The following is a 113,229-nucleotide window of genomic DNA, read 5'->3' on the forward strand; positions in this document are numbered from 1 at the left end:
TAAAGCCGCCATTGAGCAGGTTTTCAGGGGCCACTGTGAACGAAAGGTACGTACAGTAGCCGGTAGTTAACAGATGAAAAAAGCCCGCACATCTTGATGCGGGCCTGAGCGGTGGCTATCGCCAGGGAAATAAATTACGGCTTTTTGAGCTTGTCTTCGACTTTCTCTTTGGCTTCCGCAATTTTGTCGCCAGCCTTGTCGGCTAAGCTTTCTTTGTGCTCCGGGTGATCCGTTCGTGCCTGACCTGACGTGACGTCATACTCTCTGGCATTATCTGAACCGGATGCCTCCGGCAATGTCCCGGCATTATGAGCTGTGTCTGAGGCCTGCGCGGTATCTGCATGATCGATATCCACTTCCTGACGGCGCACTGAATCACTGACCGTCTCCACCCGATCGCTTTCATCTTTACGTACCACCACTTCTTCTTTGATGTGCGCCGTTTTGTTAATGACGGGTTGTTCATGGGTTTCAGCAACTTCTACCGTTTTTTCTGACCAGTCAACGCTGTCCGGCGAGCCGGTTTCACTGAGCGGGCGACGGAAAATTTCGGCGTGCTGCTCGCGCAAGGAGATATTTTCCGAAACGCGATCGGTAACGGTATAGCGGCGGACACGGGTGGAGCCCTCACTGACCAGTCGCTTACCGACTTCCAGTCGTTCTTCAGCCAGGCGAAGCACGTCTTCCTCGCTTTCATCACCGGTCAGTGATGTCCGTACTGCATCCGTGCCGGTCTGGTTACTTTTTCCCCCGGAGGCGAAGTAAGCTCATCATCAGTCGTGTAATCAGCGGGGGCCGCTGCGCTGCGCCCTGTAAGCTCCTCATGCGCATCCAGAATACCCAGCGCGCGCGGGGCCTCATCCTCATCGGCACGAAGCGACAGAACCACCCCGCCGGTTCGCAGCGCATCTTCGTAAACTTCTTCCTGGTCTTCCTCAAGGGTGTTGCCAAACAGGCGTTGCCAGAAACCGGGATGACGCGCTTCATGCCCCTCAGAACGGAGGCGTTCGCCTGAGATAATATCAATATCATCATCGCTGAAGCCGGCCTTAATCAGGTTACGCTTCGCACCTTCCGCCAGAGTTAAGGTACTGAACATCGTTACGATTGTTTCATGAGCCATGGGTCTCTCCTGGGTGACAGTTCAGATGTGTTATATCCTGCAACGGTTGTACATACGTACCTTTTACCGGGTCCCGCGGGCATAACCCTTTAAGCGGGCTGCGGGCCGGCGTGCTTTTAGCCGGGTCTTATGCCCGACCCGGGCGACAGAAAATATGTTCCCCTGCCAATTTTCCGGCGAAATCACTGGCACGTACACAAACAAGCCTGGCATAACCTGGAGAAACTGACGGAAAGTGCCGGGTGAAGAGGCCGTGATGAGAAAAATGACGCAAACCCATGCGGCTCGTCATAAATTCGTAAGCAAAAGCTGGCGGTTTCTGAGAAATGACAGCGTTTTAAACAGACGGGGTAACAATACAAGATGAATCTGCCCGCGCCTGGTTTCGCGTAGCCCTGCTGAATACTGCTGCAGGAAAAGGAATAATGGCCTTTTTTAAAAGGAGTTTCATCAGCACCTCGCAGACTTCTTCTGGCTCGCCGGCAAGGCAGGAAACCAGCCCTGCAGCGCTTACTGGCCGGAAACTGATGGCGAAGGGCTGAAACTGCGCAGCCGGAATACGCCTCGCTTGCAAACAAGAACTCTTTAACCAGAATCTACAGCTGCACAGAAAGTATGAAATGTGCACCTGCGAGAAATCCTTGTCACTTTTGCCCGCTGCTTATTTGCGGGCTTTTTTCGTCTTCACTCACCAGGACAAAGAGCGGCCGGACAGATAACGGAGCATTCATGACAGTGAAATCAGCAGACTATGTAAATAACGGCGGTAAGCATTATGCGAATGATGACACGCAGTTCAGTGTCTCAGGCCATCAGCAGGCAAAACCGGAGCTGGAAGAAAAAATCTGGTCGCTGTTTGGTGAACCTGAAGCCGCGGCGGATAAAAAAGAGCAGGAAGCCATTCGTGAAAAAATCTGGCAGCTGACTGAAGACAACAGTGAGAAATAATCTGGCTGGCGCGGAATAAAACCATAGTCAGGTTAAATCTATATTAAACAAAGAATTAATGAACCTAACGCAGACATTACGCTCTACAGTTAATGCGGAGGTCTCCTCTGTAACGAATTTTAACCCGCCCTGTGCGGGTATTTTTTGCCCGCAATCCGCAACAAAAGAATAAACAGCCAACGCATCGCACCTGCCGATTCCCCGGCAGCGTCGGGTCGTGAGCACTGTTGCGCTTACCGGCTGGGGTCTGATGGCAACGGCAGTTGTCAGCCAGAATCTGGTCCGGTGGGCGATGCTGTAGCCTCAAATGAGGGAGAGATAAGCGAAAATGAGCGGATGTCTGAAGTTTTTACAAGCTAATTAATACAGGGAAGGTCCGCTATGAGCGAGAAGCGGACGTTACTATCAGCATTCCGTGTGAATCAATGGGAAGCAGGTCACACTATCTATAATTTTGATTTAACCTGGTGTTCCCTGCAAATGCACTCAAGACATTAAGCAGTTGTTGTACTGAAAGGTCGTTTTCACTATCTCGACAGGCTATTCCTAACTCTCTCCACAACGCAGGTTTTAATGGACGAATGGTAAAGCGCTCACCATTGTAAAATGATGCATAAGATTCAAGAGGTAACAACGTGGCTCCATAATCCGCGGTTACCAGGCTCTTAATCGCATCATTGTAATCAAGTTTAATACGAGGTGTCGGACAATGGCCGCTTAATGCAAACCAGCTGTTTATGAGTTGTGATAAATGGGTGCCAGAGCCATTAAGAATCAGAGGTTTCTCAATAATCCAGTCAGGTGTCACTTCATCCGGGACTTTCCATTTTGAGGGCAGAAAAGCGACAACAGGATCACGGCTCCATGCATTAATTCGCAGACCGTTGACCCGAGTTTGTGGTAAGGCCACGATGCCTATATCCAGTGAACCAGTCTTTAGCTGTTCAAGGGTTTGTTGAGAGGTAAGTACACTAATTTGTACATCAATATGGGGATGAGACTGAGCAAGTATCTTAATCGCTTGAGGAAGGAGATGTGCGATTGCTCCGGTAGATGCACCGAGTCTGACCCTTCCTGTTAGCCCCTGAGCTTGACGAGAAATGTCATCTAGCGCAAAAGCCGCATCGGCAAGTAATTTTTGCGCATGCCTGACCAGATTTTCTCCAATTGCTGTCGGTCTGATTTTACCTCGAGCTCGTGACAGTAATTTAGTCCCGACACGGCTTTCGAGTTCAGAAATATGCAGGCTGACTGTCGGAGGCGACAGATGCAGGCGCTGAGCTGCCTCAACAAAGGAGCCCGTATCGGCAATAGTAATCAGTGTACGTAGTTGATCAAGATTAATTTCACGCATGCAAATACATCAGAAAAAATGAATTTGACATTAATGTAATTCAACTTTACCCACACTTAAACCTGAAACATCATCAGTGCTCTGACATACATATTTCAAGTTTCAGGAGATGACAATGACACATGTTTTCATTGATGGAGAGCAGGGCACAACAGGACTGCAAATACACGAGCGCTTGCGCCACCGTTCTGATATTACATTAATGACCTTGCCTCCCTCGCAGCGTAAAGACAAACGTCTTCGTGAGGATATGCTGAACAGTTGCGATATCGCGATCCTGTGTCTTCCCGATGAGGCCGCACGTGAAGCTATAGCGTTAATCAATAATCCTCAGGTACGGGTGATTGATGCCAGCTCAGCACACAGGGTTTCAAATGGATGGACATATGGTTTCCCTGAAATGAGAGCGGATCAACCTGACAGAATCAGGGAGGCTAAACGGGTGACGAATCCTGGGTGCTACCCAACAGGCGCAATAGGACTGCTTTTGCCTTTGATCAGTGACGGCCTGGTATCTGCGGATTATCCTGTTTCAATTCACGCAGTGTCAGGTTATTCAGGGGGAGGAAGAGCGGCAATAGATTTCTACGAAGGAAATAATGCAGAGGCCGCTTCTTTCCAGGTTTATGGTTTAGGGCTCAAACACAAACACGTGCCAGAAATCACACGTTACGCGCATCTCACATTTGCGCCCTTCTTTATGCCTTCTTATGGTGCGTATCGTCAGGGAATAGTACTGAAAGTCCCATTACATCAACGAATGCTTGCTGGAGGAGCTGATGCAGCGATGGTGCATAACTGCCTCTCTCAGCATTACGCCAACAGTAAGTATGTAAAGATTACGCAGCATATCAATTCAGGGGAAGCAGAACGTATAAACCCCGAATCTCTTAACGGGACTGACAACATGGAGCTCGGTGTGTATTCAAATCCTGACAATGGTCAAATATTGCTGACAGCAGTATTCGATAATTTGGGCAAAGGGGCATCGGGAGCTGCGGTTCAAAATTTAAACCTTATGACTGGCGTTGTATAAAATGGCCAATGTCCGCTTTGAGCGATCAACAGACATTGATAACAGCGCTCTGTGTTAATTAACCGGGGTGGTCAATTGGTTAATTTGACCCATCCTGACGTAGTCAAAATTTGTGTATGGCACTGAAGCGCTCAAAACGCTGACGAACTAAATCTACGCAATATTTCGAAAAAGCCCTAAAAATCGTCAAATCTGAAAATGTTTAGGGCATTCCCTTTTAAGTTGAATAGTAAAAGAGCAGGTCCAGATGCTTTAATCAATATCTTGAGAGGGAGTATGTCAATGTTGTCGCGTCAAAACCTATGATCATAACATTCACGTTACCCAGTCGCAGTTGCTGCTGACTTGGTGGAATAGCAAATGTCGTTGCATTTGGAGGCAGATACGAAGTATGTCCTTCAGGAGCATTTAACGTTGTGACCGTTCCCGTGGTGTTGGTCTGATAGCTACCTGAACCATAATAATTGCTGCCTGACATCCGACCATATGTATTGCCATTAGTGTAGCTCTGCGCATTGATGGTGGATGTCGACATGCCATAGCGACTCATGGTTGATTCGTTCGAGCGTGTTTCCATTTCAACCACAGCAAATCCCAGATATCCGTTTTGCTGAATTCCTAGATAACGTAATTCACTAAAACCCCTGTCAACTTTACCGCCAAACACATCGGCGTGACCAAAGGCGTTCGGCAAGTCAGAAGATTTATCAGTTTTGAAAACTTCACCACCTACATATGTTTTGAGAGGAGTGTTGGTCGGTTGTTCTAACGACTCATAGTTTTTTATGGAACTGCATCCTGATAGAAATATTGCTACTAGTAGCCATCCCTTACGCATGTTTTTCTCCTGATGTATTTAGCCATCAGATAATACTGAAATATTGAAATTTATCGATTGTTACAACAATTTATTATTTCGTGCCGTTATTTTTGTGGGTTTTCACTTTTGCTTGATAGCGTTTGGCGTTATCAATTTCCGCTACTGGCACAAAGCAGACAGGTGCTGGTCGATCGGGAAACGGACGTTCGGCATGCGTTCTGCCTAGTGAACATTAATGCCAATTCATGGAGTAAGCACGTAGCCGCTCGTATTGTCGGCCCTACTCCCAGATGACTATCGCTGAGGTTTGGCCTAGCAATTAAGTGCGGTCCACTTCCGTCATTTCTGCTGTCTCAAGCCGTTCATCTATACTGACTCTTGCCGTGGTCATTTGCATAGGAGGCCGCGCCGCAGTCAACATTTTCATTCTGCTGACACAGTCAGACGCGTACCGGCTGCAAAAATCCTTATGGCATTGCAAGAGGCAACCCAGCGCAAAGGAAAAGCGTTTAAATGACGTGACCGTGTAAATGCAATAATTAAACAGATTGTTCCTGGTTTATATCCCAATAAAGCCTAAAGAATAAAAACTTTTATTTATCCGGAAGATAACTAATGAAAATAACCGAGTTTGTCTATTCCGCCTTAATTGGACTTGTCGCCAGCTGCCGTTCCATGACGCCGATGGCGGCTCTCGCTGCAGCACGTGTTGGCGGGCGCGACACATCGGGCAGTCTCCTGCTGCTGGACCGTCCGCTATTCAAATACGGCGCGTTAGCGATGGGTGTAGGTGAACTATTTGGCGACAAGATGAAATCCGCGCCAGACCGCACCGTGTTGTTGGGCTTATCAGCACGCGTGGCCAGCGCAGGGATTGCGGGCGCCGCGTTGGCACCCAGCGGAGAAGAAAAACCGGGGCAGTGATCGCTATCTCTGCCGCTGTGCCACTTGCCTATGCCACGCTTGCGGCACGCAAAAAGGCCATGGCAGGAATGGGGCAGACCAAGAGTGGCCTGATCGAAGATACGCTCATCGTCGCTATCGGAACAGCAGTTGTCTTCTTCGCCACGCGCCCAAATCGTAGTTAAACGCACTCAGGCTTCAAAGGATGATCCCGGCGAGCCATCATGAAAAGGTCGGTGACGGCGTCTGGTACAGCGCGGACTGACTCCCAGGCTGATGTCCGCTATGAGCGAAAAGCGGACATCAATTCAAAAATCCCTTTCATACTCAATAGTCTCTTTAATCGTAGTGAGTGCCTCGCTCAGCTGGTTCATTGTGACTGAGCCAAGAGCGAGGCGAATAGCGTGCGGCACGCTATCTGAGGTGCTGAATGGTTCTGCTGTGGAAACGGAGATGCTTTGCTGCATTAACCGGTGGACAAGTCTGTCAGCCCTTACCTCCTGAGGAAGCAGTAACCAGATGAAGTAAGAACTTGAATTACTTATCCAATCACTGTTCTCCAGTATTTTTCGGGCCAGCGCCTGACGCTGACGGGCGTCCCGTTTTTTCAGCGACTCAAAGCGTTTTATGGTGCCATCTTTAATCCAGCCGCAGACAATCGAAACCATGAGAGAGGGTGTGTTCCAGGTCGTTGCCCTGATAGCCCGCTCCAGGGCGCTTCGCATGCCAGCGGGGCATACTACGGCGCCTACACGCAGGCCTGTGGCAATACTCTTGGCAAAACCGGTTACGTAGACCGTTCTTTCAGGCGCATAAGTGGCAAGCGGCGGTGGGGGACGGCGGGCAAGAAAAGCATAGGCCGCATCTTCAATGATGAGCAGATCGAATGTTCTGGCAATCAGGGCCAGCTCCCTGCGCTGGGCATGATTCATAACCCAGCCAAGCGGGTTATGCATTGTCGGCATCGTATAAACCGCACGCAGGCGCCTGCGCTGGCAGATATGTCTGAGTGCAGTCAGGTCCGGTCCGCTGGCACTGGCGGGTATCGCCACAAGTTCAAGGTGGTACAGGCTGGCCAAAGCTTTGAAGCCGGGATAGGTCAGCGCGTCAACAGCCACCACATCGCCGGGTTTCAGCAGCCCCATCACGGCAATGCTAAGGCCGTGCTGCGCGCCATTGACGATTAAAACATCATCGGCTGAAGTATTCAGGCCGGTGCAATTAAGCCATGTCGCGATTGTCTCCTTGTCGCTTTGTCTGCCCGCATGAGGCTGGTATCGCATCAGGGAAGCCAGATCGCCTGATGTGGTCAGCTGTCGCATTGCGTCGCGTAACCGTTCTGACTGATCCGGCAGGGAAGGATAGTTGAAGTTCAGATCGAGCACATCTGACGCCACTGCGTGCTGATCTAACCCCAGCCCCGCAGGCAGAGAAATCTCCCTGACGAAAGTCCCTCTTCCGGTTTCTCCGCTCACAAGACCCATGGCTTCCAGCTCAGCGTAAACGCGGGTAGCTGTTGCAAGAGACATGTGTTTTTCAGCCGACAGTGCTCTGTGAGTAGGCAGACGTGTGCCCGGCAGGAGCATGCCGGCTCGGATAGCGGATGCAAACTCATCCACGATGACTTTATATCGCGCTTTCATGAATTGTATCTATGACGATTATTTGATTGTAATGAATGCTGGAACTTAGCATAGGGGGTGTCAACTTTATAAATAAAAACATTATTCGAACTGTACGAGGTCTGGTGTGGCCAAAAACAGGGTAAGTAAAACCAATTCAGCTCTGAAGTCAGGCTGGTTAAGCGGGCTGGCGGGAGTGGTCATTTTCAGTGGTTCTTTGCCCGCAACCCGCATAGCAGTACAGGAAATGGATCCCTTTTTTCTGACTTTTTTGCGTGCTTCAGTTGCCGGTGTGCTGGCCATTATGCTGATCCCTTTTTTAAGACAGACACGCCCGCAGCGGAGCCAGCTGATTTCCCTGATTATCGTTGCCCTGGGCGTAATAGTCGGTTTTCCTCTTCTGACAGCAATGGCGCTGCGACATGTTTCCTCGGCACACTCCGTTGTGTTTCTAGGGCTTCTGCCCATGGCAACCGCTATTTTTGGCGTTGTCAGAGGAGGTGAAAGGCCCAGGCTGGCTTTCTGGATATTTTCTGTAACCGGCAGCCTGCTGGTGATGGGATTCGCCTTATTCCAGGGCGGGGCTATATCTGCAACCGGCGATCTGCTGATGCTGGCCTCGGTCGTTGTGTGTGGCCTCGGCTATGCCGAAGGCGCGAAGCTTTCGCGTGAGCTGGGGGGATGGCAGGTTATCTGCTGGGCGCTGATCATTGCGCTGCCTGTGATGTTGGTTGCCACCATTGAGACAATACCGGAGGGCATAAGTAATATAAGCCTGCCGGTATGGCTTGCGCTGGGATATGTATCTCTGTTCAGTATGCTGATCGGTTTTATTTTCTGGTACAGGGGCTGGCCGCTGGGGGCATCGCCGCTGTAGGGCAATTACAGTTGCTGCAGCCGTTCTTCGGTCTCGGACTTTCGGCAATGCTGCTGTCTGAAACGGTTAGCCCGGTGATGATTATGATAACGCTGGGCGTGATCCTTTGTGTAATCGGCTCGCGCAGATTTGCACATTAAGCCACAGCCACTTCTCCTGTCTTTTGAGATTCTTATAATGTCCGCTTCTGGCACTTAGCGGACATTAATATTAACAGCCTGATGGCCCCCTTCGGCTCTCCGGCGCTGCCGGCTCGTCAAGCCCCACTCCGCTAACCAGCAGAGCCGGTAAGCTCCGCCGAATCTCTTCGGGTTTCGGGCCTGCCGGCCAGGGCCTGATGGCAACGTCCGGGTCAACCCCTGCAGCTGGCTGGTGCCAGCGCGCTCACTGGCCACAAAAGACGTGGCCGCTGCGGACCGGCCCGGCACCGTGGTGTGCCGTTCCGGGGCCGTGCCCTGTTCATCCTTCCGCGTTGTGTTTTGTTCCCCTGAGCCCCTTCGCCGTGCAGAAACCTGGCACCCGGGCGTCTTCACGCAAGGGTCGCACGCTAAACGGCTGCACCCGGTCCCTGCGGGCTGCGGCTTTGCCGTTTCCCCCTGCGTTCAGCATGATGCCCGGTCGCCCGTTCTGCCCTCACGGCGAGGAACTCAGAGAAACATCACTTAAACCAGAACGGGAGAAACAACATGTCACAGCAGAACGTCAACACCACGGCTTCAGAATCTAAAGAATCATCACTGGAAATAGCAGGAGAAAATGTCAGCTTTTTCAGCAATCTGCATGTAAGGGACAGACAGGGCAATTATGTTATGGCTACCGCCAGCCAGATCCTTACAGAGGCCACACGCGCGATAGATTTTCGCTATCCGACCGGCACCTTTTTTGACTCATCGGCTGCATCAGCAGAATTTTTCGGGCAAAACTGGCCGGGTGTGAAAGGGAAGTATTTGCTGTGGCGTTTCTCAATAACCAGCATCAGCTTATGGCGTATGAAGAGTTGTTTATGGGCAGCATTGCGTCTACGGAGATCCATCCCCGGGAAGTGGCCCGGGCAGCATTACGCAATAACGCAGCTGCAGTGATCCTGAGCCATAACCATCCTTCCTTCAGCACGGAGCCGTCGCGGGCAGACGAACAGATAACAGCACGCCTGAAAAAAGCGCTTGAGCTGATAGGTGTGCGGGTAATCGACCACATCGTGGTGGCGGGTAATGATGCTGTATCAATGGCAGAGCGAGGGCTTGTCTGATTAGGGACAGAAAAGAGGCAGGGTATAAGCCCTGCCAGATTCCGCCCCTGGTATCTACGACGAAGCCGGGGCATCAGAGAAACATTGATCACAGAACGGGAGATTAACATGTCTGCAGAGCAAACCTTATCACTGGATAACCAGCCATAAAATCCGGAATTAAGCAATAAGCATGCGGTGGCGGTGCTGGAGTTTGACGTGGGCTACTGGCTGGGGCCGGGCATGATCACAAACCGCTGGCAGCAGACAAACTTACAGGAGTGATCACATAGAAATTCATGAAGAAAGACAGCTCAGTGCGCGTAAAAACGTCACTGTGATTGCGATCCATACGGGTGAAGAACGTAAGTTTCATTTCTGCCGGGAACTGACGGGGCCAGATAACAATTTATGGTTTCCCCTGTACGTTAACAAAAGCCTGCTTGAAACGGTTGAAGCCGCGCTGACAGGTCACGGCATCGCGGAAAACATCACGCGGCTGAAGCCTGTCAGCAGGGTTGCAACGTTTACGGACTGGAACGTCATATACAATTGCAAAAGCTAACCCGTGTCTGGTGGTATAGCCTGGCGCATCAGGGCGAACAAATTTTATACGGCACGCCGGCTTTAAACCGTGCCGCCGGGGTATAATAACCGCATAGGATTCAGGGACTCAATCCCGACCCCGCAAAGAAAGAGACCGGTGTCTGCAACCGATATGAACGAACCTGATACCGTGAAAATTAACGCTGAAATTGCCAGGCTGATGGCGGAAACGCAGAGGCTGAATGCTGAGGCGAACAAATTTAACCGCGAGACGCTGTGGTATCCGCTTGCCGTAGCGAGTGGTCTTTTGGGTGCCGTGGCAGCCGTTACGGCCATTATCATTAAATATATCGCGTAAATGTCCGGCGGGAGGGGTTACCTCTCCCGTATCTCTTATGCGAAAAATAACCAGCTTCACCCTCCTCTGCCAGCTCCTTAGAGCAACTGATGAAGCCGCTCGGCTACACCAACGGTCAGATGGCTGCGCTCTCTGGCGTTAAAGACGGCAACCAGTGGCGAAAATACACCGGTAGTAATCCGTCACGCAGCATGTCTGTTCCCGCACTGTTTTATCTGGCGGCGCAGCTTTCACTGACACCTGATGATTTTGAGCGCGTGCTGGAAAAAATGCGCAGCATTGGCGCAGACGTTACTGCTGAAGAAATCGCCCCCAAAACGCATAAGTCTCTGCCTTCAGTGCCGACTGCGGCCGCGGCTTAAAGCATGCGGCCCTGTGGGCCGGAAAAAGGCCGGTGCTGACGCACCGCCTCTCTCTCTTCGCCTGCGCTTTCTCTGTCCGGAGGCTGTCTCCCGATCTTCTCTCTGATTCTTGCGGCTGCTCGTTCTTCTGCTGTGCCGCAGCTGCTTTGTCAGCTTTCTTTCCCTGAAGGTCAAAGTTATCAAAAACATGATGGCCCCCGTCTCCCCGGCATGGCCGGGTCGTCAGCCCCACAGCGCTAAACGGCAGAGCCGGTTAGCTCCGCCCGTCTCGGGCCTTACGGCTGGGGTCTGATGGCAAACACCAGAAACAGTTCCTGCGATTAGGATTCGCAATATGCATCATTCGCTCTTCAGTTCGGCAGGGTGAGTTAATGCTCCGCGTTTTACAGCCGATACTCAGTGAGTCTTGTGAATGAAAAGCCTGTCGTGTGTTCAGGTTAGATAACGTTACAGAAATTTTTATCGACAAGGATTTCGGATATATGAAACGTGGAATTTTATTAGGCCTGTTAGCTTTGCCCTTAACACACGTAGTCGCAGCCACTCAGTTGATAGTCTGTGAACCTGCTTCGAAAAATGACAGGTCAGCCACAGGCATCTGGCCTGTTCCATATCTGTGGCAAAACAAACTCTGCTTCAATATGAAAGCTCAGGCAGGGAATACGTGTGTAAAAAATGGACTGACAGCCATATGGTATAGCGAGGCAGTCATCGTCTCCGTCGATGGAGAGTCGCTGGAGCGAGATGATACATGGTTTAGAGTTGCAAGGCCGACTGTCAATGAAAGAGAAATTGAATACAAAATCGAGGCATCCAGAGATAAAAAAGATTGGATCATCATGTCAAAGGTCACTATTAACCTCATCTCCGGTCAGGCGGTTGACTGGTTAATCAATGAGCATGGCGGAACATCTTATAACTGCCATCTTGAAGGCAACAAGCTTTGACAGGGTCTGTTTTACTCCACTCTGAACACACTGTTCAGTTTGCAATCGGTGCGGAACGCGCCGTCAGGTTGGCCTGATTTGCGACGTTCCCAATTTAGCGCTTTATGAGCGGTTTTCTGCAAATTATCCTGACAGGTTAGCGGTGGATTACCGCTAACTTAAATACTCAAACCTAGATGTATTAATTGTCAGAATCAGGTTCAAAACTATTTATGAACTGACCAATGCTATTCTTATACAGTTTGTAGGTCATATTTACCTTATCACCATCAGAAAACTCATAAGTCCCGTGGCAGATAAGCTTGTTCACCTCCCCTTTAACAGTCGTTTGATCGTACAAATCAATAACAGTTGGGTGGTCTGCGTTGTTCTCAATTTCATTGTAAGACCCGAGCAGCATTCCTCTCACTTTCGGATCATTGCAGTCTACCTTTGAAAAGTCACGGTCGGGATCTGCAGAAGCTGTATGTGAGAATAAAGAAGCAAATAATGATGCAATTACTACAATTTTAATCGCGCGAACGTTAATCATATTATTTCCTGGATATTATCTTGTTCTGAAACGGCAAGCCTTAAGTTCCGCCGAATCGCAAAGGGATGCGGTTCGGGCATGGCTGCAGGGGTTATGGCAACGACAATAAAAACCCCTGCACGCTGGCACCAGCGCGATCACTGGCCAGCAGCCTGCAGGGTGAATCCTTGCTGTCTTATCTGGGCTACTGGTTTTTAATAAAGCCGGTTCTTGATACTGTCATCTGTGCCTGACAGTCGACCATTTTTTTCAGCTCATAGTCACTGCCCGGCATTGAGACTTTGCCGCACATAGCGTCTTTGGTTTTAATCCACTGTCGCTGAGAAGGGAGTAGCTCTTTTTCTTGGCAGGTGTTAACGATCCCCAGGCGGTATTCAGATCAGAGTCTGCGTTTGCGAATTGAATCCGGGATTGCGCAAGGCTGTCAGAACTCTGCTGCTGAGGCTGCTGATAGGATTGTTGTGGGGCACGCTGTTGTAGCTGTTGAGCCTCCTGATCAGCTTTCTCCTGCGCATGAAGCTGTGCCTGCCGCTGAATTTGCTGATCTGCTTCATACTTAGCCTGTTGCTGGGCTTGCAGCTGAGCCTGCTGTTGGGCCTCAATCTGACGTTGCTGGGTATCTTTAGCCTGCTGGACTTTCTGCTGCTCAACGATGGGGTTGATGATGGAAAGTGCAGTTATCAGACTCACTCCCATTGAAACAGGGTTTTCAGTTTGCGCTTTGACGAACACGTTTTTCTGATCGTCAGTCGCCTGAGCGGTGTAGCTGATGCGCTTTGAAAAAACGTTCGCGTTATTTTCAAGCGACAGGCCTTCCAGTTGCTTATCCAGATTGCGGTTGAAGTTCTTACGATACGCCTCAGAAAGCTGAGCGTATTCTTCAGCTGGCAGCGTCATAGACACCGTCGCTTCACAGGTTTTCATAGAGCTGCCTGTATCACTTGAGGTTGTCGAGATCTCAGAAAGCACCAGCTTGATTTTGTCTAAGGCACTTCTTTTGGTCTGGCTGGTAACGTCCTGATATTTATCGACCTGCTCGGATAAATCTTCAAAAGCCGCCTTCTTGATCAAATCAAGGAAAGCAGACTTAGTCATGTCAGAAGAGCAGCCAATCACTTCTTTATTGTTGTCACAACCTGTAAGCGCAACAGCGAGTAATAAAGCGGCGTATTTGAGTCTCATGAGTTCCCTTAGAGTAAGTTATCTGATTTAAGGGTGGGCCAGTGTCTATGGGTAAGGTGACTTAGCTGTGGATCTATATCCTGTGAAACTGACCTGCCTAATACATGCACATATCGGCATTCATGATCAGAACTTTAAAAATAACGGCTGCTGATGCGTAATCAGACGCATGGCGTTAATACAGGTGATTCACTGTCTCAGAAAACGGAAAGAAAGTTGTTGAATGAAGACTGGCGACGATGGGTTAGTCTTTGCTTAACAGAATGAGTGAAGACTCTGCTGGTGGCAGGAATAAATTTTTAACCACATCATGGTTTTAACCACCAAAACAGGAATGAGTGGCGGGTTCAATCTTAAAAGAGTGCGCGGTTAGGTAAAACTACACACCACCAACTAAGGCTTTCATGTTTTTCACCCTCAACTAAAAGCAGGCCAATAGATCGCAGTAAACAATGGTCTAGTTATGTCATTTATTCTCATCTGAACATTGTTTGAGTGTTGCTCTTCTCTATAGCCGCCTTCTCAATGACCGGTCTCAGATGTCGTCAGCGCTGGTGGCTTTAATCCAGTGCATCAGGTTCGATATATACAGGGGCAGTTAAAAACTCATGGCCCCTTCAGCTCCCCGGCATGGCCGGGTAGTCTGCCCCACTGCGCTAACCGGCGGACCGGTAAGCTCCGCCGAACCCCTACGGGTTTCGGGCCTTCTAGGATCTGATGGCATTGGCCATGGCAGCCCCTGCAGCGGGCTGGCACGGGCGCCTTCACTGGCCACAAAAGGCCGTGGTCGCTGAGGATGCCCGCGTTGCGGTCGGGTGTGTGCCTGCTCATCTCCGGGAGCTGTGGTCATGTTGCGGTATGTTCCAAGCGGCGGGCGAATCAAAGCACCGTCATTCATCAGATACAAAAGTATATAAACGCTTCGCGCCCCTGTATCTGCTACCTGCCGGTGCTTCTCAGTCCTTTGCCGCGAGGAGCTAACCGAAACATGAATTGACCACCTGAAGGAGAACTAGCATGCACACACAAAACGTCAACACCGTCGCTTTCGAATCTTCCAAAACATGGGTTAACGGTGAAAAAACCACGATTTCCGCCTCTCAGGGCCAGAAAATCTGCGTCAGCGCGAACGAGCTGCACACGCGCTGGCATGCCCCGGGGAGAAGGGCAAGATGGTCACACCTGCAGCAGGGGCGCACTGCCCGCCGCGAAACGGCAGCTATGGCGCGGATGTGCTGCTGCTCAATGAAGCCGATGTGTTGGCGCTGATGACCGCGGGGCATACCGCGCTGCCACGTCTGGCGAATTCTGCGGCGGCATGACGGCGCTGTACGACCTGGGGGATCTCTCACGGAGCGTTACATCATCGCCAGCCGTGGTCAGATTTTTTACCGCACGGACTCATGGCAGAAAGTCCGCAGAGAATATATCCGGCGTGCCGCTGAGGTGCTGACGGAAGAAGCTCAAAAGTTTCTCGATAACTTTCACGCAGTGCGGGCGGCAGGGCTCGATCATTACCAGGCCAGCGACGTCGCACGCGGCATCATCTCATTGGAAAATGCCCTGAATCCTGCATGTGAAAATTAGGCAACTGCCGGCGGCACTGAGGCCATCGTAAACGACAGTCCCTTCTGAAAACGCCCGGTGGCCTGCCAGAGTCGGGTCGCACGACATTATCATCAGCATTAAGAAAAACTGATATGAAAATGCAAAATGCGCAGCCAGTCGTCATCGGCCAGGTTGTCAGCACGGTTCTTTACAATCGCGGATGGGGCGTCATTTTCGCGGTTCACGGCGAGCAGGAACTGGGGTCACTTTCGGGGTGCGTTTCGTACGGCGGCAGTGCAACATTTGATATTGCCTTCGGGAGCGGAGAAATATCCCGCGCGCTGCCTGAAAGTATTCTGCACGGTAAGCAGTGGAGCATATTTCCGGAAATAAAAAACGGAGAAGAAACCGCCCGCACCGTAAAAAACGCAGAGGCTGAACAACGCCGGAAAAAGCAGGAGTGTGAAGAAGCCGTGCGTCAGTATAAAGCGGAATGTCAGCGGATCAAAACGACACCGGAATATGCATCACTTTCTCAGGATAAAAAAGGTGCGGTACAGGTAACGGGGAATATTCGCAAAGAGCTTAAGGCAAAATTTCCGGGCGTTAAATGCTCCGTTGGCAAGCGGGGTTATGGCAGCGTAAGTGTTAACTGGACCGACAGAAGAAGAATTAAAATCCGTGACTGATAAATACAAACTCAGTTATTTTGATTGAATGCAGGATATGTCTGTTTCCAGCGCATCTCCTTTTAACCGGACTTACGGCGACGTGGGCTACGTCTTTACCGACCGGGGTTACCCAGGTGCTCTGAAGCAAAAACGGTGGATGTTATCGCTAAAAATTTGGCGACAGTCTGGGCGGTGAAGGAATTACGCTGGCGCGTTACAAAGCGGGTGAGTTTTACCGGGTAGGGCGGGACTGTTTCTGGCACAGTCAGGGCATTCAGGCCAAATTAACAGAGCACTGGCCGAAATAAAATAATAATCAGAAAGGAACAGGCTGGCTCCTTTTTTTGCCTGTTATCCGCCGCCGGTATTTAACCGGAGAAGCATAATAATAAACCTGTGCAAAATACTCCTGCGGTCATATTTAAAAAATATCTTGGAGCGTTATGCGTGTTACCCTTTCCCGGCATCGGCCGGAACGGGTAATTCTGTGCACGAGCTGCATTGCCGTCTTTAATTAACGCCGGGCACAGAGTAAATAACTCAGGTGCGGCCTTCATTATGTCCCGCGTTCATTTAATCATGTGTTGCCGTGCGGGGGATTTTACCTGACTTGATGGCTTTGTAATGTCCGTCGATAAGCATGGCATAGTTATAGCGGGTCTTTATGGTTACCGGAATGTTTTTCATTCCAGCATTATACATGCCTACCGCGAGCCATGTTGTGCCGTACTGATTGAAGTTTCGGCGCAGCAGCATAGCCCCAATATAAATATTCAGGCACGGATCGCTGAGCAACTTTTCTTTGCTGAGTCCGGGATATTCTTTCTGTAATCCACGCATCGTCACCGAATTAATCTGCATAATGCCGTAATCGCTGCTGCCGGGCTTCCCGCTCTTTGACCGGTTCGTATTTACTGCTGCCGGGTTATAGCGGGATTCCTGCCAGGCGATAGCACGCAGATAGTCCGGATCGATGGAATACCATTCACCGGCTTTGATAAAACAGTCCGCATTCACGCTGGCTGAGTAAATGCCTGTAGCCAGCAGGGCTGCAGCGTGTCGGAATAAACGCATTGCGGCTCCTGATTTGAAAATTTCGGGGGTGCTTGTTAACTCAATAATATCATAAGAATAAGGGTTTTTTCACACCACTCGCAAATTTATTTTTGCTTATTTATGTCTTTAATATCAGTGTATTATGTTAATTTTGTGGGAAGTTTAAGCGCTATTGTGGTTGCCAGTTGGTTGCCGGCAGCGTTCTTGTTGGTGGCCAGTAAGTTGCTTTCAGGCAAAATCATTAAAAACATATATTTAAAGAAAATAAGATGCATAAAATTGCCCGATTGATGCCTTGAAATTTCCTTAAGGAGGCTATACGGTTGCCGGGTGGCATCCATAAAAGTAACTGTTTTAGACAGGTGTTACCCAGTCTGAACTCATCTGATGAGCTGTTTCCGGAACGTTATAAAACCTTAAGGCAGAAATAAATATGAATGACGAAAATTCATCTAAAAGAAACCGCGTCTACCTTACTGTCCCGTATTCATTGCTGGAGAAAGTTGATGCGCATGTGGAAAAAATGCTTGAAGACGGTGAGTCTCGTGATACTGCAAATCGATCATCTTTTGTAATGGAAATGTTCAGGCTCGGCCTGAGAGTGCATGAGAATAAAATTAATAAAGATGCTTCAGCAAAGACGCTGGATCAGAAACTGGAGTTAATTGCTAAAAATGCGCTTATGAACGGTTTCATTATAGATGCGATTTTCGGCATCATGAAGGAAACTATTGACTCTTCTAAAGTCGTCAGGAATGAAATGCTACTTGACCCTGACTGGCCAAAAGAAATGAAGGAAAGAGTGGCTGGTAAATTACTTGAATTCTTCAAATAGTAGTTTTTTTGCCTGGCAGGATCTGGAGTGTGTCAGGCAATTTTATTCAGCTTTCATCCTTGCTGTCTGATCCTTTATCCTTCTTCCTGAGTTCTTCTGTCTCTCTTTTTTGTGCATCACGAATATATCTGCGTAGCGTGAGCGCGTTGATTCCGTACTGCTTATAAACCTGCTTTCGCGTATGTCCGTCGCGCAGAACGGCATTCACAGCCTGATCGCGATCGCGTTTAGACAGCACGTTTCTGTTATCGTACTTGACGCGTTTTTCATTAATTTCAGGCGAATCCTTCTTTTTACTCCATGCCCGCTTTACCGTCGCGACCGTCACCCCAAGAATATCGGCGGTCTGCTGAAGTGTTTTACCCTGAACGCGCAGGCGAACCGCATAAGCTTTTAAATCATCCGGTATGGCCCTGTATTCCTCGCGCGTGCCGACGTATTTAATAAGCGTATCAATAGTAATGCCATATTCGGTGCAGATATGTTTGCGGAGTACACCTTCCTTTAACTTCTGCTTTATGCTGTCAACGTCTTCTGCCGTCAGTTTTTTCTTTTTCGCGCGGAATAATTTCTTTCCCGTCCCGTTCGGCTATTTTTTTAACGGCATGATAAATCACCGCGCGTGATACACCGCACGCCTGTTCAATTTCTTCCAGCGTCAATTTTGGCTCAGCGTGATACATGGCCGCAATCAGTTCCCACTGCTTCCAGCGATAATCCATTGCAGAACTGCCTTTGCGTTTTTTTATCAGCTTATAAATATAAGCTTCAGAACAGCTCTGCTCTTCGCATATTTCCTTTACGCGCCAGCCGAGCATGACGCGCTCCATAATTTTATCCGCGTCCGGGCTGTCTTTCCTTTTGTTCGTGGCGGAAGGAGCGCTTTTTATTTCCCGCGTAGATATGGGATTTATTAATCCCGACGCACAGTTATTTTCAGGAGCACTGTCAGCGCCCGGTTCAGTAAATACCGCCTTATTCAGACTGTTTGTTAATTTGCGGGCGTGCCACAGGTTTACTCCGGGACGGCGGAGGGGGTGAGTAAATCCGCATTTATCATTATCCAGGCATCAGGCACCACCGTGTCTGAATAAGGACTGATTTGCGACAGTGCCCGCTCAGCAGCCGATTGCAGCGTTCTGCCGGGGACACGCTTTTTAATGAATATGAGCAGGGGAATGGTGACGAGCTGACAAGCATAGAAGCGCCCTTCAGGTGTAGTCACTTCAAACCAGCCCGGGTCGCGCCTGTAACGGAAAAGGGCCTCTTCAAGCAGGTTACTTAAGCCCGTCTCATCATTTGTCCTAAAAATCTTAGCCGAAAGGCCCGCCGGATCGGCGACATGCACAATCAAATCGGCAGTTTCAGCCATGATTTTTCATTTCCATTCAACCAGTTAGTGATTTAAGTGAAATCTCTCACTACGACGATAAGAGAAAATGATCATTAAGATCAATAACTTAAATTGAAGTGTGCGATCCGGGAGCGTAAAAAAACGCCAGCCCGTAAATAAATTGTAAGTTTCTGTAGCAATGCTGCAGATATGTAAAGGAGGCGTAACCGTTAAGATATTAATTTGACTTAAGGCCATATGGCCAGCAACAGACGATAGTTCAACCGACTGACCATTATATCCCTAACTGAGGAAAAATCCTATGAAGGGCACTCTCTCTTCGTGTGTAAATTACTGCCGCAAGGCAGGGGCGGTAGCGTGGAACAAAGTAAACAAGCCAGCTTTGTTTACCGGAATGGCGATCGTGGCTTCAGCCGCGATGCCAGCCCACGCCGAAGATCTGTTCGCAAACGGGAAAACTACGATTAACGATACATTCGGATCTGGATCTACAGTTGTGTGGATTCTTTATATCCTTGAAATTATCGCGGCCGTGTTTACATATGTGAAAACCAAGAACCTGGCCATGTTCGGCGGTATCGCTGCGGTCATGGTATTTATCAACGTCGCCTTCGGCATTATCCCGGCTTAATGCGCGCTTATGGATAAACGTGACCGGTATACCTTTGCGGCTACGTTTTCCGAGCAAAAGCGGTTCGTGGGGCTGCCACCTGATGAGTTCTGCCTGTACGTGCCACTGGCACTGCTGGCAGTGTTTCTCAACATGTGGATTTTTGGCCCCACGCTCTTAGCCGCCGTGGTTGGAATTCGTCACCTCAAGAAAGGCCGCGGTTCTCAGTATCTTCTCAACCTAGCGTACTGGTGCCTGCCTACATCAGTGATGCGCTTCTTTATCAGCATCCTGCCTGACAGCTACAAACGGCACTGGGTCGCCTGACCCCCTCCGGAGACAACATGGAATTAAAGCTGCGTTCGGCGGGAAACCGCAATATGGCCGTGGCTATTCTGGTGCTGCTCGTTATCACGATCCTCGCGCTGGCGCTCTGCTGGCGCATTTACGGCGATAACCGGGCGCTCATGAATCAGCTCGTTAACAACCGACAGACCATTGTTATTCCCTACGGCGCGGACACGCCGTTCAGCTTTACCGGCGAGCGCGGCGACGCCCGCTACCTTCGCCTGATGGCGCTGGCGTGGTTGAACCTGCGCCTCAACATTTCCGACAGTAACGCAGACGCCAGCCACGAAATGCTGCTGGCCGGTGCCTGCGACGGCGCAGAGAAGTCCCTGAAAGGCGTGCTGGCAGACGAAGCCTCACGCGTGAAGGGAAACAGCGGCGGCTCGGTGTTCTATCCGAAGGATGTCAGCGTCTGGCCAGACAAGGGCATCGTGGACGTCATCGGCGATCTGCAACTGAGTTACGGACTGCATGACGCGGACCCGGTGAAGAAGCACTACCGCCTGCGCACCGATACCCGAAACAACCGTCTCTGCTGGAGCGCTTTCCTGGAGGTTCCTGATGCGTAAATCCCTGTTAATCAGCGCCGTGGCGTTGCTTACCGCCTTCGGTGCCCGCGCCGAACAGCTGACGCTTAACCCTGGCGCCCGCGTAAACGCGGCAGTGAGCAACACTAACCCAAACTACCTGCGCGTAAATGACGACCGTATTCTGAGCGTACAGGCGGCGCCGGGGATGCTGAGCGCCAAATCACCCACGCCGGAAGGCGCAATCGTATTTTCTACCGTAACCGATAAGCCGTTCACCATGTTCGTTCAGACCGCGTCAGGCTTTGCCTTCTCTGTGCAGGCCACGCCAGGCAAAAGAGCGGGGCTGAGCCTGACGGTGGATAACCGCGAGGTACAGGGTACGGAGGAGGCGCGGGAGTACGAGCAGAAGCAGGACACCTACAGCGCGCTCATCAGCGGCCTGGTCGGGCGCTTTATCACCAACCGCAAGCCTGCTGGCTACGTGTTCAGCAAAAATACCGACGTACCGGTAAGCGAATCGGTGAAAAGCGCCTTTGCTCTGCGTCCGGTGACCGCGTGGCAAGGCGACCGGGTCCGCATCGTGCGCACCGACTTAACCAGCCTCTCTTCGCAGCGCATTCGCCTGAGTGAGCGCTACTTCTGGAGCCCGGGCGTAATGGCCGTCGCTTTTAATCCACAGCTGGACGTGCTGGAGCCGGATGCGAAGGTGTCGGTGATCACTGTGTTCCGCACCCGAGGAGGCCCGGATGAACCTTAACAACCTGGTCCGCAGCAAGCAGCGCCGGCTGTTTGCCATCATTCTGGCCGCCGCTGCCGTAATCATCGGCGGCCTGTACCTTGCCAACCGTGGCGTGTCCGGTCATACGGTGAACAAAGCGGGCAAGCCCGATAAAGCTGCTGCCGAGCCTGACCTGACCGGCGGCGGCGTAGTGAATACGTTTGACGGTTCGGGGCAGGGCTCGCTGCTGGTGAGCGCACAGAACCGCGAGAAGGAAGCGCGGGAGCAGCTCTCCTTAATGCAGAAAGACTTCAGGTCGCTGAAAGACCAGATGTCGGACGTGATGAACAACAACAAGTCCCTGCAACAGAATGTCAGCGACCTGATGGAACAGCTGAAAAATCAGCAGAACCAGTCTAAAACCGCTCCGGGCGGTCAGCAGAGCGCAGGTGATACACCGCCTCGCACGGAATATACCTTTGCGCCTGCGCCCGTGCAGAGGGGCCAGATCGATAACCAGACGTTTGATTACTCGCCGTTTGAGCCCAAAGCGAAAGACACCTCCTTCTGGGTGCCGACCGGTACGTTCTCCGACGCAATCGTTATTGAAGGCGCCGATGCCAATGCCTCGGTGCGTGGGGAGAATAACCTGGTGCCGATGCAGTTTAAGCTCAAGGGAAAAGCGCATTTGCCGGGCAACAACAAGTTCGACCGGTTCGATAACTGCTTCGTGACGGCTGCTGCCTACGGCGACATCTCCAGCGAGCGGGCCATCGTTCAGCTGCAGCGTCTCTCCTGCATCATTGACGGTAAACATATCGATCAGGCGGTGAAGGGTCACGTCGCTTTCTACGGGAAGAACGGCATCAAGGGTGTACCGGTAATGCGCAACGGCAAAATCCTCGGGCTGGCGTTTACCGCCGGCGCGCTGGGTGGGCTGGGACAGAGCGCCTCGCAGGTTGGTCAGACGGTGACTGGCATTGGGGCAACCAGCACGGTAAGCGGAGGAGACGTGGCGCGCGGTGCCATCGGCGGCGGCGTGGGCAAGGCGGCGGACAAGCTGGCCGACTACTACATCGAGCGCGCCGAGCAGTATCACCCGATTATCCCGATAGGCGCGGCGAACCGCGTGGAGGTGGTCTTTATTGAGGGGTTCCGCGCGAAGTTTATTGAGGATGAAGAGGCTGCGAAGCTGGCAAAAGAGCAGCAGCGCTCAGGCGCACAGCAGCAGGACACGCAGACGCGTGAGCAGGGCAACAGCAGTCTTCCGCCGGACCTTGTCGGCAAACTCGGCGACGCGACGCGTCTCAATATGAATGACTTTGTTACCCCTTCAGGCAGCCAGCCGAAAAATATGATTCCGCAGGGCGTTTCGCAATGACAGACACAAAAATCCGGCTTCGTCACGCAGAGCACTGCGGCTGGATGGTGTTTACCGAAAGGACGGTGAGCTGCTTCGGGCGTGAGGCCGATGCACGAATTCCGGGTCTGCAGGCACTGGGCTACCGCGTCAAGAAGCTCTACTGCAAGCCCGGGCTCATTCCTGACGACGGTTACGTCGCGCTTTTCGGGGAACGCTGCGCCGCCTGCTGGAGGTGGCACCCGGCGACACCTTCGCCCTGGACATGCTGTCCCGGCTCGGGACCAGCGGCAAACACGGCGAACTCTTTATCGACTTTACCGAAATCGACGTGCTGTCATCCGGTAGCGCGCGCGGAGGACACCATGAATAACCCGACAGATGTATGCAATACACATCCTGCAGATGACCAGTCTTCTGCTGGTCACTTCCTGATGACGGGCGAAACCGGCGCGGGGAAAACCGTGCTGGTCATGTCCCTTATTAAAGACCTTCTCAACCAACACACAGACGGAGAGCGCCATGACTAAAGCACACTCTTTTATCATCAGCGCGCTGGCCGTCATGCTGAGCGGCTGTGCGGGCATGAACAGCGACTTTGAGTTCGACAAGCCTGCTAAGGACTCCGGGGTCTGGATGTCGCAGGCCGACGACATGTCTGCTGGCAGCAGCGGCAACGCCCCGTCAGCAGCTTCCGCCGCAGGCGGCTTTACCGGCGCTGGCATTCGCCTGGACGACTACCGCCTGATTGATACCGGCACCATCCGGCTGGACCCGCAGACGGAGGCGCCAGCGGGCCGGGGCAGCCTGAGCGAGGGCGTCCCGTTACGCGTGGTGAACACCGGCGTCCGCCCGTTCACGCGTGAAAACGGCGTGCTGCGCCCGGTGGCCAGGCAGACCGTATACTGCAGCGCGGCGCACTGCTTTCCGGAGCCTGCCGCCGCGTTCCGCCGTCCTGACGGCGTTGCACGCATCTGGATAGCGCCGTACGTTTCGTCCGACAACAACGTCCACATGGGCGAAATCATCTACAGCGTCTCCAGTCACGGCGACTGGAACGGCATTCTGATGTGAGGTCCGCATGAAATTTCTGAAAGGCTTCCGCTTTGACCCGCTGAACGTGGTGGACACAGTGGCGGGCATTCTGGGGAGCGCGACACAACGAATGAAACGCGTCAGAAGCTGCAGGACATGGACTACCCCCATATCCGCGACCTGCTGCCTTACCAGGACTATGACAGCGAAAGTCAGATCTGGGTGAACAAGGAGTCGGTGGGCTTCGTAATTGAGTCGCAGCCGCTGATTGGCGCCAACGAGAAGCTGGCAGAAAGCCTTGAGTACCTGCTGCGCGACGTGGCCCCCGCGACGTTCCGCTCCAGGTGATGCTGGTCTCGTCCCGGGCGGTGAAAGAGCAGGTCGAGCAGGGCCTGAAAAACTTTGCCTGGAAAGGACACCGGGCGGAGGAGTTTAACGACGTCACCGCCCGCTTTTACCTGAACGGGGCGCGCTATACCTACAGCAACGGGCTTGACCATCCACTGACCCTGCGCGACTACCGGCTTTTCTTTGTCTGGGGCATGCCGGTTAAAAGTCTCTCTGAAACCGATCTGGTGCGCGTGCGCGACGTACGCCGTAACCTGCTGAACGCCCTTAATGCGGCCGACATCTGGTCTGAGGCCATCGGCGTGACGGAGTTCAGCAGCGTATTGCGCGAGTTCTTTAACCATGACCCTGCGCGTCTTGAGCGCTACGACAGCGAGTACGATCCGGCGGCCGATCTGAACACGCAGTTCGTGGACCGCACCACCTCCTGGCGGGTGAAACCCTCGCATATCCGTATCGAGGGCAGCGACAGTGACAGTAAGCCGTTCGCCGCGCGTATGGTGAACCTGAACCTCGACAACAACCCGCAGGAGCATTACCTGTGGCAGAACGGCAATATTTTTCAGGACCTGATGTCACCGACCAACGGCATTCCCTGCCCGTTTATCTGCACGATGGTGCTGACCACCGAAGAGCAGATGAAGAGCCAGGGTGAGGCCAACAGCCGATTCCTGGCGCTGGACTCGCGCGTGAACACCAGTTACGCCAAATACATTCCGTCCACTACGCGTCAGCACGCTGAGTGGAAAGACGCCCGCGCGCGACTGCTGTCGAACCAGACGTCCCTCACGAGCTACTTTTACGGCATCACGCTGTTCTGCCCGGACGACGACGACCTGACGTCCCGCTACACCGAGAAAACGCGCAACGCCTTCGCGGCGCAGGGCCTGCGCTTCGTGCGCGCCGACTTCATGCAGCTGCGCAACCTGCTGGCCACGGTGCCGTTTGCGATGGTGAACAAAAAGCTGCGCGCTGACTGCCGTAAGACCGGCGGCATCCAGCGTTCGGAGTCGTTTCACGCGGTGAATCTCATGCCGATAATTGGGGACAATAAACTGTGCGCCTCGGGCATTCTTATTCCGAGCTACCGCAACCAGGTCGCGTTTATCGACGTGTTTGACGAAAGCCTGCCGAACACAAACTTCAACTGGTTTATGTCCGGCACCTCGGGAGCAGGCAAGTCGGTGCTGGCAAACTCGATTGCGCGCTCGGTGCTGGACAAGGGAGGCACGGTCGCGGTGCAGGACATCGGCGACTCCTACAAGGCAGCCTGCAGCAGCCTGGGCGGCACTTACATCAATGGCGAGTCGCTGCGTTTTAACCCGTTTGCGAACGTCACGGACATCACACTCGCGGCCGAGCGTATTCGTGATCAACTGTGCATTCTGGCCAGCCCCAACGGCCTGCTGGACGAGGTGCACGAGTCGCTGATTCTGGAGGCCATCACCGAGTCGTGGCCTCAGTATCAGCAGGACATGCGTATTGATCACGTCATTGAGTACCTCAAAAAACAGCAGGGCGCGATTACACGCGAGCACTCTTCACTGATTGGCGGGCGCATTGACGAAATTACCACGCTGCTCGGTAAGTACAGCACCACAGGCATCTACGGTAAGTTCTTCAACTCGTCCGAACCGACCCTGAAGCCTGATCTGCAGTTCGTGGTCACCGAGCTGGGCGACCTGCGCAAACAGCAGGACCTGCTGTCGGCCATTTTGTTCACCATCATGATCTGGAACGAGAACATGATGTACACCACGCCACGCAGCATGCGGAAGATGAATATCATCGACGAGGGCTGGAAGCTGCTCGGCGGGTCGAGCACCAAGATTAAGGACTTCATTGAAGAGGGATACCGCACCGCCCGCCGCCACAACGGCTCCTACGGCACGGTGACGCAGGCGATACGCGATAAAAACCTGTCCACGGCAGCGCTTGCAGCCTACGACAACAGCTCGTTTAAGTTCACCTGTATGCAGGACGCCAAGTCGTTCACCACCTTTCAGAAGGAGGAACCGCACGCCTTCAGCGAGCTGGAGTGGGAGATGATCCGTAAGTTCCCGCCGGCGAAAAAGGCGCGCTACAGCTCGTTCCTGCTCAGCGTGGGTGAGTTTTCCAGCTTCCACCGCCTCATTCTCGATCCGCTGAGCGACGGGCTGTTTTCCTCCAAAGGCGAGGACTTCACCTACCGCGAGAAGCGTCTGCGGGAAGGCGCGGACATCAAAGACATCCTGTTTGAGATGGCTAATAACGACGCGCACAAGCGCGACATCATCCACATGCTGCGGGAGATGCAACTTTGAATACAAGACACCTTGTGGCGGGCTGCGGCCTGTCAGTTGTGCTGAGCGTGGGCGCGTGCGCGACCGCCTGGTTTTTCTGGCTGAAGCCGCCCGTGCTGGTCACCTTCGATATGAAGGGCACGACCAACGCGCTTATACGCCAGACCGCGAAGCTGGATCTGAACGATGACCAGCGTAAAGCGTTGCTGAACCGCTTTGACCGCAGCGTCACCACCGCAACGGCGGATTATGCCAGCGAACACGGCGCGGCCATTCTGGTGAGTCCCGCAGTTGTTACTGGCCTGCCGGACGCCACGCCGGAGATTCAGGCGCGCCTCGCTGAGCTGATGAAGGCCGGCAACCCGCCGCAGTAACCCTGTCCGATCACCCCAACGGGAGCATCCCGATGACACATGCAACTCCGCTGGCGCGACTGGCCGCCAGCGCGCTGCTCACCATGCTCAGCCTGCAGGCAGGCGCGGCCGAGCTTGGCACCTACGGCGATACCTGGGACATTCGCGAGCGTAACCTGATCGCGGTTCTCAAAGACAACCTGAAACAGCACTTTGAAGGCCGATCGCAGGTTGACATTGAGCGGGAAATGCAGCAGAAGGCCGAAGACGAGGCGATGCGCCCGCCGCCGGTTGCCGGACTCACCACCGGGCGCGAAACGCACCACCGGCTGTTTGACCCCTCGTTTACGGTGCAGCGCGACATTGCCGACCAGAACGGCGTGGTGTTCGCGCACAAGGGACAGAAGGTGAACCCCTTTGACGTCATTCCGGTGTTTGACGAGACGCTTTACTTCATCGACGCCGATGACGAGCGGCAGATTGCCTGGATAAAGCAGCAGGTGCCGCACACCAAAACCTCCCGCGTCATCCTGGTCAGCGGCAACGTTCGCGACAGCGCACAGGCCCTTGGCAGCCGGGTCTACTTCGACCAGACCGGCAGCATCACAAAGAAATTCGGCATCACGCAGGTGCCTGCGGAAGTGAAGCAGGCACCCGGGCAGAAACTCTTCCTTATTACTGAATTCGGTCTTCCCGACCGCTAACGGAGCAGACATGAAAAAGTTAATCCTCACCGCCGCCCTGACGCTGAGCCTGACAGGGTACGCGACCGCAGACACGACCGGCACTGCAGCGGCTGCCTTCAGCGACGCGCAGAAGGCGCAGATCGGCGAGATCGCGGCAGACTACCTGCGCGCGCACCCGGAAATCCTGATCGAGATGAGCCAGAAGCTGCAGGCCCAGGCGCAGAACAAACAGATGGCGTCAGCAGCCGGTGCGGTGCTTGCAAACCAGGACGCGCTGCTGAATGACCCTTCCTCACCGGTGCTGCATCCGAAGGGCGACGTCGCGGTGATCCAGTTTTTTGACTACCAGTGCATTTTCTGCGCGAAGGTTGCTCCCACTGTAGAGCAGTTCATCAGTAAAAATCCTGACGTGCGCTTCGTCTATAAGGAGTGGCCGATCTTTGGCCGCCGCTGGCCGGCGTCCGTGCAGGCGGCAAAAGTCGGCCTGTCTGTTTATAAAAAGGGCGGCGCAGAGGCATACCACCGCTACCACGCGGCACTCTACGCGACCGGGCATGATGAAGGAAAGCTGCTCGATGAGGATATCCGTCAGGCAGCGGTAAAAGCGGGTGTGACTGACACACCGCGTGAGGAGGTTGAGGCGACTGACGCTGCGCTTAAAGCTAATGACCAGCTTGCGAAGCAGCTCGGTATTCAGGGCACGCCGGCCTTCTTCATTATGCCAGTGAAGGGCGCAACTGCTGAGAACATCAGCGTGATCCCGGGTGCGACAAGCCTGCAGGGGCTGCAGGCTGCAGTGGAAAAAGCACGCGGCGGCGTTAAGAAAGGGGCTGACATGGTCTGGCGCACGGTATTTCTGGCGCTGACGGTGTGGTTCTGCCAGTCCGCTAACGCCGCTGAAAACGGCAATACGTCCCTGACCTGCGACGGTCGCTGGGTCAACCCTATCACCGACGTGTGCTGGGAGTGCCTGTTCCCGATGAGCATCGGCAGCGTGCAGGTATCGGCCGGGTCGCTGCCGGATACCGAAAACCCGTCATCGCCCATTCAGTTCTGTCCGGTGCCGCCGCCCATTTTTGAGCGCCCGGGCATCGCGATTGGCTTCTGGGAGCCGTTTGCAATGACTGATGTGACGCGCTCGCCCGGCTGCATGGTGAACATGGGAGGCTTCAACATCAACATCCCGAACACCGGCACCGGCACCGGCACCAAAACGGCGAATGAGCACCCCGGCACCTTCTATCACGTCCACTGGTATAAGTACCCGCTGATCTCCTGGCTCAACATTATTACCTCGGAGATGTGTATGCAGGGCGGTGAGTATGACATCGGCTACCTCTCGGAGCTGGACCCGACCTGGCAGAACGACAATATTGCGCTGTTCCTGAACCCGGAAGTGATGCTGTTTGCGAACCCGGTTGCGCAGATGGCCTGCGCGGCCGACGCCGTGGCATCAGGTGTCAGCAAGCCGATTGATGCGCTGTTCTGGTGTGCCGGCTCACACGGCTCGATGTACCCGTTTACCGGCAACATTGTGAACGAGTCGAGCGGTCTGAACAGTTCGGTGCTGCTCTCTGAGCGCATGGACTTCAAGCTGCACCGCGAAGGGCTGATCCTCGATACCGTGCCGTATAACACCGCCGTCTGTTACGAATATCCGTCCGTCATCCTGCCGAAAAGCCGCTACCGCTATCAGATGGTGAACACCATACCGGACGTAGCGTCGTGTCATCCGCTGGGGCGCAACGTGATGCTGTGGCAGACCGGCAAAGAAATGCCGAACAGCAAAAAGAACTACGGCTATCTCATCTGGAAAAAGCGCAACTGTGTCGTGCTTTAAGCGAGGAAATATGAGGAAAACACGCAACACGCTGTGGCTTGCCGCCGGGCTGATGACCGCACTGTCCGCGCAGGCGGAAGACGCGCCGAAGGGCACGCAGGTCGGCAGCACGGAAAACGAGACGGCCTATTTCCTGTCCGCCTCGGTGCCGGAAAAAGAGATGGCCATTCTGATGAAAGCGGCGGAAGCGCGGAACATTCCGGTGTACTTCCGGGGCCTGGTTGGCGACAGCATGGAGCAGACCGCGAAGTACATGATGTACATGGTCACCACCTATAAGGTGCGCGGCGTGCAGATAGACCCGGTGCGCTTTGACCGCTACAGCGTGAAGCAGGTACCGGCGCTGGTTAAAAAGTGTGGTGACCACTTCGACATCGTGTATGGCAACGTGGCGCTGAACCAGGCGCTGGACATGATTAGCCAGCGCGGCGACTGCCGCAACAGGCCCTGACCACTGACCGCTGCGGCGGGCCCTTCTCTTACTCTGACCGGAACTCCCGATGAATAAAGCAACCCGCATCCAGCTGCTGGGCCTGCTGCTGACCTGCGCTTCAGCGGGTGCACTGGCGGCGTCAATGGATGCCTCAAACCAGGAAGGCATTAACGCCGCGAAGTCGGCTAACGGCACAACCAGCGCCGACCCGAACAGTTATTTTGACAACTACACCTCTGATGCGCCGCAGCGCGACTACTACGGCGACCCGACGCAGACGTCAACAAACATCGACGTAAAGGGGCAGACAGAGCTGAGCCAGTCGGAACTCGGGCAGACGGCCCGGGAATCCTATGTGAACAACCCGGCGGACAAGCTCAGCTACGACTCGGACATGATGAAACACAGCGATGAGATCCGGGAAAATGCGAATGCGATTACCGGGGTGAACGGCAATCAGTGCGTGGCGCAGGAGCTGAACAAAACCACCTACACGACGCACAGTTGTGAGATGGCATCCCCACTCTCACAGTCATGTACGCGTAAGGCCACAATTGTGACGACCGGGTCACGTGAAACCTTTAACACTCAGCTGGTACTGAATGCGGGTGATGTCAGCGGAAGGCGCATCGATAACTACTGGATTCAGTACGACATCACAGTGCCGCAGGATGGCATCATCAGCAGCGGAACGTGGGAGTTTCTCTATCCGTCCGCCCCCGGTTATCACGGTGGTCGCCTGGATTACTCCATTCAGGTGCTCGGGCAAAATTTCAGGACCAAAATAAACTACTCCGGCGCATTCAGCATAGCCACGCAGGAAGTAAAGCAGCGGCAGATCATCAGCCTTCTGGTACGCAATAACAGCGATGGCCACAACGATCAGGCCGTTGATAATTTCATGAAGCAGTTAGCCAGCGGACAAATGATTGTCCGCATCACCCTTCCGATGGAGGCGGTCCGGGATACGGTCAGTGCCGGGATTCAGTGGACGGACAGCTGCCCGGCAGACATGGGCGACGCGGTGAAGATGAGTGAGGTCTGCAGCGATCCAGGCGGCACACGTTCTGTCACGGTGGGCGGCAAGGCCTACAGCCTTTACAGCGACTGCTGGGGTTACACCACACAGTGGAATGTTTTTGAAGACGACACCAATACCTGCCAGGCCTATATCGACAATCCAAACTGCAGTGAAGGCACCCGTACCTGCACCCAGAAAATCGGCAACCTCTGCGTCTACAGCAAGCTGACCTGGCAGTGTGCGCACACCGTTAAGAGCACCGGCTATATCTGCGGCTCAGAGTTTTACTGCTCAGACGGCAGCTGCTCGGCGATGCAGGCGGGACAGAATCAGAACTTTGAGGCTGCGGTATCACAGCTGGCGGCACTCGCCGCTGCGGGAAAAGATTTCGCGGGCATGGACCCGGACTCAGTCACGGCGTTTACCGGCAAAGCGATGGCGTGCCGCAAGAGTGCGGCCGGCTTCAGCAACTGCTGTAAAAGCGGCGGCTGGGGTCAGGATGCCGGACTTGCGCAGTGCAACACCGAGGAAAAGGAAATCGGCACCGGCAAGGAGAAGAAGCTTGTCGTGAAGGTCGGCTCTTACTGCTCGAAGAAAGTGCTCGGTGTCTGCCTGCAGCAGAAAGAGGGCTACTGCGTCTTCGACAGCAAGCTCGCCCGCATCGTGCAGGAGCAGGGACGCCGGGATCAGCTGGACATCAGCTTCGGCTCGGGCAGCAACCCGGACTGCCGGGGAATAAGGGTGGCTGAGCTGCAGGGCATTAAGTTCGATCATATCGACTTCAGCGACTTTTACGACGACCTGAATAGCAACATTAAGCTGCCCGATCAGGACGCGCTGAACCAGCGAATCACATCCGACATCCAGAACAGCCTTAAATCAGGAGACTGACGTGAGAAAACTCATCAGCCTCACGCTGCTGCTTGCAGTATCGCCGTTGCACGCGGCAGAGGAAACAAAGCCCGATGGCTACAACTACGATCCGGCGGTCGGCTGGTACTGGTACAACGAGCCGGTAAAAAAGGATGAGGAAGAGCAGCCTGCACCACCACCTGCCGCGCCGCAGGAGACGCCCACGCAGAAGATGAAACGCCTTCAGGCGTTTCGCGACAACCTGATGAATGAGGCGATGCTGCACCCTCTACCGAAAACATCCGGCGCTACAAAATCGTGCAGGACTGGATGGTCAATCAGGCGAGCATGTTTGCATCGCGCTGGGAGAAAGTGCTGCTGGATAACCCGGAGCTGGACTACAGCCTGAAGCACCCATTTTACAACGGCACCGCCAACATCCAGTACACCGAGCAGCGGCAGAAGCAGCAGGCCGCCATCCGCTACGTTAACCAGCGCTACGGCGTTTTCTTCTTTATCGCGGTAACGAGCCGCTGGATAACCGTCTCGGCGGGGTAGTGAAGGAGTTCAGCGAGCAGTACGGCCTGACCGTTATCCCTGTAACGGTGGACGGACGCGCCAGCCCGGACCTGCCAGACACCCGGCAGAACGCCGGGCAGGCAGAGAAGATGAAAATCGAACACTTCCCGGCCATTTACCTGGTTGAGCCTCGCACGAAGAAATACCAGCCGCTGGCCTACGGCTTTATCACACAGGACGACCTGGCGCGCCGCATGCTCAACATCGTTACCGACTTCCAGCCCGAGGATTAATCCATGATGTCAAAACTCTTTGCCGTATTGCTGATGCTTACGCCGGTGCTGGCCACGGCCAGCACGATTGATGACATTGCCCGCCTGGAGCAGGCGAAAGAAGGTGCAGACGCGCCCGCGCAGCCGGAAAACCGGTCAGCGAAAAGCGCGCCTGCTGCTGACGCGCAACCTACTCCTGCAAAGCCGGTCTGGTATCACCTGAGCGACGGCCGCCGCGTGGACGTGGGCCACTGGCAGATCGTGCACTTTGTTCGCTCTGACTGCCCGTACTGCCACCGCTTCAATCCGACTCTTAAGTCGGTGTCCGGGCAGACCGGCATCGGTGTGTTCGTTTACAGCTTTGACGGCAAGGGCGATGCGGTGTTTCCGAAGGTCATGCCGGTGAATGACGGCATCCTGAAAGACTTCTTCGCGGAGCTGCCGCAGGCGACGCCCACCGACTTCATTATCAACACGCAGTCGCTGGTAACCATCCCGCTGTCGCAGGGGAAATGAGTGAGGAGGCGCTGAGGCAGCGCCTGGATGAATCGTTCGCGCTGGCCGTGCGTCTGGGGGTGCTGTGATGACTAAATTTGTGTTAAGTGCAGGCGTAGCTGCTGGCCTGCTGTTCTCCGCTGCGGCGAGCGCGGACGTGCAGAACGACATTAATAAATTCTTTAACGACATGGGCGGTGGCGGCGGAAACTACACGCAGGCGGCCGCCTGGCAGGGCCAGTCAGCGGGCTACCTCACAGGCGGAAACCTGTTTATCCGCACGCCGGTGCGCAACATCCAGCTGATCTCGGTCACGCTCCCGGACATCAAGTCGGGCTGCGGCGGCATCGACGCTTATCTCGGCTCGTTCAGCTTCATTAACAGCGACAGCATCAAAATCATGGGTAAGCAGATCCTGAGCAACGCCGCTGGCTACGCCTTTGACCTCGGGCTGGAAACCATCTGCCCGCAGTGTAAGGCGGTTAAGGACTACCTGCAGAAGCTCGCGGCGGATACCAACAACATGAATATTTCCACCTGTCAGGCGGCGCAGTCCATCGTCGGCGGACTATGGCCAAAAACACAGGCAGCGAGTTCCCAGATTTGCCAGGACCTTGGCACCAGGCACGATGTGTTCTCAGACTGGGCTGCCTCCCGCCAGGGCTGCGGCGTCGGCGGAGAAACTAACAGCGTGTTCGATAAGGCGACCGACGAAGAGAAAAAGCGCATCCCGCGTAACCGCAACCTGACCTGGGACACGTTCACGAAGCTCAACCAGTTTTTCAGCAACGATCGCGCGCTGAAGGAGTTCATTATGTCGATGGTCGGTACGGTGATTTATGACGCTAATGGCAACCCGACGTTCCTGCAGCCGCGCGGAGGCAGCGAGTCGATGTTCAATACGCTACTGAACGGAGGCACCGAGAAAATCTACCGCTGCAACGACAACACAACCTGCCTGTCGCCCACGATCGCGGAGCTCACGCTCTCAGAAGATGAGGGCATGACCGGCCGGGTACGCGACATGCTCAACGACATCTTCGACAAAAGCCGCACCGACACAGCGCTTAACGATAACGAAAAGGCGCTTATCAGCAGCACCCGTGTGCGCATCCTGCGCTACACCATCGACTCCGCGTCGGTGGGCATGGATCAGAGTGTGGTCAGCAGCCTGGCAGAGTACATCGCAGCCGATATGGTGATGTCCTACATCAACGGCCTGATCGACGTAGCCGCGAGCGGGGCAGCAGGCACGCTCGATACCGAAGAAGAGAACAAGCACTTTCGCGAGAACCTGCGTCAGGTGCGCAATGAGCTGAGCCAGCGCGTCGCGCGCATCCAGGTTCAGCAGAACGGGCTGGCAGAGTATGACCGCAGCCTGTCAGAAACGCGCCAGCAGCTCTCGTCATCCGTTTCCGACAGCGTGCTGTCGAACTATCAGTTCGGGGGTAAGCATGGCGCTTGATATATGGGTGGTCAGCTCCGGCGGCATGATCACAATGGGCCTCAACGCGGTCGCCACGGTGATGGAAAACGGCGGCTGGAAAAGCACAATCTGGGTGGCAGAGATGCTGGGCATTGCCTTCTGCGTGATGACCTACCTGCGCACGCACAGTCTGGGCGCGATGTTTGGCTGGGGAATGACGTTCGTGCTGGTCACCGCGCTGCTGCTGACACCAAAGGTCACGGTGGTGGTCAACGACCTGACCGCCCCGGACACTATCGGGCGCGTCGATAACGTGCCGGCGGGACTTGCTCTGCCGCTCTATCTGGCTACTGGTGTGGGCTACACGCTCACGACCACCTATGAAGACATCTTTCACTTCCCGGACGAGCGCTCCTACACAAAAACCGGCATGCTCTTCGCGAGTAAGCTGATGCAGGACAGCTTCACCATCGACAGCCGCAACCCGGTGCTGGCTTATAACATGGGTGAGTATGCGAAAAATTGTGTGGTCCCGGACATCATGCTGAACCACAAGTACAGCATGCAGGACGTGATGGAGTCCGGGGACGTGCAGGCGCAGATATTCGGCAACCCGAGCCGGCTGCGCGCCATCTACTGGCGCGACGCTAACGGCACTACGTTTATGGTCTGCCGGGACGCGGCACCACGCCTGAAAACTCTGCTGACAGCGGAGAGTAACAACACCGGCAGCACGTTCATGGCCCATGCGGCCCGCATGCTGCCGGGCAATAACGCGCCGCAGACGGTATACGCCGAACAGCTGGCAGGGTCCTATGAATACTTTCTCGGCAGCAGTAAGTCAGCGCAGGCGATTATGATGCAGAACATTGCCGTTGCGGGCCTGCGTCGCGGACTGAACAGCTACGTAAAGGGCATGAACGACACCGCCTCGATGGTGGACATAGCTTCCGAGCAGTCGCTTATGAAGCTGCGTCTTTCGCACGCGGTAAGCTACACCATCGCGACCGAGGTGCTGCCACAGCTACACACTGTGCTGCTGCTGTTCTGCATCTGCATTTTCCCGGTGATGGTGCTGGCGCTTTACGTACGGGAAATCGCATGGTCCGTCATCAAAAGCTACCTGAATTTTATGGGAAGTCTGATGCTGTGGCCGGTGATGTTCGCCATCTTTAACTTTGCGGTGAACTACAGCACGCAGAGCAGCTTTCACGCAACGGGCCCGACGCTCTCCAACATGAACCGCCTGATGGAAACCAGCACCACCACGGCAGGCATCGCCGGATGGCTGATGCTGTCTATTCCGTTCCTTGCGTTCCGCCTGTTCACCGGGCTGGGCCAGAGTTTTGCAAGCCTGAGCTCCAGCCTGGGCAGCGCGCTCAGCAGCGCGTCGGCGGCAGACTCCGGTGCGGTGGCGTCGGGGAATGTGAGCGTGGGTAACGTTCAGATGGATAATATCAACGGGCACAAAACGGACCTGAACCGTGCCTACCGCGAGGGGATGACTACGATGCAGCTTGGCAATGGTGCCATGCGAACCATGACGCAGGACGGGCAGACGGTGTATGACTCGTCCGGCGCAACCAGCCGCCTGCCGGTTGATCTACATCTTGACCGCAATCTGGCGAGCGCAGCGCAGCGCTCAGTTCGCGACAGTATGGCGCAGACCGAGATGGCAGCGCAGGGCTACAACCACTCGGTGCAGGAAACGGGCTCGCAGCTTAAGCAGTTCCATGAGCAGTTTGGCAATAGCGACTCGAAAACGCTGTCGGCTTCAACCGGCATGAGCATCACTGATGCAGAACGCGTAAACAAAATGCAGAACGTGGCGCAGGACTATGCAACCCGTAATAATATCAGCCTGAATGAGGCGTACTCGGAGCTTGAAGATAAATCCCGAAGCGCCTCAGTAAACACTGGAGCACGAACTCAGGCTGGTATTGATTCAAGTAAATCACTGTGGGGCAAAGCGGGTGAATGGGTCACTGGTGCTTCGATCAAAGGTGATGTTCACGGCGGTACAGAATTGACAGGGAGAACAGGTTCAACATCGCAAACTTCACAGGGAGGACAAAGCGGAAACGATAACTCGCAAACCATCTCTGCACGCGAATCACAGGACTTCAGTCAGGGTATGGATGTGCTGCGAAACTACAGCACTACCTATAATGGCCAGCACGTTGATAACAACGCGTCCGGCCTGATGAACCAGATCTCTTCCGGCATCACCACCTCTGACAGTAAATACGCGCAGTACACGGCCAGTCAGTCGCATACGCACGAAATGCAGAAGATGGCCTCCGAGACTGAAACGCTCAGCGCAGGTGCACGTGACAACTACACGCAGCAGTTTGTGGAATGGGCACAGAAGCGGGCGCCGGGGGATGCTGAAACCATCCTTACTAACACGTCCGATGAAGGCGTTCAAAAGCAGCGTGATGGTCTGGTGCAGGAGTTCTTTGCAGAGAAGTTGCAGGGCCGCATTGACGGAGACTATGCGCATAACTCAGGAAGCACGGGGGAAGGTATGGGCGCACCGGCGAATACAGCAGGCGCTCAGTTTGGCGGCGCATATAACAGCGCAAATCAGAGCATTGAGGCTGGAGTGGCCAAAAACAGCATACGCACAGATGTTCACAACGATGTTGAGGAGCAGCAGGCTATGGTTAAGAATAAATCTAATGAAGCTAATGGAGCCATTGTAAAGGCTAAAGGTGAAACAGATAGCGGTATAGCGTCACGTATGGGAGAGTATACTACGAGTGCGAATAACTATTCCGATAACAAGTTGGCCGCTGATAAACAGCAAGATGATTTATTAGTTAACCCCTTTAAAAATCATACCCATAAAGATTACAAAGGGAATGGTAAGGAGTAATTGATATGATGACATATGCGCAAATTGAAAGGGATTCTAAAGAGATAATAAACTCAATGAATTCGGCGGAGAGGGAGGTTCCCAGTTTTTTTGGGATGTTCGGTAAAGTTAAATATCACTTTATTGCATACTGTGTGCTCGGTGGGTTGAGTTACTTTTCTCTGCCCCAACCAAAAAACGTTGGCTTATGGCTTTTCTTTGTGGCTTTTGGCTTATTCCACTGGCTTGTGATTTTTTCATTCACAGCATCTTATGCAAGTCTTTTTAATATGGTTAGAACAGAAAAGCTAAAAAACCTAGAGCTGGCAAAAGTGATTACAAGAAAGATCAAAGCCTACGGAACAGTGTGGTTTATACTTTTAGTCTCTTGCGGGCTGCTAGGTGTGGTCACAGAGTGGAGCATTTTACCTCTTGTAATCGGTAACCTTGTTGCTACGTTCTTAATCTTTATTATCTTTAATATGGATATATCGCGGTATCAGATCCCTGCGATCGTTGGAGCTGTAAAATCTTTAAAAATTAAATCTCCGAGTTAAATTCATAAAATAAAGATTGTCGCCCGATTAATCTCGGGTGACCGTCTTTACGCCTACTACTCTAAATATTTTAGAGGTGAATATGTTAATACACTTAACGCCATCTTTTTTCTTAATTACTCTAATATCTCTGTTAACTTAATTGATATCGAAATCCCTGAATTAAGTCTGCACCTCCATGCTGAAAGAGATATTACCGTCCGGTTCCCGTCACCTAATAAGCGTCTGCATTATGTCTGCCGTAAAAAAGGGCGCAAAGCTATTCACGGTATTCTGCTGAATACGGACACTGACGTGACGGACATTACCGTGATAACCCGCAGGGCCGTTCAGGGTGAGGTCTCAGTGCACCGCGTGCATATGCACATCGTCGGCAATGGCGATGCAGTAACGGACGTTATTCACTTGTGGAGCGGCGTTTTCAACACCCCTTACGGGATAAAACCCCGGCTGAGGCCAGAAACTGGATACCGGCATCCTGTCAGCCCCGCCTGACTGTGAACGCTGGCGACAGGCCGTCCGCACGCGAACCGGCTATCTGGCGTCGTGCTGATCCGGCCGGGATTATCCGACAGCATACCGAATACTATACCGCCGCTACCGTAGAGCCTGAGCGCCTCCTTTCTCCTGTGCGTAGCAACAGCCGGTTACCGGCACTGGAAGACGCGTTTGACTGCAAAGTACGGGAATATCCGGACACGCTGCACGTCTTGTATCCCTTCCCGGGTGTAACCGTTTGCCCACTGGCGGAGCATGAGGTGCTTTTTGAAAGCGACCTGAAAGAGATCGGAAAGCTCGAAGCGTTTACTTCGCTCATACAGCCTGTTCTTCAGGAAGTTCGCACTGTGTGTCCGGTGTTTTTCACCAACACGACCAACCTGATGAACTACATCCGCAGGTTTTCCACGCGTTTTAGCGCGCTGAGCGACGCCGAACAGCGGTTTGTTGAAGACCAGATTAATCAGCCATTGTTTCAGGTTTCAGTCAGCTGAGACCGCCCGCCGCACAGCCTGACGCGCCCTGCGTCTGGCGGAGGAGGCGGAACATCACGTCAGCCCATCCGGGCACGTTCGCACCGTAATTAAACCCCGCGCAGCTCTCTGTCTGGCTTTCGCCTGCCCGCAACCCTGCGCGCCTGTCTCTGTTTCCACATAAAGGACTTTCAATGAGCCTCAACGCCCGCGACTTTACCCAGGGCGGTCAGGTGATGAAATACATGATCGGCATGTTTGTGCAGATCATGAATATCGCCTCCTACTGGGTCGTGCTGTTATCAGCGCTGGTATTTTTTGTCTGGATGCTGCTGCGCCTTACTCTGCAGGAGTTTATTCACGGCAGTGCCTACTGGATGGTTAAGTGGTTCGTGATGCCACTGTCAAAATTCTCCGGTGGCAATTCTAAAAGTGGCTGGACCTTTCATTTCCAGCGACCGGACGGTGAAGTGATAGCGTTCAAACACACTGCTCAGCAGGTGATGAATGATCCGTACTTTGTGCAGATGGGTGAGAGCGTTAAAGACGCCGCGTTTTACGGCTGGGGGATTGCAACGTTCTGCTTTGTTGCATCCATCCTCGCTATTACCTGGTTCCTTGGCAACAAAGGTGCAAAACAGCGTGAGAGCGAGCTTACTGGCGGTCGCATTCTTGCGACAAGCCCTGCTGTCGTAAACCGCCTTCTCAAAAAGGCTGGCGTGATGTCGCCGCTCAGCATCTGCGGTTTGCATATCGTCAAAGACTCAGAGATGCAGAACTTTGGCTTTCACGGCACTGTCGGGTCAGGTAAGAGTACAGCACTGAACGATCTGCTGCGCCAGCTGCGCGAGCGCGGTGATCGCGTCATTCTCTATGACAAAGGTAACAACTTTATCCCGACCTTTTTCCGTCAGGATAAAGACAAGATCCTCAATCCATTTGACGTGCGCTGTCCGTTCTGGGACCTGTGGGAAGAGTGCCGGACGGTGGGTGACTTTGAAAACTTCGCCACCTCGCTGTTGCCCGACAGCAGCGGCAGCAGCGATCCGTTCTGGGTCCTCTCAGCCCGTTCGCTGTTTGTGGCCGCCGCGCGGCGCATGGCCCGCGAAAAGAACCGCAGCATCGGTGAGCTGCTGAAAAAACTGATGTCCATCAGCCTGGCGGACCTTCGCCAGTTTCTTGAGGGTACGGACGCGGCTAACCTGGTTGACGGCAGTATCGAGAAAACCGCGATGACCATCCGCACCATTCTCACCACCTACGTTCGCTCACTGCGCTACCTGCAGGGACTGGATGAACAGGGCCGACGCCCGTTCAACATTCGCGACTGGCTGCATACCGAAGACGCGAGCGGTGATAACCCGTGGATTTTTATTTCCAGCGACGGCCAGAACCACAATGCGCTGAAGCCGCTTCTGAGCGCGTGGCTCTACATGACCATGTCCGGGATTCTCGGCCTGAAGGCCGACCGCAACCGTCGCATCTGGATCTTCCTGGACGAGCTGCCGTCCCTGCACAAGCTGCCCATTCTGCCGGAGTTCTGCGCCGAGGGCCGTAAGTTCGGTGGCTGTACCGTTGCCGGCCTGCAGAACTTCCCGCAGCTGGAAGAAACATACGGAACCAACTCGGCTAAATCCATCTGGGACCTGCTGAACACCCGCGTCTTCTACCGCGCGCCCAGCGGCTCAATTGCGGACTGGGTACAGAAGGAAATCGGCGAACAGCGCCATAAGAAGTTCAAGGACCAGTACAGCTACGGCATCGACATCATCCGCGACGGCGTGCAGTTCTCCAAAGATGAGATTAACGAGTTCCTGGTCAGCTATTCCGACGTTCAAAGCCTCAATGACCTGGAGTGCTACATCACCCTGCCAGGTGAATGGCCGGTTGTTCGTATGAAGCTGCCCTGGAAGCCCTACAGGGAAATCGCGGAAGGCCGCATCCCCGGGACGTTGAAGACGTGTTTGATCCGGACATCGAGGCGACGCTGGCGGGCGAAGCCAGCGACAACCAGGCAGGGCAGATTGTCGGGCGTCTGTTTGGTGATGCGACTGAAGCGGAAACGCCCGCAGATGAGCAGAATGCCGGCAACGCCGGGGATACTGCGGGTGCGGAAAACACAGCGGCATCGGCAGCAGGTGCGACGGCACCCGTCGAAACGGCATCAGGTTCGTCAGCACAGTCAGCGCCGGATGAGGCCGGCGGGCGCGTGACAGCACTACCGCCACCCGCAAATCCAGCCGTTCCTGCAGCACCAGCGCCAGCCGCCGCGCCTCCTCCCACACAGCCCGCAGCGGAGAATTCTCTGCAGCAGGTGGACATTGTTAAACATCGTGACTTCGACCCTGACGATCGTTTCTGAGGTACATCATGCTGTCAGTCTCTTCAGTCAAAAACGCCGGCAAAGCCGGCGCTTACTACACCAATGAAGATAACTATTACTTCCTCGGGGAGCAGTCCACAGAGTGGTACGGCACCGGCGCAGAAAATCTGGGCCTTGAGGGCCCGGTTAACCGCGATACCTTCGTGGCAGTGCTGGAAGGCCAGCTGCCGGACGGCACCGACATGCGTCGCATGGAAGGTGGTGTCAACAAACACCGCCCGGGCTATGACCTGACCTTCTCCGCCCCTAAAAGTGCGTCTGTGCTCGCACTCGTGACTGGCGACACCTTTCTGGTGGAGGCCCATAAAGAGGCGGTACGACGCACGCTGGACGAGGTGGAAAAGCTGGCGACCACGCGCACCATGACCGACGGCATCACTGAAATGGAGAAAACCGGCAACCTGGTGATCGCAACCTTCATGCACGATACCAGCCGCAATCTTGAACCTCAGATGCACACGCACGCCGTTGTCGCCAACGCTACGCTGTCAGAAAACGGCTGGAAAACCCTTTCCACTGACATCAACGGCAAACAGGGTTTTACGGACATGGTGTGGAACGAGCAGGTCAGCATCGGTGCGCTCTATCGCGGCCATTACCGCTCCATCATTGAACCGGCGGGCTACCAGACGGAAGACACCGGGCCGCGGGGGAGTGGGATATCACCGGTGTGCCGGTGAAGCCTTTTTCCTCGCGTCGCCAGGACATACTCGATCGGGTCGGCGAAAACGCGACGGCGAAGCAGAAGAGCATGGCCGCGCTGGATTCCCGACAGGCCAAGCACTTTGAAGACCCCGAAACCCTGCGTGAGCACTGGCAGTCGGTGCTGAAGGATACCGGGTTTGATGCGCAGACGTTCAGGGAAGAGCTGGCGGAGCGGCGTCAACAGCGTGAAGCCGAAAGCGCCGGTCAGGAAAAAAGCCGCCACGCCGCCGGTGCTGGAGGGCGCAGTGCGCGAGGCTATCGAGCGGCTGTCGTCTAAAAGCGTGCGCGTCACCTACGACGACGTGATGACCAGCGTGCTCAACCACATCCCGATCGCCCCGGGTGTTTACGGGCAGGCCCGCAGCGCTGTCGATAATGCCATCGGGCGCGGCCAGCTGATTGCCGTGGACAAGAACCAGACGCTGTTCACCACCGCCGTCCACGTCCGGGATGAAGCGCGGCTGGCGCAGCTGGCTGCCGGGCTCGCGGAGAAGCGCGGAGGGCTTGTGGTGCCAGCCGGTGAAAAGGGCGTGCTGGCCCAGGTGGCCGACGCGGACCGGGCAGTGTCGCTCATCGATGTACGCGGGGGCACGCAGTTCGTCAGCGACCTCAACAGCAGCATCATGGCGATGGCCAAAGAGAACGGGAGGCCGCTTGTTGTTGTGGCGGCCGACGGAGCCGCGCGCAAGCGCCAGCTGACCACCTTCGGGGACAGGCCCGGGGTAACGCTCATGACTGCCGAAGAAATGACTGCGGCCGAATTGCCGGCGCGACCGCTGGTCCTGGTTGCTGAGTCCGAGCGCTTTAACACCTCCGGTCTGCACGACGTGCTGAAGACGGCAACGCAGCACGATGGCACCACGCTGGTTACTGACACGCATGCGCGGCGCACGGCGGGCTTTGCCTCCGGGGTGCTGAGCAGTGCGGGGGTGAAGCAGTTCACCGCCACGCCTAAGACCGAGAACGTGCGCGTGACGATGGTGCAGAAGGACACCGTTGAAGACCGGCTCAGTGTGGCGGCGCGCTACTTCGCACATGAAAAGGCGCAGGGACGGGTGGTATCGCTGCAGGCGGGCAACGCGCGCACACGCGACCAGCTCACGTCCCGGGCCCGTGAGGTACTGACCGAAGAGGGACAGCTCGGGCGGGTGCTGGGCGAGGTCACGGTGCGGGTGCCGGTGTGGCTGGACGCCAGCAACCGCAACGACCGCAGCGTGTACCGCGCAGGCATGGTGCTGGAGCAGCATGAAGGGCAGGGGCAGAAATCAGTGTTCACCATCACGGGGGTCAGCGAGCGTCACAACCTGCTGACCCTGAAAGATGAAAAGGGCCAGACGCAGGGGTGAGCATCAGCAGCATCGACAGCCATTACCGGCTTTACCGGGAGAAAAAGCTGGAGCTGCGCGAGGGCGAGCAGCTGCGCGCCACGGCCGATATCGGCAGCCGCGCCAGCAGTGGCGAGCGGCTGATCGTCACCGGCGTGAAGGAAGGGCGCTGGCTTTTTAAAGACACCATCACGATGGAAAACTCAAAGGGCGATCGCGTGAGGCTCGACCGCAACGCGCCGCTCTACGCTGACTACGCCTACGCCGAATCTTTTGGCGCCACCCGACGCACAGAGGGAAGCGTGGTGGCGGTCCTGGCTGGCAAGGAAGTAAACGACGCGACCGTGAACATGCTGCGCCGCAGCGGCTCGGACGTGATCGCGTTCACCCCACTGGATGAGGCGACTATCGGCCGCCGGCTGGAGGAAAACCGGCCGGTTGTCAGCGTAACGCAGGGCATTAAGTCGCTATCGGGCGAAAGTGACCTGACCGACGCGCTGCGCGAGCTTGAGTCCCGGAAGAGGTCCCAGCCGGAGCGCGCGATGAGGCTGGCCATCGAGAAAGCGACCGGCACCGACGTGACGTTCACGGGCGTCCGGGCGCTGGCCGGGGTGATAAACGCCGACCGCAGCATCACGCCAGCGCGCGCGGAGGATGAGCTGTCACGGCTGGTGCAGCGCGGCGAGATTCTCGAACTCAGCGCGGAGCAGGGCGCGGCCGGGAAGTACATCTCCCGCGAGAACTTTGAGAACGAGGTGTCTATCCTGCGCCACGTCGCCGAAGGGAAAAACAGCGTGAAGCCGCTGCTGGCTGGCGGCCTGAGCGAGGAGAAGGCCGCGGGACTGACGGAGGGCCAGCGTGAAGCGGGCAACCTCATCCTGACCACCCGCGACCGCTTTACTGCCATCCAGGGTTACGCCGGGGTGGGGAAAACAACGCAGTTTCGCACCGTGGCTGCGGCGCTCGCCGCCGCAGAGGACGCACCGGACATTCGCGGCCTTGCACCCACGCACCGGGCGGTCAGTGAGCTGTCCGGCGCGGGTATTCCGGCGCAGACCATTGCCAGCTTTCTCAGCGAGAGCAGCCAGTGGCAGGCCGCAGGGCAGGCGCGAGACTTTCACAACACCGTGTTCGTTATCGACGAATCCTCCATGAACGGCAACGCCCAGATGGCCTCCCTGATGAACGTGATCGCCGAAGGCAGGGGCCGCGCGGTGCTGAGCGGTGATCAGGACCAGCTCAAGTCACTGGAGTCCGGCGCACCGTTCGCGCTGGCGCTGGAGCGCAGCGCCGCCGACGTAGCGGTGATGAAGGAAATCGTACGGCAGATCCCGGCGCTGAAGCCCGCCGTAGAGGCTGTCATCGCCGGTAACGTGCGGGAGGCGGTGCGCATTTCGGCGGAAACCAGCCCGCAGAGCGTACCGCGCCAGCCGGGCGCATACATCCCGGAGAGCAGCGCAATGGACGGCAGCAGCCTGGCACCGGCAGGGCGTGCAGGCGCAGGTGGGGAGGCCGAAAAACCTGACCTGACCGGCATGATTGCCGACGACTACGCCGGCCGGACGCCGGAGGCGCGTGACAACACGCTTATCGTGGCGGAGCTGAACGCCGACCGGGAAGCTATCAACAGTGCGGTGCACGCGCGGCTGCAGGCGCAGGGCGCGCTGGGTGACGGTGTCACGGTGCCGCTGCTTGTACGCGTGAACAACAGCAACGCTGATCTGGGCCGGCAGACTTTCTGGGAAGCGCAGGCGGGCAACGTGGTGCGCCGGGGTGAGCAGTATTACCGGATAGGCGAAACCGACGAGGAGAGTGGCGTGGTGCGTATGGCCGGGCTGGACGGTTCAGCAGACCGCTGGATCCGACCCGCCGAGCTGCGCAAGGAGGAAGCGGCGGTGTTTAAGGAAGTGGAGCGGGAAATCAGCCCCGGCGAGAAAATCCGCCTGACAGCAACGGACCGCGACCGCAATCTGCGAGCCAGCGACATGGGAGTGGTCACCGTCATAACGGAGGACGGAAAAATCACGCTCGATACCGGTGATCGCCAGCTCTCTTTCGATCCAGCCGCGCAGTACGCCGACCGCCACATGGACTACGGCTATGCCGTCACCACCTACAGTTCGCAGGGCGCGTCGGTTAAATATCTGATTGGCCTGTTTGGGGAAGAGGGCGCGCGGAAGATGATGGCCGCACTGGACAGCACCTACGTACAGCTTTCCAGGGCAAAAGAACACGTTCAGACCTACTTCGACAACCTGTCCGGCTGGGCCAGTCGGGTGGAGAACAAAAGCGGCCGGCGCCAGACGGTGCACGAAGTGCTTATGCGGGCGGAGGACGTACGGGCAGGCCGGGAAATGCAGGCGTGGGATAAAAGCCTGCCGGTGTCCGGCACGCGTCTGGCAGACCGGGTCGATCAGGACCTGACAGCGGACGCACGGTTTATGGCCGGGAAAACGCCGGAGATGCTCTGGCCGGTCATTAACGAGCACGGCCGGCAGCGCGGAAACTGGCACGTTCCGGTGTCGCCCTCAAGCGGGGAGGTGAATTTTTCAGCCGCCCACTATGAAGGGGCCGCGGACGGCAGCCGTATTGTTCTGCAGCGCGGAGAAAAGCACGGAAAGGTGCTGGAAGCCGCGGACGTAGCGGAGGCGCTCCAGCTGATGAAGGACAACCCGGACAGTCCGGTAGTCCTCTCTGCTGACCACAGTGAACGTTCAGGCGATAAAGGCGCTCCTGCAGAAGCAGCAGCGGCCACATCGGGCGGCGAGGAGCTGGACCGCCGCGAAGCGGGGGCGCTGGAGAAAGCCGTTAAGGCTGCGCTGGGACAGGAGGAGAAAGAGCCGGAACCTGGCGTGCAGGATGACGCGCAAAGCGCCCTGGATGACAGGGAAAGTGAACGCGAGGCGGCGCTGGAAGAGCTGCAGGAAGAGGAGGCATTTGATTACCGCGACTACGACCTGTCGCCGGAGCGGGAGGAGCGCTCCGCAATGATGAACGATGAAGTCAATGTAATGCGCCACGAGCGCAGTGAACCTGAGCCGGAGTTTGGCCATAAATCCCAAAAAACGCTGGAGTAAAACGATGACATTATTGCTGATTGCGGCCACTGTGGCCGTTTCCCTGATGATGCTGATGGACTGGCTGCCTGAATTCAGGACAAAAGGCACGCTGCTTCGCCGCTGGAGCAAGGGGGCGGTGAACCCAGCTGCAGTGAAGTCGTCCAGAGCGTAGTGAACGCGTTTATTCAGGATTTCTCCGACACGCACAATCTGACAGACGCCGAAACGGCGCGCATCCGGGAAATAAAGACCCGCCCGGGCATGATGCCGGTGACCCTGCTGCTGCACCCCATTTGATGAAGCGTGAAAAAGGACGTTTCGTGCGCGGGCGCAACGTCACTGCCATGTTCGTGGCCACGGGCGTAAGCGCCCTTATCATGCCGCCGCTGGCCGGCATGGCGATGCACAACATGAGCCTGTGGCTGCTGCCCTTTCTGAACACGGCGGTATTTTTTGCCGGCCTTCAGTTGCTGCGCTATGCGTATTCGGATGCAGGCCTGATGAACGTGCTGGTTACCGGAAAACCTGACTGAACAAAGGGTTGCGATACTGTTACTGATGCGTATGGTGATGACGTCTGCTGTACGGTTTAAATGGAGGTTTACTGAGTGAAAGATGCAGAATTTAAGCGAAAAACAGAAAAGGCCTTTGCGCTGATGTCTGAGAAAGGCCTGCGTAAAAGCCAGCGTATCCCGGCTACCTACCGGCTGCTGTGGTGGATGGGCATAAAGAAAACCCCCGCACTCTTTGCGAGCTTTGCCAGCAATGTGTGCTTCCTCGGTGTTTATTATGTCGTGTTCTGGGGATGTTGCATGTGGTTTGTCACCTGGCGCCCCCGAGGGTACAGTCCACTGGCCAGCGTGATAACAGCGCTGGTTGCCGGTCTGTTATTTGGGCTCTGCATGGCAGCCGTTTTCCGGTCACGCCGGAAAGCAAAAGGCCTGCCGGACTGGGAAAAACTTTAATCCCGGCTTACTGAGCTTTAAACGGCCTGCCGCCCTGCGGTTGGCCGTTCCCCCGCGTCCAGAATTGAAAATCCCATACGCTCACGACCTCCGATGTGCCCACTGGGGGCAGCCTGGAAAACGAAAAACATCCTTTGCTAAGCTTTTTATACAGGCAGCTGTTCACAGTAACACTTAAAAAACGGTCCGGTATGCTCTGATATTACGTATTAGTACGGTCATTTTAACAACTATTTCCGAAAGTGAATATTTTCTATTTCGTACGCAAAGTAACGCAATGCCATGAATATTTGCACATTACAGGGTACCTACCCATGAATAATATATAGAAAACCAATGTCGTGAAATCGATGCTGCTGGATTTACTATCAGACCTCAGCGTCTGATTGAGGAATATGTCAGTGGGTCTGTGATTGCAAATGAGAGGCCGGGTTCATGTGGCTACTTGACCGTATGGAAAACGGAGACGTGCTGATTGTTACGAAACTTGACCGCCTTGGGCGTGATGCAATGTATATCAGAAAAACAGTTGAGTTACTTGCAGAAACAGAAATCCGCGCTCATTGGGTGACGTTGCTCTGACAAGCCCTGCTGGAAAAATGACGATGCATATTACTTCTGCAGTAGCCGAGTTTGAGCGGGACCTGTTAATGGAGTGTATTCAAGCTGATATTGTACGGGCTAAAGCATCTGAAAAGCGTTGTGGCTGCTCGCCATCCCTTAATAATGAACAAAAGAAGGAAGTGCTTTTGCGTTTTAACGAGGGGAAAAGTATCAGCGCTATTGCCCGGTTATTAAGCACCGCGCACCAAACAATTCTGAGAGTGAAATTGGCAATGAAAGACACCAATTTTGACTCATGTGTATATATTGCTCAGTGCCTGTCAGACAGCATTAAACAGTTACATGAAAATGACCTGCCGCCAGGATAATCACTCAGGGTGTGGTGAAAGAGACCGCATAGTCGCGGATAAAATCATCAAATCGGCGGGGTGCTCTTCCCATAGTCCTTTCAAAATCGCCGCTGGTAAAATCCCCCAGTTAGTTACGTAGGTACTCATGAAGTCAGCGTTGAGGTTTGCCAGCCACTCACCGGCACCCAGACCCTGAAAATACTCTCTGGTCGGTGTCACTGACCGTGTGGTAACCAGTCGACCGGTTGCGTGAGAAATTTTCTGAGCAACGTCTTCCAGTGACAACGTTTCCGGACCGGTCAGTGTGTATATCTGCCCCGCATGTTCATTGCTTACCAGCGCCTGCGCCGCCAGTTCACCGATATCCCGGACATCAATGAGGCCTATCCTGCCGTTATCAAGAAAGTTATCCATGCTCTTTCCGGCAGCGATCGCAGGCGCGGCCATACCGAGTAAATTTTGCATGAAAAAGTGCGGGCGCAGGATAGTCCATTCCATTCCCGAGGCCATCAATTCAGCATCAGACAGGGCGTGAAGCCTCTGTCCCTGGATGGGGGCATTGTATTCGGCGCAGATGACGGAGAGACGAACGATCCGCTTAACCCCCGCTTTACGGGCTGCCCAGACGGCATTTGAGCTCTGCTCTGGCGCGCGGGCTGTGGGCGGATTAACCAGCCAGAGAGTATCAATCCCCTCGAACGCCGCATCCAGCGTCCATGATTTCTCCAAATCGCCGAGCCGTACTTCCAGCCCTTCGGCTTCAAGGGGTTCAACATATTCAGGGTTACGCACGAGTGCGATCAGCCGGTGTCCTTTACCTTTGAGATAATGAATGACCTGACGGGAAACGGTGCCGGTTGCCCCGGTAATTAAAACAGTTTTGCTCATCGTTGTTCCTTAGTTTGCGTGTGCTGAGTTTTCCTTACTTTAATTACCTGTCAGATGATGATAAATAGTCATTTACTTACAGCTTTAAACACCCCGGGTTGGGAATATGGACAGACTGACTAGTATGGCCGTTTTCATTAAGGTTGCGGAAAAAGGTTCATTTTCCTCAGCAGCCGAAGCCGTAAACATTTCTCCTCAGATGGTTGCCAAGCATATTGTGGCTCTGGAGGAACGTCTGGGCACCACGCTGATAACGCGCACCACCCGACGGCAGAGTCTGACAGAGGTTGGCCGCGCTTATTACAATCGCTGCAGATTAATACTTTCAGAAGTTGAAGCGGCAGACTCCCTGGCTTATTCGCTACAGAATCTCCCGAAAGGTGCTCTGCGGGTCAATGCACCTCCGCTGTATGGGGCATATAACCTGTCTCCTCTGATCCCCGGTTATCTGTCCGTCTACCCGGATGTCAGACTTGAACTGACGCTCAATGAGCGAACTGTTGATCTCGTTGAGGAAGGGTATGAAGTTGTCATACGCACCGGCGACCCTGTCGATATATCACTTATTGCCCGTGCGCTGCCTCCCTTCAAGCTGATAGCCTGCGCTTCCCCCAAGTACATCAGAAACCGGGGCATGCCGCAGACCCCTTCTGATCTGGAAAAACACGACTGCCTGCCGGTAACAACGGGAGCTCCGGGAACTCCTCACATCTGGCAGTTCAGCAAAGCCGGTAAAACCGAAGAAATTTCAGTAACAGGGCGACTGTGCAGTAATGAGTGGAGAGCTTTGATGCATACAGCCATCAACGGGGGAGTCATTCTCGGACCTGAAAGCGTGCTCGCTGCTGAAGTCCGACAGGGGCACCTGACGCAAGTTCTAGCGCAATATGAAACTCCTTCCCGTCCCGTGAATATTCTGTATCCCGTCAGCCGGGGCCTTTCAGCAAAGGTGCAGAGCTTCGTGGATTACGTTATGAAAGAAATGACCTGACGGCGATTTCGGTGTGTCATTTATTCATACTTTCATAGGCAAACTGAAAAGAAGAAGGCTTACTGAAAGACGCCTGGTTCTCTCCATGAAACAGACTATCTGTCTCTAGTTAACAAATTAAATAAAGCCATTTTTTCACTAAAGAAAATTTTTTGCTCTCTTTATTTTTACTCATATTTTTAAATGGATACATGAGAGAGGACTTATGAAAGGATTAATTTTTACTGCTCTAGCTGTAATTCTTCTCGCAGGCTGTAAAGATGAACAGCGCGATGGAGATTATTATTCTAAAAGTCTGAATGAAGCCAGAAGCGTCGCGCAAAAGTGCCAGGACGAGGAGATCAGCGAAAGTAGCTGTATTGATGCTAAAGACGCGTTGTTCAGGGATAAGCTGGAGAATGCCAAGGTCATGCATAACTAATGGCAAAGCAATAGCATCAGTTACGGTAATGCTATTGCTGATAACAAGATATCAAATCAAAAACGTTTGAACGTTAAAAGCGGTTTTCAAAGCTCTGCTAATCGCTGAGTAATTGACCGCTCCGGGATTTGTTTTTCAGCGATGGTTCGATGAGTGAAATGACGATAAATTCATCCTTTACCGACAGAGACTCTCTGACCACCTCAAAACTTCCCTTCATCAGTTTTTCCTTCTAATCTTTTGTGCGTCCGGCTGCAAGACTGACGATTATTTTTGGCATTTTTATCTCCTGTATTTGCAGCGTTTTCTGGCGGCCCGTGCGTAGACTTCAGGTATGTAAGCAATACGGGATTCGTTATGGCTTTGCTTTCAGTATCACTATGGCCGATTCAGATTCCGGGCTTCTTAGCGTGCGTCTCGGGCATGAAACTCTTATCACCTACAGCCGCTGTGCGCCTGGGAACACTCAGTTCATGTGGCTAGCCGAGAGGAAAGAAGTTACTTTACTTTTCATATTCATCCCAATCCGGCCTCGGCGAATTATTACAAATACGGCGTTTGTTGTGAACCGAACTAAAAGGGGAATGAGCGTTGCCTTTACCGCGGACCTGGCTGCAACGCTGCTGGCAATGGTAATATAGCGTGTCTGCCTGAGACGCTAGCTGAGGTTGACGTACAGGCGGCAAACACCACTGTTACCGCGCCGCGCGAAAGCGGACTCTGGGTTCCGATTGATACCAAGCTGTTTCGGCCTGCTTTCAGAATGTCCTATGCGGTATGAAGAATACTGGAAAATTTTATTGATGAATAAGCGTGATTCCTGCAGCAGAGAACATCTGCTGATTTCGGAATTTATTCCTGAATTTTTGTGTGTCGTGAATAATGCATGCAAAAAATCACTTTTACTGAAAATAAGGACCGTCTGTGTTTGTATCTAGTCTGCTGGCTATTGCCGCAGTTCTCGTTATGGGCGTTATCAGCCCGGGTCCCAGCTTCATTTACGTTGCTCGCAATGCCGTATCCCGCTCCAGGTTGCATGGTCTGGTGACTGCGTTAGGTACGGGCGCAGGGGCCGCCCTGTTTTCCGTGTTGGCCATGGCTGGCCTGCAGAAGGTTCTTACCGCAATACCTGAAATGTTCATCGGACTGAAGGTCGCTGGCGGCGCGTACCTGATATGGCTGGCATACAAAATTGCCCGCGGGGCATCGCAGCCTCTGGACATGACTGCCGGAAACATGGCAGCCGGAAATTCACTGCTGAAGACCTTTCGCGACGGGCTTTTTACTCAGCTCAGCAATCCCAAAACAGCTGTCGTATTTGCTTCAATTTTCACTGCACTCCTCCCGAAACATATTCCGGTTGCCTTTTATTATATCGTTCCGCTGATGAGCTTCGTCATTGATGCAGGATGGTACTCGCTGGTTGCACTGCTGCTTTCCTCGGAGAAGCCACGTCAAACATATCTGCGCCTGAAAAGCAGAATTGATCTCATATCAGCCACCGTAATGGGGCTACTAGGCGCACGCCTGATTGTTACCTCACTGCACAAATAGCCTGCTTAAAGAAAAGGCTAAAGTACCTCTTTTTAACAGGTAGCATCAGCAATGGCCCCGAGCTCTGAAAACTACACGCGGCTGGAAAATAGCTATCGTGAGAAAGCATTAAAATCTACTTGTGAGTATATGGACGCTGTTTACGTAGTTTGTGTATTCGAACCTGCGTTAATTAACGGTCCACAATATCGAGCAGGATAATACCAATAACCTGGAAGATGAAAGTAAATGATAATTAAGGTAACTGTATTATCGATTTGCATTGAAGCCGCCAAATAGGCACAAGCGTGTGGGGGATAAAGATGAGTAAAAAGAAGTTGTTGCAGTAACTGATAATCACTTTGCTGATCTAAGACGGTAATCCTTATGAAAAAATAATGTTGGGAATTTAGGCTTTTGACACTAAGCATTGCTGCCAGCAAAGCCATGCTCAACCATGTTAAAGGATAAAATACGTGTTAGTGGAGATAGTGAACGAGATACTGTTAAGCGTTTTTTCAATGGCTGGCGTAAATTTATATTAGCGATCGTATCCGGGCGGCAACGCCGGCCCGGTTAACTACCCGGCATTTACTGAACACATTCTTTAGATGAAAGCGTACGGTTGTCACGCTGATACCTAATGCAGCAGCAATGCACTTATCTGATAATCCTTCAGCGATCATGCATGATATTTCAGCCTCACGCCTGCTGAGCTGGAGTAGACGCTGAAGAGGTTCATCATTCTTTATCTCTTTTTTGTCCCGGCTGCGTCTCATTTTACCCAGGCAGGCCGCCATTGAAGGCGCCAGCATATTCAGTCTTACTGCATCATCTTTATCAAAATCTCCCCGCGCCCGTTTCCGCCAGATACGAAAATCCCCGACACACTCGTCTCTGTTATAAAAATAAATATTGATGCCCCAGTACTGGTTGTGAGGCCGCAAAAAATCGTTAAAGAACTCCGTCCTGAGCAGCTCATGCTGGGGAAGAATTTGTGTAGCCGTGGTGGCGACTCGCCGGGCCATCATGGGAGCCGTCACTGGATCAATGAAACGGTAATATTCGCTCCATGACTTCAGTCTCTGAGCCGTTTCATTGACACCAACAGCCCGCTCAAAAAATTTCTTTTCGGTATTCCATAACATGGATGAGTACGTATCGGCATTGAGGTATTGCAGCATGAGTGAACCCAGTTCATGTCGCATAATATCTAGGTTTTCAGATACGGCCTGAAGGGCCATAAGCTCCCCCAATACGCGGCATTGTGTTGCACTCATATACATACAGCTTTTCCCGTGCTCAATAGATCATTAAGAAGCAATGACTGCACCAGCATGAAGCAGACGGGTATTCCGGTAGGGGAAGAAACCCTGATTTTCTGGTTAAGGCCATTTATTAAATCCTTCACTCCCTTTTAAGCAATTTATATACCAGTCTTAAAAAGTTTTACCGCTGGCTAGCATAACCCTGTCAGTTTCAACAGGTGTGCAGACAGTTCAGGACGGGTAGTGTGGCCGGGCAGCCAGTTAAGCGGACAACATGGAGTATGAAAGACGAACCGTGGCAGCAAATAAATTCGCATCTTTTAATGGTCCTGTGGGGAAGGAAGGGTATGAAACTGAAGAAAAGCGCAGCAGTATTTGTGGGGTTGTTGTCTACCGGGACTCTCTCAGGGGTTTCTGTGGCGGCTGATTCGGCATCAGAAAAACACCGGTTCAGCCTGAATGAAGCAACAATCTCATCTATTCGTAAGGCAGTGCTGGATAATGAGATATCGTGCCAGACGGTTGTCAGCTCCTACATCAAACGCATAGAGGAATACGATAAAAAGGGGATTTGCCTATTAACTCTGTCATTGCGATCAATCCTGACGCGCTTAAAAGAGCGAAGGAAATAGATGCAAATGCGTCCCTGAAAAGTCTCCCCCTCGTCTGCGCGCCCTTGATTATCAAGGACAATGTGGACGTTGCAGGCATGCCAGCCACCGCGGGTTCACTTGCTTTAAAACACAACATGCCATCTTCTGACGCCACACAGATTACCCGGTTGAAAAAGGCCGGAGCCATCGTACTGGCCAAATCTAACCTTGCTGAGTTTGCCTGGACGCCGGATTTATCCAACAGTTCCCTTGGGGGCTTACCAGAAATCCTTATGACCCGACCCGGACAACGGGCGGTTCCAGCGGAGGAACAGCTGCGGCTGTGGCGGCTAATTTTGGTGTGGCAGGACTTGGAACCGATACCGGCGCTTCTATTCGTGGTCCCAGCGCGCTGCAGAATCTGGTTGGTTTACGCCCTACGCTTGGAGCAAGCTCCCGTGCCGGTGTCATTCCCATCTCTCTTACTCGGGACACACTTGGCCCGATGGCCAGGACGGTGACTGACGCAGCCCTGATTTATCAGGCCACGTATGGCTATGACAGCCGGGATTCAGCCACACAGTCAGCCCGTAACGCACCCGCCTTTAATATCTCCTCGGCGCTGGTGCCTGGCGCAACCGCCGGTATGCGTATCGGGGTCCTTCGTCAGAACATAAACAGTGAACATGCAGACCCTGAAGTTATGGCACGCTTTAATGAGGCGGTAAGCGATTTACGCCGTCAGGGGGCGGTGATTGTAGAAATGGAGATTCCCGGCCTGAGCAAACTTGCTGATATCGCCTGGCCTAACCGGATGGAATATGATTTTAACGCCTATCTGGCTTCGTCAGGTAAGGATAACGCTGTGAAGACTTTCGCAGATGTGGTCAGGTCAAAAAATATATTCCTGAGCTGACTTCATGGCTGACTCCTCTGGTAGGCGTACCGGAACCTGAGCTGAATCCTGCTGAGAAAGAAGATGAGATAAAAACGTCGGCCCTTCGCAACGCGCTTATTAAGGCAATGGATCGCGAGAACATCAGTGCTGTCATTTATCCCACCTGGACCCAGCCTCCGCGTAAGCTTCAGGGTCTTAATGGCGATGGTGGAAATGATAATCCAATGATGGCGCATGCCGGTCTTCCTGCAATTACTGTCCCCATGGGAGATACAACAGGCCATCTGCCAACCGGCCTACAGATAGCGGGAAGACCTTTCTCCGAGGCGGTTATTTTCAGTATTGCATATGACTATGAGCAGTCCACGCATCATCGTACCTCACCCCTGTCAGTTCCTGCTGCAAACTGACAGTATACCTGGCCGTATTCGGGTGTATGACTGCACATTGTTGCAGCGCGAATACGCCAGGTTTTGTTAAATTTTCCTCAGCGTACGCTGCGCGCAGGAGCTTTCTGCGTTCAGGAACGAAATAAAGGCAGAGTGGACATGAGGTTCCTGAGATTAATCGCATCCCATGGAAGGTGCTCTGCGATTCCCAGCCCTACAACCTAAGCGTTTTCATCGGCCTGCCTGATCACAGATGCGGCTTCGTCAAGTGAAAGCTTTCCTTTAGCCACGCCATCCCATTTTCCGGACGGGTCATCCTGACGGGCGAACATCACGGCCCGGAAGCGATGGAAATCAAGCACGCCCAGATCGAAATGCATGGACAACTCCCTGATTTTTAACGCTTTATCCATTCACTGATTTTATCTGCGCCTTTTTTGATCTCATCAGGAGAGCAGGTATTGATACGGTGCTCAGCAATAAAACCGGCCTCGTAGTCGCTGGGATCATGAATGCCTGCGATCATTATCCTGCGCGGGTCTACCGTTTTTTAACCCGCATTGTCAGGTCAGGGTCGCCGTTTCCCATCAGGGCACCCACCACATGTCCATGTGCATTTTCATACTGGGCAGGCGTCATCACATCCGGATGTGTATCAAGCCAGAGGATGCCCAGGCCGTCTCCCCAGCGCTCGCTCAGCCAGGCAAAGGGTTCAAGGTCAATCAGGCAGTCGCCACCCAGAACCGCAATGCTGTCAGGAGAATGCTTACGAATGACGGCCGAAGCGCTGTCGAGGTCCTACATGACCTGGCTGCGGCCACGGATGCCGTTTTCATTCACCGTCTTCTCGCCAGGCTCTGTCACCGGGATTCGTTCAACCGGCATAGTCGTTTCTGGTACAAGCCAGGCAAGCATTTCTCCACCGAAGTGATATTCCGTCAGGTTTCCGCCGGCCCAGAGTGGAAAAATAATTCTCAGTGCTTTTGTCGGATTCTCTTGCATGGAGTTCTCCCTCTCAGTCTTTCAAGCTAATAGTTGCGTGTCTTTGCCGGTAACGGCGTTTAAAGCGGCAGTTCACCCGTTGTCCGTAGGAAAACGGCCCGCCTCTGCCAGCTCATTTAGCGTATGACTTCTTTTTCGAGCCACCATCCAAATGCAGGCGGCCAGCGGCTAAAACTGTCACCTTGCAGTGTTTCAGCGGCGTGCAGCGGCCAGTTCGGGTTATAAATCAGCTCGCGCCCAATGGCGACCAGGTCAGCCTTTGCGTGCTGAATAATATTATCCGCCTGACGGGCATCGGTTATCAGCCCCACAGCCATGACGGGAATATTGTTCTGCTCACGAACAGCCTGTGCATACGGCACCAGATAGCCAAAATCTCTTTTTATGCCGTGCTTGCCTTCTGCTGCGAATCCGCCGTTGGAGCAGTCAATCAGGTCAACGCCGTTCCGGGCCGCCTCACGGGTAAACTCCAGTGTATCGTCGAACGTTCGCCCACCTTCAGCATCGTCGGTCACTGAAACTCTTAACCAGAGCGGCAGATCGTCTGGCAAAGCCGCTCTTACGCGCCGGATAACTTCCAGTGGAAAAGCCATACGGCGGGTACTGTCACCACCCCACTGGTCATTTCGACGGTTGCTCAGCGGTGACAGAAACTGATGCAGAAGGAATCCATGCGCAGCGTGCAGTTCTATGACTCTGAAGCCCGCTTTTACGGCCCGCTCAGCGGCCTGCACAAATGCGGTGAGAATGTTTTCAATTTCATCAGAGGTTAATTCATGCGGCACAACTGCATCAGGGACATAAGGAACCGGAGAGGGACCGGCGACCTTCCAGGGTGACTTACCGCCGGCATCGGGTAAAGAGGCCAGAGGCTTCATGCCCTCCCACGGGCGCTGCACGGCGGCTTTACGGCCGGCGTGATGAAGCTGAATGGCAGGGACGCCATCCTGTGAGCCAATAAACGTAGCGATCCTTGCCAGCGCTGCGGTCTGTTGCTCATTCCAGAGGCCTACATCTCCCCAGGTCCCGCGACCATCACTCGTTACGGCGACAGATTCCATCATCACCAGCCCGGCACGGCCCTGTGCGTATTTGCCATACGTAGTAAGGTGCCAGTCATTTGCTACTCCCTCCTCGGCGGCATACTGTCCCATTGGGCTGACCACGATACGGTTGGGAATGACAATGCCGCGTGATTTAAACGGAGTAAATAAAGCCGCTTCCATTTTTCACCTCCTGATTTAATACCCGAAAAGCCCTGCGATTCCAGAAGAAAACGCAGGGCAAAATCCTGTATGCCCCCATTCGGCCCGCTAAAAGGCAAGCACACTTCAGCTTTTTTCAGTCAGCGTGCTGTAATAGGCGCTGTGCGGGTGCGCTCTGGCATTCCACAGCCAGATCAAAAGCACGCTGGGAACAATCACTGCCATACCGGTGAGGTAGGCAGTGCTGATACCGGCAGCGTCCACAATCAACCCGCCCCTGCGGAACCTGCCGCAATAGAGACCTGTGCAGTAAAAGTAAACATGGCCGAGCCAGCTTCTGCTTCGCTGTCGGATGCCTGTCTGTTGCCCAGATTAAGGCAAAGCGGTATCGCGCCCCATGCGGCTCCCCATATTAGTACCGCCACCACCAGAAGTAGATGAGAGTGACTGACAGCCATAATTGCCAGCGATCCGGCCATTAAAACCAGGCCTGCCGTAAGTGTTTGCTTCAAGTGCTGGTCAACAATTCGGGAGGCCACAAAATTGGCAATAAAACCCGAGACACCAAAACCGAGCAGTGTCCACGAAATGATGTCCGTGCCGATCCCTGCTTTTCTCATCAGCGGCGCTATGAATGTGTATGTCGCGAAGTGGGTGGCAAAACTCAGCGCAATCAGGATCACGCTTTTGCGACCCCGTGGCCGGAGTAAAAACCGTCCGAGTGCGCGCAGGTTTACAGACTCGCCTGCCTGTATTTGAGGCAGTAAAACCGCCTGCATCATAAAAGCCAGTGCCGCTAATACCGAGGCTGCAATAAACGCTCCGCGCCAGCTGAAATACCCGGATACCAAGGTGCCCATAGGAACGCCCAGCACCATAGCCGCGGTCACGCCGCCAAAAACGGCCGCAATTGCCGTGCCTGCCTTTTCCTCAGACACTAGGCTGCCCGCAGCCGCAAGCCCCATTGCCCAGAAGGCCCCCATGCTCATACCGGCAAGCGCGCGACCGATGAGCATGACCGTCCATGAGGGAGCCAGGGCGGATATCAATGCTGATGCAAACAGTAGCGCTGACAGAGAAAGGAGCAGACGCTTTCTGTCGGTACTCCCGGCGGCCATCAGCACACCGGGGGCAGCCAATGCACCCAGCAAGCCCGGAAGCGTCATCATGAGTCCGGCATGACCAGAAGAGATGTGAAACGTGTCAGCCACATCAGGGAGAATGCCGACAGGAATAAACTCGGTGGTGACCGATGCAAAAGCACCTAAAGCCAGTGAGCCGACGGCCAGCCCTGGGCTGCGAATACCCTGTTTATCTTTCATCTGATGCCTGCTCATTGTGCGAGACTGAGTATGATCGAGCCGGTAGCCTGGCGCGACATCAGCCGGTCATAGCCTTTCTCGACGTCTTCAAACGAATATACGCTGTCAATGAACGGCTTCAGTAATCCCGTCCCGGCAAGCTGTACGAGTTTATCAAGGCCTTCCCTGTCCTGAGCCGGCGTGTCGTTGTGAACAGCATACCCCTCAATAACTTTTTCATTAACAATGAGATCCAGCAGATTCAGTGAAACTTCTTTGCCAGCAGTAAAGCCGACTGAAACCACACGGCCACGCGGGCGGACAGCGTTGTAAAGAACTAAGAACAGGGGGCCGCCTACCGGGTCAAAAGCCGAATCAGCACCGGCTCCACCGGTCAGCTTTCGGATCTCTTCTCCGGCATCCTGCAATGTCCAGTTAATGGCCGCATAAGCACCGACCTTCAGCACATGCTGAGCTTTGGATTCAGAAGAAACCAGCGCAATAGGCTTTGCACCCAGCACACGCGCAACCTGTACCAGCGCATGGCCAACGGAGCCGCTCGCGCCCGAAATCAGCACATACTGACCTGCCTGAATGTGTCCTATTCGTGTCAGTGCCTGATATGCCGTCAGATAGTTAACGGTAAATGCCGCACCTTCATCGAGAGAGAGCGTATCGGGCAAGGCTACGATTCTGCGGTTTTCCACACTGGCCCATTGCTGATATAGCCCCTCCTCTGTGATACCGAGCTGACCTGACCCGTATATGGCTACCCGGGTTCCTTTTGCGAATGAATCACTCTCCTCAATGATGCCTGATGCCTCGTTGCCCTGAACCAGTGGCACGGGCGTTTCGCCATAGCCGCCGGTGCGGATCGTGTTAGATAACTGATTTATAGTGGCGCCGTGCAGCCTGACAAGAGAGAAACCCGGCTGGCGGCGGGGTATTTCACGCTCTTCTGACGTCATAACCGGAGAAGGACCTGTTTTACTGGTAACCAGTGCTTTCATATACATTTCCTGGACAAAACTGGCCGGTGTCCGCAGACAGTGGCCTGGTGGAAAATAAGTCAAACCTCAAGGATAACCGCCATATTAAAAAGAAAAAGATGCTTAATTTGACATGTCTGTACATATATATGGACAATAAACTGACTCAAAAACACGGAGAGAATATGAATCAATTACTGGCTATGCGTGCCTATATACGCGTTGTGGAGTCGGCCTCATTTATACGGGCAGCAAGCCAGCTCAGCATGCCGCGCTCGACGGTCAGTAAATTAATTACCGACCTTGAGAAACATCTTGAAACGCGCCTCATCCGCAGAACAACGCGCACGGTAACGGTAACGACCGAGGGGCTTGAATATTACCGGTACGCCGTAAAACTGTTAAACGGCGTGGATGAAGCCGACAGCGCGGTACGTGGCAAAAAGCAGAAACCCCGCGGTCACCTCCGGCTGGAAGTGCAGGTGATCTTTGCATGTACTTTTCTCATCCCCGCTCTTCCGGAATTTTATCGTGAATATCCCGACATTACGCTTGCGCTGGGTATAAATGACAGAACTGTCAATATGGTGGGCGAGGGAGTGGATTGCGCTATCCGGGCAGGCACCATACAGGACCTATCGGTTATTGCTCGCCCGCTTATTAATATGCATTATATTACCTGCGCGTCACCCGCCTACCTGAGCGCGATGGGCACACCGCGTCATCCTCATGACATACAAAACGATCATCGCTGTATTAACTACCATTCAGCCTCATCAGGTAAAACGGATCCCCTTATCTTTCATCGTGGAGATGAAGCTGTTGTGGTAAATAACTGCCTGTATTCTGCCAGTGACGGCAACGGACTGCGGGATATGATAATGGCCGGATTGGGGGTGGGTCAGATCCTGCGAGAATTTATTGAGCCAGAAATCAGAACCGGGAGGCTTGTGCCTGTTCTTACCGACTGGAACCGATCTCCACTTCCCTTTCATATCATCTACGAACGGGATAACCATCAGAATGCCCGCCTCAGAGCTTTTGTGGACTGGATGACTGAGAGATTTGGCCGGTAAGAGAACAGGTATTTCAGTCATCTTGGCTGACGCAGGGTCAGCTATGCCCGAATACAGCAGCAATTCAGGCGCTGCATTTCAGAAAAAAATTTCCGTTCGCCCGGTACAGCCTGATTTTCATCAGTAACCAAATCCAGCATAAGAAAGAGTTATGACCCGAACTAAAAATTCGGTAGACGGCTGGCTGCCGACACGTATAGTGAACGAGCGCTCATTCATTTAGTTAACGAGACCCGGATTCTGGGTGAAGGTGTTAAAGTATGAAAAATCTGAGAATGATATTTCCGATGTGGCAGGGTGGCAATCTGACTGCCTACAAACAAGGCGCAGAACTTCTCGCCATGCTGGCACCGGAAGCAGGAAAAGAGACTACCACTGTTACGGTTCCGGTACACATACCCAGAACAGATTCTTCCGTAGAAAGCGGTATCACGGGTCGTAATAACCTCAAAGCTGAGCTGGAAGCTGCAGATTCCTTAATCAGGGAAAATACTCCCGACAGCATTTGCGTGCTTGGTGGGGACTGCCTTGTTGATTTAGCGCCGTTTGCCTGGTTAAGTGAACAGTATCAGGATGGATTTGGAATATTATGGTTAGATACTCATCCAGACGTTATGACGCCTTCACAGTATCCTAATGCTCATGCTCATGTTCTTGGCGCTCTGATGGGGAATGGGGATGAAATGTTGACCAGGCATGTAAATAAGCCAGTTCCCTCATCAAAAATTATGATCGCCGGGATTCACAGCCCGAATGCATACGAGCACGAATTTCTGGAAAAAAATAAAATAAATCAGGTTTCACCTGAAGAGATGATGAAGGGTACAGATCAGTTAAAAGAATGGATTGAAAAAGAGAAAATTACTCACCTAGCAATTCATTTCGATCTGGATATTCTTGATCCAAACAAATTCACCTCACTTAATTTTAATAATCCTTATGCTAAACCATCTGATTTTGAGGGGATAGCGCAGGGCAAACTTGAATTAGAAGATGTTATTAACTGGATACTGGAAGCTAGCAGTCTGACTAAAACGGTTGGGCTGGGAATTACAGAATACTTACCTTGGGATGCAATAAGATTAAAAGATGCCCTGAGTAAAATACCCATTCTTACTGAATAATTAATTAAGGCGGGATGAGAAATCATCCCGTTTTTTTTGCACCATTGCAGTCAAATCCTAAAAATAATTATTGGAAAACATAAGATTAACCAGCACCAATCAGGTGCATCATTGCACCTTTAGTGCCCGCTTTAATACAAACAAAAATGAAAACCCTTTATAAATAGCCCTGTTGCCTAGATCTAATGCTGGCACGAGACTTGCACTATTAATTACACGCTCAAGATGAGAAGTAATATAGTCAAAGTCATCTTGAAGCGTCATTTTTAAAACAAACTGTAAAAATGCAGAGGGCATCCCTGTGCTTAAAGGTGAGGACTATGAATAAAAAAATTATTGGTTTGCTGGCTGTGGCGACGTGTTATGTATTAATAGGTTCAAGCTACCCCATCGCTCAGGAGGCGGTTAGTACTATACCAACGTGGACGTTTACAGGAATTACTATTTTTATAGGATTTCTGTTTCAGTTGCCATTCTCTTTATTTAAAGAAAAAACTAACTGGATTTCCATCAGCTTAAAAGACTGGTCCAAAGTGTCGGTTGTGACTCTTTTAGGAAATATACTTTATACAGTCTTTCTTCTCTATGGGATGAGTAACACAAACGCAACAACTGCGGCTGTAGTTTCAAGCTCTGTTCCGGCACTGGTGCTGTTGTTATCATTCGTTTTTCTTAAAGACAAGCTTAAGTCAACAATGATTATTTCAGTTGCACTGGCAATTGTGAGCGTCATTATGATGTCTATCCCGGAGAAAGGCAGTGATACAAGTTCTTCTTTTTTTGGTATGTCAATGCTGGCGTTATCAGCATTATCAAATGCTATTTATGTGATAGTTGCAAAAAAACTCACATTAGCTCTAAAAACCTGGACATATTCTGCTGCTATTTGCTTTGCGGGATTTATTTTCACGCTACCAATGATCCTCTCTGAGTTAAATAATTTTGATATTTATTCTCTTAATTCTTACCAGGTGATAACTATGATTTACTACGGTATTTTTGTCTGGGCATTACCTATATATCTTTTCCTTACAGGCATAAAATATGTCTCAGCAACGACTGCAGGAATGATGTTTTCTTTTATTCCACTGTCTTCTCTTCTTACAACAGTATTTTTTTACAATGGTCACGTAAGAACTATTGATGTTATATCCATTATCATGGTTATCACCTCTGTAATTATTTCCGAAGTGACTTTTAAAAAGTCCTCTTTAAAAAACCAGACCAAAACAGCTTAGACAAAGACAAGGTAAATTTATGAAAACGAAAAAGCTGCTAGCTACTGTTATTTTATCAAGCCTGTTTCTCAGTGGATATTCATCTGCAGGCTTTCAGCTCCCTCAACCGGAACGGTATGTCGAGCTTAATCATGCTTTGACAGATGGTATGATAACTTATCCAGGCGAGAGCATGGTGAAACATCTGAATCCTCAACCAAGATATCCTAACGGTTCTTTAGTAGATGGTCTGGCGGTTCTTGGTATTTCAGGAACATATATTGATTCACCACATCACGTTGACGAAAAGCTCGGGAATATCAGCGCCTATCCACTGTCAAGTCTGGTTAACCTGCCGATTACGGTAGTGACGCTTCGTAAAAATGCCAGAGTGTTTGAAATAGAAGATTTTGAAAATACTGACGTGAATGGTAAGGCCGTACTTCTCTTTACCGGGCAGGATCGCAAATTTGGTCAGCCAGACTATATGGAGGAGTCGCCTTATCTCTCTGGTGCAGCTGCGTCATGGCTTGTAAAACATGGAGCAAAACTTGTGGGTATAGATTCAGTTTTAATTGATAATCCTAACGCACCTGACGCAGCGGTACCGGCACACAATATCTTACTCAAAAACGGCGTGGTTGTAGCGGAAGATATGACTAATATTAAGAATGTAGTAGGCACGCAGGCTTATCTTACTGCCGTACCTCCGAGAACGCCTACCACCAGTTTTCCAGCGCGAATTTTTGCTGCAGTCTATAAATAAATTTTTATTAGTGATTATTGCTTTATATAAGCGCCGGAAAGATTTTTATTACGGACCGGCGCTTATATTTCATCGTAGAGCCCTTGCAAAAATAAAAGGGTGTTCCAGGAAGGATTCTGGCAATAACCGAGTCGACTAAATGCATTTGTCAAAAAATGCTAGTGCTGCGATTACTTCCAGCTTACATACTTTAACTGCATATTATTGCTTTAAGTATCTTAATGAAATCTGGTGTGGTTTTTTCTATATCAAACGCATTATTAATAGCTTTTCTCGCCATAAGTCCGTCGATCAGAGAGAATATCACAATGGTAACCTGTTCTAAATCTATTGATGAGGGAAATTCACCAGATTTTATTCCGTCCCTGAGGAATTTATGAATTCCTTCCCTGAGAATAATGTCGCTTTTAATATAATAATCTCGCAATATATCATTGCGGGAGGATTCAGCCATCATTTCCAGCCATAAATGGTTATGATTGCTTGGGTAGAAATCACTGTCGGTAAGGCAATATTTAAAAATCACCTCATAAATCCTTTCAAGATTATTACCTTTGAAAGAGTCATCATAGGCGCTTAAAGCTATCCTTTGTTCTTCCAGAACAATAGCAATGAAAAGCTCTTCTTTACCTGTAAAATAAGTGTACATAGCGCCCTGGCTGATCCCTGCACGCTGAGTTATTTCTCTCACACTTGTTGCGGCATAACCTTTTTCAGCAAAGCAATTGAAGGCCGCATCCAATAGCTTTGTGTAAGTACCTGATTTATATGTCATTTTGATGTTGTGTTATATGTTGTCTTTATATAATTTTCTGAATTTTACCACTTAATCATGTCGTGTTCTTCTGCTTAAATTTAGCTTAACCATAAGCTTTTTCTCTGCCAAACAAATTTTGTTAACTAATAATCCGCTGGCTCAGTCTGAAACAACTCAAAGGGATCCGCAGCGATACCGCTCGGCATTTTATGAATGCCAAAGGTGGCCCTGCTATTGCGTGCTCAGAACAGCGAGTTACAAGTATTGCCAGTGCTATTCCCCTTACCTCCGATAAAAGTGTCATCGAGGCGATAAACTCATTCAGGCATCGTTTCCCGGAAGTTAACCTTACCGTTACAGAAGCAAATTCCTCCATTTTAAGTGCCGGCCTTGAAGCAAAATGAATGGATGTGACTTTGTTACGTCTTGCCGCGCACGCTCCGGAGAATCATCTACTGGCAGGAAAGCGAGGAAAGCTCGACCTGGACTAAATAAGGTCTGGACCCTTTATTCTTACTCCGGAAAATGCCGGTGCCAGCCTTCGTGAGGCATTGATTCCGGCCTGTTACAGTGCAGGATTCAATCCAATCGAAGGCCAGAAAGCTCAGCATGTCATCTCAATACTTACGGTTGTTGTAGCCGCACTGGGCGTTGCTTGGTGCCCGAGTCGTTGATGCAGTTCAGGCTTGCCGGGGGCTGTTTCAGGTGGGGCAGGGCCCCGGCTCCTGTCATTGATCTGGCTGCCGTGGAGAATAACAGAAATAAAAATCGTATAGTTGGAAATTTTCTTTCCCTAGCGGCACTACAGACTGGCAGCCGGGCCCTGTAAGAATGAATGCTGGCAGGTGATCAGACAACGGATTCATTTTATTAGGAGTTTGTTTCAGGCGGCACATTACATTTGCCTGATCATCTCAATAAACATATCCACAGCCGGATTATTTCTTGCGCTGAACCAGGCGACTGCGGTTGTAATGACCTTGATATTATTTTCAAGCGGCAGGGTAACTACGTTGGCAGGTGACAGCCGCTCAAGCGTTGAGGGAACGAGCGCAATGCCCTGTCCGCAGCTTACAAAGGCAATCTGAGAGGCAACAGAGCGAACTTCATGGATTATCCGTGGCGAAAAACCCTGCGCACGGCAGGCGACAATGATGCTGTCGAAAAACACCGGGCTGAGATGGCGGGCAAACATAACCCATTTTTCATTACACAATGCCTCAAGCGAAATACTGTTTTTACCGGCGAGATGATGGTCATGGGGCAGGGCAACAACCAGGTTATCGCTGGCCAGCGGCAGAGATTTAATATCATTTCCTAGTTCGCCTGTAAGGCGTGCAAAAGCCAGGTCAATATCACCACTCTGCAGCAAAGGGATGGCCTCTGCGCTGTCTATCTCTTTTACGGAAATGGTCAGCTCAGGCATCGCTTTTTTCATTTTTCCAGATAGGCAGGCAAAACATCGAGCATGGCCGTACTGATAGCGCCGACGGTAAGTATGCCAGTATGACCTGCAATAGCTTCGCGAATGGCCAGATCAAGACGTTCCACCTGTTCGGCAAATTTTCTCACCGCGGGCAGGATTGCCTGCCCGGCAGGCGTTAATTGAACCCCTTTCCGGGATCTGTCAAACAGCCGTACCTTTAATGAGCTTTCAAGCACCTGAATCTGTTGCGTTAACGGGGGCTGTGTCATGCCAAGCCGTTTAGCAGCACGACCAAAATGCTTTTCTTCTGCCACGGCCAGAAACAGCCACATGTGTCGTAATATACGAAAATTAATCATATTCCTCTCGATATATTTTTAATATTAAAACCATCTTCTTTAAAGATTTTACCTATCAGGATAGTCGTTCAATAGTGGGGGTAAATCAACCCACCACCATGGATAGCGTCATGTCATCTCTTTCCCTGCTCGACAGACTTGCCAGCCTTGATACTAATACCGTTTCTGATGCCCTGGATTTCCTGGAACTTCCGGGTGCGACATACGGCCTGCGCCCACTCTGGGAGTGTCCAAAAATTGTCGGGCGTGCCAGCACCATTCAGCTCGGTCCAAAGACCGATGCCAGACCTACTGTTCATCTCATTACACCGGTGATTGACGCGATTACCACAGACGATCGCGTTCTGGTGATCGCCGGCGGTAAAGAAGGGATATCCTGCTGGGGTGACATTATTGCGAACGCTGCGAAGGGTAAAAAAGTACGCGGTTCAGTGCTGGATGGCATGAGCAGAGATATTGAAGGCAGTGAGGAAATTGGCTATCCGGTCTATGGTCGCGGGATCACTATGATAAGTGCCCGTAACCGCATCATTCAGGTCGATTCAGGTAACTCGGTCATCATGGCTGACGTCACGGTAAAAGAAAATGACTATGTGATTGCGGATCGTTGCGGAACGGTTTTTATTCCCGCTGAACGCATTGAGGAAGTCATTACGCTGGCTGAGAAAATTGCGCATCGCCAGAACGGCATGGTAGCCGCCGTACGCGAAGGGCGCTCTGTGGCCGAAGTGATGCATGACAGCCAGTTTGAAGCCATTAAACAGGATGAAAAAGCATGAACGAAACTGAAAAACACCTCATTGAGCTGTTCAAAGGACTGGATACCGCAGGCGTCTCTGACGCACTCGATAAGCTTGGACTGAGTGGACAATGTTTCGGCGTCATGCCGCTTGATAATTACAGGCAACCTGTCGTGGGTTTTGCGTATACCGTACGTTACGAGCCTGCCAGTAATCCTCCCGGAACTGTAGGTGATTTTATTGACGATGTACCAGCCGGGTATGTGGTTGTCATCGACAATAACGGACGCACCGACTGTACGGTCTGGGGTGATATCATGACACAGCTTGCTGGCAACAATGGTATTGCGGGCACCGTCATTGATGGCGTTTGTCGTGACGTGCATAAAGCATTCGGTGACGGGTATCCGATCTTCTCGAAAGGCCGCTTCATGCGCACCGGCAAAGATCGCGTTCAGATCAATGCCATTAATCAGCCTGTATCAATTGGTACTGCGCGTGTGGAAGCAAACGATATCGTCGTGGCGGACGCCAGCGGTGTGGTGATCGTACCGCGTGACAGGGCAGAAGATGTTGCTCGTGTAGTTCATGAGATTGAAAAAACTGAATCAGCCATCCGTCAGGCATTGGCTGAAGGTAAATCATTGCGCCAGGCGCGCCAAGAGCAGAATTATCACTTACTGCAGAGGAAAGCATAATGCCACTTTATACAGAAGAGCAGGCACAACGCGCGTTGCAGTTGGGTAGCTCTACATTGTTCGAAGCCTCTGGTTTGAATTGCGCGGTTGTTCCAGAGATTAAAGCCGTCTGGCGCGGTATGGGTGTTGCTGCGCCAGCTTACCCACTCGCCTGTTCGCCGGGTGATAATCTGGCATTACATCTTGCACTGGAAAAAGTGCCAGAAGGCAGTGTGCTGGTTGTGACAACGGATAATTTCATCGCAGGTTACTGGGGCGAAGTGCTGACCGTAGCCGCACAGGCGGCAGGGGTAAAGGGCCTGATCATTGATGGTGGCGTACGGGATATTGCAGCAGTACAGAAACGCGGCTTCCCGCTTTATTCGCGCGGTGTTGCAGTGCGTGGCACCATCAAAGCGAGCTATAAGTCGGTTGGCGAGCCTGTCAGCTTTACCGGCATCCCTGTTGCGGCCGGAGACTTGGTCGTTGCTGATGATGATGGCATTGTCATTATCCCGGTTCAGGACGTGGCACGCGTCCTTAATGCTTCCGAACAGCGTGAAGCGAAAGAGCGTGTGATGATGCAAAAATTGGAAGCAGGCAGCACCACGGTTGATTTAATGGGTCTGGCTCACTGGAGAACACAATGACAAAAGTGCAGCAGCTCAATCGCTACCTGGAGCGCGGCAAACCGTCGGCCACCTATCGTATTATGGATAAGGTGGCAGAGCTGAAAGTACAGGGGCGCAACGTCATTTCACTCAGCGCCGGAGAGCCTGATTTTCCGACACCGAAGCACATCTGTGCCGCAGCCATGATGGCTATCCAAAATGGCCATACCCGCTATACACAGGTTGCCGGACTGAGGTCCTTACGCGAGGCTGTTGTGCGAAAATTCCGGCTGGATAACGGACTTGACGTCAGCTGGCAGGAAACCCTTATCTGCAACGGTGGTAAACAGGTTATTTATAATGCCCTCGCTGCCACGCTTAATGATGATGATGAAGTAATTATTCCGGCGCCTTACTGGGTGAGCTATCCGGAAATGGTACAGCTGTGTGGCGGGACACCCGTAACGGTGGCGTGCGGCCAAGAAAGTGGCTTTAAAATCACACCTGAGTTGCTTGAGGCCACGATAACACCGCGTACGCGCTGGATTATTCTGAACTCGCCATCCAACCCAACCGGCGCAGTCTACAGCAGGGAAGAACTGACTGCACTTGGTAAGGTTTTGCTGAACCATCCGCAAATTCTCATCCTGTCAGATGATATTTACGAGCACCTCATTTTTGACGATATCGAATTTGCCACCATGGCAGCGGTCATGCCCGAACTTAAAGACCAGATTTTAACGATGAATGGCGTGTCGAAGGCCTGGGCTATGACCGGATGGCGTATCGGTTTCTGTGCGGGACCGCGCTGGCTTATCAGTGCCATGGAAAAGCTTCAAGGGCAACAGACTTCCGGTGCCAGTTCCATTTCACAGCATGCCGCGCTGGCTGCGCTGACCGGACCGCGGGATTTTCTGGCCACTTCCCGGCAGGCCTTCTCAGCGCGCCGTGATTTGATGGTCCGCATGCTAAACAGCGCACCCGGTTTACGCTGTGATACGCCGCAGGGCGCATTCTATGCGTTTGCAGACTGCAGCGCTCTTATTGGTAAAACTTCCGCAGCAGGTCGGTATTTCGCAACGGATGAGGATGTGGCAACCGCATTGCTGGAAGAGAAAGGCGTGTCGGTTGTGCACGGCAGCGCATTTGGCCTCGGACCTTACATTCGCATCGCCTATGCCATTGATAACATTTCTCTGGAAAAAGCCTGCCAGTTGATCATTGAGTTCTGTGAAACGGTTAAGTGACCGAACAGGAAGAGGCGTAAGCCTCTTCCTGTGCAACTAACTCACTACAAACAGAGGTTCGCCATATCCTACAACCGCATTCTCCTCTACCAGCGGCTCACTGATCGCACCGCCGATATCGACAATCACTTCGGCAACCACCTCTTCAAACTGCAGATAACCCACCACCTGACCAGCAGTAATCATACCAGGCAGCACTACTGGCTCGCTTAGCGGATGATTGCGCCTGAAGTAGCCCATTCCGGGAGAAGTAACAATGTGAGTTGCCGGAGCATCACTGACGACTATTTTTACCGCTTCGTTTTGGGTATTTATCCCAGCTGCTGACGCTACTTCTGCAAATGAGAGCGAGAGTGTTGCATCGCCAGATTTTATGCAGGCTTTCGTGATGCGACTGCGGCTTAACGTCGTGACAAGTTGCTGCAATTCACTGAATACATCAGCCTGCATGTTGCTCCTCCTCTGCCAGTGCACGTTTGTTCAGTAATTTTTCCAGATACTGAATTGTGAAACCTCCCTGCCGGAATGCGGTTTGCTGCAGCAGATCGAGTTGCAGCGGAATAGTGGTCACGATGCCATCAATTTCGCATTCTTCCAGCGCTACGCGCATACGATTAATCGCTTCTTCACGCGTTTTTCCCCACGCAATAATTTTCGCCACCATTGAGTCATAGTTGTGTGGCACGGTGTAGCCGGAATAAAGATGTGACTCTACGCGGATTCCCGGACCGCCCGGCGCGATCCAGGAGCGGACGAGGCCTGGCGACGGTGTGAACATTTCGGGATGTTCTGCATTGATACGGCATTCGATAGCATGGCCGGTGAAAACCACACTCTCCTGCGAGAATGAGAGCGGCTCTCCCTGCGCAATGCGTAGCTGCTCCGCCACAATATCAACACCGGTCACCATTTCAGTGACAGGATGCTCAACCTGCACACGCGTATTCATTTCAATAAAATAGAAATCACCTTTCTCATAAAGAAACTCAAAGGTGCCTGCGCCGCGATAGCCCAGTTTAATGCAGGCATCCGCGCAAATGCGTCCGATCCGGCGTATTGCCTCTCGTGCCACACCTGGCGCGGGAGACTCCTCAATCACTTTCTGATGGCGCCGCTGCATTGAGCAGTCTCGCTCGCCAAGCCACACGGCATTGCCGTGTTGATCTGCGAGTACCTGAATTTCAATATGACGCGGGTTTTGCAGATATTTTTCGATGTAGAGCGCGGCATTACCAAACGCGCGCTGTGCTTCTTCACGGGTTAATGCCACAGAGCTGGCGAGTTGCTCCGCTGACCGCACGATACGCATACCACGCCCGCCTCCTCCGCCGGATGCTTTAACAATGACGGGATATCCGATTTTTTCAGCGATGGTTGTAATCAGGGCAGGATCAGCGGGCAGTTCACCGTCCGAACCCGGCACGCAGGGTACGCCAGCACGCAGCATCGCTTTTTTGGCTGCAACTTTATCACCCATTTCCCGGATAGAGTGCGCAGTCGGCCCGATAAAGGTGAGTCCCGCATCCTGTACTTTTTCGGCAAACGCGCTGTTTTCTGATAAAAAGCCGTAACCCGGATGAACGGCATCTGCACCAGTCAGCTTTGCCGCAATCAACAGGGCTTCATGATTCAGATAACTCGCTGACGATGCTGCCGGCCCGATGCAGATGGATGACGTTGCCAGTTTCACATGTCGCAGATCCTTATCATTTGCTGAATAAACCGCAACAGTCTCAAGACCAAGCGTATGGCAGGCACGTAATATGCGCAGCGCAATTTCACCACGGTTAGCGATAAGAACTTTACTGAACATCAGACCACCTCAATTTCAAATAAAGGCGTGCCAGGGATTACCACCTCAGTATCTTTCACCAGTACACGCACTATCTTGCCTTTCCGGCTGGCTTCGACCACATTCAACATCTTCATCGCTTCAATGATACCCAGCTGCTGCCCTTCAACAAATATGTCGCCGATTTCCACAAAGGGCTCAGCTCCGGGAGAGGAGAGTGGTAAAAGATCCCATGAAGCTCAGCGTTGATGACAGCAATATCGGGGCGGGTTGCGCGCTCCCCAGATGCTGAAGGAGCCGCCGGTGCTGTGTCAGGTGTGGTAACCACAGCAGCATGAACGCTGCTGTGGTTACCACTCAGACTGATATGCGTATCACCACAAATGAAGTCAATTTCAGTTAATGCCGGGGTTGATTCCATTAATGAAAACAACTGGCGAGTCAGGGCTATCCCTTCTGAAGTCGTCATGAACTCAGTTTCCCTGAGCTGAAAATGCGGTGACGCGAATGTTGTTGGCTTCGAGCAGGCGTCTGACTTCAGCAGCCATCGCAATCGCGCCAGGTGTATCGCTGTGGACGCATATGGTGTCGATGTGCACTGGCAACAACCTGCCGGAAAATGTCTCAATGCCGCCTGCTTTAATCATTCGCAGCATACGCTCAGCGGCTGCAACTGGATCATGCAATACAGCACCGGGTATTTTCCGGTTAACCAGATGCCCCTCTTCGTCATAAGCACGATCGGCGAACACTTCGGCTGCCGTTTTAATGCCTTTTTCTTTGCAGACACGCTCCATGACCGCTCCGGCGAAAGTGACGCAGGTAAGATTTTTATCCACCGCGAGAATGGCGTTAGCAATGGCGTTAGCAACGTCTTCTTCCGTTTGCGTCAGATTACCCAGTGCACCATGGGCTTTAACGTACGTTATTGGATGGCCTGCGTAGGCGGACATGCCCTGCGCTGCACCGATTTGATAAGCCACGAAACGTTCAATTTCACCTGGCGCGAAGGGAATAATGCGGCGGCCAAAACCCCATAAATCCGGAAAGCCTGGGTGAGCGCCAACCGCAACGTTTTTTCTCTGGCCAGCGCAAAGGTGCTGGCCATGATTTCCGGATCACCCGCATGAAAACCACAGGCAACGTTCGCGGAAGTGACGATATCCAGTATGGCCGCGTCATCACCCATTCTATAGGCACCAAATCCTTCGCCCATGTCAGAATTAAGATCTACCTGTAACAGAGACATAGTTTCCCCCTCAATAGTCAGGAATAAAGGTGTAAATTATTAATTAACAACGTTTGTTGAGAATGAAACTCACGGAGGTGATGTAAGGCCGTATCAATGCTGACTAATTCAAATCGTAACTGGCAGCCGGGCGGGCACTGTGCAACCTTCCAGAGTTCACTCTCGATAATGGTGGCAATCTTTGCATAGCCACCGCAGGTGTTAGCATCAGCAAGCTGAATGATGGGTTGTCCATCCGGGGAACCTGAATGGTGCCGGGCACAATGCCATGGGAAAGTAACTCAATATTCCGCGCTTTCAACAAAGCCGCGCCCTTGAGGCGATAGCCTAAACGGTTGGATTGCGGCGTGACCGTATATGCTGTCTGGGCAAATAGCTCCAGCGCTTCCTGAGTAAACTCGCTGAACTCAGCGGCGGAAAGGACTTTAACCGTAACGGTGCCCGAGCTTATTTCGCGCCAGAAATCAGGGACTGGTGCCGGAATGATACCCAGGGCAGAGCGTTTCCAGCTTCTGATATGGTGGGCCGCAAGCTTATCGCCACGCCTGAGCGCACGACCGGCCAGGCCTCCCAGTTCACACTTAAGGTCAGTTGACGCCGATCCCAGTACGGGCGGCACATTGATACCGCTGCGTACGGCGAGATAGATCCGCATGCCCTGCCGGGGCGCTCAATCACAAGAGTCTGACCCGCTTTCGCCTGCTTACGCCACCAGACGGAAACGGTTTCGTCATCCAGCGTTATGGCGCTGTTACCGCCGGTACAGGCAAACCAGACATCCTCTTCAAACTTTACGCGAAAAGGAAAAATGTTTATCTCAATAGCGGCAGTATCGGGATGGTTCCCAACCAGAACGTTAGCCAGCGAGAGCGCAAGCGTATCCATAGCACCGCCACGGCTTATCCCCTGGCTCATGTAACCGTTACGGCCCAGATCCTGAATCAGATTCAGAGCACCACTTGATAATACTTCCATCATAAATTGATACCTTCCACTTTAAAATGCACCCGGTCCCCTGGTCTGAGCAGGCAGGGGAGGCAGCGGCTGCATTAAACATGTCTGCAGTGGTGCTACCTAACAGATGCCAGCCGGAAGGGGCAGTGCAGGGCATCACACCCGTTTGTGCGCCACCAATAATCACTGAACCTTTTGGAATGCCCATACGGGGAGGCCAGACGTGGACGAGCCAGTTCTGGTGGCAGCCCGGTCATATACGCAAAACCCGGCATAGATCCTAGGCAGGCTACGGTGTAAACCGCCGCGCTGTGGAGCCCAATGATGTGATCAATGCTCAGCCCGGTTTCCTTGGACATTTGCGTTAAATCCGCTCTGGCTTCCCCGCCGTAAATCACGGGCAGTGCTACATCGCGTCCCTGAAGTGTTTCTCCTCTGGTTTTATTCCACTGCCGGATCAGAGCCTCCTCAGCCTGAAGCGGCGTCATACCAAGAGGATCAAAAGTGATGAGCAGGTTGTTCACACCGGTTATCACCTCACGGATATGCAGATGCGCTTTTTGCTCCTCCATCATTACGGCCAGTAACCAGATTCTGTTCTGAATGTCGCTCTGATATTTACCTCGCGCGGCATCGAATAACAGACCTCCTGCGCCGGCGTGGTTAATGACAAAGCCATTCCCGGTACGTAAATTTATGCCAGACGTGGTCGTGAGTGTTTGCATGCTTACTCCGCCAGAGGTTTGTGGGCTGTTTCTTTTGCGACATATAAAGCCAGGAGCGTGACAGCCAGTCCAGCGGTGGCAAAAATCGAAACCGGCAGGCTATGGTTATATTCCTTCAGCAGGAAGGTGATGATAAGGGGTGAGAAACCGCCACCTATAATGCCGCCAAGGGTGTATGCCAGTGAGGAGCCTGCGTAGCGGACGCGGGTTGGGAACTGTTCAGTGATAAACGCGGCCTGCGGACCGTACATCATCGCCTGAAAGATCATACCCACAACCACGGCAAGGATAATCAACGCGGGGTTGCTGGAATCAAGCAGATGGAAGAACACATACATCCAGATAATCGAACCCACCGCGCCCGTGCCGTAGACGGCTCTGCGACCTACCTTATCTGACAATATACCAAACGCGGGAACGGCGAAAATATGTACTGCAGCGCCCAGCATGGTAGCGGTAAGCGCCAGCGAACGAGGTAACTCAAGGACAGTAGTGACATAGGTCAGCGTGAATACCATCAAAATGGCATACATAATGTCTGAGCCGATGCGAACGCTGCCAGCGATAAGTAAACGCGACCAGTGCTTTGCCGCTACTTCTTTCAGAGGCATCTCGGCTTTATCACCTTTTTCTCCAGTTCTTTGAAGGCCGGAGTTTCATCGACGCCGTTACGCAACCATAAGCCAAGCACAACCAGCACAACACTTGAGAAGAAAGGAATACGCCATCCCCATGCCGTAAACTCGTCAGAACTTAACAGGTAGGTCAGTAACGCAATAAATCCTGCGCCGAGCAGCGTACCGAAAGAGGGACCAATCTGTGTAAAGGACGCATTGCGACCCCGTTGATCCTGACGTCCGTGCTCCATGGTAAGTAATACCGAGCCCGCCCATTCGCCGCCCAGCGCCATTCCCTGCAGAAAACGCAGGGATACCAGCGCGATTGGGCTCCAGATGCCCCATTCAAAATAGGTTGGCAGCAGACCCATCAGGCCTGTAACCACTCCCATCAGAATCAGGGTAGTGATAAGCACCCAGCGACGTCCCAGCTTGTCGCCGAGATGACCGAATATGATGCCTCCAAACGGGCGAGATATATAACCTACGGCGTAGGTTGAGAACGCCAGGATGGTGCCGACTAATGGAGAAAATGAAGGAAAGAAAATATGATTGAAAACCAGCGCCGCCATAAGGTTATAGACGGTAAAATCATACCATTCGAGCGTGGTGCCGATAGAGCTGGCCGCAGCCAGTCTTCCCATTTTGGACTTTTTGCCGTTTGTTTGTGTACGAGCAGTGGTTGAGAGCGTGGTTTCATTCATGACAGTAGCTCCGAAGAGGCAAGCTTCCAGCTCAATGCGTATCGTGCGGCATCTTGCAGCACAGCAGGAAGGGCGGCGGAGGCCAGGCGCATTGCTGAACCATTGGCGACGGGATCGCTGCTCTCGATAATGAACAGCGGACGCATCGTGCGTGTGGTTAGGTCCTCTTGCGGTAAGGACTTACTTAACTCGTCGATCGGGAAAATCACATAGCTGCGAACAAAGGTGTCATCGGTAGCAAGATGTTGACCCACCTGTTCACATATATCAGTGACGTCCTGTCGTTCCAAATCTTCCAACAGCGGTAATACAGTGATATAGGCGCCACTTCCCTGCCCGACGCTGGCCTCGACGTTACCAATACGACGGTAAGGATGGGTCATCAGTGGCAAAGTTTTGAGGGACCATTCACTCTGATTCACGAAGGCTCTGGCATAGGCAGGGCTGGCAAATACTTCAGTGGAGTCCGCCCAGTAAAGCGCGAGATGCCTGGGTTTTCCATCAATAGCTTTATAACGCGCAGCTGAAATCACACCCTCCATACGCACGCGCTCTTCAATGTGCTCACGATCGTACCAGCGATTGAAATCAGCCTCATCCGCAGGCCCAATATCTGAAGCAACAAATAACATACCGTTCGCATAGCTGGACATATTTGACTCTCATTCAGTGGAGGATATGTCCGGATAGTTACCGAGGTGACGGGTGAATACCAATGGGTTTTTATAGGGGTAGTGATAACTTTTTATTTATAACAGAATGATTTTAAAGGTGTTTATCGTGACGCGCATCACCATTCCAGTGCAATGAATTTATGAGATGTGGTGCAAGGAGTGCACCAGAACCGGGCGATGATTTTTTGATGCACTTAAGATGTTATATTCATAATGATTTAGTGAGCTCATCCTGATGCAGAGTAATGACGGATGAGAAATGAAACCTTCTGTAAATGCTCCGGCCGAATGCACCATGATGGTGCTTTCAGCCATTATGTATCAGGCGGGGTTATAAGGAGGAGGTACTGCATGAATGAATTTATTTGCATGATCAACTGCCAGTGAAGCAACGAAACGAATTGCATCAGAAGCATTACTCTCCAGATAGCTGATAACAAAGCCCTGAAGCGGCATTTCCAGATCACAGGGTATGTAACGTAAATCGCCCGATTTAAGAGCGTCTTTTACAGGCGCGAGAGGAATGAAGGCCTGGCCAAAACCATTTTTTACCAGTTTAACAATGGCTGCCAGCGAGTTAACGCAATGAATTTTTCCCACAGGAATTAAAGCCTGACGGTAGAGATCCTTCAGTGCCAGATAAGGATGGGAACCCCGACTCATCGTTATGACGGGGTTGTGCAGCAACTCAGTGATGGTTTCTTCGCGTGCGCCCTGAGCCAGGGGCCTCCCTACCCATCCCATAGACATGGGAAGCGTGGGCAGGCTGGTCATCCCTTCAGATATCAGCTGATCAGTCTGAAAAGCAATATCCACTTCGCCGTCGCAAAGACTGCGGTGCAGGCGCTCCGTGGCCTCCGAACTGAGCTGGATTTCAATGCCGGGATAGCTTTCCTGCAGATGATTAAGGAAATCAACCAGCCAGGTATGCACGATGGTGTCTATCACCCCGATACGAACGATCCCGAGTAACTGGTCACTTCTCTTACCGAGCCGCATAATTTCACGCTGCATCTCCAGCATGCGCTCGCTGTAGTCTACAAGCCTTGCGCCGGTTGGGGTGAGGCGAAGGATACTGGAATCGCGGACAAAAAGCTGTGCGCCTATTTCATCTTCCAGGGAGCCAATACGGTTAGAAATTGCGGCCTGTGTGAGATGAAGTTTTTCAGCCGCAGCCCGAAAACTCCCGAGACGCACTACACAGACAAAGGCTTCAAGAAATCGTGTATTCATGCTGTAAGATAAATGCTCATCATAAAGGCGGATTGAGCCAAGTCTTACCATTTAGAAAAGTAATCAGCCAATATGAAATTCTTTCGGACGCGATTCAGCAGATCATATTTGCATTTAAATTCGGAGAATCAGTACAAAGCTGAAGTGTCTGTGAACAGCTCCTGGCAAGGATATAAGAAGATCGTCTAAAAGCGTGACGGAAACTGATGCGATACCATACACATCGCATCAGTGACAGAGACTGATCAGTTAGAGGTTTAAAGCTAAAGCTGATTGCTGATGTTTGCTGATATTGCGCCACATTTCTACAGGATTAGAATACATAGGAAAATGGCCACAGTGAGATATTTCAGCAAGCGTAACGCCACGTTCCTGTATGTGTCCAAGATAACTTAATGAAGCATTCTGTTCGCCATACATAAACATCTTAGGGAAGGGAAGACTCAGAAACTTGGTCATCAGTTCTGCATGGTCAGAATAGTCCACCATAGACTTAAAAATATGCTTCACTGCACCGGCGCGAACTTTGTGACGGAGGCTTGCTGAATACAGTGCGCTTGCCCACGCTGAAGAATGCCGGGTGCGGCTAATGAATTCGTCGAAAAATCGGACGTCATCTTCTTCCGGATAATTAATGACCTGCCTGCTTAGGAAACAGTCTTCCGGGGCAATATTACCTTCTATATCCACAAAGCTGAGTACCCGTTCAGGGTGCGCATGGGCTAACATTAAAGCGGTGAGGCCACCCATGGAATGCCCGACCAGATGGAATCGCTCAAACCCGAGTCGGGTAATCATTGCCAACGCGGTATCCACCAAAAAGGAATTGAAATATCGCTGAGCGATTCGCACTCAGTTTCACCGCAGCCCGGAGCATCATAAGCAAGAAAAGGATGATCATTGAACTCGGCATAGTGAATGATATCAGCATAATCTTCTTTCGTTGAGCCAAAACCATGTAGAAAAACAACGGGCTCGCGTGTTCCTGAACGGTGGATTGCAGCTACATTTATGCGAACGTTTTTCACGCTAACATCGTAGTTCCGGGAAATAAATTCCGTAGACATCCGTCATCTTCCTTTAAAAATTTTGTCAGTTTGAAAACAAACATAAGGTGGTCAATTTGATCTGCTATGCAATGAATAAGTGATCTAATTGATAAAAGTAGCCACGTTTTGATTTCTGGAAAGTTTGTTTCGTCAGCGCATACGTTATGGTGATACGCATAAGACACTAAGCTTTTTGACTGATATGTAAATTATTTTTAAAAGAACTCGTTGATAGGTTTTTAATATCAGATTTAAACAAGCATCGATGAGCAACGTTCTGCTAATAAATGACTTAATGCACGCAGTCGCTAATAGTTGACAGATTGAATTAATCGGAGCCAGAACTTCAATTATTTAACTTATGGCTTTGGACTAAATCCAAATGTTACAGAGTAAACCTCTCCTGAAATCCCTGTATGCCATCATCTTTATGTTATGGAAGTTATTGTCATAACCTAAATATCATCGATGATTAAAAGCAGCAGCGCTAAACATTTCGTATGAATCCAGGACGTCGGGCATGCTTACATTCGTCATGATAATTTTTACGGAGTGTAACCAATGGATTGCAGTATGAATAAATGACTCACTCTATGTAGGATAGTAGTTCTTGCCAGTGGGCAACACGAACTAGTTACATCATTCAGTAATACTTCCCTTTAACCCCTTATCCGAGCCCCACCTGAACCCCCACGCCCATCTCCAACAAGACCCGCACCATACCTGAAGCCCGGCTGCCCCCACTGAACAGCCCCCGCCGCCCGGCCCGGAGGGCCGGATAAGTGGTGGCTGATAAATGATTGTTGTAACTAGTCAGTTTGGGGTCGCTGTGGGTAGTGCCGCGAGTGCTTTCTTTTGTCTCCGACCATCCAGGTCAGGTGCGCCTGAAAAGCCGCTGCTTAAACAGCGGTCGGGCAAGAGGATGTTCGGATGGAGGTGAAAAGCGCCTTATGCGTTCCTGTAGTGCGTCGTGAGCGCCTCCGGGCTTTAAAAAGACATTTGGTTCGTGAGTCAGGGGTAATTCCGCAAAGAAACGCTCTGTGTAATCAGTGGCTACGAAAAGGACATCAGAAATTTTTCACCTCCCCAGTGGACATCCACGACCCGTACAGAATTATCCTCGTTGGTATCATTCGAGTTGTACTGGTTGGAGGTTATTATTATTCAGAGGACATCTGAGACCGGAGGGAAGGGGTGAAACTGTCCTGTCACCTGGTGACAAATATGACTTATGCATTTGATTGCAACACCCAGAGAATTAAGTATAAATTAGTGATATTGAAACTAGCAGAGATTTCCGATGACGACCACCGCCGCTGCAACTGAAAGTGATGATGAAGCCCCCGTATTAAAAGCGGCAAGAAGCTCTGCGCGCATAGCTGATGCAAAGTGGGGGCAACCGTCATGAAGACAGGCTTTTGCCTGATTCCTTCTATTTTGCTTCGCTGTCAGCAACGAATCGGCCTCAACCCTACACAGCTTGCCGTGCTCCTGCAATTAGCCGATTTCTGGTGGAGCGCAGAGAGGAAGCCTTACCCGAGTAAACAACTGCTCAGCGAAAGGCTGGGTATCAGCCCCAGACAGGTTCAGCGGTACATCGCAGAGCTCGAAGAGGCAGGTCTGATTCAGCGTATCTACCGGCAGGCTGCGCATAAGGGAAAGCTCAGTAATGAATACGATCTGTCTGGTTTAGTCGAAAAGCTGAAAAAGCTGGCGCCCGAAATTATTGAGGCAAGCGAAATGAAGAAGAAGGTGACCCGTAAAGGCGGTTTGACCAAAACCAGGGCATAAAAAAACCCGCGAGGCGGGTTTAATTATTACTGCATTCTTTTGTCCCGGGGGAGGCTTTCGCCCGCTAGACCCGTGGCACTCAGGAACTATGGTATACCTAAGGAAAATACGTGTCAAACATGACTCCCCAAGACATCCAGAGAATTCGGGACGCGCTTTCAACCGCTCGCATGTCCACTTACGACCTCGCGGTAGTTGCGGGTGGTAAGTCTGCGCTCGATTTATATGCGTGGAATGCAGAAATCTCAGGCGCGCTTCTGGGGCCGCTTCACCTCTGCGAAATCGTTATACGCAATGCGGTTTCTGATGCACTCACCACAGTTTATCAGCAGAACTGGCCATGGAACCCTTCCTTTGAGCGAAGCCTGCCTCAACAGCGGAAAAATGAGCTCATTGCCACAAGAAACAGACATCCGAATACGGGAAAGGTAATCCCGGATCTTACGTTTTTTTCTGGCAAAACATGTTCTCAAACAGGCACTTTGGCCGTATATGGGATCCTCATATTCAACGTATTTTCCCAAACCTGGGCGCGCAACAGCCAAACCAGCAGAAAAGGATCCATATCCATGATGAGCTGGATGCAATACGGGAACTGCGCAACCGCATAGCCCACCATGAGCCTATTTTTAACCGAAATCTGCTGATGGACTACCAGAAAATTGTCGATCTGGTCATGCTAAGATGCCCGGTTACAGCACAATGGTTAATGGCCAATCAGACATTCACCACTGTGCTGGGAAAGAAACCCTGAGGATCCCGTTACCAGGAAAGTTTAATGTGTGCGCTGCCTGCGGCAGGATCAATGCCGATTATCTGGACGGTGTACCCATTGTCACGAATTTCCTGAATGACGGTTTCGTGGACTGATCCATGGATGTGACGTTCACAGTTCTTCATGCCAAGACTGGCAGCCACCTGTATATCAGATTCGATGAGCTTAATGGTGTCTTTCGATACCTGCAACTTAATTTGTTCTAACACATTGTTTCCCAGATTTTTTTCCGATACTTTTGCCATATTAATTGCACTTTTCATATTTTTACTCATTTAAAAAATTAAATTTCAGGAGAGATTATCCAGGGTTTGTACAATCCCCAAGGGTCCCTCTGAGCCTTTGTCGGATGGAGTATCCGATAAGTTATCTTTCACAACGCTCAAAATTTTCAGAAAAAATTGCCGGCACCCGCGCCTCCACTAACTGAACCCTGCTCATTATTCGAGATTAAACATCGAGTGGCCGATTTTTAATGAGTAAATGAGCTAAGTCATCCCTTGTAACTCACTGATAATTAAGTGCACAATATTGGGCGTTGATTACAAAAGCTACTGGTAAAAATTCATGAGTTCGCAAAACCTTTACGTCGATCATCTAGCGTGGTGTGGGCTTGTAGCACTCCGCATGGCCCGTAGGGATGGAGTTTTAAGCTCACCTGCGCAGGAAAATCTGGCTCGCGATTGCGGAAAAAAACGCCTGTTTCGGAAGGAACTGGCATCAGATATCAAGTGGTTGCTTACTGAAGGGCGTGAAAAGGGCCTCAGGGCCGACCTTCCAGGCAAACTTGAGTATCTATGGAGAGCTAGCAGGGGTGATTTACTTGAGCAAAATGACCTGTTCCGCTTACAACATGTTATTCACGCCATCAAACTCACCGGCATTAACTATGGCGTACTGACGGAGACGGAATGGAAGGGTAAACACGCCGTCAAGATAAGTGAAACAGTGCCGGGGATTTATTTTCGGAAATCAGACCTAGATTCAGCATTTAACAGTGAAGGTAAACAAATAAAAGCTCTAGCTGTACGCATTACCGCTAATTTATCCGCTGTTGACGGACTTTTAACCCGTGCAGGATGGATTCGAGAGAGTGGAGAAGATCCATCCACTAATCACTGTTTACTTGCAAACGTTGAGCCTTACATGTCTGATGCAGAGAAGCAGATAACAACCAAGTAGCCTATCCACAATATAATTTCAGGGAAAATAATGCTGGGTACTATTTCAAAAGATGATCTTGAGAAGATTAATGAACTTTTCAAAATGATATTTAGAATCAGTTTGATAATAGGAGGCTTAGTTATGATGTCCTATTATTATACGATTGGTTTTTTCCCTTATGATCTGAGCATTGGTGATGGATTGCTGTTCATTGGGGTAGCCATCACTTTTGGCTTCATCGACATACTTATCACCACTCTTTTCAGCTGTGTAGGATTTAAGTTGAGAGGGTTGCTGTTAGTTGCAAAAAAATATATACAAAACTCAGAAAAGAAAACAAATCAGAAGACGACCAGTTTACTTTGATTCCAAAGAAGACTGAAGGAGTAATTTGGATTCCTGCTCTATTAGGATGGTTTTATATTTTAAAAATATCGCTCACTGATAACTTATTGAATACGATTACATCATTTATAATTTTAACATTCTTAGCATGGCTTTGCGCACACAGCGTTAGCTCATATTGGGAAATAAGAGAGGAGGAATTTTCAAACTCCGGCCCGTTAAGCGTTAACAAAAAAAGACTAAAAACAATCTATCTTTCAGTACTTTTGTTTTCTCCTATATTTATAGGAGGAATAATGCCAACAATGTCGACGGGAGCAATGCGACTTATGCAAATCAGACAGGATAATGTGACCGTACACATAGCAACCCCTTATACCAACTTTGTGGTGGAAGCAGGTGTTAATGGAGAAGCCAGCCCTATGGGTAAAGAGTATCTAAAATTCGAAAAAGTTGATGTGCTTTATACCGGGCCAGGTAAAAACACATTATTACGCTTCAGTAACAAAAATATCAATACCACAAAATTGACAATTCCCACAGATAAAATATATATACAGAATTAAATTACAACGTTCCTAATAAGGTTATGGAGTATTCAAATCCATTTGACTAATAGATGATAAAACAAGAGATCTGCGTAGATAGCAGGGGGCGTCAGGCTTAATAATAAGGAGTGCTATAAACATAATTTAACATAACAACGATTATCCGCACTAAATTTAGCTATTTGTTATGTTAAATAAGCCTTTTTTGAAAGCTAACTTGCCCGCATCGAGGTACAACAGTAAGGGACGCTTTGCTCTTACAATCAAGGAAATTTCCGTGGCAATCATAAGAAATCTGCAAATTGAGAATTTCCGGTCGGTCAGGTATGCGGAATGGTATCCGGAGCCGGGCCTGAACTGTTTGATCGGCCCGGGAGATTCTGGAAAATCGACCTTTCTTGATGCCATAGATTTGGTACTGGGGGCCAGAAGGACATACGCATTCAGTGATGCCGATTTCCATGACTCAAATACCGCCAATCCTATACAGATCATGGTTACCCTTGGCGCACTGGATGACGACCTCAAAAACCTTGAGACGAACGGGCGTTATTTGCGCGGTTTTAACGCGGCTACCCACCAGATCAACGATGAACCTTTGCCGACTGACGAGGTGGTGCTTACCCTTAAGCTGACGATATCTGAAGATCTTGATCCTGACTAGTGTCTGTATTCGATGCGAGCCGCTCAGGAAGGACTTGAAAAGCGGCTACAGTTGCGGCACCGTGAGCTACTTGCTCCCGCACGGTTGGGTGTTACCGGTCATCATCACCTGGCCTGGGGAAACCGTTCCATACTCAATAAATTCTCTGCTGAAACGCTAAATGTTACGACCACTCTAGCAGAACTCAGCAGGGGCGCACGCCAGGACTTTGCCGCCCAGCCTCTTCCCCAGTTGGAAGAACTGCTGACACAGGTTCAGACTATCGGCAATAATCTGGGCGTTCCGCTGGATCAGTTGAAAGCGATGCTGGACGTCAACGGAGTATCGCTTTCTAACGGCGCGATCAGCCTTCATACTCCCGATGGCATACCGCTTCGCATGCTCGGAACGGGGTCATCGCGCCTACTTATCAGCGGACTACAAAAGGCTGCTGGCCTGTCCGGCTTATTTCTGGTAGATGAGGTTGAGTATGGTCTTGAACCCTATCGTATCAGCCGACTTCTTCAGGTTCTGGGTTCTAAAGATGACCAGCCTTCCGGACAGGTCTTCATTACCACCCACTCACCTTTTGTTCTACGGGAACTGCAATCATCTCAGCTGAACGTGCTCCGAACGATCCCCGATATTCCGGCTCCGGCACAACCCACGCCCTCTCATGTCGTTTTACCCCTGGGGCAGTGGTGAAGATGAACAAGCCACGCTGCGAGCCTGTGCTGAAGCGTTTTTCAGCAAAGCGGTCATTGTCGGTGAAGGCAGAACCGAAGTTGGTCTCGTTCGGGGACTGGATTTGCTCTGGCTTTCCTTGGATGCTCCAGGCTTCCAGGACAGAGGGGTTTATACTACTGACGGTGACGGAGGGGGTAAATATTTCAGGCGGGCTTCGGTTTTTGCGCGCCTTGGTTATAACACGGCGCTGCTGAAAGATTCCGACATTCCTGATTTCGCCCACCAGCAGCAGACCCTTCTTTGCCAGCAGAGTGGTGTTACAGTATTTGAATGGGGCAATGGGTACTCGACGGAAGACGCACTCTTCGCCAGCTGTCCTCTGGAAGCTATTCCCGTAATTCTGAATCTGGCTGCACAAAATTTTGGAGAGCAGCAGGTTAATCAGCACATCCTTAATCATTCAGGCCAGCAGCATACCCTTCTGAGTTGTACTACTAACCCTGCCGATAATATGCGCCAACCTCTGGCGAACGCAGCGGGTAAATATAAGTGGTTTAAATCCATCAGTGCAGCTGAGCTACTGGGGCTACATGTTGTAGGCCCGCACTATGCGGCTTTTGGCGAAGAATTCAGGAAACAGATCAATTCGCTGTATGCCTGGGGACAGATTAACGGAGACCGCCGGTGACGGTGGAGGCCGTGCTGGGCGCACGCAGAGGAATGATTGTCGCTCCCGCCGGATGCGGGAAAACACATCTGATTGCGGACGTACTGCGAGTGAAACCCGCAAAACGTTATCTTGTTCTTACGCATACCACCGCTGGCGTCACAGCGCTGAAAAAACGCCTTACGTCCCTGGCCGTCCCGGGCACCCATTACGTAGTCACAACACTTGATGGATGGGCTGTCAGGTTGGCCACCAGCTTTCCGGAGCTCTGCCCGACAGACGTGCCGCCGGAAAACGGCTCCCTCTACTACAATTCTCTTCGCCAGCACATCCTTACGCTGCTGCGCGCAGGCAACATAACTGACATTATTCAGGCCTCTTACTCCCGCCTGCTGGTAGACGAATACCAGGACTGTAATACGGTGCAGCATGAACTTGTGTATGCCCTGGCTGAAATACTCCCTACGGTGACATTCGGCGATCCCATGCAGTGCATTTTCAGCTTTAGCGGCCCCATGCCTGACTGGGATAACCAGGTAATGAACTGCTTTCCTCCGCTGGATATGCTGCGGACGCCTTGGCGCTGGAACAATGCACGAACACCGGCACTGGGAGAGTGGCTACTCGCATGCCAGAGTGCCCTGCACAGCGGGCAGGCAATACAACTGGATTCCTGCCCGGCGCACGTTAATTTCCGCCAACTCACCGGCGTGGCTGCAAACGATCTGCAGATGCAACAGCAGGAGTTTTACCGACTGGTGCGTCAGAACGAGGCCGGGTCCGTTCTGATTCTGGGGATTCCCGGCGGCCCGATACAAGGCACAAATTTGCATTGCGACTCAACGGCCTGGATGTGGTTGAACCCGTAGAGCTCAGAGATGTGATCCGTATAGCGAGGTCCTTAGACAATGCCGGGGAGGGGAACCTTGTGAGCATGCTGCTTGCGGCAGCCGCAGAATTAATGACAAACGTGGAGGCAACGTCGACGCTGAGCCGAATGTCTTCGATTCAGGCCGGACGAAACAGAACGCCACCCTCCACCGTCGAAGCGGCATTAATGACACTTTCAGCCGCTCAAACACGTACTGCTCTGCTGGCAGCTTTGTGTGCTTTGGAAGAAAAGCCGGGCGTGAAGGTGTACCGCCGGAGGGCTTTCTACGCGCTTAAAGATACCTTCTCTCTCAGCGTCAGCACTCCAGGAAGAAGCCTGGCAGACTGTGCATCATCCATCAGAGAACAGCGCCGGTATCGTGGCGACCAGCGCATCCCACTCCGGGCCATAGGCTCGACCCTGCTGCTGAAGGGACTGGAATGCGATCACGCTATGATTCTTGATGCGGGCAGCATGAGTACAAATGATCTTTACGTTGCGCTTTCACGGGGAGCCAAATCCGTGACGGTTTTTTCCCGGTCACCGTTGTATCCATCCCCATAGACTGAAGACACCAGAACTCTGATGCAGGATTGAACCTGCCAACGATAAAGAGGGGTATGAGAGTGAACACATTTTCAATGGATGAGTCTGGCTATACCGGCTTCGACCTGCTGCAGAAATCTCAGCCCTGGCAGGGCGCAACTGCGGTGATGATAAGCCAGGGTGATGCAGCCCTTCTGATACGAGAGCATTTTCCCAAGCTTCAGGCGCCCGAACTCAAGTACAGCTCGCTGAAGAGGCGCCCTGGGAACCAGAAGCCGCTATACAACCTGCAGCGGGACATCCTGCAGAATTTTTCGAGCGTGACCTGCGTGGCCAATAAGAGTTTCATGCTGATACTGATGTTTATCGATTACGCGGTTGAACCCTTCTATTACGATCTGGGCGTTAACCTTTACGAGGATGGCGGAAATCTGTCGATGGCCTCCCTGGCTTATTACCTTGGTCCCGGTTATTTTGGCAGAGACTTTGACACCATCCTGCAGGCATTTCAGCGGGCCATGAGGGAAAAACGCCAGAGGCGGTGAATGCGCTGACAGCCCGCATCCGTGAGGTTGACTGGCACCAGCTGCCGGAATTTCTGGGACCGATGGCGCTTGCTCACCCTGACTGCATCGATGCCATCCTTGATCCGGATGTATCGACAGACGCATCCTTTACGCTTCTGCAGTCAGTCATTACGCGCACTGAGCTCATGTCTTCACAACGCTACCGCATTGAACACGACCGTTCGGAGAATCTCAAGCGATATCATGAACATCTTTCTTTCCTGATTGGCTGTCAGACACCGGCAGAATTCAGGCATTCAGACATTGCCCGTATACGGTTCCCGCTCAAGCTTGAAGAAGTGTACCAGGTGGACTCCCGCGACAGTCCGGCCGTACAGCTCTGCGACGTGCTGGTTGGTGGGGCGGTCAGCGTGGCGGAACTGCTGATGAAAGAGAAGTCACTCTCTTTCTATTCACCCCTGAAGCTCTACCGTGATGACCAGATAATTCACTTTCTTCCCGACCTGGACTTTGAAAAGCAGCGTGAGTTTCGCCGCGGAAGTCAGGGCAGCGAGTTTATTGATTTTATTCAGGATGAATTTTACAAGGCACGGTGACGTCACTGATAAAGGCCCGGATGCCGGGCATGTTAATTTTCTTTCTTGCGGCCAGCATTTTTATCTTCTTCTGAACGGGGCAGCGGATCGATAAGTATCTCCGTGGCCGGCACGCGAAGCATCTGTGTCTTCCCATTACCATGAAATTCAAGTGCCACCGAAGACCCAAACGAGGAGATGGCCACAGTCACGTCCTCATAACGTGAGGCATAAGGTTTATAGTTAGTTTTGCTTCCTGTAATACCGTGCTCAGCCAGCACGTTACTCCAGGTTTCCTGCAAGTACACGGTCGCATGATCGTGACGAATACCCAGCAGCCGCATGGTCTGGTTGGCCGTGGCATCAAACAGACCCAGATAAAAGGTGACGCTAATAAAAATAAAGGCCGTGCCCAGGGTATTCACCAGCCGTATTTCCGACCTTAGCTTAACGGGCGTTTGCTGATCACTGAAAATCAGATCCATCTGTGCACCCCGCTGGCGGTTCAGGTCAATCAGGATGTACCAGGCACCCAGGTAGAGTGACGCACAGATAAGTTTTATATACCACAGGGCGTGGTCTTCGTGGACCATCGTCAGCATCCCAAGTACAGTCAGTACTGACATCAGATAAAACATGGGAGTAAACGATGGAAATCTGTAGTGATAGAGGATCGGTCGCCTGCGTTTATAGTTCCGGCAGAATTCAGAGTGGCCGTAACGCAATACGGTTTTTCTGCGTCGGGCCTCGCGCATCAGCGCCTCAAGCCTGGAAAAGCCGCGGGATGTGCGATTCAGCCGTGACAATCTGAATAGCAGATACCACATAGCCACGCCGAGGCACATCAGGAAAAAGTAGGTTACCAGCGTGCCTACAGAAAAAACCGTGACGGTCAGGAAAATGCGTAACGTATCGCCTATCGTCAGACCGTCAGGAAAGCCGCCGTAGCGGCCACAATAAATCAGCAATATCGCCCCGCCCATCAGGAACGAAACTTTTGTAAGAACGGCCAGTGCCTTCTCTGTCAGCTCAAAGAATCTTTTCAGCGTGTCCATACCCGCCTCCATGCGTGCAGTTAAGAAACAAGCAGCCTAGCGAAGCGGGATTGAATGTCAAGATTAACTTATGTGTTTCGCACTGACTCCATCAGCAACTGCCGCGCGTCGCCCGCCTCCCAGGAAAACTGCATCTGGTTGTCCGCCGCCACGTCCAGCGCAAACACCTGCACGCAGATATCAGTGGTCTCCTCCTTTTTGTGCCCCATCAGGGCCTTCTTGTGCGTGTGGCTGTAGAACAGGCGCATTGCAAATGAATGCTGGGGCAGACGGTCAGCGGAAAGGTAACGCCGTCACGCTCCGCCTCCGCCACCGCCTCGTTCAGCCCGCGCTTGGCCGTGCGGTCGATGACCGGCCACAGCGGATAGTGGCGCTTCGGCCGGAAGGTGGCCATGTGCTGGTGCAGCTGCGACAGAAACCGCTTGTCGGTCAGCGGCACGATGCGCTCCGGCACCTGATTTTCATCCTTGCGCGGCCTTCCCCGCCCGCGGCTGCGCTGCTTGAGGGTTTTGAGCACCACGTAGGGCTGGCAGCCGTCGTCCAGCACGAAATCGGCCGGCGTCAGCGCCAGCGCCTCGTTGATGCGCGCGCCGGTGTTCCACATCAGGTTCACCAGGCTTGCGCGCTGCAGGTCGGGAATGTAGGAGAAAAGCGCGGCCACCTCGGGCGCCAGCAGGTAGCGCGGCAGCCGGCCGTCGTGCAGCGCCATCCGTCTGAGCCGCATTGCCTGCGGCAGGTTCATAGCGGGCACGCGCGCGCCCGCGTGAAGTCGTTCCGGCAGTCCGGCGGGCATGTTTACCTCTGTTATCGTCACGCCCGTGTCAACAGGCGTCGCTGCGTGAATTTTGTGAAAGTTTGCGGGCCCCTTTATCGCCAGATTTTAAGGAGCGACGTTTCGCCCTGTTTCGGCGGTTTTCTGTCCGGCCAGCGGATTGGTGGGAAAATTTTCCCCCGCCCGCCCGCGTTTGGCTACCGGAAAAAATACCTGAAAGCCGGATCCGCCGAAAAGACAAAATGTCCGGGTTTCCTGTTTATTTCCCAAAAACGGACATCATTAGGATCGACCCGGGATCCGGGCACGATCGGAGACAGAGAAGAAAACACTAAATACAGACCCAGAATGACAATTCGGGTACATCATATAGTGCCTCAGGCAAAATGCCCGGCCCGGCAGCGCAGGATCCGCCTATAAGGGAAAGCAAACACACGGCAAGTTCCCCGTTAATAGATGCAGTTAAGTTATGAGTCATGCCGGATGACCCGTGCCGGAACAGCACGGGCGAACAGACAAAGTTACAGGACATTATCACTTTGGCTCATTGAATGTCTTTACGAATCTTATGGATAAGAAGGGTACTGGAAGAAGCCCCACGAGTTAACTGCATTAAATTATCCAGAACCTTACTGTCGTAGGCGTCCAGAAATTTGAGGGGAATTTGCAGACATTTAAGAACCCATGGTAACAATGCCACATAAGCACCGCCAGGTATTCCTTTATATTCCATCAATGCTCCAGCGGCATTTGGGATCAGGCCGGAAATATCCATGCCAGCTACACGCTCTGCTCTTTTTTCAATATTTTTTATCTCTTTGTTGAGGTTGTAAATTTCTATTGCAAGCTCTTCTTCCGACAACCCGGCGAATCTCGATAATATTTCAGGGATTTTTTTCGACCATGTTCTGTCATAACATCGTCTAGTTCAAGAACGTTCATATCATTACTGATGGTCAACACATTATTAAGTAATATCCCCACCTCGGACTCTCTGAGTTGATAATTTGATGCCTGTACGCCGTTATATATTCCATTAATTATTTTGCATGCGTTAACTTCAGAATAACCCGAATTGTCGAAAGGGAAATGATGCGCATTTAGACCCTGTGCAAATTCAAAGCTCATGGCGCTGGATGTCAGCTCTATAAAGAGATCTTTACCTCGGGATTTATAAATATTGCCTGCAAAATTCCCTGCGCCGAACTCACTCAGACCCATCGCTCCTTTTTGATCAAGTATATATTCTAGGTAAGAGGCCTTATGTGATAAGGAATCCGCCAAAACCTTCAGGGCACCAACGCCAGAATTCCAGCAACTTTTCTGCAACTGGTACTGCATTTCACTATCAAATGAATACCCAAACAAACCAGTCTTCTTTCTGATCTCAATCAGAGAGGCAGAAGTCAATCGTCGGGAAAAAGAATACAGTTGGAGTCAGTCGAAAGCACATCGGCTAGGAAATCAGTATCATATCTGTGAATATTTTGAAAGGCGACGAATTTAACCCTCCCTCTTCTGACAAGTTCAAGTAACTCAGATCTGGTGAGCCTGAAGGTTTCGTAAAAACTTTGATAGTTTGGTGCATCAGTAATTGGAACGGCGATAATGACAATTTCGTAGAGTGAAAGATACTCTCGAATGTTGTTTCTTTGAAACACCGTTGCATCAACGAAGCAGCTGCTGGTTGTTTTTTTAAAAGCATCCGGCAAGCATTCTTCACGGGTCATTAATACATCAGAAAAGACTGAAAATTTATTCTGAGACCAGAAATCTTGATCTTCTTCATATTTTTCCACTATTTCACGAGGAAATTTGTTTTGCAAATATCCACCGGAAATAAGCGTTAAGTTACCGGATGTATTTCTGGCCACTTGGACATCAAAATTATATTCTGGAAAGTTTTTATCGGTGTAATTTTCATATGAATAACCATAATAACCCAGCCCTTCACAGATCAAAATAACATTCTGAAAATCTGATTCGGACACGCGGTTTTTAAAAGTAAATTTAATAGTATTGTCCGCCCAGCTGATTCTTACATTAAAGGGATGCCTTTCCGATGGCATAGCCATGTTGATTTTGTTGTTAAAGTCTGAGATATTAAAAGACTGACCAAAAAGATTAATTCTTTCATAATGGTTTCTCAGGTTTATTCTTATGAAATCTTTACTTTCATTTTCGACAAAAAGCGGTCCCGGAACCCCCATTGTTTTGTAGTGATAATTATATAACGCATTTACCTCCTGAAGCGACATGCCTGACTCTTGAAGGTTTCTTACTACCGCATAAAACCTCTTATTATCATGAAAAAGACCCCCATGATCTAACCTGTAATGTTGAAGGATGAATGACTCATAGTTGGCCTTAACATATTCAATTAATGAGGGTAATGAGGTCAGAAAAGACATAGCCATAATGATAAAACTCCCAAATTAACGTGTTCTATGCACTTATCCTATCAAAAGCTCGTTAAAACTGGTTCTCAAGACAATATGGTTTTTAGACTTTACTGGGTAGACACTTAAGGTTTTTTATAACTTAATTAATCGATAAAACTATTCTTTCGATGCGAACTACAAAATTTTGGAATTTCTTCGTATCAATGTTACTGACTAACTGTATTTTAGCCAGATTTTTGAGCGACATCTTTAAACTCTATCAGCAGAATCACCTGGCTCTCTTCCTACTTATTAAAATGTCTATTTGAAAAAGTAGCTTTACGGAAACCGTTGCATCAGGGGATAATTCCCGCCAGATTTCAGCACAGCGCGCCGTTACGGCGGCTTCACTTACGGCGATAAGGAATCACATGACTGACCCGGCTGATGGCCATTTTTTGCCGCGCGCGCTGCATCTTTCTTCTTTTGAAGAACAGGATGCGTCTGCTCTGGCCGCGATAAACGGCAGCCAGCCTCTGAACCCGGCGCAGGCTTACCTTATCGGCCTGTCATCCTCTGCCAGCAGAAAGACGATGCGTTCTTTTCTGAATATCGTGGCGGGAATGCTCGGTTTCAGCTCCATGCAAAGCTGCGCCTGGGGCAGCCTGCGCCGTCACCACGTTCGCGGCCTGCTGGAAATGCTCGCGGCCAGCGGCCGGGCGCCTGCGACTATCAACACCTATCTTTCTGCGCTGAAAGGCACCGCCCGCGAGGCGTGGATGATGAAGCAGACAGATACGGAGAGTTATCAGCAAATTCAGGCAGTACGGGCGGTAAGGGAAGCCGGCTGGCCCGTGGTCGTGCGCTTTCCACGGAAGAAATTCATGCGTTGTTCCGCTGCTGTGAAGAGGACTCCGCCTGCAGAGGCCCACGCGATGCGGCCATGCTGGCGGTAATGCTCGGCTGCGGCCTGCGCCGTTCAGAAGTGATTGACCTGGATTACGCCAGCATTCTGCCTCAGGAGCAGGCGCTGCTGGTACGCGGTAAGGGAAATAAAGAGCGACTGGCTTTTATGCCGGCGACGGTCTGGCAGCGCATCTATACTTGGACGGAGACGGTTCGCGGCGAGCAGGACGGGCCGCTGTTTACCCGCATACGCGCCGGTGACAGTGTCACTGATGAGCGCATGACGCCGCAGGCGGTGTACCACATCCTCAATGAGCGACGTACTCAAAGTGGAATCGATGAATGCGCACCGCACGATTTACGCCGCACGTTCGCTTCCATGATGCTGGATAACGGCGAAGACCTGATAACAGTCCGCGATGCGATGGGCCATGCCAGCGTCACCACCACACAGAAGTACGACCGGCGGGGTGATGAGCGTTTACGCAGGGCAGCTGACAAGCTAAATTTTTAATGTGTATGTATTTGCCCGATTCAGCCGCGTAATGCGATTTTATTTGCTTATATGACGTGCCGAAAAAGGGACTGTTGTCAGATTCGAAGATGAATCCGATACAGCACCGCCGGTAGATCCAGAGAAGAGTGATGCTGCTGGTAAATAAGCCAACTGTGAGGCGAAGAAAGAGGACAGGGGTGCCATGATGACCGTTTGAACAGCTCTGATTAGTATGAGCTTTTTAGAATTAAACAGTCAAAAATGTCACCACGTCTTTTCGAATCAGGATGACACTCATCACGCAGGAATTGGCCTTTGCCAGGAATTTGTACCCGTTTGCACACAGGCTGTCCACTTTTTCTGTGGATAAGTCTGCTCACTCTACAGTTAATAATTTACCCGCCCCGAACTGAGCAGGAATTTTGCCGGTACTTAGTGATGCATTTGCTTCAAATCTTCTTCAGACAAACCGGTCATTTGCATAACTGACATTCTGTTCATACCGTTTTCCAGCAGGTTGCGGGCAATTTTCAGGCTGGCTTCAAGCTCGCCAAGCTAACGCCCTTTTTCAATACCTTTCTCCATGCCTTTTTGCTCAAGCTGTTGTGCAAGGGTCATCAGTTTGTCTCATGCTGCGGCACTCGCTGTGCCAGTTCACGAATAATGGCTTCCGCATCCGGCGTTTCACCGGCCTGCAGCATATAGTTTACCAGCGCCATGACCTGCTGTCCGGTCATAAATTCGGTCAGCATCAGCGTGACCAGTTGGTCGAGAAACACATTCAGGTCGCGCTGGCGGATAAGCTTCTGCAGCAGGGTCAGGGCTGCCATGCTGCGGTGATTCATAATTTCTTCCCGGTATGACGGTTACGTCAACCAGCGGAAAGTGACCGTTGTAGAGTTCCTCTGCCCGCTCAGGTTCGCTGAACAGCTGCAGCCAGTTCATGGTATGCGGATACGGACTGTGTTTGCCTTGGTAGAACAGCACCATCACTGAATTGAAAGGCAACCATGCCATTTACGCATCGCAGCCGGAAAAAATTGCGACCCTGATCGAAAAAGCGGCGCAAAGTTTATCTCAGTAAACATTAGTTAAATGCTTTATTGGCCAGTCATTCTTTGAATGATTGCCAAGTGTAAAAGCAAATATAAGAAAAAAGACTTCTAAATCAAATGCTCCGCCCATGAGGCGTCGCCAACAGAAAAGAGAATAAAGAGATGAAAACTATTCAGGTAAAAGACGGTTCTAAGATTGCATATAAAGACTTTGGCAAGGGACAAACCATTATTTTCTCCCACGGCTGGCCATTATCAAGTGATGCATGGGATGCGCAAATGTTGTTCTTCGGTCAGCAGGGGTTCCGTGTAATAGCTCACGATCGCCGCAGCCATGGCAACTCGAGTCAGACGTGGGACGGCAATGATATGGATACCTACGCTGAAGATTTATCATCACTCATCGAACAGTTAGATCTCAACGATGTTGTTCTGATTGGACACTCTACTGGCGGTGGGGAAGTCGCACGCTATATCGGTACGTATGGCTCGGCACGCGTCAGCAAAGCAGTACTTATCGGCGCAGTACCTCCGATTATGCTGCAGAGTGAGAAAAACCCTGGTGGTCTGCCTATGGAAGTGTTTGATGGCATCCGTGCTGCGGTCGAAAAAGACCGTTCTCAGTTCTACAAGGATCTGACCACGCCGTTTTTCAACTATAACCGTTCGTCAGAGACGCCTTCTGATGGTGTGAGAGAAAGCTTCTGGCTTCAGGGTATGCAGGGTATGCAGGGTATGCAGGGTGGGATCAAAGGTCAATATGACTGTATCAAACAGTTCTCTGAGGTTGATTTCACTGATGACCTTAAGAAAATCGATGTGCCAACCCTGATCATGCACGGTGATGACGATCAGATCGTTCCGCTGGCCGACTCTGCCATTCTGTCCGCGCAACTTGTCAAAGATGCGCAGCTCAAGGTCTATGCAGGATTTGGCCACGGAATGACAATCACCCAAGCCGGGACGATTAATGAAGACCTGCTGCGATTCATTGAAGAGTAAAGCGATAGGGGACATACAAGGCCCCATTTACACCCGTTTTTCCAGGTCTTGAACGAATTTTTAAAAAAATTCAGTGCCTAAAAATATACCCACTTACCCACGCTTAAAGTGTGCTTAAAAATAATTTAATGAGGATATAACCATGAAAAACGTAACTAAAGCCTTTGCCGTAATCGTACTAACTGCCGCTTCTTTTGCCACTGTTGCCGCGACCGAAGTTAACGCTGTACCTGTGAAGGGGCAAAGTATAGGGGTGATCAACGCTTCAGCTGTCGGAACTAATTTGAGCGACCTGCAGGACAAACTGGCGGCGAAAGCGACTGAACATGGTGCAACGTCTTACCGTATTATTTCGGCCGGTGGCGATAACCATCTGTACGGTACTGCTGAAATCTACAAATAAGCTTTAGCAAAATGGAATGCTTTTAACTTACCTATAGACGACTGGTCTAGTTCTTGGTAGATTAAACATATGAATACTACATCTCAACTACATAACAATGAAATCCGCGAGCACATTCTTGCGACAGGTCAGCGTATTATGGCTGGTAAAGGATTTTCTGCGGTCGGATTGAATGAAATACTCAAAGATGCTGGTGTGCCTAAAGGCTCTTTCTATCACTACTTTAGTTCGAAAGAAGCTTTTGGCGTAGATATGCTGGCACACTATTTTGATGATTATCTAGCCGATATCGACAGGACACTGAGCCAGCCAGGTCTCAATATGGCTCAGCGACTGATGAACTACTGGCAGCAGTGGCGAGAATCTCAGTCGTTCTCTGAGTGTCAGGGTAAGTGTCTTGCCGTGAAACTAGGTGCTGAAGTTGCCGATCTTTCGGACACGATGCGCTTAACGCTAGAGGCAGGCACTTCAGGGATAATCTCGCGTCTGGCCGAAGCGTTAGAAACGGGCGTAGCCGAGGGGTCTCTCACGATTGAAGATACACCTCGTACTGTGGCAGAAAGCCTCTACCAGCTTTGGGTTGGTGCAAGCGTAATGGTCAAGATTGTTCGAAATACTGGCCCGTTTGATTCAGCGCTGATCACGACAAGAAAAATTATTCATATTACCCCCTAGCAAGGGGGCAATCAGTATAGAGCCGTTTTTTACACCTATTTTATAGACGACCGGTCTAATATTAACCGCAATGGATAGACGACCGGTCTAATTAAACAATCAATCTGAAATGCAGGAGAGTAATCATGAAAATTCTTATGGTCTTAACCTCACACGACAAACTGGGTGACACCGGCCGCCAGACCGGCTTTTGGCTGGAAGAGCTGGCCGCACCTTACTACGCCTTTAAAGATGCAGGCGCAGAAATTACGCTGGCTTCACCGAAAGGCGGTAACCCGCCGTTAGACCCAAAAAGTAATGAGCCTGACTTCCAGACCGCGCAGACCCACCGCTTCGAGGCAGACGCCGGAGCAACAGCACACCTGGCTTCAACGGTTCGCCTCGACAGCGTTTCACAAGCTGATTACGACGCCGTTTTTTATCCGGGTGGCCACGGGCCTCTGTGGGACCTGGCCGAAGATAAAAACTCCATCGCCCTTATCGAAGCATTCCTGGCGGCAGACAAGCACGTCGCTCTGGTCTGCCATGCGCCTGGCGTGCTGCGCCACGTCAAAACCCCGGAGGGAAAACCGCTGGTAGAAGGCCGTAAGGTCACAGGTTTTACCAACAGCGAAGAGGAAGCCGTGGGCCTGACGCAGATTGTGCCTTTCCTGGTAGAAGACGAGCTGATTGCCAAAGGCGGGATTTACTCGAAAGGGGCGGACTGGAGTTCTTATGTGGTCAGCGACGGCCTGCTGATCACCGGGCAAAACCCAACGTCCTCGGCGGCGACGGCGGCTCAGCTGCTTAAGCAGCTGGGTGCATAACTGTTGACGAAGTTAAGGTGACAGGATGCCCACCTGTCACCTCTTACGCTGATCACTCATGGAAAATCCTTATGAATCATAAAGCCTTATTCGAGCCAACCAAGCTTGGTCCTTATACCCTTAAAAATCGCATTGTATTCCCACCACTGACGCGCCAAAGAAGTGAACAACCCGGTAATGTACCCACCGATCTCATGGCCGAATATTACCGTCAACGCGCGGGTGCAGGTTTCATGATCACTGAAGGCACTCAGATTGAGCCCCGTGGACAAGGTTATGCCTGGACACCGGGAATTTATACTGAGCAACAAATTGAGGGTTGGAAAAAGTGACCCGCGCGGTCCATGCCGAAGGGGGATTATTTTTGCACAACTTTGGCATGTGGGACGCGTTTCCCATTCTGCACTGCAACCAGAAGAAAGTGCCCCCGTTGCGCCTTCAGCGATTCAGGCTGAACAAGCAAAGGCTTTTATTGAGACAGGGCCAGGTACGGGCACGTTGGTTATCCCTTCGATTCCCCGCGAACTGACTCGGTCAGAAATTAAAGATCTCGTGAATTTATATGCCCAGGCGGCGAAAAATGCCATCAATGCAGGTTTTGACGGGGTCGAGATCCATGCTGCGAATGGCTATTTGGTTAATCAGTTCATTTCAGAGCATGCAAACCAGCGTAATGATGAATACGGCGGTTCTATTGAAAATCGACTGCGGTTTCTGGATGAAATTGTTCAGGCTATCACTAATGCAATAGGGGCAGACCGTCTGGGCGTTCGCTTCACGCCTTTATTTTCCAGCACAGATGAAGACCGCGTCTATATCGGCTTGGTTGAAAGTGATCCGCATAAGACCTACGTAGAAGCTGTAAAAATCCTGGAAAACGCCGGTGTTGCCTATGTGTCTATAGCCGAAGCCGATTGGGAAAATGCTCCGGACTTGCCCGAAGCGTTCCGCCGTGAGATCCGCACGATATTTAGTGGACGCATCATCTATGCCGGTCGATACACAGCAGAACGTGGTGCCCGGATGGTCGAGGAACAGTTGGCTGATCTCATAGCATTTGGTCGTCCATTTATCGCCAACCCTGATCTCCCTGAACGCATTGCGAATGGTTGGGCATTTAACAATCTTAACGCCACCACGCTGTATGGCGGGGCGGGTGAAGGTTTTACTGATTATCCGATTTACAACGCGCAGCGTTAAAAAATTTAAGGGGCATATCATGAACAATGGAATTGAAAATAAAGTTATTTTAATCACCGGCGGTAATACAGGGATCGGTGCTGAGGTTGCTCGACTTCTTGCCAGTCGTGGTGCTAAGGTTGCAATCGCAGCACGCAGACAATCAAAAACAGAGCAAGTAATTGAGGAAATCACCCGCGCCGGTGGGAATGTCAGAGGTTATTCGCTCGATGTTACTGATAAGCATCAAGTTGAGTCCGTAGTTTCAGCCGTTATAAGAGATTTTGGAAGACTTGACGTTCTTATTAACAATGCAGGTCTGATGCCAATCCGCCCTATGTCAGAGGTCAATACTGACGAATGGGACGCCATGATTGATGTCAACTTGAAAGGCACACTTTATGGTATCGCTGCCGTGTTGCCTCGCTTCCTGGCACAAGAGAGTGGGCACATCATTAATCTGAGTTCAGTCGCAGGTATTAAGGTATTTGCACCCGGCGGTACGGTCTATTCGGGCACCAAATTTGCCGTGAGGGCAATTTCAGAAGGTTTAAGGCAAGAGGTTGGAGATAAAGTGCGCGTGACGTCAATCGAGCCAGGCGCAGTAGAAAGTGATCTGAAGTATTCAACGTCCGGTACGGCATCAGAAACTGTCCTGGAGTTTTATAAACAGGCTATACCTGCAGCTTCTGTTGCCCGCGCAATCGCTTTTGCCATTGAACAACCGGCAGATGTTGATATTAATGAAATCGTTCTACGTCCGACTCGTCAAGAATTCTGAGCCTTAGGTATTCAACAATATTAGCAGGCCCTCAGTAACGTGCTTTTTTCAGCAGTTAAATAGGGGGCCGCTATGTGCCAGAATCGAACAGCGTGTCCTCCCGAATGCTCTTAAAATCGGTAAGAGCCACGGCAACTATGGCCCGATAATAAATTGTAGTGATTATCGGGTAACCCGACTATGTCCTAAAGGCCAACTTTCGAGCATCTCGGGTCAAAATTCTGCCAGTAAGGGCAGCAGCATAAGCCAAATCTTTTATGTTCGCCTTTCGCTCAAAACTGCCTGTCATACCTGCTTAAACTGGGTAATGAAGGCCATGATGCTTAGCGTACGTTTTCGTTCCATTGACTCCCGAACCCCGCTTACAGGCTACCTCCACAGCCGTGATCGTATTAAAAGAAATTTACCTTAGCTTCGTCGTTATTAAAGTATCCTTTAATAAGGCGTGGCATAATTAAAATAATTTTTAATAACACCTGTAGTAATCAAAGGATTTTTTAATGAAACGTGTGTCAGGACAATTTACCGAAACCGCCAGCTATGATGAAACGGTTCGTGCATTTATACCTGCACCTTTGCCTCCTGCTGCACCTGTTCTCGATCCTGTCTCTTATCAGGAACTCAATGAAAAGGCGGAAAAGTCGCTTGCCCGATTGTCCGGTATGTCAGGCCTGGTCTCCTCGAGCGAATGGCTTGTTTACAGTGCTATCCGAAAGGAAGCTTTGCTCACCTCACAGCTGGAGGGAACCCAGGCAACGTTAACAGATATCTTCGATGAAGAAGCGGGGCTTTCAGTGACGAACGTTGAAGATGTGGAGGAAGTGACTAACTATCTGCGGGCTTATAAATTCGTGCACGATCAGATGAACTCTCCCTCAGGCCTTCCGGTTTGCGTACGCCTGCTGAAAAATGCGCATCAGGTGCTTTTATCCGGTGCCCGCGGAGCCGTAAAACAACCGGGCGAAGTGAGATCGACACAGAACTGGATTGGCGGGACGAGACCGGGCAACGCCTCCTATGTACCGCCCCCGCCGGAAGAGGTAGGTGAGCTACTGTCCGATCTGGAAAAATTCATACATGAGCCGCAACCCTCGCTGCCACCTCTGGTACGTATCGCACTGGTACATGCGCAGTTCGAAACCATTCACCCTTTCCTGGATGGCAACGGGCGCATCGGCCGTCTGCTGATAGCCATGCTGCTGGAAGAATGGCAGCTGCTGAAAGAACCCCTGCTTTACGTTTCCGGCTACCTGAAACAGCATCAGAGGTACTACTATCAGTGCTTAACTGATATCCGATCAAAGGGTGACTGGGAACAGTGGGTGGCATTTTTCCTTGAAGCGGTCACTTTTTCAGCAGAAGAGGCGCAGCAGGGGATAATTAGGATTGCAACCTTGTTTGCCGACGACAGAAAAAAATCCTCTCAATGAGCTCAACGTCGGTACACACCATCCGTCTGTTTGAATTCCTGCCGACGATGCCAAAGCTGACAGTTGAGCGTGCCGTTGAGCTGCTGGAGGTAACCTATCCGACAGCGAACAACGCCGTCAAAAGTCTGGTAGAAGCCGGTGTACTTGTTGAAACGTCAGGCAGGGCGCGACACAGGAGCTACGTTTACAGCCGGTACGTTGAACTTCTTCGCGACTGATCCGCATACGGACTGACAACGCAGCTAAAAAGAAGCGGGTCAGTCCGGCCAGCATTGTCTTCCATTAGCCCACCCATGAGTGTGCTTCAAGCATGTATATGTGCCTTCCTGAATGTCCTTATCGACCTGCTGAACAGCATTTTTCTTACGCGTTGTGCAGAAGTCGTATCCGTATTTTTATAAACCGAAGCCGATAAACGCTCTGCCGAGTCGTACCCTGGCCGACAGGGCAGAGCTTTTCGTTGCTAAAACTTCTCATCGAACTTGTTTTTCTGAATGGTCAGTTCGTCACCGGGCTTAATTGTCTGTACTTTATTTTGCTCGGCGTCTTTAGCCGGGCTGACCGGTGTTGAGACTGTGTCTGGCAGGGACTTTCCTCTCCTTCTTTTACAGCTCCGGCATGATCAATATCGACTTCCTGACGGCGAACCGAATCATTGACCGTTTCCACCCGCTCGCTCTGGTCTGTACGGACCACGACTTCTTCTTTCACCTGTACGGTTTTATTTATCACGGGTAACTCATGTGTTTCAGCGACTTCGACTGTTTTTTCAGACCAGTCCACATCATCCGGGGAAGCGTGCTGAGTCAGCGGTCGGCGAAAAATATCTGCATGTTGTTCATGCAGGGAGACTTCTTTTGATACATCGTCAGTAACGGTATAACGCCTTACACGCGTCGATCCTTCACTGACCAGACGCTTACCGACTTCAAGCCTTTCTTCAGCCAGGCGGAGCACTTCCTCTTCGGTTTCATCTCCGGTCAGGAAGTCCTGACAGGCGTGACGCCAGTCGGCTGAACCTCGCCGGTATAAAGTTCGTCAGTGGGCACGCCGGCGGATGACTGAATATCAGTATCGTTTCTCAGGCCCGGTTCGCCATACTGCTGCATATTTCCTGAGTCATGTGCGTCAATAATGCTTAAGGCACGTGGAAGCTGTTCTTCATCTGCTCTGAGCGTCAGCACCACACCACCGGTACGCAGTGCATCTTCATAAACTTCAGCCTGCTCTTCATCGACCGTATCGCCAAACAAACGCTGCCAGAGTCCGGGATGGCGAGCTTCGTGTTCCTCTTTATTGAGCCTGTCACCTGAAATCACATCAATATCATTGTCATCAAAGCCAGCCTTAAGCAGGCTTCGTTTTGCACCTTCTGCATCAGCAGTATTACTGAACATTGTTACGATTTTTTCATGTGCCATGGATTATTCCTCGGTTTTTTCCGGATTTGTAACGTCACCATCTTCCCGCTGGACACTTACCTGTTGACGGCGAAGGGAAACGGTTTCTTCAAAGGGAATTTCCTCCTCAGCTTTGTGAATATGAAGTTCCTCTTTGAGCACCAGCCTTCGTATAATCTCAACCTCTTCTTCCACAACCGGCACGATGAGCACGCCATTTTCCTCCCTGATTTCAGGTACAGCACTAACGCGCTGATTTTTAGCAACATGAGTAACCTTCACCTTTTCGCGCCGTAACAGCATGCTTACCGTTTCGTCATGCACTGAAGTTGAGCGCGTCACCTTGACCCGGCTTTTTACAGACTGCTCCCGCGTAACCTGAAGTTCTTCTTCCGCAAGGCTGAAAGTAACCTCGTCATTTTTCTCTGGTAACTCGCCTGAAGGCTGATTGCTCATAATTGCCCGCTCACCTGTGTGACCAACTGATATAAACAGCCAGACTTAAGCCATGCTTAAGTGTAATAAGCTGGCTGACAAATTAATCATGGCACATTAATAGGGATTTACACTGCCGGGCGATAAAAAGCACGAGGGCTGGATTTATACAGACGCCAGAGGAAGGACGGTATGCTGACAGATAAGTGATGAGCAGAATCTGTACATGTCTGTACACAGGCTGTCCACTTTTTCTGTGGATAAGTCGGGTCGTTAAGCGAGTCGGTTTAGCGCTTCAGAATGCCATTGCTATACATTTAGCCTGAGTGCTTTTCCATGAAGTCCACCATGGCACCTTTGTGCGCGTCAACATGGCGGATGTAGCGCATCAGGGTCTCCGGCTTTTTCCACGTTCCTTCCTGCATGATCTGCGCAACCGGATAGCCCTGTCCGGCCATGTCCTGTGCAGCACCAACGCGTGCACTGTGTCCGCTCCAGCCGCTGTAGCGATTCTTGTTGTTCGCTCTAAACTGCTCGGCTGAACCCGACGTGCGCCAGGCCCGGGCAAAGATATCTTCAAGGGCGCGCGTGCTTAACGGCGCGTCAGATGAAAGCTGCGCCCGGTTTGAACGGTGCACACGACTGAATAAAAACGCATCCGGCTCGGCCGCCAGGCCAGCCGCGCTGATCCACTCTGCCAGCCGCTGCGTAGGCAGGGTACTCAGCGCCTTGATCAGTCCGCCGGTCTGTACGATGGTTTTGGTCCACGCCACATCTAGAATGATGCGACCGTCCGGCGCCCGCGTAACATCTCTCACGCGCAGGCGCGACAGCTCGCTGATACGCAGAAGCGTGGCGTAAGCCACATGCAGGAACGCCAGGTCGCGGACTTCCTGCAGCCGTGCTGAGCCTGACCACTGCGCATCCAGCGCCAGCAGATCGGGCAGGCGGAAGGGAACGGCCTGCCCGGCGCGCTCGCCCGCGATGACGGCCGTACGATTTATCTTCTTTATCGTGCGGAAAACCAGCGGCGAAGAGTTAGGCGGCGTCAGTCCGGCGTTACGGTGTAACATCGAAATCAGCGCGGCATGTGCATTAACGGTTGATGAAGCCCGCCCGCTTGCCTGCAGGAACGTCAGGTAATCGCGCAGATCGGCGGAAGACATCGGCAAAAAGGTCCTCTGGTTATCATCCGCCCACCGGTTGCAGGTGCGCATGACGCTCAGCAGCTGTCGCCAGGTATTGGGCGAAAACGCCTCCCTGTCCTGAACAAACTCCCTTAACCGCTCCCGGATGTCAGCATCGCCGGTGGCGCTAAGCGCCGCCAGCTGAGTCATTTTTGTCATGTTTGCCTGTTTAATGAACGAAACTGTTGTTGATCGCGCTACGTGAATTCTGGAAAGAAAGACGGGGGATAACCCGCCAGAATTCACGTAGCGCTGCCGGTTTTCTGCGCCGCCTGAATGCGCCCATCTTATCGCAACGAGCTTGCCTTTGTCCTAACTTCGTATAAGTATAATTATACGAAGTTAGTTATTTAATCGGTAGGAAAGGGACTGGGTTTGTATAAGTGTAATTATATAAGTCCAGAAAAATGAATATATGGACCATTACTATCGCGTTGTATTTACTTAAGTTATATCTAACTTGGAAATGGCAGTTCAGGCAATTGAAGCACTACTAGGTAAAACAAGGGGACCAAAGGTGATGCTGCAAGCACGTTCTATACTATCTCAGTAAAAATTATTTGAGTGCATTCAATAGCTTGGACTAGGTAGGAGCCTACATATCCTTTCCCACAAAGGCGTTAGTGCTCAATGAACTGATAGGTTACAATAAGGCGTTATCGAGTGTGGCAGAGAGCAGTTTCTAGAAAATTTAGGAGTTCAATAAATGCACGAAAAAGATAATTATGAAGATGCTATTGAGCTTGAGAATCAAGATGAACTTGAGTTGACCTCGCATCCGCATCAAATGGACACTGATACGGAAGTGCGCATTGCCAAAGAACAATCGAGCGTATTTGAATTATTGAGAAAAGAGAGCAACGGAAAATTAGTCTTAGCACCTGACTTTCAGAGAAAAGATGTATGGGACAAAAAACACCAATCCGAGTTAATTGAATCAATATTAATGGGGATTCCTATACCATTAATTTACCTTTTTGAAGATGAAAATGGAATTCGTCAAATTATTGATGGCAAACAACGCGTGTCGGCTCTTAAAGAATATCTAAACAATAGATTCCGTTTGACTGACTTATCAATGTTTCCTAAATTGAAAGGAAAGAAGTTCTCAGACATCCCACAATTGCTTCAGTCCAAGCTAGAAGATTATCAATTACATTGCTATATAATCCAACCGCCAACTCCAGAACACGTAAAATTCAATATTTTTGAGAGAGTTAATCGCGGAGGTATAAATCTTAACAAACAAGAGATGAGGCATGCGCTATATCAAGGTAAAGCGACTGATTTGATTCAAGACCTGGCGGAAAGTTATGAATTTAAGCTATCTACTGGCGGTGGAGTTAAACCTGAAAGGATGAGAGACCGGTATTTAGTTCTTCGGTTCGTCAGCTTTTATTTATTGATGACCGAAAGGAATCCTTTTATTCATTATCGTTCTGATATTGATACTTTCTTGGCCTCAACCATGAAGTTTATAAATTCGAAAGCTACCGATGGTACAATTGAAAAAATCAAAGAGGCTTGTTTAAAAGGCATGGGAAACATCTATCATCTAATGGGAGGTGAGGCCTTCCGATTCAAGCCAAAGTCTGGTGGCAATAGAAGGCCAGTAAACATGGGCCTTTTCGAAATGCTTGTCTTTGCATTCAGCTTTGTTGATGCAGATAAGTTAGGGAATTATGAGATAGAAGATTATATAGATGATTTTAAAAGTAACTTTGAAGAACTTGGCATATTTTCAGGTTCAATTGACACAAATGAATATGTAAAAATCAGATTTGATTTCGCGGCCGAAATAACAAAGGGCTTAAAAAATGCTTACTCAAGTTAACATAAAAAATTTTAAAAGCATTAATGACGAAAATTTAAGGCTAACACCTTTAACGATATTGACTGGTACTAATTCTTCAGGAAAGTCAAGTGTAATTCAAGCAATCATGTTAATGATCATGAACAGCACTGAAAGTAACCAATTTAGTATGGAGAGTTTGCTTAGATATGTAAGTGAGTTTAAAACCATAAGAAACAAAAGAACAAATGCGAAATTAGTTGAAATTTCATTACGTGACAAAGATGATGAAATCCATAGTGTTATTTTTAAAGACGATGATATTTTAAAGAACAGCAAAGAACTATATTATTACGAGCAAGCAAAACATAAGCAATTGCCTGAGATTTTGTATCTCAATGCAAATAGACTTGGTGCACAAGACTTTGTTCCTTCCTCTAATCGTAGAGTAGGAGAACAAGGTGAATTTTTGTTCTCAACTTTTGAAAAAATAAAAACTGAGATAGCTGATGAGAGCTTAATAAAATTTGAGGATTCAAAAACCATATCCTTCCAAGTTGCTGAATGGTTAAGCTATATAACTGGAACCACTTCTGAACTAAAAACAGAAAAAGTTGGTGAGCAGATAAACATTTACTTTAGCATCAAAGATTTAGAGGGTGACGTATCTCCTTTCAATCTCGGCGCAGGCATGAGTTATATAAGTAAAGTTATTATAATTTGTCTAATGGCTAAAAAGGGCGATTTAGTAATTTTAGAGAATCCAGAAGTACAGTTACATCCTAGAGCTCAAGCTCATTTAGGAGAATTCCTTACCTTTGTTGCAAATGGTGGGGTCCAACTTATCGTAGAAACACATTGCGAGCATTTATTAAACAAAATAGCTTATCAAATATTTGACGATAAGTTTTCTCACAACGATTTGGTTATACACTATAAATCAAATGTTGAGAGTAATTTTACCACTCTATTAATAGATGAGAATGGAAGCTATACCGACTCGAAAGGTCAGCCAACTAGTTTTCCATCAGGATTTTTTGATGCAACTCTTAATGATCTTTTGAGCATGAGGTAACTATGTTAGGGAAAATGGTTTTAGACAATTCCTTATTAATTGCTTATGAAAACAAAAAAGAATCAAAAAAATTTAAACTACTAATGAGGAAATTCACACATCCTTATGCGACTAACTGGAAGCAGATTAAGTCCGCATTGAAGGAAGGTCTAGAATTACCTAACCACGTTCAAATATTGTCTCAAATGGCAGGCTTGCCGGAATATGATGATGATCTCATCACTTTGGCATCAAAAACAACATTTAAAATAATTTTAACTGAAGATGCATCCAAAAACTTTCCATATGTGTATTTTAAAAATAACATGGTTAATAAAAACATTGTTTTTTCTTTATCAAGAACTGATAGCCGGCAAGACTTGCTAAGTTATTTACAAATGATGTGCGGTAATGCCACAAAAATAACCATTTGCGATAACTATTTCTCTGAAAACTGGGCGGAAAATAACAAACTATTTTTTCGGGTATTCCCGAGAAAAGGGTTGCAAATTGAATATGCCGAAGTTGCATCCGGAATAAATGCAAGAGCAAATAACTTAGAAATAACCAATACATTTCTGAATACTATTTGTGGAGACTGGACATCAAGCGTATCGGTACTTCAAAAATATTCAAATTGTCACGATCGCTATTTGTTAATTGAGTCACCCGAAAGCAAAATAGAGGTGATGCTATCAAGCGGTTTTCATCATCTTTGGAAGGCTAATCCTAAGGAGATTACTTGCGTCTTTACAGAAATCCTAACTTGAACAGATAACGTTGATTGTAGTCTTCTACGCTCAATTTTTGGTGATTGTAGTTAACCAGCATAGAGTGATTAGAATATTGTCGACCGGCGGCTGGCTACTCGATCCTTTGCAAACATCGCAGTAGCCGCGCCACAGACCCCATCGGATTTAGGAAGCTTTATTTGTAGATGGTAATACAGGTAAAAACTGCTTATGTTTCTGTTCTAGGTAAACAGTAGACGTATCGCGTGTAGCCTCGTACCGAAGTTGCTCACTAAAGAAACTTAGTTTTGACCTAGCGGCATGTAGCACTTCTGCCCAAGTCATAACCCATACTTCAACGTTAGCTTCTGCGTCGTCAAGCGTTTTACCTTTAGGCCATCCTCTCATCCGCGCGCGGCGCATACCATATTCATCCATAGTGTTGGACACTGCGATAAAAGTCCATCGGGTATTAGCATGGTCAAAACGCTCATCGCTGCTAACTGCAAGGGCATACTTTTCAACTTGGCCTATAACGTCATAATCAATTTTCTGGGAGGGCCTCTTCAGCTCGACCACCAGATACTCGGTTACGCCTTCCGTAGGCTGCCTTGCTTTTGCGAACATCAAATCGATGCGCCCCTGTCGTCCGTCCGGTAAAAATACGGGGTCGTTCGATCCCTCGTCCTCACGTTTGCCCAAGTGTCTGATGTGTTTCTGCAGGACTTCTTCAAGCCGGTTTTCTGAACCTGCAAGATAGAAATCTTCACGGAAAATCCAAGCCTCCCTTTCCAGAATCTTATGCAGTTGATCCCTTTCCAAGAGTGTTTTTTGGTTTCTCTGTCATGCACAAGGTTATCCAGACCGTTGATAAAATTCAGCCTGTCTGCAACGATTTTAGATGCGCTGATGATTGACGAAAGCGAGGTGCTTTCCAGCATTTCGGCTAATTCGTCCTGCTCTTGTGCTTTCAGCTCAAGAACTTCAGTGATAATTTTCTGCACAGAGGCCGGGTTTTGTTTGATAGCTTGTGACAGGAGCATAAAAGTGAATTTTTTGGTTTTCTTATCTGATTTTTCGAAATTTTTCAGATAACTTTGAACGTTCACTGCAAGGATATCAAAAACTTTTCTTTCCACCGATGTCGTCGGGTCTTTCCCGGTATCTCCAGCATAAGGATAGATATCCTGAGCCTTCCATTCATCAATGATTCGAGTTTTCTTCTGGAAAGCCTTATCAATAAAATAAAGCCTTGCGCGGTTGATGACGGCGTCTTTGATTGCCTTAAGCTCCGGGACTAGGTCGCCAAGCGCCACCTCGTTGCGTTCACTAAGCGTTTTAAAATAGTCGCATCTGGCATAAAGTGTGAATTCAAATCCTGGCGCGCGGATGAGCTGCCCCAGCTTTTCTTTATGATAGGAAAAACCGAGTGAGTCGCAGTAATGAAACTCTCGCTGCACACTTTTTTACGCCATTCAATAATCGACATTGAGACACCGGTGGTCTCATCTTCAGAGACTTCAACGTCGCCAAGGTCAAAATCAGCCTTGTCAAGCCACGCATCTCGCGGATCCAAGTCCCGCCCGTCAAAAACTAGCTTGCGGAAAGGGTACTCAGTCAGAAACAGGGCAAATTCCATAAGAAGGTCGTTATGGGAATTTTCACTCAATAGATCAATAGCATGGTCGCTGACGTTATAAATTTCGACCTGTGTCCCAGTCTGTTCGCCCGAGACTTCCGTTACATCGCCGATCACCAGATCCTTAACGCTGTTTGCATCCGCCGATATCGCATAGGCATAATGTTTTTCACCTTTTTTAGCTACCGTCTGCCAGACAATTTTTTCCCCGAGCGAAAGAGCCTTAAATCTGCCTTTCCCGTATTGGCCATGTAAAGATCTGTCGCCATTTGCCCTAGCATGTCTTTTCCAAGATTCTCCTAGGTTGCCGAAGAGTTCTGTTACTCTGGCATGTTCGATCCCTCCACCGGAATCTCTGACGAAAATGGAATCAATGTTGCCCGTTAAAGCGTGTCGGTTGATAACAACCTCCACGCGCTGAGATTTCGCATCGAATCCGTTCCAGATTAACTCACTGATAGCAGAGACTGGCTTTGCTGAGGCAATATCGGTGATGAGATCTGCGCCAGCCTTGACGGTTATTCTTGACATATCTTTTCCCTGCGGTCGCTTTTTGTAAATACTGCCATAAAGTGGCTGTCCGGTTAAGTTATTAACCGGTAACTCTTTCGGATGGGAATATCCGCGCTCCGTTGCTTTTCGAAACGTATCAGCATTGGCCAACTGATTCCTGATAAAGACATTTCTCTACTCCGCCAAAACTCAGCAAGAGCGCAGAGCGCCTGTCAAAGTGTTTGTGACACATTTATTACCTGTAGGTGAGTTCTTTAACGCCTATCCGATTAATACCCGCTGCGGCAGGATCAGTCATAAGCCGTGCTCTATGAACGGTTCCAGGGATGTCTATCCAAGCCACAGGCGCTTTATTTTCACAAACATTAACCGGATAGCTTCGTCACCATACATTAAGCTTGCAGCAAATAAAGCCGGCGTATGCGTGAGGGATTGAGATACGATTGCCCAGGATTCAGTTCTCACTAAAGGACTGCGCGCGGAGTATTCCAAAGTGACCGGTTACCACCATGCGCGGCCAGTTCCGAAACAAGCAGGGAAAATTTTTCCCTGTCAGTAACAAGCTTGCAAAGGAGATGCAGCCGGATGATATCTGGCAGACAATGTATTCTGGTTCGCTTGAACTGTTACGGTCAGGCATCACTACGACTGGCGACCTCTTTGATAACATTCGTGGTCCTGCCTGGGGTGATGCTGGTTTCAGGGCGCTGTAAAAGAGCGGTATTCGCGCCATCATGTATTACGGTGGTCCAGATAAAATAACGAAAATCATGATCGATTTGTCGCACTTGGCTGAACTAAAAAAGCAGTCATCCGATCGTGTTCAACTCGGGCTCGGCTGGCGAATTCCTGGGGACTTATCCAGCCAGCAGAACTGGGCAATACGGGATAAGGAATACAGGTTGGCTGTTCAGCACAACTTGCCGAATCAGGTACATATCAGCGGCGATGCTCAAGCAATGTTCGATGCACTGATAGACCGTCACTATTTATCGCCATCGCTGACGATGGTTCACGCGAGCGATGCACTCCCGAAGCAGTTGAACGCTCTGCAGAAAGCGGGTGGGGGCTGGTATTAACCCCGGTCAGCAAACAACGCGTAGGTCATTGGCTGACACTGCTCAATCACTTCAAGAGCGTTGGAAGACAGGGGCTGGGCATAGATGGGAATGCTTTATCTGGCGGAGCTAACTTGTTCGAAGCGCTTCGCACAGCAGCGCTGACTGAAAGCGGTAAAGCAAAAAAATGAAACGCTGCCAAATCCGCGCGAACTTCTGAAGCTTGCAACGCGCCGCTCTGCTGAATCAATAGGACTGGGAACCGGCACCTTTGAAGAGGGAAAGCGGGCAGATATTCAGATAATCAATCCCAATACTCTGAACATGGCTGGATTTGGCGGTGGTGACCCGGCAGCGCTCATCGTCTACTCGGCTCAGCCAGAAAATGTGGAGACGGCCATCGTCGACGGTCTGATTATCAAAGCGGATGGTAAACTGCAGGGTGTAAATCTGGGAGAGCATCTGAGAGCCACTTATACTTCTGCTAAAAAGCTTTTGGAGCGAAGTAAATCTCAGATGTAATGAGGCCAACAATGATGACATAGCAGGCAAGCAGAGGGGCATTACTGCCTCTCTGCAAATCATTTAATACAGCTTAGCTCTCTGTTCTTAAGTCATATCCAGTGACGTTTTATCCATTCAGTTGAAGTTAGACATGGCATTATGTCTCGACGAGATCGATAACGATTACTGGAATGCACTCGAAAACGGCGTGAAAGCACCTGAATTAAAAGGAGATCTTCCTTTGAGGTTGAAACATATAACGTCCCCATGGACAGCCTTGGACATTATTAGAACTCTTAGCATCATTGCCGGACCATCTTTGTCAGACTCGGGATTGAACGTTTTTATAGAAAATCATCCCGGAGGCCCCTATATGTCAAATATATTGAATCAATCTGGAGCCAAGTTAATCTTTGAATGGAGCGGACCTAGCAAGCGTAGTACGCTTGCGGACGGCTATCCTCCGGACATCCTGTATGACCAATTTCCCCATAGAGCCTTCATACCTGTGGGCACTAGGTCTCATTTATACTTGATTGGACTCGAATTGATGGACGGAGTTTCTTGGGAAGTAGCAGTTTCAAAACCTAAGTTCAAACTCACAAGGCCACAAAGTTGGAAGCTATGGCTACAAAGCAAACATCATCAATGGTTAGAGCGGGAGGTTGCACGTATTGAAGATGAAGTTGCTGGTATCGTAAAAAAACGGCCAACTGCCAAAATCGTCTTCCCCCGGGTGTGACTATGAATGGATCCTAAGAGAAAGATTCCCAAATTTACCCTGAAGTGAAGCGGTCATCTTGCTGCAAACATTTGGCACTTCCCATTAGTTAACCTCGCGATGAAGTAGTTTCGGGAGAGGACCTATGGTGGGTGTTGAATGACTATGTATTTACTGCAAGTGCAGCACATTTAACATAATTATGATGTTCGGTAGTGCGTTGTATTACCCTCATTAAGGGCCATGTTTATGGCGATCTGGCTGTTGAATCGGTTAGATCCTAGCAGGACGCCACCACACACAGTTCTTACAGGCGCGCATCGCTGGGGGACTGGGCAGGCAGCCGCTACGAGCGATATACTGGCAAGTGGCGACTATGAGCACTGCACAACTTTCTGCGGTTAAACTGCACTAATGCACCCACGCCGCAGTTGTTCCGTACACTGGAGCAGATTGGGACGCTGTGCCCACCAGCTAATCAGCCAGAATAAATAGCACTGTAATGACCGGTGGGTAGTCGGGCCGCATTTTCGAAGTAAATTATTCAAAAACGAATGGGTTGAGGAATTGTCTTTTCCAGAAGAGTCGGCGATCGATTTCGGTCAATTGGGCTTCTTCACACACTTTATCCCAGTGCTCATTTATTCTTTCAACCTGCTCATCAAAGATTAGCGCTGCTGCTTCCCGGGATAACATAAAGTTATGCGCGGTCTCTATACACGCACTTCGCTGGCTAAAACGATTATTCCCTGTGATAAACATGGCTTGTGTGGCCTCATTGCCAGCTCGCCCCTGTGGGCAGATGTCATAAGCTGGCGCCAATGACAGCCTCTCACCATTCCAGAAAGCGGCATGATTTCGGGCGTGATCGTCAGTATTACCACAAAGAATGTTGAAGCAGATTCGTGCAAAAAGCTCACGCAGTGTCTCTTTCGGACGTTCGAAACGCTTGCGAATCAAATGAGCAAAGTCTTCATAACTGGCATAGCGTGCCATCATGTCATCGAGGCCAAACAGGGTTAAGGCTGACACCATTGAACGTCTTGTCCATCCAGTTTCGGATTTAATACGGTCGGAGCGTTCAATAAGCAAAATATCCTTGCCCGCCGCATGCGCCATTCGCACGGGTGCGCAGTCCAGCCCACATAATGCGGCGAGCCGCATGGCAATAAATTCTGCTTTCACCACATTGTAGAGATCGTTACTCGCTGAAAACTTTGCGATGTATTTTTTACCCTGTTCTTCAATCAAAGCTTTGGGGCGCGCGCCACCAATTGAACTACCGTGAAACAGTGCCTCATCGAGTTCAGGGGTGAGGGGGACCCATTGTTCCACGCGTTCAGCGGAGCGCAGCAGTTCTTCTATCTCCACGTTTTTGGCATAACGCGGTTCATACTCCGTGGCAGAACATTGGAAATCCAGTGCGCTTATTCGGTCAGAACCGGACTCCAGCAATAAGTCAGCTCATCCAGTA

General features: G+C 51.1%; 122 protein-coding genes and 16 pseudogenes (1 of these 138 only partly in view). 84 read left to right on the forward strand and 54 right to left on the reverse strand.

Annotation, left to right across the window (positions count from 1 at the left end; genetic code table 11):
* Positions 1-134: 134 nt before the first annotated feature.
* Entirely contained in the window at positions 135-680 is a 546-nt protein-coding gene (locus tag KQP84_RS24980; RefSeq protein ID WP_309140118.1) for a YsnF/AvaK domain-containing protein, read from the reverse strand.
* Positions 681-703: 23 nt separating this feature from the next.
* The gene (locus tag KQP84_RS24985) at positions 704-1,123 is read right to left on the reverse strand and encodes a hypothetical protein (RefSeq protein WP_252515132.1); all 420 of its coding nucleotides are present in this window, start codon (positions 1,121-1,123) and stop codon (positions 704-706) included.
* A gap of 729 nt (positions 1,124-1,852) precedes the next feature.
* Here KQP84_RS24985 and KQP84_RS01790 point away from each other — a divergent pair.
* Positions 1,853-2,071, forward strand: coding sequence for a hypothetical protein (locus KQP84_RS01790; protein WP_069729344.1), 219 nt, complete (start codon positions 1,853-1,855; stop codon positions 2,069-2,071).
* A gap of 442 nt (positions 2,072-2,513) precedes the next feature.
* On the opposite strand, the gene KQP84_RS01795 is transcribed toward KQP84_RS01790, so the two are convergent.
* Complete coding sequence (locus KQP84_RS01795) at positions 2,514-3,425, reverse strand: LysR family transcriptional regulator (RefSeq protein WP_215844990.1); 912 nt, start codon at positions 3,423-3,425, stop codon at positions 2,514-2,516.
* A 115-nt stretch (positions 3,426-3,540) separates the two neighbouring features.
* On the opposite strand from KQP84_RS01795, the gene argC reads away from it, so the two are divergent.
* Positions 3,541-4,461, forward strand: coding sequence for an N-acetyl-gamma-glutamyl-phosphate reductase (gene argC, locus KQP84_RS01800; RefSeq protein ID WP_252515133.1), 921 nt, complete (start codon positions 3,541-3,543; stop codon positions 4,459-4,461).
* 256 nt (positions 4,462-4,717) lie between these two features.
* Here argC and KQP84_RS01805 read toward each other — a convergent pair whose 3' ends face one another.
* Positions 4,718-5,299 carry a hypothetical protein gene (locus KQP84_RS01805; RefSeq protein ID WP_215844992.1) on the reverse strand — a complete coding sequence of 194 codons (582 nt, stop codon included), beginning with the start codon at positions 5,297-5,299 and terminating at the stop codon, positions 4,718-4,720.
* 597 nt (positions 5,300-5,896) lie between these two features.
* Here KQP84_RS01805 and KQP84_RS01810 point away from each other — a divergent pair.
* The gene (locus KQP84_RS01810) at positions 5,897-6,205 is read left to right on the forward strand and encodes a hypothetical protein (protein WP_252515134.1); all 309 of its coding nucleotides are present in this window, start codon (positions 5,897-5,899) and stop codon (positions 6,203-6,205) included.
* 287 nt (positions 6,206-6,492) lie between these two features.
* Here the strand turns inward: KQP84_RS01810 and KQP84_RS01815 are convergent, their stop codons facing one another.
* Both KQP84_RS01815 and KQP84_RS26070 read right to left on the reverse strand, forming a co-directional pair.
* Positions 6,493-7,827: an aminotransferase-like domain-containing protein gene (locus KQP84_RS01815; RefSeq protein ID WP_215844993.1), complete on the reverse strand. Its 1,335-nt coding sequence runs from the start codon at positions 7,825-7,827 to the stop codon at positions 6,493-6,495.
* An 81-nt stretch (positions 7,828-7,908) separates the two neighbouring features.
* Positions 7,909-8,109 (reverse strand): hypothetical protein, encoded by a 201-nt coding sequence (locus KQP84_RS26070; protein WP_370661476.1) that lies wholly within the window; start codon positions 8,107-8,109, stop codon positions 7,909-7,911.
* On the opposite strand from KQP84_RS26070, the pseudogene KQP84_RS01820 reads away from it, so the two are divergent.
* The 5 genes and pseudogenes from KQP84_RS01820 (at position 8,024) to KQP84_RS01840 (ending at position 12,124) form a co-directional block, all read left to right on the forward strand.
* Positions 8,024-8,823 (forward strand): annotated as a pseudogene (locus KQP84_RS01820) (DMT family transporter). The gene KQP84_RS26070 and the pseudogene KQP84_RS01820 sit on opposite strands and share 86 nt — an antisense overlap.
* Positions 8,824-9,635: 812 nt before the next feature.
* The gene (locus KQP84_RS26385) at positions 9,636-9,932 is read left to right on the forward strand and encodes a JAB domain-containing protein (RefSeq protein ID WP_309140119.1); all 297 of its coding nucleotides are present in this window, start codon (positions 9,636-9,638) and stop codon (positions 9,930-9,932) included.
* 682 nt (positions 9,933-10,614) lie between these two features.
* On the forward strand, positions 10,615-10,815 hold the full coding sequence (locus KQP84_RS01830; RefSeq protein ID WP_252515201.1) for a hypothetical protein: 201 nt from the start codon (positions 10,615-10,617) through the stop codon (positions 10,813-10,815).
* An 89-nt stretch (positions 10,816-10,904) separates the two neighbouring features.
* The gene (locus KQP84_RS01835) at positions 10,905-11,177 is read left to right on the forward strand and encodes an XRE family transcriptional regulator (protein ID WP_215844994.1); all 273 of its coding nucleotides are present in this window, start codon (positions 10,905-10,907) and stop codon (positions 11,175-11,177) included.
* 482 nt (positions 11,178-11,659) lie between these two features.
* The gene (locus tag KQP84_RS01840) at positions 11,660-12,124 is read left to right on the forward strand and encodes a hypothetical protein (RefSeq protein WP_215844995.1); all 465 of its coding nucleotides are present in this window, start codon (positions 11,660-11,662) and stop codon (positions 12,122-12,124) included.
* 181 nt (positions 12,125-12,305) lie between these two features.
* Here KQP84_RS01840 and KQP84_RS01845 read toward each other — a convergent pair whose 3' ends face one another.
* The 3 genes from KQP84_RS01845 to KQP84_RS01850 form a co-directional block, all read right to left on the reverse strand.
* Positions 12,306-12,656 (reverse strand): hypothetical protein, encoded by a 351-nt coding sequence (locus tag KQP84_RS01845; RefSeq protein ID WP_215844996.1) that lies wholly within the window; start codon positions 12,654-12,656, stop codon positions 12,306-12,308.
* Positions 12,657-12,840: 184 nt separating this feature from the next.
* A complete protein-coding gene (locus tag KQP84_RS26080) occupies positions 12,841-12,948 on the reverse strand; it encodes a hypothetical protein (protein ID WP_370661466.1) in 108 nt (35 codons plus the stop codon).
* Positions 12,906-13,838 (reverse strand): hypothetical protein, encoded by a 933-nt coding sequence (locus tag KQP84_RS01850; RefSeq protein WP_252515135.1) that lies wholly within the window; start codon positions 13,836-13,838, stop codon positions 12,906-12,908. The genes KQP84_RS26080 and KQP84_RS01850 overlap by 43 nt, the downstream gene beginning before the upstream one ends.
* Before the next feature lie 1,172 nt (positions 13,839-15,010).
* On the opposite strand from KQP84_RS01850, the gene KQP84_RS01855 reads away from it, so the two are divergent.
* Both KQP84_RS01855 and KQP84_RS01860 read left to right on the forward strand, forming a co-directional pair.
* On the forward strand, positions 15,011-15,160 hold the full coding sequence (locus KQP84_RS01855) for a hypothetical protein (RefSeq protein WP_215844997.1): 150 nt from the start codon (positions 15,011-15,013) through the stop codon (positions 15,158-15,160).
* A gap of 378 nt (positions 15,161-15,538) precedes the next feature.
* On the forward strand, positions 15,539-16,075 hold the full coding sequence (locus KQP84_RS01860) for an LPD29 domain-containing protein (RefSeq protein WP_215844998.1): 537 nt from the start codon (positions 15,539-15,541) through the stop codon (positions 16,073-16,075).
* A gap of 555 nt (positions 16,076-16,630) precedes the next feature.
* Here KQP84_RS01860 and KQP84_RS01865 read toward each other — a convergent pair.
* Positions 16,631-17,131 carry a lytic transglycosylase domain-containing protein gene (locus KQP84_RS01865; protein ID WP_215844999.1) on the reverse strand — a complete coding sequence of 167 codons (501 nt, stop codon included), beginning with the start codon at positions 17,129-17,131 and terminating at the stop codon, positions 16,631-16,633.
* Positions 17,132-17,546: 415 nt separating this feature from the next.
* Between KQP84_RS01865 and KQP84_RS01870 the strand changes: the two genes are divergently transcribed.
* On the forward strand, positions 17,547-17,948 hold the full coding sequence (locus tag KQP84_RS01870) for a relaxosome protein TraM (protein WP_215844870.1): 402 nt from the start codon (positions 17,547-17,549) through the stop codon (positions 17,946-17,948).
* A gap of 46 nt (positions 17,949-17,994) precedes the next feature.
* Here the strand turns inward: KQP84_RS01870 and KQP84_RS26085 are convergent, their stop codons facing one another.
* The 3 genes from KQP84_RS26085 to KQP84_RS01885 form a co-directional block, all read right to left on the reverse strand.
* Entirely contained in the window at positions 17,995-18,492 is a 498-nt protein-coding gene (locus KQP84_RS26085; protein ID WP_370661469.1) for a helix-turn-helix domain-containing protein, read from the reverse strand.
* Positions 18,473-18,778, reverse strand: a complete 306-nt coding sequence (locus KQP84_RS01880; protein WP_215845000.1) for a helix-turn-helix domain-containing protein — start codon at positions 18,776-18,778, stop codon at positions 18,473-18,475. The genes KQP84_RS26085 and KQP84_RS01880 overlap by 20 nt, the downstream gene beginning before the upstream one ends.
* 185 nt (positions 18,779-18,963) lie before the next feature.
* A complete protein-coding gene (locus tag KQP84_RS01885) occupies positions 18,964-19,320 on the reverse strand; it encodes a hypothetical protein (protein WP_215844867.1) in 357 nt (118 codons plus the stop codon).
* A gap of 283 nt (positions 19,321-19,603) precedes the next feature.
* On the opposite strand from KQP84_RS01885, the gene KQP84_RS01890 reads away from it, so the two are divergent.
* The 31 genes and pseudogenes from KQP84_RS01890 to KQP84_RS02040 form a co-directional block, all read left to right on the forward strand.
* Positions 19,604-19,933: a type IV conjugative transfer system pilin TraA gene (locus KQP84_RS01890; protein WP_215845001.1), complete on the forward strand. Its 330-nt coding sequence runs from the start codon at positions 19,604-19,606 to the stop codon at positions 19,931-19,933.
* 9 nt (positions 19,934-19,942) lie between these two features.
* Complete coding sequence (gene traL / locus KQP84_RS01895; RefSeq protein WP_215844865.1) at positions 19,943-20,239, forward strand: type IV conjugative transfer system protein TraL; 297 nt, start codon at positions 19,943-19,945, stop codon at positions 20,237-20,239.
* A gap of 17 nt (positions 20,240-20,256) precedes the next feature.
* Positions 20,257-20,829: a TraE/TraK family type IV conjugative transfer system protein gene (locus KQP84_RS01900; RefSeq protein ID WP_039390256.1), complete on the forward strand. Its 573-nt coding sequence runs from the start codon at positions 20,257-20,259 to the stop codon at positions 20,827-20,829.
* Positions 20,822-21,547 (forward strand): TraK domain-containing protein, encoded by a 726-nt coding sequence (locus tag KQP84_RS01905; protein ID WP_215845002.1) that lies wholly within the window; start codon positions 20,822-20,824, stop codon positions 21,545-21,547. Before KQP84_RS01900 ends, KQP84_RS01905 begins: the two co-directional genes overlap by 8 nt.
* The gene (locus KQP84_RS01910) at positions 21,537-22,889 is read left to right on the forward strand and encodes a TrbI/VirB10 family protein (RefSeq protein WP_215845003.1); all 1,353 of its coding nucleotides are present in this window, start codon (positions 21,537-21,539) and stop codon (positions 22,887-22,889) included. The genes KQP84_RS01905 and KQP84_RS01910 overlap by 11 nt, the downstream gene beginning before the upstream one ends.
* 214 nt (positions 22,890-23,103) lie before the next feature.
* Positions 23,104-23,241, forward strand: coding sequence for a hypothetical protein (locus KQP84_RS01915; RefSeq protein ID WP_215845004.1), 138 nt, complete (start codon positions 23,104-23,106; stop codon positions 23,239-23,241).
* Positions 23,234-23,398, forward strand: coding sequence for an FtsK/SpoIIIE domain-containing protein (locus tag KQP84_RS01920; RefSeq protein ID WP_215845005.1), 165 nt, complete (start codon positions 23,234-23,236; stop codon positions 23,396-23,398). Before KQP84_RS01915 ends, KQP84_RS01920 begins: the two co-directional genes overlap by 8 nt.
* Complete coding sequence (locus KQP84_RS01925; RefSeq protein WP_215845006.1) at positions 23,391-23,942, forward strand: TraV family lipoprotein; 552 nt, start codon at positions 23,391-23,393, stop codon at positions 23,940-23,942. The genes KQP84_RS01920 and KQP84_RS01925 overlap by 8 nt, the downstream gene beginning before the upstream one ends.
* A gap of 117 nt (positions 23,943-24,059) precedes the next feature.
* Positions 24,060-24,251 carry a TraC family protein gene (locus tag KQP84_RS26390; protein ID WP_215845007.1) on the forward strand — a complete coding sequence of 64 codons (192 nt, stop codon included), beginning with the start codon at positions 24,060-24,062 and terminating at the stop codon, positions 24,249-24,251.
* Positions 24,251-26,554 (forward strand): type IV secretion system protein TraC, encoded by a 2,304-nt coding sequence (traC, locus tag KQP84_RS01935; protein ID WP_215845008.1) that lies wholly within the window; start codon positions 24,251-24,253, stop codon positions 26,552-26,554. The genes KQP84_RS26390 and traC overlap by 1 nt, the downstream gene beginning before the upstream one ends.
* Complete coding sequence (locus KQP84_RS01940; protein ID WP_065106158.1) at positions 26,551-26,907, forward strand: TrbI F-type domain-containing protein; 357 nt, start codon at positions 26,551-26,553, stop codon at positions 26,905-26,907. Before traC ends, KQP84_RS01940 begins: the two co-directional genes overlap by 4 nt.
* Before the next feature lie 32 nt (positions 26,908-26,939).
* Positions 26,940-27,590 (forward strand): type-F conjugative transfer system protein TraW, encoded by a 651-nt coding sequence (traW, locus tag KQP84_RS01945; RefSeq protein WP_215845009.1) that lies wholly within the window; start codon positions 26,940-26,942, stop codon positions 27,588-27,590.
* A gap of 10 nt (positions 27,591-27,600) precedes the next feature.
* Positions 27,601-28,359, forward strand: a pseudogene (locus KQP84_RS01950) (DsbA family protein); the annotation flags it as partial.
* Between the two features lie 48 nt (positions 28,360-28,407).
* Positions 28,408-29,412: a conjugal transfer pilus assembly protein TraU gene (traU, locus tag KQP84_RS01955; protein ID WP_215845190.1), complete on the forward strand. Its 1,005-nt coding sequence runs from the start codon at positions 28,408-28,410 to the stop codon at positions 29,410-29,412.
* Between the two features lie 10 nt (positions 29,413-29,422).
* A complete protein-coding gene (trbC, locus tag KQP84_RS01960) occupies positions 29,423-29,863 on the forward strand; it encodes a type-F conjugative transfer system pilin assembly protein TrbC (protein WP_235321479.1) in 441 nt (146 codons plus the stop codon).
* A gap of 49 nt (positions 29,864-29,912) precedes the next feature.
* Positions 29,913-31,757 (forward strand): conjugal transfer protein TraN, encoded by a 1,845-nt coding sequence (locus tag KQP84_RS01965; RefSeq protein ID WP_215845010.1) that lies wholly within the window; start codon positions 29,913-29,915, stop codon positions 31,755-31,757.
* A 1-nt stretch (position 31,758) separates the two neighbouring features.
* Positions 31,759-32,530: pseudogene (gene traF, locus KQP84_RS01970) on the forward strand (type-F conjugative transfer system pilin assembly protein TraF).
* Positions 32,531-32,533: 3 nt separating this feature from the next.
* Complete coding sequence (gene traF / locus KQP84_RS01975) at positions 32,534-33,025, forward strand: conjugal transfer protein TraF (protein ID WP_252515136.1); 492 nt, start codon at positions 32,534-32,536, stop codon at positions 33,023-33,025.
* 67 nt (positions 33,026-33,092) lie between these two features.
* Complete coding sequence (locus KQP84_RS01980; protein ID WP_215845011.1) at positions 33,093-34,469, forward strand: conjugal transfer protein TraH; 1,377 nt, start codon at positions 33,093-33,095, stop codon at positions 34,467-34,469.
* Positions 34,459-37,308, forward strand: a complete 2,850-nt coding sequence (gene traG / locus KQP84_RS01985) for a conjugal transfer mating-pair stabilization protein TraG (protein ID WP_215845012.1) — start codon at positions 34,459-34,461, stop codon at positions 37,306-37,308. Before KQP84_RS01980 ends, traG begins: the two co-directional genes overlap by 11 nt.
* Positions 37,309-37,313: 5 nt before the next feature.
* The gene (locus KQP84_RS01990) at positions 37,314-37,844 is read left to right on the forward strand and encodes a hypothetical protein (RefSeq protein WP_215845013.1); all 531 of its coding nucleotides are present in this window, start codon (positions 37,314-37,316) and stop codon (positions 37,842-37,844) included.
* A 153-nt stretch (positions 37,845-37,997) separates the two neighbouring features.
* Positions 37,998-38,836, forward strand: a pseudogene (locus KQP84_RS24990) (DUF6012 family protein).
* A 173-nt stretch (positions 38,837-39,009) separates the two neighbouring features.
* Positions 39,010-41,028, forward strand: a complete 2,019-nt coding sequence (gene traD / locus KQP84_RS02000; protein ID WP_215845015.1) for a type IV conjugative transfer system coupling protein TraD — start codon at positions 39,010-39,012, stop codon at positions 41,026-41,028.
* A 157-nt stretch (positions 41,029-41,185) separates the two neighbouring features.
* Positions 41,186-42,180: pseudogene (gene mobF / locus KQP84_RS02005) on the forward strand (MobF family relaxase).
* On the forward strand, positions 42,149-43,249 hold the full coding sequence (locus tag KQP84_RS25920; protein WP_215845018.1) for an ssDNA-binding domain-containing protein: 1,101 nt from the start codon (positions 42,149-42,151) through the stop codon (positions 43,247-43,249). The pseudogene mobF and the gene KQP84_RS25920 overlap by 32 nt, the downstream one beginning before the upstream one ends.
* Positions 43,246-46,305, forward strand: a complete 3,060-nt coding sequence (locus KQP84_RS02020; RefSeq protein WP_309140120.1) for an AAA family ATPase — start codon at positions 43,246-43,248, stop codon at positions 46,303-46,305. Before KQP84_RS25920 ends, KQP84_RS02020 begins: the two co-directional genes overlap by 4 nt.
* Positions 46,306-46,309: 4 nt before the next feature.
* Positions 46,310-46,459, forward strand: a complete 150-nt coding sequence (locus KQP84_RS02025) for a hypothetical protein (protein WP_215845019.1) — start codon at positions 46,310-46,312, stop codon at positions 46,457-46,459.
* The gene (locus KQP84_RS25740) at positions 46,459-46,584 is read left to right on the forward strand and encodes a hypothetical protein (protein WP_256449259.1); all 126 of its coding nucleotides are present in this window, start codon (positions 46,459-46,461) and stop codon (positions 46,582-46,584) included. Before KQP84_RS02025 ends, KQP84_RS25740 begins: the two co-directional genes overlap by 1 nt.
* Complete coding sequence (locus tag KQP84_RS02030; RefSeq protein WP_215845020.1) at positions 46,584-46,820, forward strand: hypothetical protein; 237 nt, start codon at positions 46,584-46,586, stop codon at positions 46,818-46,820. The genes KQP84_RS25740 and KQP84_RS02030 overlap by 1 nt, the downstream gene beginning before the upstream one ends.
* Before the next feature lie 75 nt (positions 46,821-46,895).
* On the forward strand, positions 46,896-47,252 hold the full coding sequence (locus KQP84_RS02035) for a DUF6404 family protein (protein WP_215845021.1): 357 nt from the start codon (positions 46,896-46,898) through the stop codon (positions 47,250-47,252).
* Positions 47,253-47,577: 325 nt separating this feature from the next.
* Positions 47,578-48,088: pseudogene (locus KQP84_RS02040) on the forward strand (recombinase family protein); the annotation flags it as partial.
* A gap of 96 nt (positions 48,089-48,184) precedes the next feature.
* Here KQP84_RS02040 and KQP84_RS02045 read toward each other — a convergent pair.
* The gene (locus tag KQP84_RS02045; RefSeq protein ID WP_215845022.1) at positions 48,185-49,054 is read right to left on the reverse strand and encodes an SDR family oxidoreductase; all 870 of its coding nucleotides are present in this window, start codon (positions 49,052-49,054) and stop codon (positions 48,185-48,187) included.
* Positions 49,055-49,160: 106 nt separating this feature from the next.
* Between KQP84_RS02045 and KQP84_RS02050 the strand changes: the two genes are divergently transcribed.
* The 3 genes from KQP84_RS02050 (at position 49,161) to KQP84_RS02060 (ending at position 52,020) form a co-directional block, all read left to right on the forward strand.
* A complete protein-coding gene (locus KQP84_RS02050; protein ID WP_215845023.1) occupies positions 49,161-50,045 on the forward strand; it encodes a LysR family transcriptional regulator in 885 nt (294 codons plus the stop codon).
* Positions 50,046-50,250: 205 nt separating this feature from the next.
* Positions 50,251-50,466, forward strand: coding sequence for an EexN family lipoprotein (locus KQP84_RS02055; RefSeq protein ID WP_215845024.1), 216 nt, complete (start codon positions 50,251-50,253; stop codon positions 50,464-50,466).
* 924 nt (positions 50,467-51,390) lie between these two features.
* A complete protein-coding gene (locus KQP84_RS02060; RefSeq protein ID WP_215845025.1) occupies positions 51,391-52,020 on the forward strand; it encodes a LysE family translocator in 630 nt (209 codons plus the stop codon).
* Between the two features lie 515 nt (positions 52,021-52,535).
* Here the strand turns inward: KQP84_RS02060 and KQP84_RS02065 are convergent.
* A complete protein-coding gene (locus tag KQP84_RS02065) occupies positions 52,536-53,285 on the reverse strand; it encodes a response regulator transcription factor (protein ID WP_215845026.1) in 750 nt (249 codons plus the stop codon).
* Positions 53,286-53,614: 329 nt separating this feature from the next.
* Here KQP84_RS02065 and KQP84_RS02070 point away from each other — a divergent pair, with 329 nt between their 5' ends.
* The 3 genes and pseudogenes from KQP84_RS02070 to KQP84_RS25000 all read left to right on the forward strand — a co-directional run bounded on the left by KQP84_RS02070 (position 53,615) and on the right by KQP84_RS25000 (position 54,776).
* Complete coding sequence (locus KQP84_RS02070; protein ID WP_215845211.1) at positions 53,615-53,899, forward strand: hypothetical protein; 285 nt, start codon at positions 53,615-53,617, stop codon at positions 53,897-53,899.
* A pseudogene (locus KQP84_RS26090) lies at positions 53,839-54,069 on the forward strand (amidase family protein); the annotation flags it as partial. The gene KQP84_RS02070 and the pseudogene KQP84_RS26090, both read left to right, overlap by 61 nt.
* Positions 54,070-54,116: 47 nt before the next feature.
* Positions 54,117-54,776, forward strand: coding sequence for an amidase (locus KQP84_RS25000; RefSeq protein WP_309140132.1), 660 nt, complete (start codon positions 54,117-54,119; stop codon positions 54,774-54,776).
* 592 nt (positions 54,777-55,368) lie between these two features.
* On the opposite strand, the gene KQP84_RS25005 is transcribed toward KQP84_RS25000, so the two are convergent.
* From KQP84_RS25005 to KQP84_RS02110, 8 genes are all read right to left on the reverse strand, one after another.
* On the reverse strand, positions 55,369-55,527 hold the full coding sequence (locus tag KQP84_RS25005; RefSeq protein ID WP_252515137.1) for a hypothetical protein: 159 nt from the start codon (positions 55,525-55,527) through the stop codon (positions 55,369-55,371).
* Between the two features lie 17 nt (positions 55,528-55,544).
* Positions 55,545-55,673: a hypothetical protein gene (locus tag KQP84_RS25745; protein WP_256449260.1), complete on the reverse strand. Its 129-nt coding sequence runs from the start codon at positions 55,671-55,673 to the stop codon at positions 55,545-55,547.
* Between the two features lie 14 nt (positions 55,674-55,687).
* Positions 55,688-55,921 carry an arginase family protein gene (locus KQP84_RS25010; RefSeq protein ID WP_309140133.1) on the reverse strand — a complete coding sequence of 78 codons (234 nt, stop codon included), beginning with the start codon at positions 55,919-55,921 and terminating at the stop codon, positions 55,688-55,690.
* A 24-nt stretch (positions 55,922-55,945) separates the two neighbouring features.
* Positions 55,946-56,149 (reverse strand): arginase family protein, encoded by a 204-nt coding sequence (locus tag KQP84_RS25015; protein ID WP_252515138.1) that lies wholly within the window; start codon positions 56,147-56,149, stop codon positions 55,946-55,948.
* Between the two features lie 116 nt (positions 56,150-56,265).
* Positions 56,266-57,375, reverse strand: a complete 1,110-nt coding sequence (locus KQP84_RS02095) for an NADH:flavin oxidoreductase/NADH oxidase (protein ID WP_215845029.1) — start codon at positions 57,373-57,375, stop codon at positions 56,266-56,268.
* Positions 57,376-57,480: 105 nt separating this feature from the next.
* Complete coding sequence (locus tag KQP84_RS02100) at positions 57,481-57,624, reverse strand: hypothetical protein (RefSeq protein WP_215845030.1); 144 nt, start codon at positions 57,622-57,624, stop codon at positions 57,481-57,483.
* Positions 57,621-58,676 carry an MFS transporter gene (locus KQP84_RS02105; RefSeq protein ID WP_215845031.1) on the reverse strand — a complete coding sequence of 352 codons (1,056 nt, stop codon included), beginning with the start codon at positions 58,674-58,676 and terminating at the stop codon, positions 57,621-57,623. Before KQP84_RS02105 ends, KQP84_RS02100 begins: the two co-directional genes overlap by 4 nt.
* A gap of 11 nt (positions 58,677-58,687) precedes the next feature.
* Complete coding sequence (locus KQP84_RS02110) at positions 58,688-59,665, reverse strand: quinone oxidoreductase family protein (RefSeq protein WP_215845032.1); 978 nt, start codon at positions 59,663-59,665, stop codon at positions 58,688-58,690.
* 26 nt (positions 59,666-59,691) lie between these two features.
* Between KQP84_RS02110 and KQP84_RS02115 the strand changes: the two genes are divergently transcribed.
* The 4 genes from KQP84_RS02115 (at position 59,692) to KQP84_RS02130 (ending at position 63,827) form a co-directional block, all read left to right on the forward strand.
* Positions 59,692-60,720: a LysR family transcriptional regulator gene (locus tag KQP84_RS02115; RefSeq protein WP_309140121.1), complete on the forward strand. Its 1,029-nt coding sequence runs from the start codon at positions 59,692-59,694 to the stop codon at positions 60,718-60,720.
* Positions 60,721-60,980: 260 nt separating this feature from the next.
* Entirely contained in the window at positions 60,981-61,844 is an 864-nt protein-coding gene (locus tag KQP84_RS02120) for an arginase family protein (RefSeq protein ID WP_215845033.1), read from the forward strand.
* A 320-nt stretch (positions 61,845-62,164) separates the two neighbouring features.
* Positions 62,165-63,082 carry a DMT family transporter gene (locus KQP84_RS02125; protein ID WP_215845034.1) on the forward strand — a complete coding sequence of 306 codons (918 nt, stop codon included), beginning with the start codon at positions 62,165-62,167 and terminating at the stop codon, positions 63,080-63,082.
* Positions 63,083-63,101: 19 nt separating this feature from the next.
* Positions 63,102-63,827: a cyclase family protein gene (locus tag KQP84_RS02130; protein WP_215845035.1), complete on the forward strand. Its 726-nt coding sequence runs from the start codon at positions 63,102-63,104 to the stop codon at positions 63,825-63,827.
* A gap of 190 nt (positions 63,828-64,017) precedes the next feature.
* On the opposite strand, the gene KQP84_RS02135 is transcribed toward KQP84_RS02130, so the two are convergent.
* The gene (locus tag KQP84_RS02135) at positions 64,018-64,602 is read right to left on the reverse strand and encodes a TetR/AcrR family transcriptional regulator (RefSeq protein WP_215845036.1); all 585 of its coding nucleotides are present in this window, start codon (positions 64,600-64,602) and stop codon (positions 64,018-64,020) included.
* A 125-nt stretch (positions 64,603-64,727) separates the two neighbouring features.
* On the opposite strand from KQP84_RS02135, the pseudogene KQP84_RS25825 reads away from it, so the two are divergent.
* A pseudogene (locus KQP84_RS25825) lies at positions 64,728-64,895 on the forward strand (IS110 family transposase); the annotation flags it as partial.
* Positions 64,896-65,479: 584 nt separating this feature from the next.
* Here KQP84_RS25825 and KQP84_RS25020 read toward each other — a convergent pair.
* Together KQP84_RS25020 and KQP84_RS25025 are read right to left on the reverse strand one after the other, a co-directional pair.
* On the reverse strand, positions 65,480-66,022 hold the full coding sequence (locus KQP84_RS25020) for a LysR family substrate-binding domain-containing protein (protein ID WP_252515139.1): 543 nt from the start codon (positions 66,020-66,022) through the stop codon (positions 65,480-65,482).
* Positions 66,019-66,324 carry a LysR family transcriptional regulator gene (locus KQP84_RS25025; RefSeq protein ID WP_309140122.1) on the reverse strand — a complete coding sequence of 102 codons (306 nt, stop codon included), beginning with the start codon at positions 66,322-66,324 and terminating at the stop codon, positions 66,019-66,021. The genes KQP84_RS25020 and KQP84_RS25025 overlap by 4 nt, the downstream gene beginning before the upstream one ends.
* 155 nt (positions 66,325-66,479) lie before the next feature.
* On the opposite strand from KQP84_RS25025, the gene KQP84_RS02145 reads away from it, so the two are divergent.
* The 4 genes from KQP84_RS02145 to KQP84_RS02160 are packed head-to-tail and all read left to right on the forward strand — an operon-like array spanning position 66,480 to position 69,644.
* Positions 66,480-67,148, forward strand: a complete 669-nt coding sequence (locus tag KQP84_RS02145; RefSeq protein ID WP_215845037.1) for an RraA family protein — start codon at positions 66,480-66,482, stop codon at positions 67,146-67,148.
* Entirely contained in the window at positions 67,145-67,807 is a 663-nt protein-coding gene (locus KQP84_RS02150; RefSeq protein ID WP_215845038.1) for an RraA family protein, read from the forward strand. The genes KQP84_RS02145 and KQP84_RS02150 overlap by 4 nt, the downstream gene beginning before the upstream one ends.
* A complete protein-coding gene (locus KQP84_RS02155; protein ID WP_215845039.1) occupies positions 67,807-68,436 on the forward strand; it encodes an RraA family protein in 630 nt (209 codons plus the stop codon). The genes KQP84_RS02150 and KQP84_RS02155 overlap by 1 nt, the downstream gene beginning before the upstream one ends.
* Positions 68,433-69,644 (forward strand): pyridoxal phosphate-dependent aminotransferase, encoded by a 1,212-nt coding sequence (locus KQP84_RS02160; protein WP_215845040.1) that lies wholly within the window; start codon positions 68,433-68,435, stop codon positions 69,642-69,644. The genes KQP84_RS02155 and KQP84_RS02160 overlap by 4 nt, the downstream gene beginning before the upstream one ends.
* Before the next feature lie 36 nt (positions 69,645-69,680).
* Here the strand turns inward: KQP84_RS02160 and KQP84_RS02165 are convergent, their stop codons facing one another.
* The 11 genes and pseudogenes from KQP84_RS02165 to KQP84_RS25035 form a co-directional block, all read right to left on the reverse strand.
* On the reverse strand, positions 69,681-70,094 hold the full coding sequence (locus tag KQP84_RS02165) for a hypothetical protein (RefSeq protein ID WP_215845041.1): 414 nt from the start codon (positions 70,092-70,094) through the stop codon (positions 69,681-69,683).
* Positions 70,084-71,457, reverse strand: a complete 1,374-nt coding sequence (accC, locus tag KQP84_RS02170) for an acetyl-CoA carboxylase biotin carboxylase subunit (RefSeq protein ID WP_215845042.1) — start codon at positions 71,455-71,457, stop codon at positions 70,084-70,086. The genes KQP84_RS02165 and accC overlap by 11 nt, the downstream gene beginning before the upstream one ends.
* Positions 71,457-71,630: pseudogene (locus tag KQP84_RS02175) on the reverse strand (acetyl-CoA carboxylase biotin carboxyl carrier protein); the annotation flags it as partial. The pseudogene KQP84_RS02175 and the gene accC, both read right to left, overlap by 1 nt.
* Positions 71,631-71,909: 279 nt before the next feature.
* Positions 71,910-72,685, reverse strand: a pseudogene (locus KQP84_RS02180) (LamB/YcsF family protein).
* Between the two features lie 17 nt (positions 72,686-72,702).
* A pseudogene (locus KQP84_RS26095) lies at positions 72,703-73,663 on the reverse strand (5-oxoprolinase subunit C family protein).
* Positions 73,608-74,364, reverse strand: a pseudogene (locus KQP84_RS02200) (5-oxoprolinase subunit B family protein). The pseudogenes KQP84_RS26095 and KQP84_RS02200 overlap by 56 nt, the downstream one beginning before the upstream one ends.
* Positions 74,365-74,366: 2 nt before the next feature.
* Positions 74,367-75,685 (reverse strand): annotated as a pseudogene (locus tag KQP84_RS02205) (MFS transporter).
* Positions 75,682-76,338, reverse strand: coding sequence for a DUF4286 family protein (locus tag KQP84_RS02210; protein WP_215845047.1), 657 nt, complete (start codon positions 76,336-76,338; stop codon positions 75,682-75,684). Before KQP84_RS02210 ends, KQP84_RS02205 begins: the two are co-directional and overlap by 4 nt.
* A 342-nt stretch (positions 76,339-76,680) precedes the next feature.
* Positions 76,681-77,643 (reverse strand): LysR family transcriptional regulator, encoded by a 963-nt coding sequence (locus KQP84_RS02215; RefSeq protein WP_215845048.1) that lies wholly within the window; start codon positions 77,641-77,643, stop codon positions 76,681-76,683.
* Positions 77,644-77,841: 198 nt separating this feature from the next.
* A complete protein-coding gene (locus tag KQP84_RS02220; RefSeq protein WP_252515186.1) occupies positions 77,842-78,390 on the reverse strand; it encodes an alpha/beta fold hydrolase in 549 nt (182 codons plus the stop codon).
* Positions 78,387-78,659 carry an alpha/beta fold hydrolase gene (locus KQP84_RS25035; RefSeq protein WP_252515140.1) on the reverse strand — a complete coding sequence of 91 codons (273 nt, stop codon included), beginning with the start codon at positions 78,657-78,659 and terminating at the stop codon, positions 78,387-78,389. Before KQP84_RS25035 ends, KQP84_RS02220 begins: the two co-directional genes overlap by 4 nt.
* 1,386 nt (positions 78,660-80,045) lie before the next feature.
* Between KQP84_RS25035 and KQP84_RS02225 the strand changes: the two genes are divergently transcribed.
* Together KQP84_RS02225 and KQP84_RS02230 are read left to right on the forward strand one after the other, a co-directional pair.
* Entirely contained in the window at positions 80,046-80,432 is a 387-nt protein-coding gene (locus KQP84_RS02225; RefSeq protein ID WP_215845049.1) for a helix-turn-helix domain-containing protein, read from the forward strand.
* A 110-nt stretch (positions 80,433-80,542) separates the two neighbouring features.
* Positions 80,543-81,043 (forward strand): hypothetical protein, encoded by a 501-nt coding sequence (locus KQP84_RS02230; RefSeq protein WP_215845050.1) that lies wholly within the window; start codon positions 80,543-80,545, stop codon positions 81,041-81,043.
* Between the two features lie 151 nt (positions 81,044-81,194).
* Here KQP84_RS02230 and KQP84_RS02235 read toward each other — a convergent pair whose 3' ends face one another.
* On the reverse strand, positions 81,195-81,470 hold the full coding sequence (locus KQP84_RS02235; RefSeq protein ID WP_215845051.1) for a hypothetical protein: 276 nt from the start codon (positions 81,468-81,470) through the stop codon (positions 81,195-81,197).
* 304 nt (positions 81,471-81,774) lie between these two features.
* Between KQP84_RS02235 and KQP84_RS02240 the strand changes: the two genes are divergently transcribed.
* The 10 genes from KQP84_RS02240 to KQP84_RS25080 all read left to right on the forward strand — a co-directional run bounded on the left by KQP84_RS02240 (position 81,775) and on the right by KQP84_RS25080 (position 87,801).
* A complete protein-coding gene (locus tag KQP84_RS02240; RefSeq protein WP_215845052.1) occupies positions 81,775-82,389 on the forward strand; it encodes a DUF2913 family protein in 615 nt (204 codons plus the stop codon).
* A 30-nt stretch (positions 82,390-82,419) separates the two neighbouring features.
* Positions 82,420-82,737, forward strand: coding sequence for a hypothetical protein (locus tag KQP84_RS25040; RefSeq protein ID WP_252515141.1), 318 nt, complete (start codon positions 82,420-82,422; stop codon positions 82,735-82,737).
* A gap of 86 nt (positions 82,738-82,823) precedes the next feature.
* Positions 82,824-83,282: a hypothetical protein gene (locus KQP84_RS25045; RefSeq protein ID WP_252515142.1), complete on the forward strand. Its 459-nt coding sequence runs from the start codon at positions 82,824-82,826 to the stop codon at positions 83,280-83,282.
* Positions 83,283-83,541: 259 nt separating this feature from the next.
* Positions 83,542-83,928 (forward strand): ATP-dependent nuclease, encoded by a 387-nt coding sequence (locus KQP84_RS25050; RefSeq protein ID WP_309140124.1) that lies wholly within the window; start codon positions 83,542-83,544, stop codon positions 83,926-83,928.
* A gap of 12 nt (positions 83,929-83,940) precedes the next feature.
* Positions 83,941-84,612: an AAA family ATPase gene (locus tag KQP84_RS25055; protein ID WP_252515144.1), complete on the forward strand. Its 672-nt coding sequence runs from the start codon at positions 83,941-83,943 to the stop codon at positions 84,610-84,612.
* Positions 84,613-84,715: 103 nt separating this feature from the next.
* On the forward strand, positions 84,716-85,282 hold the full coding sequence (locus KQP84_RS25060; RefSeq protein WP_252515145.1) for a hypothetical protein: 567 nt from the start codon (positions 84,716-84,718) through the stop codon (positions 85,280-85,282).
* A complete protein-coding gene (locus tag KQP84_RS25065) occupies positions 85,279-86,130 on the forward strand; it encodes a UvrD-helicase domain-containing protein (RefSeq protein ID WP_309140125.1) in 852 nt (283 codons plus the stop codon). The genes KQP84_RS25060 and KQP84_RS25065 overlap by 4 nt, the downstream gene beginning before the upstream one ends.
* 65 nt (positions 86,131-86,195) lie before the next feature.
* Complete coding sequence (locus tag KQP84_RS25070; protein ID WP_252515146.1) at positions 86,196-86,696, forward strand: hypothetical protein; 501 nt, start codon at positions 86,196-86,198, stop codon at positions 86,694-86,696.
* Positions 86,697-86,758: 62 nt separating this feature from the next.
* Positions 86,759-87,223, forward strand: a complete 465-nt coding sequence (locus tag KQP84_RS25075; protein WP_252515147.1) for a hypothetical protein — start codon at positions 86,759-86,761, stop codon at positions 87,221-87,223.
* Complete coding sequence (locus KQP84_RS25080; protein WP_309140126.1) at positions 87,220-87,801, forward strand: hypothetical protein; 582 nt, start codon at positions 87,220-87,222, stop codon at positions 87,799-87,801. The genes KQP84_RS25075 and KQP84_RS25080 overlap by 4 nt, the downstream gene beginning before the upstream one ends.
* Positions 87,802-87,833: 32 nt before the next feature.
* On the opposite strand, the gene KQP84_RS02265 is transcribed toward KQP84_RS25080, so the two are convergent.
* From KQP84_RS02265 to KQP84_RS25100, 6 genes are all read right to left on the reverse strand, one after another.
* Positions 87,834-88,835 (reverse strand): hypothetical protein, encoded by a 1,002-nt coding sequence (locus tag KQP84_RS02265; protein ID WP_215845053.1) that lies wholly within the window; start codon positions 88,833-88,835, stop codon positions 87,834-87,836.
* A 68-nt stretch (positions 88,836-88,903) separates the two neighbouring features.
* Positions 88,904-89,044, reverse strand: coding sequence for a hypothetical protein (locus tag KQP84_RS25085; RefSeq protein ID WP_252515148.1), 141 nt, complete (start codon positions 89,042-89,044; stop codon positions 88,904-88,906).
* Positions 89,044-89,628, reverse strand: a complete 585-nt coding sequence (locus tag KQP84_RS02270) for a site-specific integrase (RefSeq protein WP_252515149.1) — start codon at positions 89,626-89,628, stop codon at positions 89,044-89,046. The genes KQP84_RS25085 and KQP84_RS02270 overlap by 1 nt, the downstream gene beginning before the upstream one ends.
* 523 nt (positions 89,629-90,151) lie before the next feature.
* On the reverse strand, positions 90,152-90,469 hold the full coding sequence (locus tag KQP84_RS25090) for a hypothetical protein (protein ID WP_252515150.1): 318 nt from the start codon (positions 90,467-90,469) through the stop codon (positions 90,152-90,154).
* Entirely contained in the window at positions 90,445-90,975 is a 531-nt protein-coding gene (locus KQP84_RS25095) for a hypothetical protein (RefSeq protein WP_252515151.1), read from the reverse strand. The genes KQP84_RS25090 and KQP84_RS25095 overlap by 25 nt, the downstream gene beginning before the upstream one ends.
* A gap of 38 nt (positions 90,976-91,013) precedes the next feature.
* Positions 91,014-92,024: a hypothetical protein gene (locus tag KQP84_RS25100; protein ID WP_252515152.1), complete on the reverse strand. Its 1,011-nt coding sequence runs from the start codon at positions 92,022-92,024 to the stop codon at positions 91,014-91,016.
* A gap of 395 nt (positions 92,025-92,419) precedes the next feature.
* On the opposite strand from KQP84_RS25100, the pseudogene KQP84_RS02280 reads away from it, so the two are divergent.
* A pseudogene (locus KQP84_RS02280) lies at positions 92,420-93,408 on the forward strand (tyrosine-type recombinase/integrase).
* A gap of 414 nt (positions 93,409-93,822) precedes the next feature.
* Here the strand turns inward: KQP84_RS02280 and KQP84_RS25105 are convergent.
* Positions 93,823-94,383 (reverse strand): annotated as a pseudogene (locus KQP84_RS25105) (Rpn family recombination-promoting nuclease/putative transposase); the annotation flags it as partial.
* 224 nt (positions 94,384-94,607) lie between these two features.
* Here KQP84_RS25105 and KQP84_RS02290 point away from each other — a divergent pair.
* The 8 genes and pseudogenes from KQP84_RS02290 (at position 94,608) to KQP84_RS25110 (ending at position 100,939) form a co-directional block, all read left to right on the forward strand.
* A complete protein-coding gene (locus KQP84_RS02290) occupies positions 94,608-95,447 on the forward strand; it encodes an alpha/beta fold hydrolase (protein WP_215845055.1) in 840 nt (279 codons plus the stop codon).
* Between the two features lie 142 nt (positions 95,448-95,589).
* Positions 95,590-95,850, forward strand: coding sequence for a multiple stress resistance protein BhsA (gene bhsA, locus KQP84_RS02295; protein WP_215845056.1), 261 nt, complete (start codon positions 95,590-95,592; stop codon positions 95,848-95,850).
* A 69-nt stretch (positions 95,851-95,919) separates the two neighbouring features.
* On the forward strand, positions 95,920-96,525 hold the full coding sequence (locus KQP84_RS02300) for a TetR/AcrR family transcriptional regulator (RefSeq protein ID WP_215845057.1): 606 nt from the start codon (positions 95,920-95,922) through the stop codon (positions 96,523-96,525).
* A 125-nt stretch (positions 96,526-96,650) separates the two neighbouring features.
* Positions 96,651-97,331: a type 1 glutamine amidotransferase domain-containing protein gene (locus tag KQP84_RS02305; protein ID WP_215845058.1), complete on the forward strand. Its 681-nt coding sequence runs from the start codon at positions 96,651-96,653 to the stop codon at positions 97,329-97,331.
* 71 nt (positions 97,332-97,402) lie between these two features.
* A pseudogene (locus tag KQP84_RS02310) lies at positions 97,403-98,531 on the forward strand (alkene reductase).
* A gap of 19 nt (positions 98,532-98,550) precedes the next feature.
* Positions 98,551-99,291, forward strand: a complete 741-nt coding sequence (locus KQP84_RS02315) for an SDR family oxidoreductase (protein ID WP_215845059.1) — start codon at positions 98,551-98,553, stop codon at positions 99,289-99,291.
* Between the two features lie 500 nt (positions 99,292-99,791).
* Entirely contained in the window at positions 99,792-100,721 is a 930-nt protein-coding gene (locus KQP84_RS02320; RefSeq protein ID WP_252515153.1) for a Fic family protein, read from the forward strand.
* Positions 100,718-100,939, forward strand: coding sequence for a helix-turn-helix domain-containing protein (locus tag KQP84_RS25110; RefSeq protein ID WP_252515154.1), 222 nt, complete (start codon positions 100,718-100,720; stop codon positions 100,937-100,939). Before KQP84_RS02320 ends, KQP84_RS25110 begins: the two co-directional genes overlap by 4 nt.
* Positions 100,940-101,219: 280 nt before the next feature.
* Here KQP84_RS25110 and KQP84_RS02325 read toward each other — a convergent pair whose 3' ends face one another.
* The 4 genes from KQP84_RS02325 to KQP84_RS02340 form a co-directional block, all read right to left on the reverse strand.
* Positions 101,220-101,678: a YsnF/AvaK domain-containing protein gene (locus KQP84_RS02325; RefSeq protein WP_309140127.1), complete on the reverse strand. Its 459-nt coding sequence runs from the start codon at positions 101,676-101,678 to the stop codon at positions 101,220-101,222.
* Between the two features lie 23 nt (positions 101,679-101,701).
* Entirely contained in the window at positions 101,702-102,142 is a 441-nt protein-coding gene (locus KQP84_RS02330) for a hypothetical protein (protein ID WP_215845060.1), read from the reverse strand.
* Positions 102,143-102,145: 3 nt separating this feature from the next.
* Positions 102,146-102,577 carry a DUF2382 domain-containing protein gene (locus KQP84_RS02335; protein WP_215845061.1) on the reverse strand — a complete coding sequence of 144 codons (432 nt, stop codon included), beginning with the start codon at positions 102,575-102,577 and terminating at the stop codon, positions 102,146-102,148.
* A gap of 296 nt (positions 102,578-102,873) precedes the next feature.
* On the reverse strand, positions 102,874-103,893 hold the full coding sequence (locus KQP84_RS02340) for a tyrosine-type recombinase/integrase (protein ID WP_370661470.1): 1,020 nt from the start codon (positions 103,891-103,893) through the stop codon (positions 102,874-102,876).
* A gap of 556 nt (positions 103,894-104,449) precedes the next feature.
* On the opposite strand from KQP84_RS02340, the gene KQP84_RS02345 reads away from it, so the two are divergent.
* Genes KQP84_RS02345 through KQP84_RS02355 form a run of 3 tightly spaced genes read left to right on the forward strand, consistent with a single transcriptional unit; the run spans position 104,450 to position 107,359 of the window.
* Positions 104,450-105,577, forward strand: coding sequence for a DUF262 domain-containing protein (locus KQP84_RS02345; protein ID WP_215845063.1), 1,128 nt, complete (start codon positions 104,450-104,452; stop codon positions 105,575-105,577).
* Complete coding sequence (locus tag KQP84_RS02350; protein WP_215845064.1) at positions 105,561-106,610, forward strand: AAA family ATPase; 1,050 nt, start codon at positions 105,561-105,563, stop codon at positions 106,608-106,610. Before KQP84_RS02345 ends, KQP84_RS02350 begins: the two co-directional genes overlap by 17 nt.
* Before the next feature lie 2 nt (positions 106,611-106,612).
* Complete coding sequence (locus KQP84_RS02355) at positions 106,613-107,359, forward strand: hypothetical protein (RefSeq protein ID WP_215845065.1); 747 nt, start codon at positions 106,613-106,615, stop codon at positions 107,357-107,359.
* A 147-nt stretch (positions 107,360-107,506) separates the two neighbouring features.
* Here the strand turns inward: KQP84_RS02355 and KQP84_RS02360 are convergent, their stop codons facing one another.
* From KQP84_RS02360 to KQP84_RS02370, 3 genes are read right to left on the reverse strand one after another with little or no spacing between them, the layout of a single operon-like run.
* Positions 107,507-107,950, reverse strand: a complete 444-nt coding sequence (locus tag KQP84_RS02360) for a hypothetical protein (RefSeq protein WP_215845066.1) — start codon at positions 107,948-107,950, stop codon at positions 107,507-107,509.
* Positions 107,947-108,636 carry a hypothetical protein gene (locus KQP84_RS02365; RefSeq protein ID WP_215845067.1) on the reverse strand — a complete coding sequence of 230 codons (690 nt, stop codon included), beginning with the start codon at positions 108,634-108,636 and terminating at the stop codon, positions 107,947-107,949. Before KQP84_RS02365 ends, KQP84_RS02360 begins: the two co-directional genes overlap by 4 nt.
* On the reverse strand, positions 108,618-109,622 hold the full coding sequence (locus KQP84_RS02370; protein WP_215845068.1) for an ATP-binding protein: 1,005 nt from the start codon (positions 109,620-109,622) through the stop codon (positions 108,618-108,620). The genes KQP84_RS02365 and KQP84_RS02370 overlap by 19 nt, the downstream gene beginning before the upstream one ends.
* A 620-nt stretch (positions 109,623-110,242) precedes the next feature.
* Here KQP84_RS02370 and KQP84_RS02375 point away from each other — a divergent pair.
* From KQP84_RS02375 to KQP84_RS02385, 3 genes are all read left to right on the forward strand, one after another.
* Complete coding sequence (locus KQP84_RS02375) at positions 110,243-110,551, forward strand: hypothetical protein (protein ID WP_215845069.1); 309 nt, start codon at positions 110,243-110,245, stop codon at positions 110,549-110,551.
* Positions 110,552-110,779: 228 nt separating this feature from the next.
* Complete coding sequence (locus KQP84_RS26100; protein WP_370661471.1) at positions 110,780-111,052, forward strand: hypothetical protein; 273 nt, start codon at positions 110,780-110,782, stop codon at positions 111,050-111,052.
* Positions 111,053-111,185: 133 nt separating this feature from the next.
* Positions 111,186-111,776 (forward strand): hypothetical protein, encoded by a 591-nt coding sequence (locus tag KQP84_RS02385; protein ID WP_215845070.1) that lies wholly within the window; start codon positions 111,186-111,188, stop codon positions 111,774-111,776.
* Between the two features lie 519 nt (positions 111,777-112,295).
* On the opposite strand, the gene KQP84_RS02390 is transcribed toward KQP84_RS02385, so the two are convergent.
* Complete coding sequence (locus tag KQP84_RS02390) at positions 112,296-113,210, reverse strand: type II toxin-antitoxin system HipA family toxin (RefSeq protein ID WP_252515156.1); 915 nt, start codon at positions 113,208-113,210, stop codon at positions 112,296-112,298.
* Positions 113,183-113,229: the 3' portion of a helix-turn-helix domain-containing protein gene (locus KQP84_RS25120; RefSeq protein WP_252515157.1), read on the reverse strand. Its footprint extends 610 nt past the window's final position; the window shows 47 of its 657 coding nt (coding positions 611-657); its start codon lies beyond the right edge, outside the window — the gene reads right to left on this strand; its stop codon occupies positions 113,183-113,185. The genes KQP84_RS02390 and KQP84_RS25120 overlap by 28 nt, the downstream gene beginning before the upstream one ends.

The sequence above is a fragment of the Candidatus Pantoea bituminis genome, from assembly GCF_018842675.1.
Taxonomy (GTDB): Bacteria; Pseudomonadota; Gammaproteobacteria; order Enterobacterales; family Enterobacteriaceae; genus Pantoea; species Pantoea phytostimulans.

Coding starts and splice junctions, on each gene's coding strand:
- KQP84_RS02210 (WP_215845047.1), bottom strand. CDS start 76,338: ATGTCCAGCTATGCGAACGGTATGTTATTTGTTGCTTCAGATATTGGG.
- KQP84_RS01850 (WP_252515135.1), bottom strand. CDS start 13,838: ATGAGACTCAAATACGCCGCTTTATTACTCGCTGTTGCGCTTACAGGT.
- KQP84_RS01845 (WP_215844996.1), bottom strand. CDS start 12,656: ATGATTAACGTTCGCGCGATTAAAATTGTAGTAATTGCATCATTATTT.
- KQP84_RS01980 (WP_215845011.1), top strand. CDS start 33,093: ATGACTAAATTTGTGTTAAGTGCAGGCGTAGCTGCTGGCCTGCTGTTC.
- KQP84_RS01900 (WP_039390256.1), top strand. CDS start 20,257: ATGGAATTAAAGCTGCGTTCGGCGGGAAACCGCAATATGGCCGTGGCT.
- KQP84_RS02095 (WP_215845029.1), bottom strand. CDS start 57,375: ATGGAAGCGGCTTTATTTACTCCGTTTAAATCACGCGGCATTGTCATT.
- KQP84_RS01910 (WP_215845003.1), top strand. CDS start 21,537: ATGAACCTTAACAACCTGGTCCGCAGCAAGCAGCGCCGGCTGTTTGCC.
- KQP84_RS01840 (WP_215844995.1), top strand. CDS start 11,660: ATGAAACGTGGAATTTTATTAGGCCTGTTAGCTTTGCCCTTAACACAC.
- traC (WP_215845008.1), top strand. CDS start 24,251: ATGCTGGTCTCGTCCCGGGCGGTGAAAGAGCAGGTCGAGCAGGGCCTG.
- traF (WP_252515136.1), top strand. CDS start 32,534: ATGATGTCAAAACTCTTTGCCGTATTGCTGATGCTTACGCCGGTGCTG.
- KQP84_RS02300 (WP_215845057.1), top strand. CDS start 95,920: ATGAATACTACATCTCAACTACATAACAATGAAATCCGCGAGCACATT.
- KQP84_RS02045 (WP_215845022.1), bottom strand. CDS start 49,054: ATGAGCAAAACTGTTTTAATTACCGGGGCAACCGGCACCGTTTCCCGT.
- KQP84_RS02145 (WP_215845037.1), top strand. CDS start 66,480: ATGTCATCTCTTTCCCTGCTCGACAGACTTGCCAGCCTTGATACTAAT.
- accC (WP_215845042.1), bottom strand. CDS start 71,457: ATGTTCAGTAAAGTTCTTATCGCTAACCGTGGTGAAATTGCGCTGCGC.
- KQP84_RS25035 (WP_252515140.1), bottom strand. CDS start 78,659: ATGTCTACGGAATTTATTTCCCGGAACTACGATGTTAGCGTGAAAAAC.
- KQP84_RS01925 (WP_215845006.1), top strand. CDS start 23,391: ATGACTAAAGCACACTCTTTTATCATCAGCGCGCTGGCCGTCATGCTG.
- KQP84_RS01870 (WP_215844870.1), top strand. CDS start 17,547: ATGAATGACGAAAATTCATCTAAAAGAAACCGCGTCTACCTTACTGTC.
- KQP84_RS25745 (WP_256449260.1), bottom strand. CDS start 55,673: ATGATCGCAGGCATTCATGATCCCAGCGACTACGAGGCCGGTTTTATT.
- KQP84_RS02350 (WP_215845064.1), top strand. CDS start 105,561: ATGCTTACTCAAGTTAACATAAAAAATTTTAAAAGCATTAATGACGAA.
- KQP84_RS02050 (WP_215845023.1), top strand. CDS start 49,161: ATGGACAGACTGACTAGTATGGCCGTTTTCATTAAGGTTGCGGAAAAA.
- KQP84_RS25100 (WP_252515152.1), bottom strand. CDS start 92,024: ATGGCTATGTCTTTTCTGACCTCATTACCCTCATTAATTGAATATGTT.
- KQP84_RS02120 (WP_215845033.1), top strand. CDS start 60,981: ATGAAAAATCTGAGAATGATATTTCCGATGTGGCAGGGTGGCAATCTG.
- KQP84_RS25085 (WP_252515148.1), bottom strand. CDS start 89,044: ATGGGGCACAAAAAGGAGGAGACCACTGATATCTGCGTGCAGGTGTTT.
- KQP84_RS25110 (WP_252515154.1), top strand. CDS start 100,718: ATGAGCTCAACGTCGGTACACACCATCCGTCTGTTTGAATTCCTGCCG.
- KQP84_RS01990 (WP_215845013.1), top strand. CDS start 37,314: ATGATGACATATGCGCAAATTGAAAGGGATTCTAAAGAGATAATAAAC.
- traU (WP_215845190.1), top strand. CDS start 28,408: ATGGTCTGGCGCACGGTATTTCTGGCGCTGACGGTGTGGTTCTGCCAG.
- KQP84_RS02385 (WP_215845070.1), top strand. CDS start 111,186: ATGGCATTATGTCTCGACGAGATCGATAACGATTACTGGAATGCACTC.
- KQP84_RS02240 (WP_215845052.1), top strand. CDS start 81,775: ATGAGTTCGCAAAACCTTTACGTCGATCATCTAGCGTGGTGTGGGCTT.
- KQP84_RS01885 (WP_215844867.1), bottom strand. CDS start 19,320: ATGGCTGAAACTGCCGATTTGATTGTGCATGTCGCCGATCCGGCGGGC.
- KQP84_RS01880 (WP_215845000.1), bottom strand. CDS start 18,778: ATGGAGCGCGTCATGCTCGGCTGGCGCGTAAAGGAAATATGCGAAGAG.
- KQP84_RS01855 (WP_215844997.1), top strand. CDS start 15,011: ATGGTCACACCTGCAGCAGGGGCGCACTGCCCGCCGCGAAACGGCAGC.
- KQP84_RS25020 (WP_252515139.1), bottom strand. CDS start 66,022: ATGAAAAAAGCGATGCCTGAGCTGACCATTTCCGTAAAAGAGATAGAC.
- KQP84_RS02225 (WP_215845049.1), top strand. CDS start 80,046: ATGAAGACAGGCTTTTGCCTGATTCCTTCTATTTTGCTTCGCTGTCAG.
- KQP84_RS02130 (WP_215845035.1), top strand. CDS start 63,102: ATGAAAACGAAAAAGCTGCTAGCTACTGTTATTTTATCAAGCCTGTTT.
- KQP84_RS01860 (WP_215844998.1), top strand. CDS start 15,539: ATGAAAATGCAAAATGCGCAGCCAGTCGTCATCGGCCAGGTTGTCAGC.
- KQP84_RS02330 (WP_215845060.1), bottom strand. CDS start 102,142: ATGGCACATGAAAAAATCGTAACAATGTTCAGTAATACTGCTGATGCA.
- KQP84_RS01815 (WP_215844993.1), bottom strand. CDS start 7,827: ATGAAAGCGCGATATAAAGTCATCGTGGATGAGTTTGCATCCGCTATC.
- KQP84_RS02055 (WP_215845024.1), top strand. CDS start 50,251: ATGAAAGGATTAATTTTTACTGCTCTAGCTGTAATTCTTCTCGCAGGC.
- KQP84_RS02315 (WP_215845059.1), top strand. CDS start 98,551: ATGAACAATGGAATTGAAAATAAAGTTATTTTAATCACCGGCGGTAAT.
- traL (WP_215844865.1), top strand. CDS start 19,943: ATGGATAAACGTGACCGGTATACCTTTGCGGCTACGTTTTCCGAGCAA.
- KQP84_RS02335 (WP_215845061.1), bottom strand. CDS start 102,577: ATGAGCAATCAGCCTTCAGGCGAGTTACCAGAGAAAAATGACGAGGTT.
- KQP84_RS01795 (WP_215844990.1), bottom strand. CDS start 3,425: ATGCGTGAAATTAATCTTGATCAACTACGTACACTGATTACTATTGCC.
- argC (WP_252515133.1), top strand. CDS start 3,541: ATGACACATGTTTTCATTGATGGAGAGCAGGGCACAACAGGACTGCAA.
- KQP84_RS02025 (WP_215845019.1), top strand. CDS start 46,310: ATGACATTATTGCTGATTGCGGCCACTGTGGCCGTTTCCCTGATGATG.
- KQP84_RS02070 (WP_215845211.1), top strand. CDS start 53,615: ATGAAACTGAAGAAAAGCGCAGCAGTATTTGTGGGGTTGTTGTCTACC.
- KQP84_RS02265 (WP_215845053.1), bottom strand. CDS start 88,835: ATGGACACGCTGAAAAGATTCTTTGAGCTGACAGAGAAGGCACTGGCC.
- KQP84_RS26390 (WP_215845007.1), top strand. CDS start 24,060: ATGGACTACCCCCATATCCGCGACCTGCTGCCTTACCAGGACTATGAC.
- KQP84_RS02155 (WP_215845039.1), top strand. CDS start 67,807: ATGCCACTTTATACAGAAGAGCAGGCACAACGCGCGTTGCAGTTGGGT.
- KQP84_RS01835 (WP_215844994.1), top strand. CDS start 10,905: ATGAAGCCGCTCGGCTACACCAACGGTCAGATGGCTGCGCTCTCTGGC.
- KQP84_RS02030 (WP_215845020.1), top strand. CDS start 46,584: ATGAAGCGTGAAAAAGGACGTTTCGTGCGCGGGCGCAACGTCACTGCC.
- KQP84_RS02135 (WP_215845036.1), bottom strand. CDS start 64,602: ATGACATATAAATCAGGTACTTACACAAAGCTATTGGATGCGGCCTTC.
- KQP84_RS02220 (WP_252515186.1), bottom strand. CDS start 78,390: ATGATTACCCGACTCGGGTTTGAGCGATTCCATCTGGTCGGGCATTCC.
- KQP84_RS25040 (WP_252515141.1), top strand. CDS start 82,420: ATGCTGGGTACTATTTCAAAAGATGATCTTGAGAAGATTAATGAACTT.
- bhsA (WP_215845056.1), top strand. CDS start 95,590: ATGAAAAACGTAACTAAAGCCTTTGCCGTAATCGTACTAACTGCCGCT.
- traD (WP_215845015.1), top strand. CDS start 39,010: ATGAGCCTCAACGCCCGCGACTTTACCCAGGGCGGTCAGGTGATGAAA.
- KQP84_RS02215 (WP_215845048.1), bottom strand. CDS start 77,643: ATGGTAAGACTTGGCTCAATCCGCCTTTATGATGAGCATTTATCTTAC.
- KQP84_RS01810 (WP_252515134.1), top strand. CDS start 5,897: ATGAAAATAACCGAGTTTGTCTATTCCGCCTTAATTGGACTTGTCGCC.
- KQP84_RS25055 (WP_252515144.1), top strand. CDS start 83,941: ATGCGAGCCGCTCAGGAAGGACTTGAAAAGCGGCTACAGTTGCGGCAC.
- KQP84_RS25005 (WP_252515137.1), bottom strand. CDS start 55,527: ATGCATTTCGATCTGGGCGTGCTTGATTTCCATCGCTTCCGGGCCGTG.
- KQP84_RS02305 (WP_215845058.1), top strand. CDS start 96,651: ATGAAAATTCTTATGGTCTTAACCTCACACGACAAACTGGGTGACACC.
- traW (WP_215845009.1), top strand. CDS start 26,940: ATGACACATGCAACTCCGCTGGCGCGACTGGCCGCCAGCGCGCTGCTC.
- traG (WP_215845012.1), top strand. CDS start 34,459: ATGGCGCTTGATATATGGGTGGTCAGCTCCGGCGGCATGATCACAATG.
- KQP84_RS02160 (WP_215845040.1), top strand. CDS start 68,433: ATGACAAAAGTGCAGCAGCTCAATCGCTACCTGGAGCGCGGCAAACCG.
- KQP84_RS01905 (WP_215845002.1), top strand. CDS start 20,822: ATGCGTAAATCCCTGTTAATCAGCGCCGTGGCGTTGCTTACCGCCTTC.
- KQP84_RS24985 (WP_252515132.1), bottom strand. CDS start 1,123: ATGGCTCATGAAACAATCGTAACGATGTTCAGTACCTTAACTCTGGCG.
- KQP84_RS02065 (WP_215845026.1), bottom strand. CDS start 53,285: ATGTATATGAGTGCAACACAATGCCGCGTATTGGGGGAGCTTATGGCC.
- KQP84_RS25070 (WP_252515146.1), top strand. CDS start 86,196: ATGCTGCTTGCGGCAGCCGCAGAATTAATGACAAACGTGGAGGCAACG.
- KQP84_RS02345 (WP_215845063.1), top strand. CDS start 104,450: ATGCACGAAAAAGATAATTATGAAGATGCTATTGAGCTTGAGAATCAA.
- KQP84_RS02235 (WP_215845051.1), bottom strand. CDS start 81,470: ATGAAAAGTGCAATTAATATGGCAAAAGTATCGGAAAAAAATCTGGGA.
- KQP84_RS02320 (WP_252515153.1), top strand. CDS start 99,792: ATGAAACGTGTGTCAGGACAATTTACCGAAACCGCCAGCTATGATGAA.
- KQP84_RS26080 (WP_370661466.1), bottom strand. CDS start 12,948: ATGTGCGGCAAAGTCTCAATGCCGGGCAGTGACTATGAGCTGAAAAAA.
- KQP84_RS01890 (WP_215845001.1), top strand. CDS start 19,604: ATGAAGGGCACTCTCTCTTCGTGTGTAAATTACTGCCGCAAGGCAGGG.
- KQP84_RS26070 (WP_370661476.1), bottom strand. CDS start 8,109: ATGGCCAGCACACCGGCAACTGAAGCACGCAAAAAAGTCAGAAAAAAG.
- KQP84_RS01865 (WP_215844999.1), bottom strand. CDS start 17,131: ATGCGTTTATTCCGACACGCTGCAGCCCTGCTGGCTACAGGCATTTAC.
- KQP84_RS02290 (WP_215845055.1), top strand. CDS start 94,608: ATGAAAACTATTCAGGTAAAAGACGGTTCTAAGATTGCATATAAAGAC.
- KQP84_RS02375 (WP_215845069.1), top strand. CDS start 110,243: ATGATCGATTTGTCGCACTTGGCTGAACTAAAAAAGCAGTCATCCGAT.
- KQP84_RS01790 (WP_069729344.1), top strand. CDS start 1,853: ATGACAGTGAAATCAGCAGACTATGTAAATAACGGCGGTAAGCATTAT.
- KQP84_RS02165 (WP_215845041.1), bottom strand. CDS start 70,094: ATGCAGGCTGATGTATTCAGTGAATTGCAGCAACTTGTCACGACGTTA.
- KQP84_RS01965 (WP_215845010.1), top strand. CDS start 29,913: ATGAATAAAGCAACCCGCATCCAGCTGCTGGGCCTGCTGCTGACCTGC.
- KQP84_RS02110 (WP_215845032.1), bottom strand. CDS start 59,665: ATGAAAGCACTGGTTACCAGTAAAACAGGTCCTTCTCCGGTTATGACG.
- KQP84_RS02340 (WP_370661470.1), bottom strand. CDS start 103,893: ATGACTCAGCTGGCGGCGCTTAGCGCCACCGGCGATGCTGACATCCGG.
- KQP84_RS02150 (WP_215845038.1), top strand. CDS start 67,145: ATGAACGAAACTGAAAAACACCTCATTGAGCTGTTCAAAGGACTGGAT.
- KQP84_RS02105 (WP_215845031.1), bottom strand. CDS start 58,676: ATGAAAGATAAACAGGGTATTCGCAGCCCAGGGCTGGCCGTCGGCTCA.
- KQP84_RS02125 (WP_215845034.1), top strand. CDS start 62,165: ATGAATAAAAAAATTATTGGTTTGCTGGCTGTGGCGACGTGTTATGTA.
- KQP84_RS02355 (WP_215845065.1), top strand. CDS start 106,613: ATGTTAGGGAAAATGGTTTTAGACAATTCCTTATTAATTGCTTATGAA.
- trbC (WP_235321479.1), top strand. CDS start 29,423: ATGAGGAAAACACGCAACACGCTGTGGCTTGCCGCCGGGCTGATGACC.
- KQP84_RS01920 (WP_215845005.1), top strand. CDS start 23,234: ATGAATAACCCGACAGATGTATGCAATACACATCCTGCAGATGACCAG.
- KQP84_RS02270 (WP_252515149.1), bottom strand. CDS start 89,628: ATGCCCGCCGGACTGCCGGAACGACTTCACGCGGGCGCGCGCGTGCCC.
- KQP84_RS01805 (WP_215844992.1), bottom strand. CDS start 5,299: ATGCGTAAGGGATGGCTACTAGTAGCAATATTTCTATCAGGATGCAGT.
- KQP84_RS25015 (WP_252515138.1), bottom strand. CDS start 56,149: ATGCAAGAGAATCCGACAAAAGCACTGAGAATTATTTTTCCACTCTGG.